The organism is Streptosporangium fragile, from assembly GCF_039534445.1.
GTDB classification, from domain to species: domain Bacteria; phylum Actinomycetota; class Actinomycetes; order Streptosporangiales; family Streptosporangiaceae; genus Streptosporangium; species Streptosporangium fragile.
Window position 1 is genome coordinate 1 of sequence record NZ_BAAAVI010000008.1, and the last position, 115343, is coordinate 115343.

Annotated in this window: 92 protein-coding genes and 1 pseudogene (1 of these 93 running past the window's edge); 36 read left to right on the forward strand and 57 right to left on the reverse strand. The window is 70.7% G+C overall.

What is annotated here, in order from left to right; translation table 11 throughout:
- Positions 1 to 494, forward strand: a 494-nt coding sequence (locus ABD841_RS07285; protein ID WP_344969120.1) for an MBL fold metallo-hydrolase, incomplete at its 5' end; no start/stop codon positions are given.
- A gap of 224 nt (positions 495 to 718) precedes the next feature.
- Positions 719 to 1189, forward strand: a complete 471-nt coding sequence (locus ABD841_RS07290) for a carboxymuconolactone decarboxylase family protein (protein WP_344969121.1) — start codon at positions 719 to 721, stop codon at positions 1187 to 1189.
- A 15-nt stretch (positions 1190 to 1204) separates the two neighbouring features.
- Here ABD841_RS07290 and ABD841_RS07295 read toward each other — a convergent pair whose 3' ends face one another.
- Entirely contained in the window at positions 1205 to 1507 is a 303-nt protein-coding gene (locus ABD841_RS07295; RefSeq protein ID WP_344969389.1) for an NAD(P)-binding domain-containing protein, read from the reverse strand.
- Here ABD841_RS07295 and ABD841_RS07300 point away from each other — a divergent pair.
- The gene (locus tag ABD841_RS07300; RefSeq protein WP_344969402.1) at positions 1395 to 2339 is read left to right on the forward strand and encodes an RICIN domain-containing protein; all 945 of its coding nucleotides are present in this window, start codon (positions 1395 to 1397) and stop codon (positions 2337 to 2339) included. The genes ABD841_RS07295 and ABD841_RS07300 overlap by 113 nt on opposite strands.
- A 1138-nt stretch (positions 2340 to 3477) precedes the next feature.
- Here the strand turns inward: ABD841_RS07300 and ABD841_RS07305 are convergent.
- The 15 genes from ABD841_RS07305 to ABD841_RS07375 all read right to left on the reverse strand — a co-directional run bounded on the left by ABD841_RS07305 (position 3478) and on the right by ABD841_RS07375 (position 20231).
- Positions 3478 to 4113, reverse strand: a complete 636-nt coding sequence (locus tag ABD841_RS07305) for an ABC transporter ATP-binding protein (protein WP_344969123.1) — start codon at positions 4111 to 4113, stop codon at positions 3478 to 3480.
- Positions 4098 to 4904, reverse strand: a complete 807-nt coding sequence (locus tag ABD841_RS07310) for an ATP-binding cassette domain-containing protein (RefSeq protein ID WP_344969125.1) — start codon at positions 4902 to 4904, stop codon at positions 4098 to 4100. The genes ABD841_RS07305 and ABD841_RS07310 overlap by 16 nt, the downstream gene beginning before the upstream one ends.
- Positions 4905 to 4912: 8 nt before the next feature.
- Positions 4913 to 5764, reverse strand: coding sequence for an ABC transporter permease (locus ABD841_RS07315; RefSeq protein WP_344969126.1), 852 nt, complete (start codon positions 5762 to 5764; stop codon positions 4913 to 4915).
- Positions 5761 to 6774 (reverse strand): ABC transporter permease, encoded by a 1014-nt coding sequence (locus ABD841_RS07320; RefSeq protein WP_344969128.1) that lies wholly within the window; start codon positions 6772 to 6774, stop codon positions 5761 to 5763. The genes ABD841_RS07315 and ABD841_RS07320 overlap by 4 nt, the downstream gene beginning before the upstream one ends.
- Positions 6762 to 8330 carry an ABC transporter substrate-binding protein gene (locus tag ABD841_RS07325; RefSeq protein ID WP_344969129.1) on the reverse strand — a complete coding sequence of 523 codons (1569 nt, stop codon included), beginning with the start codon at positions 8328 to 8330 and terminating at the stop codon, positions 6762 to 6764. Before ABD841_RS07325 ends, ABD841_RS07320 begins: the two co-directional genes overlap by 13 nt.
- 362 nt (positions 8331 to 8692) lie before the next feature.
- Positions 8693 to 11272 (reverse strand): aconitate hydratase AcnA, encoded by a 2580-nt coding sequence (gene acnA, locus ABD841_RS07330; RefSeq protein ID WP_425581954.1) that lies wholly within the window; start codon positions 11270 to 11272, stop codon positions 8693 to 8695.
- A complete protein-coding gene (locus ABD841_RS07335; RefSeq protein ID WP_344969131.1) occupies positions 11269 to 11574 on the reverse strand; it encodes a putative quinol monooxygenase in 306 nt (101 codons plus the stop codon). Before ABD841_RS07335 ends, acnA begins: the two co-directional genes overlap by 4 nt.
- Positions 11562 to 12617 carry an Ldh family oxidoreductase gene (locus ABD841_RS07340; RefSeq protein WP_344969133.1) on the reverse strand — a complete coding sequence of 352 codons (1056 nt, stop codon included), beginning with the start codon at positions 12615 to 12617 and terminating at the stop codon, positions 11562 to 11564. The genes ABD841_RS07335 and ABD841_RS07340 overlap by 13 nt, the downstream gene beginning before the upstream one ends.
- Positions 12614 to 13219: a 3-oxo-tetronate 4-phosphate decarboxylase gene (otnC, locus tag ABD841_RS07345; RefSeq protein WP_344969134.1), complete on the reverse strand. Its 606-nt coding sequence runs from the start codon at positions 13217 to 13219 to the stop codon at positions 12614 to 12616. Before otnC ends, ABD841_RS07340 begins: the two co-directional genes overlap by 4 nt.
- Positions 13216 to 14427, reverse strand: a complete 1212-nt coding sequence (gene otnK, locus ABD841_RS07350) for a 3-oxo-tetronate kinase (RefSeq protein ID WP_344969136.1) — start codon at positions 14425 to 14427, stop codon at positions 13216 to 13218. The genes otnC and otnK overlap by 4 nt, the downstream gene beginning before the upstream one ends.
- The gene (locus ABD841_RS07355; protein ID WP_344969138.1) at positions 14424 to 15149 is read right to left on the reverse strand and encodes an aspartate/glutamate racemase family protein; all 726 of its coding nucleotides are present in this window, start codon (positions 15147 to 15149) and stop codon (positions 14424 to 14426) included. The genes otnK and ABD841_RS07355 overlap by 4 nt, the downstream gene beginning before the upstream one ends.
- Entirely contained in the window at positions 15146 to 16219 is a 1074-nt protein-coding gene (locus ABD841_RS07360; RefSeq protein ID WP_344969140.1) for an isocitrate/isopropylmalate dehydrogenase family protein, read from the reverse strand. The genes ABD841_RS07355 and ABD841_RS07360 overlap by 4 nt, the downstream gene beginning before the upstream one ends.
- 8 nt (positions 16220 to 16227) lie before the next feature.
- Positions 16228 to 17334 (reverse strand): ABC transporter ATP-binding protein, encoded by a 1107-nt coding sequence (locus tag ABD841_RS07365; protein WP_344969142.1) that lies wholly within the window; start codon positions 17332 to 17334, stop codon positions 16228 to 16230.
- On the reverse strand, positions 17327 to 19075 hold the full coding sequence (locus ABD841_RS07370; protein WP_344969144.1) for an ABC transporter permease: 1749 nt from the start codon (positions 19073 to 19075) through the stop codon (positions 17327 to 17329). The genes ABD841_RS07365 and ABD841_RS07370 overlap by 8 nt, the downstream gene beginning before the upstream one ends.
- 10 nt (positions 19076 to 19085) lie before the next feature.
- Positions 19086 to 20231 carry an ABC transporter substrate-binding protein gene (locus ABD841_RS07375; protein ID WP_344969146.1) on the reverse strand — a complete coding sequence of 382 codons (1146 nt, stop codon included), beginning with the start codon at positions 20229 to 20231 and terminating at the stop codon, positions 19086 to 19088.
- 238 nt (positions 20232 to 20469) lie between these two features.
- Here ABD841_RS07375 and ABD841_RS07380 point away from each other — a divergent pair, with 238 nt between their 5' ends.
- The 3 genes from ABD841_RS07380 to rraA are packed head-to-tail and all read left to right on the forward strand — an operon-like array spanning position 20470 to position 22844.
- Positions 20470 to 21198, forward strand: coding sequence for a GntR family transcriptional regulator (locus tag ABD841_RS07380; RefSeq protein WP_344969148.1), 729 nt, complete (start codon positions 20470 to 20472; stop codon positions 21196 to 21198).
- Complete coding sequence (locus tag ABD841_RS07385; protein ID WP_344969150.1) at positions 21191 to 22345, forward strand: MFS transporter; 1155 nt, start codon at positions 21191 to 21193, stop codon at positions 22343 to 22345. Before ABD841_RS07380 ends, ABD841_RS07385 begins: the two co-directional genes overlap by 8 nt.
- A gap of 28 nt (positions 22346 to 22373) precedes the next feature.
- Entirely contained in the window at positions 22374 to 22844 is a 471-nt protein-coding gene (rraA, locus tag ABD841_RS07390) for a ribonuclease E activity regulator RraA (RefSeq protein WP_344969151.1), read from the forward strand.
- A gap of 168 nt (positions 22845 to 23012) precedes the next feature.
- Here rraA and ABD841_RS07395 read toward each other — a convergent pair whose 3' ends face one another.
- The 5 genes from ABD841_RS07395 to ABD841_RS07415 all read right to left on the reverse strand — a co-directional run bounded on the left by ABD841_RS07395 (position 23013) and on the right by ABD841_RS07415 (position 30730).
- Positions 23013 to 25955, reverse strand: a complete 2943-nt coding sequence (locus tag ABD841_RS07395) for an Ig-like domain-containing protein (protein WP_344969153.1) — start codon at positions 25953 to 25955, stop codon at positions 23013 to 23015.
- A gap of 127 nt (positions 25956 to 26082) precedes the next feature.
- Positions 26083 to 26991 carry a carbohydrate ABC transporter permease gene (locus ABD841_RS07400; RefSeq protein ID WP_344969155.1) on the reverse strand — a complete coding sequence of 303 codons (909 nt, stop codon included), beginning with the start codon at positions 26989 to 26991 and terminating at the stop codon, positions 26083 to 26085.
- A gap of 17 nt (positions 26992 to 27008) precedes the next feature.
- Positions 27009 to 27971 carry a carbohydrate ABC transporter permease gene (locus ABD841_RS07405; protein WP_344969157.1) on the reverse strand — a complete coding sequence of 321 codons (963 nt, stop codon included), beginning with the start codon at positions 27969 to 27971 and terminating at the stop codon, positions 27009 to 27011.
- The gene (locus ABD841_RS07410) at positions 27950 to 29194 is read right to left on the reverse strand and encodes an ABC transporter substrate-binding protein (RefSeq protein ID WP_344969159.1); all 1245 of its coding nucleotides are present in this window, start codon (positions 29192 to 29194) and stop codon (positions 27950 to 27952) included. Before ABD841_RS07410 ends, ABD841_RS07405 begins: the two co-directional genes overlap by 22 nt.
- A 276-nt stretch (positions 29195 to 29470) precedes the next feature.
- Positions 29471 to 30730: an alpha-L-fucosidase gene (locus tag ABD841_RS07415; protein ID WP_344969161.1), complete on the reverse strand. Its 1260-nt coding sequence runs from the start codon at positions 30728 to 30730 to the stop codon at positions 29471 to 29473.
- Positions 30731 to 30827: 97 nt separating this feature from the next.
- On the opposite strand from ABD841_RS07415, the gene ABD841_RS07420 reads away from it, so the two are divergent.
- The gene (locus ABD841_RS07420) at positions 30828 to 31616 is read left to right on the forward strand and encodes an RraA family protein (protein ID WP_344969162.1); all 789 of its coding nucleotides are present in this window, start codon (positions 30828 to 30830) and stop codon (positions 31614 to 31616) included.
- A 77-nt stretch (positions 31617 to 31693) separates the two neighbouring features.
- On the opposite strand, the gene ABD841_RS07425 is transcribed toward ABD841_RS07420, so the two are convergent.
- Together ABD841_RS07425 and ABD841_RS07430 are read right to left on the reverse strand one after the other, a co-directional pair.
- On the reverse strand, positions 31694 to 32599 hold the full coding sequence (locus tag ABD841_RS07425) for an aldo/keto reductase (RefSeq protein ID WP_344969164.1): 906 nt from the start codon (positions 32597 to 32599) through the stop codon (positions 31694 to 31696).
- Positions 32596 to 34488 (reverse strand): DUF8034 domain-containing protein, encoded by a 1893-nt coding sequence (locus tag ABD841_RS07430; RefSeq protein WP_344969166.1) that lies wholly within the window; start codon positions 34486 to 34488, stop codon positions 32596 to 32598. The genes ABD841_RS07425 and ABD841_RS07430 overlap by 4 nt, the downstream gene beginning before the upstream one ends.
- Before the next feature lie 91 nt (positions 34489 to 34579).
- On the opposite strand from ABD841_RS07430, the gene ABD841_RS07435 reads away from it, so the two are divergent.
- From ABD841_RS07435 to ABD841_RS07460, 6 genes are all read left to right on the forward strand, one after another.
- Positions 34580 to 35437 carry an amidohydrolase family protein gene (locus tag ABD841_RS07435; protein WP_344969168.1) on the forward strand — a complete coding sequence of 286 codons (858 nt, stop codon included), beginning with the start codon at positions 34580 to 34582 and terminating at the stop codon, positions 35435 to 35437.
- A gap of 27 nt (positions 35438 to 35464) precedes the next feature.
- A complete protein-coding gene (locus tag ABD841_RS07440) occupies positions 35465 to 36469 on the forward strand; it encodes an acetylxylan esterase (protein WP_344969170.1) in 1005 nt (334 codons plus the stop codon).
- Between the two features lie 136 nt (positions 36470 to 36605).
- Positions 36606 to 37238: a GntR family transcriptional regulator gene (locus ABD841_RS07445; protein ID WP_344969172.1), complete on the forward strand. Its 633-nt coding sequence runs from the start codon at positions 36606 to 36608 to the stop codon at positions 37236 to 37238.
- A gap of 737 nt (positions 37239 to 37975) precedes the next feature.
- Complete coding sequence (locus tag ABD841_RS07450; RefSeq protein ID WP_344969174.1) at positions 37976 to 38821, forward strand: shikimate dehydrogenase; 846 nt, start codon at positions 37976 to 37978, stop codon at positions 38819 to 38821.
- An 11-nt stretch (positions 38822 to 38832) separates the two neighbouring features.
- Positions 38833 to 40557: a bifunctional sugar phosphate isomerase/epimerase/4-hydroxyphenylpyruvate dioxygenase family protein gene (locus ABD841_RS07455; protein ID WP_344969176.1), complete on the forward strand. Its 1725-nt coding sequence runs from the start codon at positions 38833 to 38835 to the stop codon at positions 40555 to 40557.
- A 9-nt stretch (positions 40558 to 40566) separates the two neighbouring features.
- Positions 40567 to 41217, forward strand: coding sequence for a TetR family transcriptional regulator (locus tag ABD841_RS07460; RefSeq protein ID WP_344969178.1), 651 nt, complete (start codon positions 40567 to 40569; stop codon positions 41215 to 41217).
- 97 nt (positions 41218 to 41314) lie between these two features.
- Here the strand turns inward: ABD841_RS07460 and ABD841_RS07465 are convergent, their stop codons facing one another.
- From ABD841_RS07465 to ABD841_RS07500, 8 genes are all read right to left on the reverse strand, one after another.
- Positions 41315 to 42052 (reverse strand): cupredoxin domain-containing protein, encoded by a 738-nt coding sequence (locus ABD841_RS07465; protein WP_344969180.1) that lies wholly within the window; start codon positions 42050 to 42052, stop codon positions 41315 to 41317.
- Between the two features lie 253 nt (positions 42053 to 42305).
- Positions 42306 to 43157 (reverse strand): DMT family transporter, encoded by an 852-nt coding sequence (locus tag ABD841_RS07470; RefSeq protein ID WP_344969182.1) that lies wholly within the window; start codon positions 43155 to 43157, stop codon positions 42306 to 42308.
- Complete coding sequence (locus ABD841_RS07475) at positions 43154 to 43855, reverse strand: ABC transporter ATP-binding protein (protein ID WP_344969184.1); 702 nt, start codon at positions 43853 to 43855, stop codon at positions 43154 to 43156. Before ABD841_RS07475 ends, ABD841_RS07470 begins: the two co-directional genes overlap by 4 nt.
- Positions 43852 to 45654 carry a branched-chain amino acid ABC transporter ATP-binding protein/permease gene (locus ABD841_RS07480; protein ID WP_344969186.1) on the reverse strand — a complete coding sequence of 601 codons (1803 nt, stop codon included), beginning with the start codon at positions 45652 to 45654 and terminating at the stop codon, positions 43852 to 43854. Before ABD841_RS07480 ends, ABD841_RS07475 begins: the two co-directional genes overlap by 4 nt.
- A complete protein-coding gene (locus tag ABD841_RS07485; RefSeq protein WP_344969188.1) occupies positions 45651 to 46520 on the reverse strand; it encodes a branched-chain amino acid ABC transporter permease in 870 nt (289 codons plus the stop codon). The genes ABD841_RS07480 and ABD841_RS07485 overlap by 4 nt, the downstream gene beginning before the upstream one ends.
- Before the next feature lies 1 nt (position 46521).
- A complete protein-coding gene (locus ABD841_RS07490; RefSeq protein ID WP_344969190.1) occupies positions 46522 to 47664 on the reverse strand; it encodes an ABC transporter substrate-binding protein in 1143 nt (380 codons plus the stop codon).
- A gap of 109 nt (positions 47665 to 47773) precedes the next feature.
- Positions 47774 to 49489, reverse strand: a complete 1716-nt coding sequence (locus ABD841_RS07495) for a thiamine pyrophosphate-binding protein (protein WP_344969191.1) — start codon at positions 49487 to 49489, stop codon at positions 47774 to 47776.
- The gene (locus ABD841_RS07500; RefSeq protein WP_344969192.1) at positions 49486 to 50934 is read right to left on the reverse strand and encodes an aldehyde dehydrogenase family protein; all 1449 of its coding nucleotides are present in this window, start codon (positions 50932 to 50934) and stop codon (positions 49486 to 49488) included. The genes ABD841_RS07495 and ABD841_RS07500 overlap by 4 nt, the downstream gene beginning before the upstream one ends.
- A 249-nt stretch (positions 50935 to 51183) precedes the next feature.
- Here ABD841_RS07500 and ABD841_RS07505 point away from each other — a divergent pair, with 249 nt between their 5' ends.
- The 3 genes from ABD841_RS07505 to ABD841_RS07515 are packed head-to-tail and all read left to right on the forward strand — an operon-like array spanning position 51184 to position 53870.
- Complete coding sequence (locus tag ABD841_RS07505) at positions 51184 to 51915, forward strand: IclR family transcriptional regulator (RefSeq protein WP_344969194.1); 732 nt, start codon at positions 51184 to 51186, stop codon at positions 51913 to 51915.
- A 15-nt stretch (positions 51916 to 51930) separates the two neighbouring features.
- Positions 51931 to 53088, forward strand: coding sequence for a CaiB/BaiF CoA transferase family protein (locus tag ABD841_RS07510; protein ID WP_344969196.1), 1158 nt, complete (start codon positions 51931 to 51933; stop codon positions 53086 to 53088).
- The gene (locus tag ABD841_RS07515) at positions 53085 to 53870 is read left to right on the forward strand and encodes a citryl-CoA lyase (protein ID WP_344969198.1); all 786 of its coding nucleotides are present in this window, start codon (positions 53085 to 53087) and stop codon (positions 53868 to 53870) included. The genes ABD841_RS07510 and ABD841_RS07515 overlap by 4 nt, the downstream gene beginning before the upstream one ends.
- Positions 53871 to 53939: 69 nt before the next feature.
- Here ABD841_RS07515 and ABD841_RS07520 read toward each other — a convergent pair whose 3' ends face one another.
- A complete protein-coding gene (locus ABD841_RS07520) occupies positions 53940 to 56069 on the reverse strand; it encodes an outer membrane protein assembly factor BamB family protein (protein ID WP_344969200.1) in 2130 nt (709 codons plus the stop codon).
- A 175-nt stretch (positions 56070 to 56244) separates the two neighbouring features.
- Between ABD841_RS07520 and ABD841_RS07525 the strand changes: the two genes are divergently transcribed.
- Positions 56245 to 57210: a ThuA domain-containing protein gene (locus ABD841_RS07525; protein ID WP_344969202.1), complete on the forward strand. Its 966-nt coding sequence runs from the start codon at positions 56245 to 56247 to the stop codon at positions 57208 to 57210.
- Between the two features lie 40 nt (positions 57211 to 57250).
- On the opposite strand, the gene ABD841_RS07530 is transcribed toward ABD841_RS07525, so the two are convergent.
- From ABD841_RS07530 to ABD841_RS07545, 4 genes are all read right to left on the reverse strand, one after another.
- A complete protein-coding gene (locus ABD841_RS07530) occupies positions 57251 to 60049 on the reverse strand; it encodes an FAD-binding and (Fe-S)-binding domain-containing protein (RefSeq protein ID WP_344969203.1) in 2799 nt (932 codons plus the stop codon).
- Positions 60050 to 60130: 81 nt separating this feature from the next.
- Positions 60131 to 61144 carry a zinc-dependent alcohol dehydrogenase gene (locus tag ABD841_RS07535; protein WP_344969205.1) on the reverse strand — a complete coding sequence of 338 codons (1014 nt, stop codon included), beginning with the start codon at positions 61142 to 61144 and terminating at the stop codon, positions 60131 to 60133.
- Complete coding sequence (locus tag ABD841_RS07540) at positions 61144 to 61992, reverse strand: fumarylacetoacetate hydrolase family protein (protein ID WP_344969207.1); 849 nt, start codon at positions 61990 to 61992, stop codon at positions 61144 to 61146. The genes ABD841_RS07535 and ABD841_RS07540 overlap by 1 nt, the downstream gene beginning before the upstream one ends.
- A gap of 75 nt (positions 61993 to 62067) precedes the next feature.
- Positions 62068 to 62838: an IclR family transcriptional regulator gene (locus tag ABD841_RS07545; RefSeq protein WP_344969209.1), complete on the reverse strand. Its 771-nt coding sequence runs from the start codon at positions 62836 to 62838 to the stop codon at positions 62068 to 62070.
- Between the two features lie 209 nt (positions 62839 to 63047).
- Between ABD841_RS07545 and ABD841_RS07550 the strand changes: the two genes are divergently transcribed.
- A complete protein-coding gene (locus ABD841_RS07550) occupies positions 63048 to 64763 on the forward strand; it encodes an IlvD/Edd family dehydratase (protein ID WP_344969210.1) in 1716 nt (571 codons plus the stop codon).
- 10 nt (positions 64764 to 64773) lie between these two features.
- The gene (locus ABD841_RS07555; protein WP_344969212.1) at positions 64774 to 65451 is read left to right on the forward strand and encodes an SDR family oxidoreductase; all 678 of its coding nucleotides are present in this window, start codon (positions 64774 to 64776) and stop codon (positions 65449 to 65451) included.
- A gap of 231 nt (positions 65452 to 65682) precedes the next feature.
- Here the strand turns inward: ABD841_RS07555 and ABD841_RS07560 are convergent, their stop codons facing one another.
- The 10 genes from ABD841_RS07560 to ABD841_RS07605 all read right to left on the reverse strand — a co-directional run bounded on the left by ABD841_RS07560 (position 65683) and on the right by ABD841_RS07605 (position 77438).
- Positions 65683 to 66693, reverse strand: coding sequence for a LacI family DNA-binding transcriptional regulator (locus ABD841_RS07560; protein ID WP_344969214.1), 1011 nt, complete (start codon positions 66691 to 66693; stop codon positions 65683 to 65685).
- 465 nt (positions 66694 to 67158) lie between these two features.
- The gene (locus tag ABD841_RS07565; RefSeq protein WP_344969216.1) at positions 67159 to 67971 is read right to left on the reverse strand and encodes a Cof-type HAD-IIB family hydrolase; all 813 of its coding nucleotides are present in this window, start codon (positions 67969 to 67971) and stop codon (positions 67159 to 67161) included.
- Complete coding sequence (locus ABD841_RS07570) at positions 67968 to 68771, reverse strand: inositol monophosphatase family protein (protein WP_344969218.1); 804 nt, start codon at positions 68769 to 68771, stop codon at positions 67968 to 67970. Before ABD841_RS07570 ends, ABD841_RS07565 begins: the two co-directional genes overlap by 4 nt.
- Positions 68762 to 69526 carry an HAD family hydrolase gene (locus ABD841_RS07575; RefSeq protein ID WP_344969219.1) on the reverse strand — a complete coding sequence of 255 codons (765 nt, stop codon included), beginning with the start codon at positions 69524 to 69526 and terminating at the stop codon, positions 68762 to 68764. The genes ABD841_RS07570 and ABD841_RS07575 overlap by 10 nt, the downstream gene beginning before the upstream one ends.
- Positions 69523 to 70620, reverse strand: coding sequence for an ABC transporter ATP-binding protein (locus ABD841_RS07580; RefSeq protein WP_344969221.1), 1098 nt, complete (start codon positions 70618 to 70620; stop codon positions 69523 to 69525). Before ABD841_RS07580 ends, ABD841_RS07575 begins: the two co-directional genes overlap by 4 nt.
- The gene (locus tag ABD841_RS07585) at positions 70621 to 72447 is read right to left on the reverse strand and encodes an ABC transporter permease (RefSeq protein WP_344969224.1); all 1827 of its coding nucleotides are present in this window, start codon (positions 72445 to 72447) and stop codon (positions 70621 to 70623) included.
- A gap of 157 nt (positions 72448 to 72604) precedes the next feature.
- Positions 72605 to 74443 (reverse strand): 3D-(3,5/4)-trihydroxycyclohexane-1,2-dione acylhydrolase (decyclizing), encoded by a 1839-nt coding sequence (iolD, locus tag ABD841_RS07590; protein WP_344969226.1) that lies wholly within the window; start codon positions 74441 to 74443, stop codon positions 72605 to 72607.
- Positions 74444 to 74531: 88 nt separating this feature from the next.
- A complete protein-coding gene (locus tag ABD841_RS07595; RefSeq protein ID WP_344969228.1) occupies positions 74532 to 75485 on the reverse strand; it encodes a Cgl0159 family (beta/alpha)8-fold protein in 954 nt (317 codons plus the stop codon).
- Positions 75478 to 76437 (reverse strand): 5-dehydro-2-deoxygluconokinase, encoded by a 960-nt coding sequence (gene iolC, locus ABD841_RS07600; RefSeq protein ID WP_344969393.1) that lies wholly within the window; start codon positions 76435 to 76437, stop codon positions 75478 to 75480. The genes ABD841_RS07595 and iolC overlap by 8 nt, the downstream gene beginning before the upstream one ends.
- Before the next feature lie 29 nt (positions 76438 to 76466).
- Complete coding sequence (locus ABD841_RS07605; RefSeq protein WP_344969230.1) at positions 76467 to 77438, reverse strand: Gfo/Idh/MocA family protein; 972 nt, start codon at positions 77436 to 77438, stop codon at positions 76467 to 76469.
- 205 nt (positions 77439 to 77643) lie between these two features.
- Here ABD841_RS07605 and ABD841_RS07610 point away from each other — a divergent pair, with 205 nt between their 5' ends.
- On the forward strand, positions 77644 to 78810 hold the full coding sequence (locus ABD841_RS07610; RefSeq protein WP_344969232.1) for an ABC transporter substrate-binding protein: 1167 nt from the start codon (positions 77644 to 77646) through the stop codon (positions 78808 to 78810).
- An 84-nt stretch (positions 78811 to 78894) separates the two neighbouring features.
- On the forward strand, positions 78895 to 80169 hold the full coding sequence (locus ABD841_RS07615) for a phytase (protein WP_344969234.1): 1275 nt from the start codon (positions 78895 to 78897) through the stop codon (positions 80167 to 80169).
- A gap of 956 nt (positions 80170 to 81125) precedes the next feature.
- Here ABD841_RS07615 and rph read toward each other — a convergent pair.
- Complete coding sequence (rph, locus tag ABD841_RS07620) at positions 81126 to 83723, reverse strand: rifamycin-inactivating phosphotransferase (RefSeq protein ID WP_344969395.1); 2598 nt, start codon at positions 83721 to 83723, stop codon at positions 81126 to 81128.
- 643 nt (positions 83724 to 84366) lie between these two features.
- Between rph and ABD841_RS07625 the strand changes: the two genes are divergently transcribed.
- Complete coding sequence (locus ABD841_RS07625) at positions 84367 to 84780, forward strand: VOC family protein (RefSeq protein ID WP_344969235.1); 414 nt, start codon at positions 84367 to 84369, stop codon at positions 84778 to 84780.
- 1043 nt (positions 84781 to 85823) lie between these two features.
- On the opposite strand, the gene ABD841_RS07630 is transcribed toward ABD841_RS07625, so the two are convergent.
- Entirely contained in the window at positions 85824 to 87392 is a 1569-nt protein-coding gene (locus ABD841_RS07630) for a DUF1593 domain-containing protein (RefSeq protein WP_344969237.1), read from the reverse strand.
- A gap of 437 nt (positions 87393 to 87829) precedes the next feature.
- Here ABD841_RS07630 and ABD841_RS07635 point away from each other — a divergent pair, with 437 nt between their 5' ends.
- From ABD841_RS07635 to ABD841_RS07645, 3 genes are read left to right on the forward strand one after another with little or no spacing between them, the layout of a single operon-like run.
- Positions 87830 to 90634 (forward strand): ATP-binding protein, encoded by a 2805-nt coding sequence (locus ABD841_RS07635; protein WP_344969238.1) that lies wholly within the window; start codon positions 87830 to 87832, stop codon positions 90632 to 90634.
- A gap of 46 nt (positions 90635 to 90680) precedes the next feature.
- Positions 90681 to 91709 carry a methyltransferase gene (locus ABD841_RS07640; RefSeq protein WP_344969240.1) on the forward strand — a complete coding sequence of 343 codons (1029 nt, stop codon included), beginning with the start codon at positions 90681 to 90683 and terminating at the stop codon, positions 91707 to 91709.
- Positions 91706 to 92746, forward strand: a complete 1041-nt coding sequence (locus ABD841_RS07645; protein ID WP_344969241.1) for an SAM-dependent methyltransferase — start codon at positions 91706 to 91708, stop codon at positions 92744 to 92746. The genes ABD841_RS07640 and ABD841_RS07645 overlap by 4 nt, the downstream gene beginning before the upstream one ends.
- A gap of 281 nt (positions 92747 to 93027) precedes the next feature.
- Here the strand turns inward: ABD841_RS07645 and ABD841_RS07650 are convergent, their stop codons facing one another.
- Both ABD841_RS07650 and ABD841_RS40765 read right to left on the reverse strand, forming a co-directional pair.
- Positions 93028 to 93984: a cyclase family protein gene (locus ABD841_RS07650; protein ID WP_344969243.1), complete on the reverse strand. Its 957-nt coding sequence runs from the start codon at positions 93982 to 93984 to the stop codon at positions 93028 to 93030.
- A 247-nt stretch (positions 93985 to 94231) separates the two neighbouring features.
- Positions 94232 to 94375, reverse strand: a pseudogene (locus ABD841_RS40765) (hypothetical protein); the annotation flags it as partial.
- A gap of 427 nt (positions 94376 to 94802) precedes the next feature.
- Between ABD841_RS40765 and ABD841_RS07660 the strand changes: the two are divergent.
- From ABD841_RS07660 to ABD841_RS07680, 5 genes are all read left to right on the forward strand, one after another.
- A complete protein-coding gene (locus ABD841_RS07660) occupies positions 94803 to 95138 on the forward strand; it encodes a PadR family transcriptional regulator (protein ID WP_344969247.1) in 336 nt (111 codons plus the stop codon).
- Positions 95135 to 95548, forward strand: coding sequence for a DUF1048 domain-containing protein (locus ABD841_RS07665; RefSeq protein ID WP_344969249.1), 414 nt, complete (start codon positions 95135 to 95137; stop codon positions 95546 to 95548). Before ABD841_RS07660 ends, ABD841_RS07665 begins: the two co-directional genes overlap by 4 nt.
- Positions 95548 to 96357 carry an ABC transporter ATP-binding protein gene (locus ABD841_RS07670; RefSeq protein ID WP_344969251.1) on the forward strand — a complete coding sequence of 270 codons (810 nt, stop codon included), beginning with the start codon at positions 95548 to 95550 and terminating at the stop codon, positions 96355 to 96357. The genes ABD841_RS07665 and ABD841_RS07670 overlap by 1 nt, the downstream gene beginning before the upstream one ends.
- 9 nt (positions 96358 to 96366) lie before the next feature.
- Positions 96367 to 97128 (forward strand): ABC transporter permease, encoded by a 762-nt coding sequence (locus ABD841_RS07675; RefSeq protein WP_344969253.1) that lies wholly within the window; start codon positions 96367 to 96369, stop codon positions 97126 to 97128.
- A 401-nt stretch (positions 97129 to 97529) separates the two neighbouring features.
- Positions 97530 to 98738, forward strand: coding sequence for a cytochrome P450 (locus ABD841_RS07680; protein ID WP_344969255.1), 1209 nt, complete (start codon positions 97530 to 97532; stop codon positions 98736 to 98738).
- Between the two features lie 131 nt (positions 98739 to 98869).
- Here the strand turns inward: ABD841_RS07680 and ABD841_RS07685 are convergent, their stop codons facing one another.
- The 7 genes from ABD841_RS07685 to ABD841_RS07715 form a co-directional block, all read right to left on the reverse strand.
- On the reverse strand, positions 98870 to 100297 hold the full coding sequence (locus ABD841_RS07685) for an MFS transporter (RefSeq protein WP_344969256.1): 1428 nt from the start codon (positions 100295 to 100297) through the stop codon (positions 98870 to 98872).
- A 180-nt stretch (positions 100298 to 100477) separates the two neighbouring features.
- Entirely contained in the window at positions 100478 to 102712 is a 2235-nt protein-coding gene (locus ABD841_RS07690) for a family 78 glycoside hydrolase catalytic domain (RefSeq protein WP_344969258.1), read from the reverse strand.
- Between the two features lie 31 nt (positions 102713 to 102743).
- A complete protein-coding gene (locus ABD841_RS07695) occupies positions 102744 to 103904 on the reverse strand; it encodes a serine hydrolase domain-containing protein (protein WP_344969259.1) in 1161 nt (386 codons plus the stop codon).
- Complete coding sequence (locus tag ABD841_RS07700) at positions 103901 to 104851, reverse strand: alpha/beta hydrolase fold domain-containing protein (RefSeq protein WP_344969261.1); 951 nt, start codon at positions 104849 to 104851, stop codon at positions 103901 to 103903. Before ABD841_RS07700 ends, ABD841_RS07695 begins: the two co-directional genes overlap by 4 nt.
- 22 nt (positions 104852 to 104873) lie before the next feature.
- Complete coding sequence (locus ABD841_RS07705; protein WP_344969263.1) at positions 104874 to 107093, reverse strand: glycoside hydrolase family 3 C-terminal domain-containing protein; 2220 nt, start codon at positions 107091 to 107093, stop codon at positions 104874 to 104876.
- A gap of 29 nt (positions 107094 to 107122) precedes the next feature.
- Entirely contained in the window at positions 107123 to 108274 is a 1152-nt protein-coding gene (locus tag ABD841_RS07710; RefSeq protein ID WP_344969265.1) for a serine hydrolase domain-containing protein, read from the reverse strand.
- 626 nt (positions 108275 to 108900) lie between these two features.
- Positions 108901 to 109815 (reverse strand): LysR family transcriptional regulator, encoded by a 915-nt coding sequence (locus ABD841_RS07715; protein ID WP_344969266.1) that lies wholly within the window; start codon positions 109813 to 109815, stop codon positions 108901 to 108903.
- A gap of 99 nt (positions 109816 to 109914) precedes the next feature.
- On the opposite strand from ABD841_RS07715, the gene ABD841_RS07720 reads away from it, so the two are divergent.
- The 6 genes in view from ABD841_RS07720 to ABD841_RS07745 are tightly spaced (at most 19 nt apart) and all read left to right on the forward strand, a layout consistent with a single transcriptional unit that may run on beyond the window.
- Positions 109915 to 110877 (forward strand): fumarylacetoacetate hydrolase family protein, encoded by a 963-nt coding sequence (locus ABD841_RS07720; RefSeq protein WP_344969268.1) that lies wholly within the window; start codon positions 109915 to 109917, stop codon positions 110875 to 110877.
- Entirely contained in the window at positions 110867 to 111811 is a 945-nt protein-coding gene (locus tag ABD841_RS07725) for a cyclase family protein (protein WP_344969270.1), read from the forward strand. The genes ABD841_RS07720 and ABD841_RS07725 overlap by 11 nt, the downstream gene beginning before the upstream one ends.
- Positions 111812 to 111830: 19 nt before the next feature.
- Complete coding sequence (locus tag ABD841_RS07730; protein WP_344969272.1) at positions 111831 to 112943, forward strand: FAD-dependent monooxygenase; 1113 nt, start codon at positions 111831 to 111833, stop codon at positions 112941 to 112943.
- A complete protein-coding gene (locus ABD841_RS07735) occupies positions 112940 to 113923 on the forward strand; it encodes an amidohydrolase family protein (protein ID WP_344969274.1) in 984 nt (327 codons plus the stop codon). The genes ABD841_RS07730 and ABD841_RS07735 overlap by 4 nt, the downstream gene beginning before the upstream one ends.
- 3 nt (positions 113924 to 113926) lie before the next feature.
- Positions 113927 to 114859, forward strand: a complete 933-nt coding sequence (locus ABD841_RS07740; protein WP_344969276.1) for a VOC family protein — start codon at positions 113927 to 113929, stop codon at positions 114857 to 114859.
- A 2-nt stretch (positions 114860 to 114861) separates the two neighbouring features.
- Positions 114862 to 115343, forward strand: the 5' portion of a protein-coding gene (locus ABD841_RS07745; RefSeq protein ID WP_344969278.1) for a fumarylacetoacetate hydrolase family protein. The gene runs 454 nt beyond the window's last position; the window shows 482 of its 936 coding nt (coding positions 1–482); the start codon lies at positions 114862 to 114864; its stop codon lies beyond the right edge, outside the window.

Below are 115343 nucleotides of genomic sequence, written 5' to 3' on the forward strand. Positions count from 1 at the left end.
TCGAACTCGTCGATCCCGACCTGGTCTACGAGGGCGAGGCCGAGATCGACCTGGGGGGACGCAGGGCGGCGCTGCGGGCCGTCGGGCCGGCGCACACGGGCTCCGACCAGGTCATCGTCATCGACGACCGGGTGCTGTTCGGCGGCGATCTCATCGAGACCCGGATCTTCCCGATCGCGCCGTACTTCCCGCCTCACGACGTGGACGTGGACTGCGGCGGCTGGATCGGCGTCCTCGACGACCTGATCGCCCACGCCCCGGAGATCGTCGTGCCCGGCCACGGCGAGGTGGGCGGCACCTCGCTGATCCGCGACGTCCGCGACTACCTCGACTACGTGTACGGGGAGGTCTTCCGGCTGCGCGCGGCCGGCGCCTCCGCCGACGAGACGGCCGCCCGGATCGACAAGGACGCCCGCGCCCGCTGGACCACCTGGGAACGCCCCGAGTGGATCGGCTTCGCCGCCCGCGCCATCTACGCCGGCGCGCACCGATGACCGGCCGCTCCAACACAAACCCCACCTCACCGGATTCGTCCACCCCGGGCAACGGGGAAACAGACCGCCGCAACGTGGAAGGCCGCGAGGCGGGAGGCGGCGAAGCGAGAGCGGGGGAGACGAGCGCGCAGGACACGTGCGGCCGGGACGCGGACGGCCGGGACGCGGATGGCCGCGACGCGAGCGGGCCGGTCGCGAGCGGGCCGCTCGCGGGCGGCGGGGAGGTGAGTGGTCCCGAGGTGGCCGGATGGGAGCAAGAAGGGCGGCGGGAGCGGGGGATCGTGGCCTATGCGAGGATTTTCGGTGCTCCCGAGCAGGAGATGCCCGCCGTGTTCGCCGCGCGGGTGGGAACGGGGTTCACCGAGGAGGCGTTGCAGGCCGCCGGGGGCGCTGCCTGGTCGCACCCCGCCCTCACCGGACGCGACCGCAGCATCGCCGTCCTCACCGCCCTGGTCGCCCAGGGCGTCTCCGGCGACCGTCTCCTCACCCACCTGAGGCTGGCCCGCGAGCACGGGCTCGGCGACGACGCCCTCACCGCCCTCATGACGCTCCTGGCCTCCTACCTCGGCTATCCCCGGGCCTCCCAGGCCATGGAAACCGTCCACGCCACGGCGACCGAGCCTCCCACACGCCCGGCTCCGGCCCACCTCGCCCATGACCACGTACACCCCTCACCAAAACGGGAGAGCATATGAGCAGCCCCGAGGCAGTCATCGCCGCCCTGCGCACCGAGTACGACCGGCTGGCCGGACTGGTGTCCACCCTTGGCGAGGACGACCTGACCAGGCCGTCCGGCGCGGCCGAATGGGACGTCTCCCAGGTACCGAGGCCGGCACTTCGTCGACCGCTGCGCCGTCGAGCAGGCAGACCACGACGAGCGGGCTGGCCGCCACAGCCTCCGTGGCCGCCGTGGCACCGGCGTCGGCCAGCGGCGCGCTCTTGCTCGTGGTCCGGTTCCAGACCGTCGTGCGATATCCGCGGTCGACGAACGTTCTGGCGATCGCCGATCCCATGGCACCCAGACCGAGCACGGTGACCCGGCTCGCCGCGGTGGTGGGGTTGTCAGTCGTCGCTGTTGTCGTCGTCATGGTGATCCCTTTCGTGTCGGATTCGGGTCGAAGGAATGGTCGCCGGCTCGGCTCGGGAAGACCGCCCGACAGCGGTCATGCCGTGCTCGCCGGGTCGACGCTGGACAGCTTGTCGGGGTTGAGGATGCCGAAGATGGCGTGGATGCGTCCGTCGCGGATGGGGCCGGTGACACCGCCGATGGACCAAATGGCGGAGGCCCGAAGCCCTGTCCAGATGTGGCCACGGCTGGGGGGTGGATTTTTGCCCGCGATCAAGTTTTATAACAGACAAACGGCGTCGCCGCCCCCGCCAACGGTTCGAGAGGATCCTATGGACTTTCCTACTCCCGCTTACGTGAGCCTCCTGAATGCCCACAAGGGGATCGACATCGAGGGCGCGTCCACCGAAAACGGTGCCCGCGCCATACTGTGGGATTTCACGCTTGGGGCCAACCAGCGATTCACGTTCAAGCCCGGCAACGCCGTTCATGGAGAGGCCATCTACTGCATGATCGCCGAACATTCCGGAAAGGCGTTGAAGGCCGTCCACGATCCCGAACCGCGGGTGGTGCAGGGCGACTTCGACCCAATGGACATCAATATAGCCTTCCACATCCGGCAGCCCCCTCAGGCGAGCCGGGGGTACTGGATCGTGTCCGTGCCTACGAGCATGGTGCTGGCCGTGGACTCCACCACTGCGGGCTCGCCGCTGGTGCTCACGGGTCCGAACCCGACCTCCACCAACCAATTGTGGTTGTTCGGGGCCAAGCCCATATAGGAGACCCGCTGCTCGCAGACAGATCCGGATGCGCGGCCACGGCGACGAAGATGGTGATCAGGATCGAGTCGGCAAAGGAGGCAGCCGACGACGCTGCTGCTCCCTGCCCTGGGGAGCAGAAGGTCAGGGGTATGAGTTTTCTCGGCCGCGCTGGGCGGAGGCCGTCTGATCAGCCGAAACTGACTAGACGGCCTTCTTGCGTTCGGCCGTCCGCTCGGGCGAGAGTCAACGTTCTTGTAGTTCATCGCGTCGCCTGAAGGGTTCGTGAAAATGCCGGACCCTCACCGAACTCCTGGAGATGTGCCGCGAGGGCGTCCACGTCGGCCGTGCGATTGATGGATGGGCTCCGGTGGCCCGTCCCGTGAGATAGTCGCTCTCGTTCTGAATACGTGTCGGTGAGCGGAGATAATGCGTGTCGGACAGTCTCACGCAGATCAGCCGGACTGCATGACTAACATCCGCCCAGCTCAGGGCATTAAATTTTGATCTTGGCCGGAATTGCCCGTACCTCGGCTGGACCCGATTTGGAGCGACAGGGCACGAATGCTCGCCCACAGGCATGTTTTCTGAGGCGACGGTCACGACCTCCGAGGAAAGTTGCGCTGTTCCGGGGTCAAGGTCTATGAAGCAGGCGTGGCCGAGGGCCTTCACTGCCAAAAAACTTCTTCATAGGTCGCCGGTCCCGGGCCGGACCGGGCAGCCACTGCTCACGCGCTCCCGGTGAGGTGGACGCACGAGCTATTGCGGAGTTACCTCGCCGGCGCCTCACCCCTGCCCTTCGGCCGGTTGAGGCGCCGACGGGCCGGTCAGATCCAGTCGGCGATCGCGCCGCAACTGCACAGTTCCGTATGGCGTGGGGTGGCCGACAGCAGAGCAGCCAGACACCGCAGACGAACCCCCGAGATCCGGACCAATACTTACCGCATGCGACCGAACACGCACCGGAAACCGCTCAAGATCTGGAAGTAGCCAGCCGAACAGCATGCTGACCAGGGTTAACAACCCTCGAATGTACTTCGTGACAGCTTCGTTAACGGCAGGCCTGGTCGGGTCGCTACGCGACCCGACCACCATCACGGAAGATCGAGGTTGATCCGACAGGTGCGACTCTGTACGCCCTCGCGGAGGAATGAGGGTTTCATGACTTCTCCGGTGACAACGTGTGCGGGTTCTGGAGTCGGTCGACCGGTAGCTGTTCGTCGCAGATGCGGTCGAGCAGGGCCTGTTCGTGGCTGATGACGAGCAGCCCGAGTTCGCGGTCGCGAACGATGTCGATGAGCATGTGCCAGATCTGAGCCTGAGTGATGGCATCGAACATGGTCGTCATCTCGTCGGCGACGATGTATCGGGTGTCGGCCCGGAGGGCTCGGGCGATGCAGAACCGCTGTAGTTCGCCGCCGGACAGCTCCTCGGGCCAGCGGTCGAGCCATTCACGACGGATTCCGACTCGCTCGAGCGTCTCCGGCGAGGGGCGATGGGATTCGCCGAGTACCGATCGCATTCGCCACCGGGGGTTCACCGCGTGTTCCGGGTGCTGGTGGATGAGCTGGACCGGCCTGAAACCCCGGCGCGGCAGCGGGAGGCCGTCGACGAGGATTTCCCCGGACCGGGGTCGGAGGTCGCCGGCGATGAGGGCGCCCAGGGTCGATTTTCCCGTGCCGCTCGGGCCGGTGAGGCCGACTACGGTCCCGGACTCGATTCGGAGGTTCGCAGCCTTGTAGAGCGGTTCTCCGCCGGGGTAGGCGAAGGTGAGGTCCCTCACGATGAGTGCCATTGTTCACCTTCCGGGGAGAACTCGTTCTGCGGCAGGGCACGCCAGAGAGCGCGTGCGAACGGGTGTCGCAGGTCGTCGCCGTGGCCGGTGAAGCCGGATGCCGCTTCCACGGTGAGGAGCCGGCCTGCGTGCATGACGGCGACCCTCCGGGAGACGGCGATCGCGGCGAAGATGTCGTGCGTTATGAGAAGGACGGAGGCACCGCCTTCCGATAGCTCGCGCAGGTGGCCCAGGATCTCGGCGACGGCGTCTGCGTGCAGCCCGGGTGTCGGCTCGTCGGCGATGACCAGGCGGACCGTGTCGCGGACGCTGGTGGCGAAGAGCACGCGGCGCAGCATCCCGCCGGACAGCTGGAACGGGTACCGCCGTCCCACGTCGTCCGCCAGCCCGTACCGGGAGAACAGCGCTCGCTGTTGTTCATGGGCCGTCCGGGGGTCGAGTCCGATACGGACCTGCCTGCCGACGGTCATCAGCGGATCGAGGTTGTTCACGGACTGGGGGATGTAGGAGATCTCGCTGCCGCGCAGCGTCCGGAGCCTGCGCTCGTCGAGGAGCGTCCCGTCGAACAGGATGCGCCCGGAGACGGTCGCGTTGGCGGGGAGGATTCCGAGTATCGCCTGCGCGAGGAGGGTCTTGCCCGATCCGCTCGCTCCGATCACGGCGAGGATCTCTCCCGGGGCGATGTCGAGGCTGAGCGACGTCACACCGGTCACCGTGCGTGCGCGTGTGGCGCCCGCGTACCGGGTGAAGCCGACGGAGAGGTTTTCGAGGGACAGCAGGGGAGGTGTCATGTCGGTTGTCATCCGTTCGCGGTTCGCGGATCGAGCCGGGCGCGCAGTCGGTCCCCGAGGCGGGCGAAGCAGAGGACGACCAGGAGAAGCGCGAGACCGGGGAACACGGCAAGCCACCATTTCCCGCTGAGGATGTGGGGCATGCCTTCGGAGAGGAGGATGCCGATCGCGGGTGTCTGCGGGGAGAATCCGAAGCCGAGGAAAGTGAGCGCCGCCTCGTGCAGCACCACGTGCGGGAACATGAGCACGAAGCCGACCATCAGCTGAGGCCACGCGAGCGGGAGAATGTGCCTGGAGGCGATGAACAGGGGGGATTTGCCGAGGCCTCGTGACACTTTGACGAAGTCGGCGTCCCGGAGTTGTTTCGTGTCGGCCCGGACGAGCAGTGCGAGCGCCATCCAGTGTGTGGTGGCGATGCCCAGCATGATGCCGGGGATCCCGCCGCCGACGGTGAAGGCGATCAGGATCATGAAGATGAGGTGCGGGATGCCGATGAACAGATCGATCGCCCACGAGATGGCGTTGTCGAACCACCGGGCCGACAAGGCGGCCGCGATGCCGAGCACTGCCGAGATCGCGGTGCTGAGCAGCGCGGTTGCCACTCCGATGGCGAGCGAGAGGGCGAGACCCTTGACCACGCGGGTGAGCATGTCGCGTCCCAGGTGGTCCGTGCCGAAGGGGTGCTCGGGACTCGGCGCGAGCAGCCGCGATCCGATGTCGGAGGTCAGTGCCGAGCCGTCCGAGAGCACGCTTCCCAGGACGATGGCGAGGACGAGCGCGCCCGTGAGAACGAGTGATCGGATCAGCGAGCCGCGTCGGCGTGGTTCGGCGGGGATCGCGGGGTGCGCGGTGGTGCTCATAGCCGGTTCCTGACACGAGGATCGATCGCTGCGTTGATCAGGTCTGCGATCAGGTTTCCCGCGAACACGAACGCGGAGCTGATCAGGACGATCCCCAGCAGCAGCGGGACGTCTCCGCCGAGCGCCGAGGCCGTCAGCGTCGACCCGAGTCCCGGATAGGAGAAGACCGTCTCGGCGAGGACGGATCCGCCGAACAGTTCCGCGAAGTAGGCAAACTGCAGCGTGACCGCCGGGACGATCGAGTTGCGGAGGCCGTGGTTCCGGAAGAGGGAGCCGCCCCGCTCGCCGCGGGCCCGGGCGAAGACGACGTAGTCGCTGTGCAGGACGTCGGTCATCCTCTCCCGGGTGTGCATGGCGATGTTCGCGACTCCGATCAGCGAGAGCGTGGCGGCGGGGAGCGCGAAATGGTGCAGGCGCTGCGCGAAGGTCACCTCGTCGGCCGGAACGCCATGGGGGCCGGCGAGTCCGACCGGGAACCAGCCGAGCCGGACGGCGAACGCCACGAGGAAGATGATGCCGAGCCAGAACGTCGGCGTCGACGAGAGCACGTAGCTGTAGCCGGTGATGATCCGGTCGGCGAGCCGGCCCCGGTGGAACGCGGCGATCACGCCGAGGCAGTAGCCGAGGACACCGGAAAGCACCCACGCCACGCCCATGAGCGCGACCGATGCCCAGAACCGTTCACCGATCACAGCGGAGACCGGCGCCTTGTAGAGCGTCGACACACCGAGGTCGCCCTCGAGCATCGCGCGCGCCCAAGCGGAGTACTGCTCGATCGGGGATCCGTCGAGACCCCAGTACTCGCGCAGACGTGCGAGCTGCTCGTCGGTGACGTTCACGTCAGCGCCGATGTACGCCTGGATCGGGTCGACCGGGGAGTTGAGGACGAGCGCGAAGGCCAGCACCGACACGCCGATCAGGAGCGTCGCGAACCGCAGGACGCGGATCGTGACGCTCCGGACGAGCCCGGCCGTGCCGGTGCGGGCGCTCCGCGATTTCAGCCGCTCCATTTCCAGTCCGCGATCGTGTTGAACAGCGCCCACTCGTGGCCGTGGCCCTGAATCGGCTGATCGCCCAGGTCGAGGCCGTCCCGCACCAGATACAGGTGGTCGATCCTCACCAGCCACACGATCGGAGCGTCGCCGTTCTCCCCGGCGAACCCGGACTTACCATCCCACTGCGCCAGCTTCCAGGACTTGTTGGCCTCCTCCGGTGTCGTCGCCGCGAGCCCCGCGGAGAGGTGCTTGTCCACGGCCGCATTCGAGTACTGCGGCATGTTGTTGTAGCCAGTGTCGATCGTCTTGGACGAGTACATCCCGAAGAGCTGGTGGGCGTGATGACGGCCGCCGCCCCACGTGACCGCGTTCGCCTTGCCGTCCAGATAGATCCCGTCCCAGGTCGTCCCCTTGGCCGTGATCTCGATCCCCAGCTTGCGGGCCTGGTCGGCCACGACGAGAGCGAGGTCGCTGCGCAGCTGGTCGTCCGAGGGGTAGAGCAGCGTGAACTGCGCCTTGGCGCCGTCCTTCTCCACGATCCCGTCGCCGTCGGAGTCCGCCCAGCCTCCCTTTTCCAGGATCTGCTTGGCGTCGTCCGTCCGCCCGTCCTCGAAGACGGTCTCCTCGTTGAACCACGGCAGGCCGTCGACCAGGGTGTAGGCCGGTCGTCCATGGCCCTGCAGGACGAGCTCGACGATCCCCTCACGGTCCAGGCCGATGTTCAGGGCCCGGCGGACCGCCGGATCGGAGGTGACGTCGTTCCCGACCTTGACGTCGTTGCCGCGGATCTTCCCGGAGTTGCCTGCCGGGAGCGTCGGCAGTGTGAGACCGCGCGAATCCACTGTCTCGAAGCTCTGCAGCGTCATGCCGGGGATCTTCTGGTCCGCGAACGCCGGCGGCACGTAGGCGATGTCGACCGACCCGGACTTCGCGGCGGCGAGTGCGGCGTCCTCGGCCAGGAACAGGAAGGTCAGCTTGGTGAACTTCACCGTGTCCCCGTACCAGTACGGGTTCGGCTCCAGGATCACCTGCTGCCCGTCCTGGAAGTCCTTGACCCGGTACGGGCCCGAGCCGATCGGATCGCTCGAGTAGTCCGGGCCGTAGTGGGCCTTCGGAAGAATCGGGATCTCCGACAGCTCGCTGACGAAAGTCGACCGGGGCTCGCTGAGGCGGAATTCGACGTGCGAGTCGTCGACAGCGACGATCTTGTCGACGAAGCTCAGATCGAACCGGGTGCCGTCCTTCTTCAGCAGCTCGTAGGTGAACGCCACATCCTGTGCCGTCACCGGCTCGCCAGTCGACCAGCGCGCGTTGTCCCGCACCGTGAAGCTCCACACCAGCGCGTCCTCGCTCACCGAGTACTTCGAGGCGAGATCATCGACGAAGTTCACCTTGGAATCGATCGCGAGAAGCGAGCTGTGAATCGGCCGGATCTGCGCCGGCCGCGAGCCCCACCCCTTGAGGGGGTCGAACTCGCCCCCCGCGATGTCGCCCACAGCGATCACCAGCTCGGTCCCGCGTGCCCCCGCCCCCGCGGCGCCGCTGTTCCCCGCAGCGCAGCCGGTGGCCATCGACGAAAGAACGACGGCCGCTGCGACCGCCGCACGCCTGAACCCACCGGATCCTGGAAAACGTCTACTGGGCACAGGGCGACCTCAACTCTCGATGGTGCGACTGAACTTCGTTGCCGAGAGGCAGCGACGACGAGCAGGCTAATGAAAACGGTTATCGGTTGCAAACCGCCCGCGTTGACGGCACGATACCCATGTGAACCTCCCCGCCGGCACAGAGAGTCACGGTGACCTGACCCTTTGCGGGACGCGATGTTCCCGGCCGCAGCCGATGCCTACGAGCGGTCCGGGAAGTGGGTGCGCACGTTGTCCGGCCGGGCACCTCGATGAGAGCGGGGCGCCGGGCGCTGCGGAAAATCCCCTCAGCGCAGGAGCAGGTGGCGCAGGACGTAGGGCATGATGCCGCCGTGCCGGTAGTAGGCGGCCTCGCGCGGGGTGTCGAGGCGGAGGCGGGCCTGGAAGGTGATGTCGTCGGCGGTCACGGTCAGCGTCGGCGGAAGGTCCGGTCCGTCGAGTGCGGCGAGCCCGGTGACGGTGATGGTCTCGCGGCCGGTCAGGCCGAGTTCGCCGGGGCCCTGGCCGGGGAGGAACTGCAACGGGAGGATGCCCATGCCGACGAGGTTCGAGCGGTGGATGCGTTCGAACGACGTGGCGATGACGGCCTTCACGCCGAGCAGCGCGGGCCCTTTCGCGGCCCAGTCGCGGGAGGAGCCGGCGCCGTAGCCCTCTCCGGCCAGTACGACGGCGGGCACCGAGGCGGCCTGGTAGGCGCGGGCGGCCTCGTACACGCTGGTGACGCGGTCGCCGTCCAGGAAGTTCGGGGTGAGACCGCCCTCGGTGCCGGGGGCGAGCCGGTTGCGCAGGCGGACGTTGGCGAAGGCGCCGCGCATCATGACCTCGTGGTTGCCCCGCCGGGAGGCGTAGGTGTTGAGCTGGTGGCGGGGCACGCCCAGCCCGGTGAGATAGCGCCCGGCCGGACTGGACGGGAGGATGGCGCCGGCCGGCGAGATGTGGTCGGTGGTGATGAAGTCGCCCAGCATGACCAGGACGCGGGCGCCGGTGATGTCGGCGACGGGCGGCGGCTCGGGTGACATGCCGTCGAGGTAGGGGGCGCGGCGCACGTAGGTGGAGGCGGGGTCCCAGGGGTAGGTGGCCGAGCCCGGGAGGCCCAGGCGCTGCCAGCGTTCGTCGCCGTCGAGGACGTCGGCGTACGCGCGGGTGAACATCTCCGGGCGGATCACCCCGTCGATGACGGCGCCCACCTCGCCGGGGGTGGGCCAGAGGTCGCGCAGGTAGACGGGGCGCCCTTCGGGGTCGGTGCCGAGGGGCTCGCTGGTGAGGTCCAGGTCCACGGTGCCGGCGATGGCGTAGGCGACGACGAGCGGCGGGGAGGCGAGGTAGTTGGAACGGACCTCGGGCTGGATCCGGCCCTCGAAGTTGCGGTTGCCGGACAGGACGGCGGCGACGTCCAGGCCGTGCTCGGCCACCGCCTTCGACACCTCGTCGATGAGCGGCCCGGACGCGCCGATGCAGGTCATGCAGCCGAACCCGGCCAGGGTGAAGCCGAGCCGCTCCAGGGACGAGGTCAGGCCGGCCTCGGCGTAGTAGTCCATGACGACGCGGGAGCCGGGCGACAGAGTCGTCTTCACCCAGGGCTTGGCGCGCAGGCCGCGCTCGGCGGCCTTCTTGGCGAGAAGCCCGGCCGCGACCATGACGGAGGGGTTGGAGGTGTTGGTACAGGAAGTGATGGCGGCGATGGCGACGGCACCGTGCCCGATCTCCTGGCCGCTGCCGGCCAGCCGCGCCCGCGCGGGCGGATGGCCCTGCGCGCGGAAGGCGGCCTTCACCCCCTCCAGGGGCATGCGGTCCTGCGGCCGGCGGGGGCCGGCGACGGACGGGACGACGGCGGCCAGGTCGAGGTCGAGGTCGGCGGTGTAGGAGGGCGGCGCGTCGGGATCGTGCCACAGCCCCTGTGCCCTGGCGTAGACCTCGACCAGGTCGGCGTGGTCGGGGGAGCGGCCGGTGAAGCGCAGGTAGCGGATGGTCTCGGCGTCGACGGGGAACAGGGCGGCGGTGGAGCCGAACTCGGGGCTCATGTTGGAGATCGTCACCCGGTCGGTGACGGGCAGCGCGGTGACGCCCGGCCCGTGGAACTCGACGATCTTGCCGACCACGCCGTGCGCGCGCAGCATCTCGGTGAGGGTCAGCACGAGGTCGGTCGCGGTGGCGGCGACCGGGAGCCCGCCGTGCAGGCGCACCCCCACCACGTCGGGGACGAGGATGGACACCGACTGGCCGAGCATGGCCGCCTCGGCCTCGATGCCGCCGATGCCCCAGCCGAGCGTGCCGAGCCCGTTGACCATGGTGGTGTGCGAGTCGGTGCCCAGGCACAGGTCCGGGTACGCCTGCCCGTCCTGGCACATCACCACGCGCGCCAGATACTCCACGTTGATCTGGTGCATGATGCCCTTGCCCGGCGGCACCACGGTGAAGCCGCGCAGCGACGCCTGGCCCCAGCGCAGGAAGCGGTAGCGCTCGGCGTTGCGCTCGTACTCCAGCTCGGCGTTGCGCGCCAGGGCGTCCGGGCGGCCGAAGACGTCGGCGATGATCGAGTGGTCGACGACCAGCTCGGCGGGGATGGCCGGGTTGACCCGGCCGGGGTCGCCACCGAGCTCCGCCATGGCGTCGCGCATGGCGGCCAAGTCGACGAGCGCGGGCACGCCGTTGGTGTCGTGCAGGAACACGCGCGCGGGGTGCAGGTCCACGGCCACGGTGCGGTCGGCGCGCGGCCGCCATCCGGTCAGGGCCCGCACCTGTTCGGCGGGCGCGCCGTGGCGCAGCAGGTTCTCCAGCATGATGCGCAGGCTGTACGGCAGCCGGGCGGGGGCGTCGACGCGGTGGATACGGTAGCGGCGGGAGCCCACCGTGAGGTAGTCGGTCACGAGTCCTGCCCTTGCAGCGAGACGGGGTGGCAGAAGGTGTTGCGGTGCTCGGTCACGCACTCCTCGGCGACCTGCCGCCAGGCGGCGTAGTGCGGCGCGGCGCGGTGCTCGGTGAAGAAGGCCGACCGGTCCCGGTAGATCTCGTACAGGATGAACCGGTGCGGGTCGTCGTCACGGCGCAGCACGTCGAAGCGGAGGCAGCCGGGCTCCTGCCGGGTGGCGTGGGCGTTGGCCTCGATGCCGCGGAGGAAGGCGCCGAGGCGGCCGGGCCGTACCTGAAGATGGACGATCACGACGAACATGTGCTCATCCAGCCGGGCCGCGGGAGCGCGCACGCCTGGGCGAGGCGTTCGAGGCCGCGCAGGGTCCTGCCGGGCAGGCGCACACCGGTGCGGGCGGTTTCGGCGGCGTTTCGGTCTTCGATCTCGCCGGGGTAGAAGATCTCGTCGAAGCCGGGCGCGAGCGGGACGGCCTTGGTGCGGTCGATGAGGTCGTCGAGCCGGCGGGCGTAGTCGGCGGGGTCGGCCACGGCGTCGAGACGCAGGGCGAGCAGCAGGTGGCCGCAGCCGCTGCGGCGGTCGGGGACGTACGGGCCTGCCACGTCGGTGGCGTACGAGCTGCCGGTCAGCACGCCGGACAGCACGTCCATCATGAACGAGATGCCGTACCCCTTGTGCCCGGCCATGGGCAGGATGAGCCCGTCGATGGCCTGCCGGGGGTCGGTGGCGGGGCTGCCGTCCGGCGACTGGGCCCAGCCCTTGGGGATGGGCTGCCCGCGCTCCAGGGCGGCGTAGATCTTGCCCCGGGCGACCGTGGTGTTGGCGATGTCGAGCACGACCGGGCCGCGCCGGCCACCGGGCACCGCGACGGACCAGGGGTTGGCGCCCACGCTCTTCTCCCTGCCGCCCCACGGCGCCATGGCGGGGCTGCCGTTGGTGGTCAGCAGGGCGACGCAGCCCTCGGCGGCGATCATGCGGGTGAAGTAGGCGGCGGTGCCGAAATGGTTGCTGTTGCGGACGGCCACCACGCCGGCGCCGTGCTCGCCCGCCCGGCGCACGGCGTCGCGGGCCGCGTACGCGGTGACGACCTGGCCCACGCCGTCGCGGCCGTCGAGGACGGCGACGGCGCCTCCGTCGATCACGGTGGCCACGTCGGTCACCGCGCGCATGGCGCCGGAGCGCAGCCGGTCGGCGTACCACTCCAGGCGCAGCATGCCGTGCGAGGGGTGCCCCCACGCGTCGGCCGTGACCAGGCTGTCGGCCACCAGCCGGGCGTCGGGCCCGGGGACGCCGAGCGAGGTCAGGACCGCGACCCCGAAGGAGACCAGTTCGGACGGTGGGATCATGACAGGCTCCTGACCTGGTCGGGGGTGAGCGGCCGGGTGGGGCGGTCGCGCAGCAGCAGCCACAGCCGCGCCGTCTCCTCCAGTTCCTCGATGGCGTCGGCGGCGGCGGGGAGATCGGGGCCGGCGACGATCGGGCCGTGGTTGGCCAGCAGCAGGGCGTGCGCGGTGCGGGCGGCCCGCTCGGCGATCGGCCCCAGGGCCGGATCCCCGGGAGCGTGGTAGGGCAGCAGCGGCAGCCGCCCGACGCGCATCACGTAGTAGGCGGTCAGCGGCGGGAGCACATCGTCGGGGTCGAGACCGTCGTGGCAGGAGACGGCCACGGCGTACGTGCTGTGCAGGTGAACCACGGCGCCGGCGTCCGGGCGGGCGCGGTAGAGGGCGGCGTGCAGGAACGCCTCCTTCGACGGCTTCGGGCCGTCCAGGTGCTTCCCTGTCAGGCTGACCAGCGACAGTTCGCCGAGGGAGCGGAGAGAGCCGCCAGTGGGCGTGATGAGGAAGCCGTCGCCGGTGCGCGCGCTGAGGTTGCCGGTGCGGCCGTGGGTGAGCCGCCGGTCGAACAGGGACGCGCCCAGCTCGGCGAGCCGCTGTGGCAGGTCGGTCATGGTGTTTCCGTTGCTCGTACGAGGAGGTCGGGCCGGCCGAAGTTGCCGGATTTGAGCAACAGGGCCAGCGGCGGGTGGCCGGTGGTGAGCAGCCACGGCACGCCGCGGTCCGCCTCCGCGCCGACGACCGCGCCGGTCACGCCGAGGGCGTTCACCACGGCGCCGGAGGTCTCGCCGCCGGCCACGACGATGCGGCGTGCGCCCAGCTCGGCGGCGCGGGCCGCGACGGCGGCCAGCGTCTGCTCCAGGAACGGGGCCGCGCCGGGTGAACGCCGCTCGGGTGGAGCGGAGGAGTAGATCATCACGCGGTCCTCGCGCGCGAGGTGGGTCTTCAGCCAGTCGAGGGCTTCGGCGGGCGCGCCGTCATGAGCTTGCAGGTAATGCGCGGGCATGTGTGCGCGGGCGTGCGCCACCTGTTCCAGGGTGGCCGCCGAGCAACTGCCCGCGAGGACCACGGAGGGGCCGGGCGGCAGCTCGGGCAGGCCGGCCGAGCCGTCGAGGCCGGCGAGGGCACCGGTGGCGCGGGCCAGTCCCGCGGCCCCCGTGATCACCGGGAGGTGGGCGGCGGCGCGGGCGATGGTGTCCAGGTGGCTGTCGGTGACGGCGTCGGTCACGGCGTGGCGGACGCCGCCTGCCGCCAGCTCCTCCAGCGCCGACCGCACGGCGACGGGGCCGCGCTCGACCGTGTGCAGCGGGACGAGCCCGACGCGGTGCGGGGTCTGCCGGCCGAGAACGCGGACCAGGTCGGAGTCGGTCATGGGGGTGAGCGGGTGGTGCCGCATCGGCGACTCCGCCAGCGGCCGGTCGCCGACGAACAGGTGCCCCTGGTAGACGGTGCGGCCGTGCTCGGGCGAGGCCGGGCACACCACGGTCAGACCGGCCCCGCCCGCCTCGGCCAGCGCGTCGGCGACCGGGCCGATGTTGCCCTGGTCGGTGGAGTCGAAGGTGGAGCAGTACTTGAAGTAGAGCTGCCGGACGCCCTGGCCGGCCAGCCAGTCCTGGACGGTGCGCGACGCGGCGACCGCTTCCCGGGGCGGGATCGAGCGGGTCTTGAGCGCCACGATGACGGCGTCGCAGTCCGGGACGGTCGTTCCTGGTGGTGGCGCGCCGAAGAGCAGGACGGTGCGCAGCCCCGATCGCCGGTAGGCGGCGGCGACATCGGTGCCGCCGGTGTAGTCGTCGGCCACGCAACCGAGCAGCGGGCTCATGCCGGCGCCCCGCGCGAAGCTGTGGCCGCCGTGAGTGCCGGCGCCTCGCGTGCGGACGTGGCCGTGAGCGTCTCGCGTGAGGACGTGAGAGCCTCGCGCAACGCCGTGGCCGCCGCCAGCGGCGGGCTCAGCACCGGCAGGCCGAGCCGAGCGGCCAGCTCGGCGTGCACCGGGCTGATCGAGTACTGCCCGAGCAGGACGAGCTGGACCTCCTCAAGGAGCGGCTGGGCGGCCCGCGCGAGCGCGTCCGTCAGGTCCGGCCAGTCCTGGGCGGTGGCAGCGGCGGCGGCGCCTGGCGCGGCGACGGCCCGCACCTCGACGCCGTGCGCCACCTTCTTCAGCCGCCGGGCGGAGTCGGCAGCCGCCGAGTCGAGCGAGCCGAGCACGAGGACGCCGCCGGGCCGGTGCCGGGCGACCTCGGCGAACATCGCCTCGTCCGAGCCGGTCACCGGCACGTCGTGCAGCCGGCGGGCCAGCTCGGCGGCGGGCCCGTACATGGAGCAGGACAGCAGCACGGCGTCCGCGCCGCCACGGACGGCGTAGTCGATGAGCGCGAGCATGCGGCGCGTCAGCGCGGGCGTCATGCCGCCCACCGCGTCGGCCTCGGTGACGAGCCGGTCGTCCAGGAGGTGCCAGGGGCTGGCCTCGGGGAAGCCTTCCGCCAGCCCGTCGCTGGCGGGCCGGATGGAGGCGGGGGTGGCGTTGACGACCGCGACTCTCATCGCTTCACCGCGGCGGCGACGGCCTCGGCGAACGCGCGGGTGCCGGCCGTGCCGCCCATGTCACGGGTGCGGGTCCCGGCCCCCACGGTGTCGGCGACCGCGGTCTCGATGAGCGCGGCGGCCTCGGCCAGGAGAGGGTCCTGGTGGCGGGCGCCGAGCCAGTCGAGCAGCATGGCGCTGGACAGGACCATCGCGATCGGGTTGGCGAGGTCGCGTCCGGCGATGTCGGGAGCCGAGCCGTGGGCGGCCTGGGCCATGGCGCGCTCGTGGGATGCGTTGATGGACGGGGCGATGCCGAGCGATCCGGCGATCTCGCCGGCCAGGTCCGACAGAATGTCGCCGAACATGTTCTCGGTGACGATGACGTCGAAGTCGTTCGCCCGCCGCACCAGGTGCACGGTCATCGCGTCGATGTGGAAGTCGTCCACGCTCACCTGCGGGTAGTGGGCGGCGACCTCGTGGCAGACGTCGCGGAACAGGCCGGTGGTCAGCTTCAGCACGTTCGCCTTGTGCACGATGGTGACCCTGCCGCGCCTGCGGGAGGCCAGCTCGAACGCCTCGACGGCGATCCGCTCGACCGCCTGGCGGGTGATGATGCCCATGGCGATGGCCACGTCGGGGGTGGGCATGAACTCGCCGGTGCCCTTGTAGGTGCTGCGGTCGGCGTAGAAGCCCTGGGTGTTCTCGCGGACGATCACCAGGTCGGTGCCGGGAACCACGGCGTCGGCGCCCTCGAACGCCTTGGCGGGGCGGATGTTGGCGAACAGGTCGAAGTGCTTGCGGATGGTGCCGCTGGGGTTGAGCCTGGAGCGGTGCGGCTCGGGGTAGGCGGCGCTGTCGTGCGGGCCGAGCAGCCACGCGTCCAGCCCTTCGAGGGCGGTCAGCGTCGATTCCGGCACGGCGTCGCCGTGTGTGCCGATGGCCGAGGCACCCAGGGGCAGGTCCACCCACTCGACGGGGGCGGCTCCGGCGGCGGCCAGCGCCGCGTCCACGACCAGCACGGACGCGGGAACGATCTCGGGGCCGATGCCGTCGCCTTCGAGTACGCCAAGACGGTAGGAAGAGGTCACGGAAATCCTCACTGTGCGATGGTGACGAGCGCTTCGACGTCCTTGGGCAGGGCGTCGGTGGTCGGGTAGAGCAGGCAGGCGGCGGGCTCGACGGCGAGCGTGACCTCGCCGGTCAGCCCGGGTCGGGTGGTCTCGGCCTGGACGACGTGGTCGCCGAGGCGCAGGTCGTACTCGTGGCGGGAGCCGACGTAGGAGGAGGTCAGCACCTCGGCGGTGAGCACGTTGAGGTCTGCGGGCGCGGTGTGGCCGGAGGGGAGGATCTCCAGCCGTTCGGGACGGATCGCCACGGTGACCCGCTGGCCCGCGGTGGTGGCGGCCGGGGCGCTGATGTTCTTGCCGGTGCAGTCGAGCCGCACCTCGCCGGGGCCGGTCGTGGTGCCGGTGAGGAAGTTGCACCGGCCGACGAATGCGGCCACCTCGGCGGTCGCGGGGGTTTCGTAGATCTCCTGCGGGGTGCCGATCTGCACCATGTCGCCCTTGGACATCACCGCGATGCGGTCGCTGAGGGCCAGGGCCTCGTCCTGGTCGTGGGTGACGTACACGGTGGTGATGCCCAGTTCGGTCTGCAGCCGCTTGAGCCAGGCGCGGGCCTGGTCGCGCAGCTTGGCGTCCAGGTTGGACAGCGGCTCGTCCAGCAGCAGCACGCTGGGCGAGTAGACCAGGGCGCGGGCGAGCGCGACGCGCTGCTGCTGGCCGCCGGAGAGCTGGTGCGGGTAGCGGTCCTTCAGCTCGACCAGGCCGACCCTGCCCAGGGTCTCGGCGATGAGCGTGTCCTGTTCGCGCCGGTCGACCTTGCGGATTTTGAGCGGCATGGCGAGGTTCTGGGCGACGGTCATGTGCGGCCACAGCGCGTACGACTGGAACACCATGCCGAGGTTGCGTCCCTCGGGCGGCACGAACGTGCCGGCGTCGACGAAGGTGGCGGTCCCGACGGCGATGCTGCCGCCGGTGGGCCGTTCCAGGCCGGCGATGCAGGCCAGGGTGGTGGACTTGCCGCAACCGCTGGGGCCGAGCAGGGTGAAGAACTCGCCGTCGCCGATGGTGAAGGTGATGTCGTGCAGGACGGCGTTGTCCCCGAATCGCTTGGCCAGGTTGGCGACCTTGACTTCAGGCATCTGTGCGCCCCTTCAGTAGTAGGCCGGCGAGCCCGACGAAGGTCGCCGTGATGGCGATCTGCAGGCTGGCCAGTGCGGCCACGGAGCCGGTGTTGCCCTGCACCCACAGTTCGAGCATGGTCGTGCCGATGATGTTGGAGTCGGCCGAGGCCAGGAAGACCGCGGGCGAGTACTCCTTGAGCAGTGTCACGAACGTCAGGATCAGCGCTCCGGCGAAGGCCGGCCGCAGCAGCGCCGCGAGAATGCGGGTGAACGTACGCACCCAGTCGGCTCCCGACACCCGGGCGGCGTTGTCCAGCTCGCGCCCGATCTGCATGACCGACGGCGAGATGGAGCCGAAGGCACTGGGCAGCGCGCGCAGCCCGAACCCGATGATCAGTGCCCACAGCGTGCCCTGGATCAGCGTCCCCAGCCCGAAGGGCGCGAAGGCCAGTGCCCAGAACAGGCCGATGCCGACGATGATGCCGGGCATCGCCTGCGGGGCGAGCGCCAGGTACTCCACCGCGCGGGCGAAACGGAAGGTCGAGCGCCTGGCCACCATCACCGCCGTCAGCGACAGGACGCTGACCAGGACCGCGCCGATCGCGGCCACCAGCAGGCTGTTGACGATCGACTGCACGTACACCGGGTAGGTGAAGATCCGCTCGTAGTTGTCGCCGGTGAGGGTCTTGAACGGCGACTGCAGCGGCGTGAACACCTGCGTGAACGAGCGGAACACCAGCCCGCCGATCGGGACCAGGGCGCCCATCACCACATAGAACGCGATGGCCGTCACGCTGATCCACTTCAGCCGGCCCAGGTCCAGCGGGCGCGGCCGGGTGGCCTTGCCGCGTACGGACACGAACCGCTGGGCGTTCCTCAACAGCTTGGCCTGCAGCGCGACCAGGCTGACGGTCACCGCCAGGATGATCGCCGAGGCCGCACCGAGCACGCCGTAGTCGGGGTTGATGGACTGCAGGCCGTTGCGGTAGAGGAACGTCGAGAACACGTCGATGCCGACCGGCCGGCCGAACAGCAGCGGCACGCTCAGCGTCTCCACCGACATGCTGATCACCAGGATCGAGCTGTAGACGACCGGCGGGCGCAGCAGCGGCAGGACCACCGAGCGCAGGATGCGCAGCGGGCCCGCACCGCACACCTGCGCGGCGGCCTCCAATGAGGCGTCGCTCTGGCGCAGCGCGTTCGCGCAGAAGGTGTAGACGATGGGCGCCAGCGCCACGGCCTCGGTGAGTGCCATGCCGGGGATGGAGTACAGGTTCCACGGCAGGAAGCCGAGCAGGCGGCGCACCTCGACGCTGACGAAGCCGGCCGGGCCGTACATGGTGATCCAGCCGAAGCCGAGGATCAGCGAGGAGATGAAGAACGGCCACTGCATGGCGGCGGCGAACACGCGCCCGCCGGGCAGCCTGGTGCGTACCACGACCACGGCCATCGGCACCGCGATGAGCAGGCTGAGCACGGTGGTCAGCCCCGCGAACAGCGCCGTGTTGAGCACGACCCGGCCGAACCCCGCCTCGGTGAACAGCCGCACGTAGTTGTCGGCGCCGAGGACGCCGCCCGCCTCGTACAGGGGCCGGTCGAGGAAGGACTGGTACAGCGTCGGCACCACCGGCGCCAGCACCAGGACGGCCAGCAGGAGCAGCACGCCGTACTGCAGCCAGCTCTCCCTGGCCAGCCCCAGTGGCCGGCGGTAGCGCGGCGGCGGATGCGCCGGTGGACGCGGCGGGGACAGGGTGGTCATCGCGTTCCTCTCAGCGGCCGAGCAGGCCGTTCCACTTGTCGGTGAAGGACTTGACCTCGGCGTCGGGGACCTTCTCGTACTTCGCGACGATCACGTTGGCCTCCCCCACCGCCTTCACCAGTTCCTGGTAGGTGTGCAGTCCGTCGGCGGCCGGCACGTCGTCGCGGTAGGAGGTCAGGCCGCCCTCGGCCACCGCCCGCTGGCCCTCCTGCGACAGGACGAAGTCCACGAACAGCTTGGACGTCGCCGGGTGCGGCGCCCTGGCGGCGATGCCGATGCCGCGCGGCAGAGCCACGGTGCCGTCGTCGAGGAACGAGATCGCCAGCAGGCCGCCGCTCTTGGCGACCACCGGGTAGGCCGGGGCGGCGCTGACGAAGAAGCCGGCCACGTACTCGCCCGAGGTGATCTTCTCCAGCTGGGTGCCGGAGGAGGTCTCCGGCCTGGCCAGCGGCAGCACCGACTGCAACGAGGTCCAGGAGTCCGGGCGGGCGTCGGCGAAGGCGTGCGAGACGGTGAAGCCGAACGCGCCGCCCACGTCCCGCGTGGTGATCTTGCTCTTGTACTGGGCGGGGTCCTTGGCCAGGATCGCCGCCAGGCTCTTCAGGCCGGTCGGCTTCTCGGGCAGCAGCGAGGTGTTGTACGCGATCGACAACGGGTCGACCGACATCGCGTACACGTTGGGCAGCAGCTCGCCGAAGTCCGGCAGCTTGTCCTTCTCCGGCGAGGCGTACTCCGTCAGCGTGCCCGGCCGGGCGGCGAAGTCGGCCCACGCCTGGGCGGCGTTCGACACCACCAGGTCGGCCGGTGAGCCGCCGGTGGCCTGTTCGCTGAGCACCCGCTGGAACACCTCGTCGCTGTCGAGGTTGTTGGCCGCGATCTTCGTCACCCAGGGGTACTTCTTCTGGAAGTCGCGGAAGATCGGCGCCCAGTTCTCCTGGTCGGTGTTGGAGTAGATGGTGAGGGTGCCGCCCTCCTTCTTGGACGTCTCCATGAGCCGGGCGTACTCGGCCGGGTAGTACGGCGGGGCCTGACCCGTCGCGATCTGGTTCGGCGGCGGTTCTTTCGGCGTCTCGCCACCGCCGCCGCATGCCGCGAGCAGGCCGAACGCGAGTACGGCGGCGCCGAGAGCGCGGAAAGGGGGGTGGAAGGTGGTCATGTGCTTCCTCCTAGACCAGGCGAGGCCGACCAGCCGCCGCCTGTGATGCCGCACACTCTGCTTCGTTATAACCTATGACGTCAACCCCCTGTTTCTGGAATGTAACGCCATGAGACATCCTGATGGCTTATAGCGGTCATCGGGTGGTAAGCCCCGGTGCCATACTTGGACAGGACTCTTGTGGACAAGTCGGGGCGGCGGTGTAGGTTATAACGGTCACCGACGAGACAGGACGACGATGAGCGAATCAGCGGCCGAGCTCTACACCACCAAGGCGGACTTCGCCTATCTGCGCGTCAAGGAGCTGATCCTGTCCGGGACGCTGCTCCCCGGCTCCGTCATCGCGCAGGCCCAGCTGGCCCGGGAGATCGGCATCAGCACCACGCCGCTGCGCGAGGCGCTGCGCCGGCTCAAGAGCGAGGGGCTGGTCGAGCTCGACGCCCACCGCGACGCCCGGGTCGCGCCCCTGGCCGCCGAAGAGGCCCGCGACCTGCTGGAGCTGCGCCGCAGCCTCGACCCGCTCGCCGTCGCGCTGGCCGCCGAACGCCGCACCAGGGCCGACATCGCCGCCATGCGCGCCGCCCACGAAGGCCTCAAACCGCTGCCCGGCAACCCCGCGTACGAGCAGCTCGTCGCCCACCGCAGGTTCCACACGGCCCTCTACTCCGCCTCGCACAACGACCTGCTCATCCAGACCCTCGACGGCCTGTGGGACAAAGCCGACCGCTACCGCCGCCTCGCCCTGGAGGTCGAGCGCGGCCAGGCGGCCCGCGACCGCAAGGCCGCCGAACACGAGGCCCTGCTGGAGTACGTGATCGCGGGCGACGCGGAATCGGCCGCGGCCGTCATGCGCGAGCACATCGACACCAGCCTCGGCGCCCAGGCCGCCTGGCGGCTGCGCAAGCACCACACCGAACCGGGCTCCACCGGATCAGACTCCGCCGACGAGGGCGAGGCAGATGCCTGACCCCTGGCATCGGCACGCCGTCCTGCCCGTCCACTCCGCCGGCACCCAGATCATCACCTTCGTGCTGCGCCCCACCATGTCCTACCGCGCGATCGAGCTCGACGTGCCCCCCGCCTGGCTCGGCGTGCTCGGCGCCAGTTTCGCCCTCGCGCCGCTGCTGCTCGCCCTGCCCGCCGGGCACGCCGCCGACCGCTACGGCGAGCGCCGCATGGCCGTGGCGGGGGCGCTCCTGCTCGCCGCGTCCGCCGTCGCCTTCGCCACGCTCGGCCACACCGTCCCCGGGCTGGTCGCGGCCGGGATCCTGCTCGGCACCGGTCACCTGGGCAGCGTCATCGCCCAGCAGGCGCTGGTCGCCAACACCACCGAACGCGGCCGCCACGACACCGCGTTCGGCCACTACACCTTCGCCGCCTCCCTCGGCCAGGCCGCGGGCCCGCTGCTGATCGCCGCGTTCGGCGGCCACGGCGCCATCCCCGACACCGGCCGCATCTTCGCCGCCTCGTGCGGCCTGGCCCTGCTGCTCCTGGCACTGTCGTTCCTGCTCCCGAACCACCCGCCCGGCCGCGCCGAAGCGGAAGGCGGCGACCTGCGGACGCTGCTGCGCCTGCCCGGCCTCGCGCACGCCCTGCTGACCAGCTGCGTGGTGCTGGCCGCGGTCGACATCACCCTGACCTACCTGCCCGCGCTCGGCGCCGAGCTGGGCCTGACCGCGAGCGCCGTGGGACTCCTGCTCACGCTCCGCGGCCTCGCGTCCATGACCTCGCGGTTCTTCCTCGGCCGTCTGGCCCGCGCGGTGGGCCGGCGCCGGCTGCTGGTCGTCAGCACGCTGGGCGCGGCCGTCGGCATGCTGCTCACCCCGGTGCCCATGCCCCTGTGGCTGCTGGCCGTGCTGCTCCTCGTCGTGGGCTTCGGCCTCGGCGTGGGCCAGCCGCTGACGATGTCGTGGCTGGCCGAGTCCGCGCCCGCGGGCATGCGCGGCCGCGCCATGTCGCTGCGCCTGGTCGGCAACCGCACCGGCCAGCTCGTCATCCCGGGCGTGGCCGGCCTCATGGCAGCCGGCTTCGGCACCGGCGGCGTCCTGTTCGTGACCGCGCTCAGCCTCGGCTGGGCCGGCGTGGCCGCCCGGCGGCTTCCCGTCGATCCGTAGCAGTCCTTCCGTGGAAAGGGGCCCCACCATGACCATCGTCACCGCCGACCTGTACGACGAGCGCGGCGACCAGCTCGACTCCTGCGACCTGCAGCTGCGCCAGTACGGCGGCCGCCGCGCCTTCGCCGGGCCCATCGTGACCGTCCGCTGTCACGAGGACAACGCACTGCTCAAGTCGATCCTCGCCGAGCCGGGGGAGGGCCGGGTGCTGGTCGTGGACGGCGGCGGCTCGCTGCGCACCGCGCTCATGGGCGACGTCATCGCCGGCATGGCCACGTCGAACGGTTGGGCCGGCGTGGTGATCAACGGCGCCGTCCGGGACGTCGCGGCACTGCGCGAGCTGGACCTGGGCATCAAGGCGCTTGGCTCCAATCCTCGCAAGAGCGGCAAGCAGGGCACCGGGGAACGCGACGTCCCGGTCACCTTCGGGGAAGTCGCCTTCCGTCCCGGCGCCGAACTCTTCTCCGATGACGACGGCATCCTCGTGACCCGGGTGTGACGGGCACGGCGCCCGCTCCGGCTCGGGGGCGACCCGGCCGGCGGGTCGATGCCGCTGCGACGGCATTTCGGCAGGCGCAGAGGCCGTGGAGGCCGGGGAGGCCGTGGTCGTGGGGAAGGCCCCCGCCGATGACGGCGAGGGCCTTCCCACGGGCTGTGCCGGTGGCGGTCAGGGTGTCCGCACCAGGGAGAAGGTGACGTCGTCGAAGTCGAGGCGGGCGAAGCCCTCCGTGTAGAACCCGACCCTGCCGGAGGGGTTGTGCGTCGGGTTCTCACCCTCGACGACGAGTTCGTCGTTGACGTGGACGCTGATGGACGGGCCGCGGACGACCATCCGGAGGTCGTAGACCGTGTCCGGTCGCAGGCCGCGCTCCGCCGGCAGGACGACCTCGCGCAACGTCCGCCACTGCGAGTCGTACAGGGTCCAGGTCGGTCCGGCCGCCGCGTGCCGGTAGCGGACGTAGCCGCTGCCGGTCGGGCTGTGGCGGTCGTACATGATCAGGACGGCGCCGTCGGGCACCTGCGCGGGGGTCTTCAACCGGTAGGTCAGCGCGTAGTCGGTGAAGGTGCGGTCGAGCAGCCCGTTGGCGCCCTTGACGATGCGGTACCAATGGTTGCCGGAGCCGTCGTCGACGATGCTGCGGTTGGGGTCGACGGGCCAGCCGTTGCCGCCGGACTCGAAATCGGTGCGGTGCATGATGCCGTCACCCTCGGTCACGGTGACGGCGACCGTGTCGGTGATCTTCGGGTCGGCGTTCGCGACGACCGAGACGGTGGTCTTGCCCGGCGCCAGCGCGGTGATCGATCCGTTCCGGTCGACGGTGGCGACCGAGGTGTCGCCGCTGGTGTACGTCACCGCCTGGTCCGTCGCGTTCCACGGCACCGGTTCGGCGGGGAAGGACACGGTCCTGCCCAGCGGGACGGTGAGCTCGTCGTCGGGAAGGTGGAGGCTCGTCAGCTCGATCCTGTCGGGCCCGTGCGGCAGCCCGACCTTGCCCTGGGTGCCGATCCGGGCGAACGGAACGGCCTTGAAGCCGGGGATGCGCTTGAAGACCTCGGCGTCCGCCGTCAGGGAGAAGTCTCCGGCCTTCCAGTCGACGAATCCGGGGTTCTGGTCCGCGACCCAGTTTCCGGAGTAGTTGAGCAGGTTCTTGACATCTCGCGCACCGTGCTCGTTCACACTGGTGGCCCTGCGGAGCTCGGGGTTCCAGACGAGGTTGTTCTCGAAGAAGTTCTTCGCGGGGTAGTAGTGGTTCTCCTCGAAGAAGGTCAGCAGCTCGGGGTACTTCTCGGCGTACGGCGTGCCGACGAACCCGTTGTTCTCCTCGAACAGCTTCTTCCAGGCCGGCAGGTAGTTCTTGTCGACCGTGTTGCCCGGCTGGTCGCCCATCCACATCTCGTAGTTGTCGTAGGGGACGTGGGTGTCGACGAAGATGTTGTTCCTGGCCTTGATGTGGTCACCGGAGCCGCTCTTGATGGCGTCGTTGCCCATCCGGTAGAAGACGTTCTCGTCGATGGTCAGGCCCATCGTGAGGTTGTCGGGGTAGACACCCTCGACGCCGGCCCGCCCTTCGCCGATGTGGTGGAAGTAGTTGCGCCGGATCACGGTGCCTCGCTCGTGCGGCGTCATGCCGGCGTTCATGTAGATGGCGCCGAGGTCCTGGAAGGTCTGGCAGATGTCGTAGATGTCGTTGTACTCGATCAGGTGGTCGTTCCCGTGGACGATGATGCCGGGATGCGGCGCGTCGTGGATCTCGTTGCCGCGAGCCTGGTTTCCCACGCCGTCGAACATCACGCCGGGGTTGTACGCCTTGTGGTAGTAGGCGAAGTCGTGGATGTGCGAGTTCTCCACGCGGTTGCGGCCCGGCGTCAGGGTCTTCTCGTCGCCGCCGTTGAGGACGACGCCCACGCCGCCGACGTGCCGGATGGTGGAGGACACGACGGCATGGTTCCGGCCTTTCGACTTGTCCGGAATGCCGTCGTAGACGTAGCGGCCCGCCGAGTTGATGTACACGCCGCCGTCGGCGAAGTTCTGGATGTCGCTTCGCTCGATGGTGACGTCGCTGCCGCCGAGGATGACGGCGGGCAGGCTCCGCCCGTATTCCATCACCAGTTCCCGGAAGGAGACGTGTGAGGTGTTGGCGGTCCGGATCATCGGCTCCTTGAGCATGGTGACCGTGACGTCGCCCTGCTTGCTCCGGAAGGCGGCGTTGGGCACCAGGTACAGCACGCCCTTCTTCCGGTCGATGTAGTACTCGCCCGGGGCGTCGAGTTCCTCCAGGAGGTTCTCGGCGAAATGGAAGTCCGGATACCAGGACTTCATGAGACCGGACATCTCGCCGTACCGCAGGGTGATCCTCTTGGCCTGGGTGTCGATCGAAGCGATCTTGTTGTACGACCATTCCCAGCTGTAACCGAAGATGCCGTCCAGCCAGATGTCCTCGGCCCCGGTCCAGTGTCGCGGCCGGTCGTAGGTGTAACCGAACGTCCCTCCGCGATTCTGCAGGTCGGGGTCCTTCACGGTGGGGCCGGCATCGATGATCTGGCCCATCTGGACCGTGCCCTCGTTCGGCCACCGGGCGAGGGTCATGCCCTGGCCCGCCACGTAGAGCTCCATGGGGGGAACGAGGCTGACGTCGTTGGCCTTCCAGTAACCGTGGCGGCTGAGCTGCCCGTAGTCGGTGATGCCCAGGTCCGCCAGGTCGACCTGGCGGACCTTGCCGCGCGCCGGCTCGTCGACGATGCGCCGCAGCACGGTGTCGTCGGTCACCGCGGTGAAGCTGTCGTGGTCCAGCTGCCGTCCGCCGGTGAGCCGCGCCGTTTCACCGGGGTAGGAGCGGTAGACGATCGGCGCCTTCGCCGTACCCGAGTCCTGCTGGTCGAGTGTGAACGACGCGGTACGTTCATAGGTCCCTTCCCGCAGGTAGACGGTCACACCTCTGGGAGGCAGACCCCGGCGGTCCTTCAGCTTCCTGATCGCGTCCCTGGCCCCTTCGAGAGTGCGAAGAGGCCGGCCTCTCGTCCCGTTGTTCGAGTCGTTCCCGTCGGGTGCGACATAGAGCGCCGCTCCGGGCTGCCGTGGCGCGGTCTCGGCCTGCGCCACGGCGGGCATTGCCGCGAAGAGAAGGCAAGCCACCAATGTGGCTCGCAGCCGTCGTTTCATGGAGACGATTCCCGCCTTTCCGGGTTGGTGGGGGCAGGGCTGAGCCATGCAACGCAGGAGGTGGCGGTCCGGCGCCTCAGCCCTTGAGGGCGCCGACCGTCAGACCGCTGATGATGTGACGCTGCATGTAGACGAAGAAAATGATCACCGGTGCCACGGCGAGGAGGAGGTTGGGGAAGACCTTGGTCATGTCGGTCGAGTACTGGCTGATGCCGGCGTAGATGGCGGTGGTGACCGTGTAGGTGCCGGATCCCGGGCTCAACAGGATCTGCGGGCTGATGAAGTCGTTCCAGATCCCGATCGAGTTGAGGATCAGCACCGTGATGACGGCCGGGCGGGTCAACGGGAAGATGACCTGCCAGTACGTTCGGAACCGGCCGGCTCCGTCGATCGCGGCGGCGTGGTCGATGTCCCTGGGGACGGTGCGGATGAAGCCGACGAACAGGAAGATGCTCACCGGCAGCGTCATGGCGACGTCGTGCAGGATCAGCCCTGTCACGGTGTTTCCCAGCCCGATGGCGCGCAGCACGTAGATCAGCGGCACGATGAGGGCCGCCGACGGGATGAAGGTGCCGGCCAGGAAGAAGAGCAACAGGATCTGGGTGCGCCGCTTGAGGCTGCGCGCGATCACGTACGCGGCCGGCCCGGCGAACAGGATGCACAGGATGTCGACGGCCACGACCAGGAGGAGCGTGAAGCCGTAACTCTTCAGCACGTTGTACTGCGGGCTGTGGATCGCGGCTTCGAGGTACTCCAGCGAGATCCTGGCGAACGGCAGGGAGAACGGGCTGTCCTGGATGTCCTGCTGGGACTTGAAGCTGTTGACCAGCAGGAGGTAGACCGGCACGGTCATGACGGCGAACAGCAGCGTCAGGAGCGCGATGCGGACCGGCGACGGGCGCCTGCGCCTGCGCCTGACCGCCGGCGGCTTCGCCGGCTCCGGTCGGGTGACGCGCGCGCCGCCGGTGGAGAGGTTGAGGGTCATGGGTGCTCCTGGGGTATCTAGGCCGACGCCGCCCGGTCCTGCCGGTTGCGCAGGGCGGTGACGACGACCGAGAGCGCCGCGGACACCACCATGAGCCCCACGGCCTGGGCGGTGGCGAACCCGACGTCCGTGCCGGCGAACGACCGGCTGAGGATCAGGTAGGCGATGGTCTCGGTGGACCCGGCCGGACCACCGTCGGTGAGGCTGACGACGATGTCGTACACCTTGATCAGTCCCACGAGATTGAGCACCATGGCGACGGTGACCACCGGTGAGATCATCGGGATGACGATCCTCCGGTTGATCTGCCGCTGTGATGCGCCGTCGATCTGCGCGGCCTCGATGAGCTCGCGCGGCACGGTCTGCAGACCGGCGACGAACAGCACCACGTTGAAGCCGAATCCCGCCCACACGATGACGCCCACCAGGGTGATCACCGCGAGGTTCTCGTCGAAGAGGAAGCCGACGGGCCCGATCCCGAGATCGCGCAGAGTGTTGTTGATCGCGCCGTTGGTGCCGAGGATGGCACTCCACAGGAAGCCCAGGATGAGCGCGCTGATCACGTGCGGGTAGTACGCGAGCGTCCGGAAGAACGAGTTGGACCAGCGCCTCTCCTTGAGCTGCAGCGCGTAGACCAGGCCCAGCCCGAGCATCCCCACGGCGCCGAAGAAGGCCACGACCAAGGTCACCAGCGCGGCTCGCGTGGTGTCCGGATCGTCGAACAGGCGCGCGTAGTTCTCCAGGCCGATGAACGTCGCCGACGAGAAGCCGTTCCAGTCGGTGAGGCTCAGGTACACCGCGACGATCACGGGGACGATGGTCATGACCGTGTACACGACGACGGCCGGAGCGAGCATGCCCGCGCTCATCGCCGCGTCGCGGAAGCGGCGCCGCCGGCTGCCGGTGGCATGGCGGTCGGATTCGGGACTCGGTGCGGGCAGCCGCACGGAGTCCGTGCTCAGCCCTGCGAGTCCCACCACTGATCCAGCTTCGCCGCGACGTCCCCGGCCGAGGCGCCGGTGAACAGAGACTGAATCCGTGTGTTCAGCTCCTCGGGGTAGCCCTGAACCGGCTGGCGCTCGCCCTGCTTGACGATCACGGACGGAGCCTCGTCGAGGATCGCCTGCACCCCGTCTCCGAGGCTGGAGACGTCGTAGGCGAAGCCCTTGCGCAGGTTGCCGTCGGCCGCGAGCTGGATCTTGATGGCCTCCTCGTCGGTCACCAGCCACTCGACCAGATCGATCGCCGCCTCGCGGGTGTCGGACTGCTGGACCACGGTGTACGGCTGCGCCATGTTGCCGAACTGGCCGGGCGGGTAGGCGCCGTCGGTCGGCACGGGGAAGACGCCGATGTCGTCGCTCTTGCCCGCCTCGTCCGCCGCCGGCACGAAGTACGAGCCCATGATGTACATCGCCGAGTCGCCCCTCAGGAAGGCGGCCTGGCCGTCGGGGTACTGGAGCCCGAGCGAGCTCTTGTCGAGGAACCCCCGGTCGAGCCATGACTTGTACAGCTCGTAGTAGCGCATGTAGCCGCTGCCGGCGAACGTCGCCTGGCCCTTCTTCCGTTTGACCGTCCACTCGGGATCCGCGGTGAGCACACCGGCGTCGGCGAGCATGGAGAACTGCGCCCCGGTGACCCACTGCCCGGCCGTCTGCAGCGGGACGTAGCCGGCCTTCTTGAGCTTGCCCATCGCCTCCTCGAACTGGGGGATAGTGCGGATCTTCTCGGCGTCCAGGCCGGCCTTGGCGAACGCCTTCTTGTTGTAGAAGACCAGCGACTGGATCTGCTCGCCGACACCGACGACATAGTGCTTGCCGCCGATGGCGTAGTCCTCGAACAGGGGGGTCTTGGCCGCCCACGCCTCGCCGGACAGGTCGACGAAGAGCTCGGCCGTCTCCGGGGTGGGCACCACGTGCTGCGCGATGTCGGGCGGGTCGCCCGCGGCCAGGTCCTGCCGCAGCTTGGCTTCCGCCGCGATCGTGCCGGTGTGCTCCAGCTGCACCGTCACGCCCGGGTTCTTGGCCTCGTAGATGTCGAACAGCTTGTTCCAGAACTGTTCCGTGAGGTTGGGAGTGATGTTGACGATCATGCGCAGCGTGGTCTTCCCGGATTCGCCGCCTGTGTCGCCGCCGCCACCGCACGCCGACGTCGCCGTCAATGCGACGGCCGTCGCCGCGGCCGCCAGCAATCGCCACCTGTTCATGTGCCTCTTTTTCGTTCTTCGATCGAGTTGTCGTTCTCGGACTCACCCCCGGCCCGTACCGGCTCAGGCCGTGTCATCGGGGAGGGGTTGGTGGTCCGACAACCTGCCGTCGCCGTGCGAAGTCCTTCTTGTCGTGATGAGCCGGCGCGTCGCCGGCGATCACGATGTCGCCGGGCCGGGCGCCACGGCTGATCATTAATCGCCTATCGATAGGTGATGTTATTTCGCCTGTCTCACTAGTTCAAGAGTCATTTCGTGCGGGCCTGTCCCGTGACGTCAGGGGCTCTCGTCGCCCAGCACGAGCTCGACGACCGGAAGCGACACCTCCGGCCGGACGACGGGCAGGGTCAGGGTGAGCGTCCCCGGCGGTCGGCCCGGAGGGGCGAGGTTGTTGTGCTCGTGGTCGCCGCCGTCCAATTCCCGGAAGCGCACCTCCGAGCCGTCGTGGAGCAGTTGCGCGTACCGTACGCGCCCGGCGAGGCCGGGCAGGTGGACGTGCTTGAGCGGCCAGGCGAGCAGGTGGAGGTAGAGGCGGTCGCCCCGCTGCGTGTAGAGCGCGTTCGGTGGCGCCTCGAACGTGCTCGGCCCGGCGCCGTGCACGGCCCGGGCGTGCAGGGACATCCAGGCGCCGATCGCGCGCAGCGTCTCCGCGGCCCGCGGGTCCAGCGCGCCCCGTCCCGTGGGCCCGACGTTGAGCAGCAGGTTGCCGCCGCAGGCGACCGACTGCACGAGCATCCGCACCAGCAGGTCCGGGGTCTTGTAGTCGTGGTTGTCGCGGTCGTAGCCCCAGGAGCCGTTGAGCGTGTGGCACGCCTCCCACATGACCTCGGCGCCGTCCCGCGTGAGCGGTCGGTCGGGCTGGTACTGCTCGGGCGTGACGTAGTCGCCCGGGATGCCGAGGCGGTCGTTGACGACGATCTGCGGCTGCAGGTCGCGGACCATCGCCATCAGCTCCTCCGCGCCCCACTCCGCGGGCCCCTTCGCGGGATACGTAAAGTCGAAGAACAGCAGGTCGACGGGGCCGTAGCCGGTGAGCAGCTCCCGTACCTGCCCGTGCATGTACGCGCGGTAGCGTGCCATGTCGCGCCCGGCGGCTTCCTCGGGCGGCACGCTGTCGCGCAGTGGGTGGTACCGGTCGATGGTGAAGTCGGGGTGGTGCCAGTCCAGCAGCGAGTAGTAGAGACCCACCCGCAGCCCTTCCGCCCGCATGGCCTCGGCGAACTCGGCGACCAGGTCCCGCCCGGCCACGCGGGCGGAGGTGTAGTCCGTCAGCTCCGAGTCGAACAGGCAGAAGCCGTCGTGGTGCTTGGCCGTCAGCACCGCGTAGCGCATCCCGGCCTCGCGCGCCGCCCTGGCCAGCGCCGCGGCGTCGAACAGGTCGGGGTCGAACCGTTCCAGATAGCGGTCGTAGTCGGCGTCCGGCATCGCCTCACGGCTGCGCACCCACTCGTGCCGGGCGGCGAGACTGTACAACCCGAAGTGGACGAACAATCCGAAACGCGCCGCCTCGAACCACTCCACGGACCTGCCTGACACTGGCGTCTCCTCTCCCGGTTGACAGCCCTCGCCGGTCGGCAGTTACATCTTCCATCGATAGGCGATAATTGTCGACGTTGTTGGGTGAGGGCATCGGATGAATACGAACGGGCACGGCACGGAGACCTACGAGACGATGCTGGGGCCGGCGCAGTCCTCGCCCTTCGTCCGGCCGACCGCGCGCATGGTGGAGGCGCTCGCCGACGTCAGCGCCGCCACCGCGTGCGCCAAGCTGCACCAGATGGGCATCACCCGTACGTTCATCGACGGGCCCGTGCCGCTGCACCGGGAGCCGGACGTGCGGATCACCGGGGGAGCGGTGACGCTGCAGTTCCTGCCGCAGCGCGAGGACGTCTTCTCCGGCGACGAGCAGGAGGACGCCGAGCGCAAGACCGCGCTGTGGGCGGTGCTGGAGACCATCAGGCCGGGCGACGTGCTCGTCGTGTCGGCCCAGGCCAGCCACTTCACCGGCTGCCTCGGCGACATGCTGGTCCGCTACTTCAAGCTGCGCGGCGGGGCGGGAATCGTGGTCGACGGCCGGGTGCGCGACGCCGCGCGGGTGCGCGCCCTGGGCGTGCCGATCTGGTGCACGGGGGTGACGCCGCACTACGCCTCGCAGACGGAGCTGTTCCCCTCGGCCTTCAACGTTCCGGTCGGGGTGGGCGGCGCGCTGGTGACGCCCGGGGACCTCATCGTCGCCGACGAGGACGGCGCGGTCGTCGTGCCGCAGCGCAGCGCGGTCGCGCTGGCCGAGGACTCCCTGCTGCACCAGGACCGCGAGGAGTTCGCCCGCCGCCGGTTGGACGAGGGCGGGCGGCTGTCCGACTACTACCCGCTGACCGGAGCCGGCCTGGAGGAGTACCTCGCCAGTCGCGACGCCGGCTGACCGGCCCGGCGGACCCGCCGGGCGGCGCGTGGCCGCCCGGCTGGTCCATCCCGGCTGGTCCATCCCGGTGGGGACGTCTACGCCTCCAGCAGTTCCGGCGGGACGAAGCCCTCCTCGGCGAGGCGGTGCCACAGTTCCGGCGGGATCTCCGTCCGCGCGGCCGCCGCGTTCCGGCTCACCTCCTCCGCCGACCTGCACCCCACCACGACGGAGCCCACGGCCGGATGCAGGTAGGGGAACTGGAGCGCCGCCGCCGCGAGCGGGACCCCGAACCCGGCGCAGACCGCGCGGCACCGCTGCGCGCGGGCGAGCACGTCGGCGGGCGCCCGGCGATAGTGGAACATGGCGCCGGGACGCGGGTCGGCCAGCAGGCCGGTGTTGAACACGCCGCCCACGACCACCGTGGTGCCGGTCTTCAGGCACAGCGGCAACAGGGTGGTCAGCGCGTCGTGATCGAGCAGCGAGAACCGCCCGGCGATGAGGACCACGTCCACATCGAACTCCGCCACGTACGCCGCCAGCGGTTCGCAATGGTTCATGCCGAAGCCGACGGCCCCCGCCAGGCCCTCCTCACGGATCCTGCGCGCCGCCGGATAGCCGGTGCGGCGGACCTCGTCCGGGAAGTCGTCCGGGTCGTGCAGGTACAGGATGTCGACCGCCGGGCGGCGCAGTCGTCGCAGGCTCGACTCCAGCGACTCGCGGAGGCCGCGCTCGGTCCAGTCCGTCACGACCCGCTCCCCGGGCCGCAGCAGCCAGCCGGCCTTCGTGGAGATCACCGGTTCGGCGACGCCCGCGGTCTCGATGGCCCGGCCGAGCCGGTCCTCGGCCAGCCCGTGGCCGTAGCGTGGCGCGGTGTCGAAGTACGTCAGGCCCTCGCGGGCGGCGGCGGCCACGGTGGCGGCCGCGTCCCGCTCGCTCACCTCGCGGAAGAGGTTGCCGATGGGCGCGGTGCCGAGGCCCAGCCTGGGCAGGGCGACGGTCATCGCGCGACCTCCCACGGCGGAGCCGCGTAGGTGGGTCTTCCGGCGCGCAGCGTCATGGTCAGCGTCAGCCGCACCTGGGTCGCGCCCGGCAACCGCACGCCGACGTACGGTCCCTCCACCGGCCGGGGCGCCTCGTCGTCGGCGCGGGCCGTGTCGATGCGGTGCTCGGCGAACGCGCCGCCCTGAACCACCAGAGAGCACGGCGCGTTGCCCAGGTTGACCAGCTCGATCACGGTGTGGGCGGGATCGATGCCGGAGACGAGCGCCGCCACGTCCGGGGGCAGCCCGGGCCGGCGGCGGTCGGCGTCGAAGTAGCGCACGTGCATCTGGGCCAGGCCGCCGTTGTAGAGCACCTGCGGGGAGCCGGTGGTCAGTTGCAGCAGCGCCTCCGTGACCACCGGGTTGCGGTTCTGCCAGTCGTGGATGCCGAACGCGTCGGGGCCGACGGCCGGGTCCACCGCGTCGTTCTCGATCGACTCGACCCGCTCGGCACAGGAGTCGATGGCGCTTCGCAGCATGCGCTCGGGGAAGCCGGGGTTGCGGCCGGCGAGGTACTCGTACCAGGGCTCCTCGTGGCCCGACTCCTCCTTGGTCCGCTGGGTGTGCACCGCCGTCCAGTCCCAGCTCGACGCCTCGCGCAGCCGGTCGACGCGCTCGCGGTCGGCGGCGTCCCGGCTGAACTGCCACAGGGCCACGGGCAGCTGGGTCGGCATCACGTTGTGGTCGAACCAGCCGGAGTCGTCGCGGCGCATGGGGGCCAGGAGCGTCGGCTCGCCCTCCAGCCCGCGCAGGTGCGGCCGCCAGCGGTTGGTGATCGTGGACACCTCGCCGGGCCGCATGGGTGCCGCGTGGCGGAGCACCACGTCCAGGGGGTTGCGGGCCAGCTCCAGGTAGGAGCGGTCGCCGGTCAGCAACATCGCGTTGGCCGCGCCGACGATCGCGGCGGTGCCCACGGGCGGCAGGCCGTGCGGCCACGACCAGCCGTAGTGCCCGCCGTACCAGCGGCCGCCCAGGTGCTCGCCGACGACCCCGTGCGTCCCGGCGTTGTCCGGTACGACGTCGCGGCCGTCCAGGCGCTCCCTCCACGCGTCCACGTACTCGACCACCCACGCGGCGTGGCGGGGGTCGCCGCCGAGGAGGTAGGCGTTGGTGACGAGGCTGGTCGCGGCCAGGTTGACGATCGTGTCACCGCGTCCCATGCGGTCCCACATGACCCTGCCGTAGGCGCGTGCCCGCTCCGGGTCGGCGGCCAGGTCGTCGAAGGGCGCGGCCTCGTCGATCCAGTCGAGCGGCAGGCCGTAGGGGCGCAGCGCCAGGCTCCACGGGAAGTAGACGTCGTGGTCGCTGAAGCCCCAGCGTGGCCCCGCGGCGCCGTTGTGCGGTGCGCGGATGATCCGGTGCTCGGGATCGTAGTTGGGGCCTCCGGGCAGGTAGAGGTCGGCGAAGCGCCCGGCGAGCTCCCTGAGCTCGCCGTCGTCCGGTGCGGCGAGACAGAGCCCGTAGAACAGCAGCAGCCCCTCGCCCTGGTGGAACCAGTCGTAACCACGCTCGAAGCCGTCGACCAGCATGCCCATCTCCGTCAGCTGGCCGGTGACCCCCCGCCAGTGCCGGCGCGCCGCGGCGAGCACGTCCGCGCTGCCGCCGAGCAGATAGAGGGTCGGCCAGTTGAAGAACGCCTCGTAGAAGTCGTCCACGCCGTCGCGGCCGTCGAGCCCCTGCCCCAGCGTGTCGCGGAACACCAGCCGCCCGTCGCGCTCGGTGTAGCGGTCGGAGAAGATCCGCCACGCCTTGTCCTGCACGGCGAACAGCTCCCGTTGCAGCGCGGCCCACTGTGGCGGGGTCGTCAGGGTGCGGCTCGCCCGCAGCGCCGGCGGGAGTGAGATGCGCATGAGAACACCAATCGTCCATCGATAGCCGATGGTTAGAATCTTCATGAGCCCGAATCGGCGTGTCAATACTGGAGAAACGCATGGAGATGACGTGATCGACTGCCATGTCCACCTGTGGGACCTCGATGGCGGATACCCCTGGATCCGACCGGGATCGCCGCACCACCGGACGTTCACCGCCGAGGACCTGGCCGAGTCGGGCGCGGGCCTGGAGCTGACCGGCGCGATCCTGGTCGAGGCCTCCCGCGGTGACCACGGGGAGAACGTCCTCCTGCGTGACCTGCGCCTACGTCACCCGGGCCTGATTCTCGGCCACGTCGGCAACCTCAACTCCTGCGCCGGCCTCGACCCGTCGCGCTTCACCCGGCTCCTGGCCGAGACCCGCCCGAACGGGATGCGGCTCGGCGGCGCTTCCTGGGACGCCACACCGCCGTCGGCCCGGGCGGTCGTTCCCGTTCTGGCCGAGCTCGGCGTCGCACTCGAACTCAACCTCCAGCACGCCGCCGTCCAGGCGGCGGCCGAGGTCGCCGCCCGGCACCCCGCGCTGACCGTGATCATCGACCACCTCGGCAACCCCGCGAACCTCGGGACCGCCGGCCCGGGCGAATGGCGGGAGCAGGTGCGGCGGGCGGCCCGCGTACCCAACGTGATCCTGAAGATCTCCGGCCTGCTCACCCAGCAGCACGGCGTGCCGGAGGAGCAGGTGGCGGACCTGGTCGCCTACGCGGTGGAGGCGTTCGGCCCCGACCGGTGCGTGGTCGGCTCCGACTGGCCGATCTGTCTGCCGCGGGGATCGCGGGCCGAGTCGCTGCGGCTCTCGCGGCGCGGGCTCTCCCGGCTGAGCGACGCCGAACGCCTGCGGGTGCTGCGCACGACCGCGGAACGCGTCTACGGCCTGGCAGCCCGGGTTGACAACGATCGCGGGTCCCTGCTTCGATGCGACGGTTGACGATCGATAAGCGATGATTGGTTGACGATGCCGCACTTCGACCTTCCCCAGGACCAGCTCGAGCAGTACCTGCCGGCCCTGCCGGAGCCGGCCGATCTCGACGCGTTCTGGGCGAAGACCCTCGCCGGGAACGACGGCTTCGACCTGGCGCTGACGGCCGAGCCGGTGGCGAACGGGCTGGCGACGATCGACACCTTCGACGTCACGTTCGCCGGTTTCGGCGGCCACCCCGTCCGAGGCTGGCTGCACCTGCCGGTGATCAGGACCGCCCCCTTGCCCGCCGTGGTGGAGTACCTGGGGTACGGCAGCGGGCGCGGCGTGCCCCACGAGAAACGGCTCTGGGCGTGCGCCGGCTACGCGCACCTCGTCATGGACAGCCGCGGCCAGGGGACCGATACGCCCGACCCCGACCTCGCGGCCGGCGACGTCGCGGCGCCCGGCTTCCTCACCCGCGGCGTGCTCGACCCGGAGCGCTACTACTACCGCCGCCTGTACACCGACGCGGTGCGCGCGGTGGCGGCGGTGCGCGCGCATCCGGCGGTGGACCCGTCCAGAGTCGCGGTGACCGGCACCAGCCAGGGCGGCGGCATCGCCCTCGCCGTGGCCGGCCTCGTCCCCGACCTGCTGGCCGTCATGCCCGACGTGCCGTTCCTCTGCCATTTCCCGCGCGCCGCCACGTTCACCGACCAGCCGCCCTACGCCGAGATCACCAGGTACGTGAAGCTGCACCGCGAGCACGCCGGCACCGTGATGCGCACGCTGTCCTACTTCGACGGCGCCACCCTCGCCCGGCGGGCCACGGCTCCGGCGCTCTTCTCCGTCGGTTTGATGGACCGCATCTGCCCGCCGTCCACCGTGTACGCGGCGTTCAACCACTACGGGGCGCGCTGCGCGCTGCCGGCGGCCGGCAAGCAGATCAGCGTGTACGCGTTCAACGACCACGAGGGCGGCGGCCCCGACCACGAGGTGGTCAAGCTGGCGTGGCTGGCCGCGCGGCTGGGCCAATCACCATCGATACCTGCTAGGCGATGAGCAATTATCATGGGGGAGGGGGATGCGACAGCGCACGATGGGGGGATCCATGGCATCGACACGGCAAGTGAGTGACTTCGCCTCCAGGTTGGCCACGAGCAAGGATTCGGTTCGCCCCACGCTGATCTCCGATCGGGTGTACGAATTGCTCCGCCAGGCCATCGTCGAGGGCGACCTCGCACCGAACGACCGCGTGGTGGAGTCGGAGATCGCACGCCGTCTCGGTGTGAGTCAAGCGCCGGTTCGCGAAGCCGTCAAACAGCTCGCGCGTGAGGGCCTGCTCGTGCACGTGCCGCGGCGCGGCAACTTCGTCGTCGAGATCTCCACCCAGGACGCCGAATACGCCCGGCAGGTGCGCGAGCCGCTCGAACGGCTGGCCGCCACGATGGCCGCCGAACGCATCACCGACGAGCAGCTCGGCGAGCTGGAGGCGCTCGTCGACCGGATGCGCCAGGCAGTGGAGGTCAACGACGTCGGCAAGTTCCGCGACGTCGACATCGCCTTCCACACCCGGGTCGTCCAGATCGCGGGAAACCCGTTCCTGACGCGCATGTGGGAAGTCCTCGAACCGAACCTGCGCGCGCTGCGCGCCATCGCCGACCCCCTCTTCGAGGGTGATTGGCGGGCGATGGCCGACGAGCACGGGCGCCTGGTCTCGCTGCTGCGCGGCGGCGACGACGCCAAGACCGCCGACGCGTTCGCCGACCACGCCGCCGGCCGCGCCCCCGTGCCCGACCGCCGCACCCGCCGGAAGCCCGCGTCCCGCTGACCCCGCGAACGGCTCCCGGGCCGGGCCTGTACGCCTGGAACACCCGCTCGTGATCCGGCCCGTCCGGCCGGCGGTCGCGGCCCGGGCCGCCCTGACATCCACGGGCTGAGGCCGCCGCCCGAGAGACGGCGGCGGGCCCGGCCGCTGCCTACCGGCACGGTGACACCTTCTTACCTGCCTGCTTCAGGGCGTTCGGCGTCGCGGATGGTCCTGTCGGCGCCCCGACGGGTGACGAAACCGTCCCGCAGGTTCCGCGGCGGCCCGGGTGAAGACGTCGTGGGCGAGGCCGTCGTCGGTGACGGCGCCGTCCGCGGTCGGGTCGGGGCCGCCGTACCGGGCCGGGTTCCACGCCCTGCTCGTCGCTGCCGGTGATGGGGTCGATCACCGGCGGAGCGCCGGGTTCGTCGAAGGAGGCGATCGCCGGTAGGGGCTGTGGGGTCGGCATCATCAGTGATGACACGCAGCCCGGAAGAGGGCGCGTGTGGACTCCGTCCTGAAAGTACGAACTAGATGGTTCATAATGCTGCGCCGGTGACGCTGTGAAGTCAAGGGGAGAGCGTCTTCGCGCGAGCCGTGGGAATCGCATGGCTAGCCACCTAACTCACTAGTACGTACATTAAGAGGGCGATGTCCCGAGTCCTGGTGCTCAACGGGCCCGGCATCCACCGGCGCGCCGGCGCACAGGGGTACGCGCCGGCGCTCACCCGTCTGTCGCACCTGCTGGAAAGGAAGAAGTGATGGATTCGTTCCTGGTCGGGTTGATCGGCTCGGGCATCGGCCCCTCCTTGAGCCCACCGCTGCACGAACAGGAAGCCGTGCACCACGGGCTGCACTACGTCTACCGGCTGCTCGACATCGACCGCGTGGGCGGCGACGTGGGCGAACTGGTCCGCACGGCCCGGCGCTTCGGCTACGACGGGCTCAACGTCACCCACCCCTGCAAGCAGGCCGTCATCCCGTACCTGGACGAGCTGTCGCCGGACGCGCGCATGCTCGGCGCGGTCAACACCGTGGTGTTCGACGGTGAGCGGGCCATCGGGCACAACACGGACTGGGCGGGCTTCGCCGAGTCGTTCGCGCGGGGCCTGCCCGACGCGCCCACCCACCGGATCGTGCAGCTCGGCGCGGGAGGAGCGGGGGCCGCGGTCGCGCATGCGCTGCTCACGATGGGCGCTGATCAGATCACCGTGGTCGACACCGACCCGGCGCGGGCGCCCGCTCTCACCGGTGAGCTGGCCGCCCGCTTCGGGGCCGGACGGGCCCGCCACGCGGGTCCGGCCGGGCTGCCGGAGCTCCTGGCCGAGGCGGACGGGCTGGTGCACGCGACCCCGACCGGCATGGCCCACCATCCGGGCATGCCGCTGCCCGCCGAGCTGCTGCACCCCGGCCTGTGGGTGGCCGACATCGTGTACCGGCCGTTGGAGACCGAGTTGCTCAAGCAGGCGCGGGCGCTCGGCTGCCGGACGCTGGACGGTGGCGGCATGGTCGTCTTCCAGGCCGTGCACGCGTTCAGGCTGTTCACGGGCCGGGAGCCGGACGCCGAGCGGATGCTCGCCCACCTGACCGATCTCGTCGCCGTCTGAAGGAGGAAATCGTGCGTAAGTCCATCGCCACCGTGTCGGTGAGCGGCACCCTGGCCGAGAAGCTGGAGGCCATCGCGGCCGCCGGGTTCGACGGGGTGGAGATCTTCGAGAACGACCTGCTGGCCTGCCCGCTGTCACCGGAGGAGGCCCGGGCCAGGGCCGCCGACCTCGGCCTCGGCATCGACCTCTACCAGCCCTTCCGCGACTTCGAGGCGGTGCCCGCCGAGGTGCTGGCGCGCAATCTGCGCCGGGCCGAGCACAAGTTCCGGCTCATGGAGCGCCTCGGCGCGGACCTGCTGCTGGTCTGCTCGAACGTCTCGCCCGCCGCGATCGACGACGACGAGCTGGCCGCCGAGCAATTGCGGCTGCTGGCGGAGCGGGCCGCCGAACACGGGATCCGCATCGCCTACGAGGCGCTGGCCTGGGGCCGGCACGTCAACGAGTACCTGCACGCCTGGCGCATCGCGCGGCTGGCCGACCACCCCAACCTGGGCGTGTGCCTGGACAGCTTCCATATCCTGTCGCGCGGCTCCGACCCGATCGGCATCGAGGCCATCCCCGGGGAGAAGATCTTCTTCCTGCAGCTCGCCGACGCGCCGCTGCTGGCCATGGACGTGCTGCAGTGGAGCCGCCACTACCGCTGCTTCCCGGGGCAGGGCAACTTCGACCTGGCCGGGCTCGTCGCCAGCGTGCGGCGCACGGGCTACGCCGGGCCGCTGTCGCTGGAGGTGTTCAACGACGTCTTCCGCCAGGCGTCGGCGGAGCGCACCGCGCTGGACGGCATGCGTTCGCTCATCGCGCTGGAGCAGGAGCTGGACGGTACGGCGCAGCCGGCCGTGCCCGCCGGTTTCGCCTTCGCCGAACTGGCCGACACCGGTGCGCTCGGCGGGGTGCTGTCCGCGCTGGGCTTCGCGCGTACCGGGAGGCATCCCACGAAGCCGGTCGAGCTGTGGGAGCAGGGCGGCGCCCGGCTGCTGCTCAACGCCACGGGCGCCGACCCCGCGCTGGTCGCCATCGGCCTGGACAGCCCCGATCCCGCCGGCGCGGCCAAGCACGCGGAGTCGCTGCTCTCACCGGTCCTGCCACGCGAGCGCGCCCCCGAGGAGGCCAGGCTGGAGGCGGTGGCCGCGCCGGACGGCACCGAGATCTTCTTCTGCGACGACGCCTGGCTCACCGACTTCGCCCCCTCGGGACCCGTACCCGGCCCGGTCACCGGCATCGACCACGTGGCCCTCACCCAGCCGCGGCACCACTTCGACGAGGCGGAGCTGTTCTACCGCAGCGTGCTCGGGCTGCGCCCGCAGGAGAGCCTGGAGCTGCCCGACCCGTACGGGTTGCTGCGCAGCAAGGCCATGTCGGGCCCGGGCGGCGCGGTCCGTGTCGTGGTGAACATCGCTCAGGTCGGCGCCGACCATCTCCCGTGGCAGCACGTCGCGCTGGCCTGCGACGACGTCGTAGCTGTCGCCCGCAGGCTGCGAAGGGAGCAACCCGGGCTGCTGTTGCCGATTCCCGGCAACTACTACGACGATCTGGAGGCCCGCCATGAGGTCGATCCCGAGTTGCGTGACCTCGGCGTGCTCTACGACCGGGACGAACACGGCGAGTTCCTGCACGTGTACACCGTCACCGTGGGCCGGGTGTTCTTCGAGATCGTCCAGCGGATCGGAGGGTACGAGGGTTACGGCGCCGGCAACGCCCCCGTCCGGCTCGCCGTGCAGCACGCGCGGGGTCACTAGGATGGGCGGATGACCTCTCAGCCCGCCGCCCCCGAACGCCAGCGGGATGCCGAGCGCACCAAGGCGGAGATCCTCGAGGTCGCCCGGCAGGAGTTCGCCCGGCATGGTTACGCGGGGGCGCGGGTGGACGAGATCGCCGCCCGCATGCGCACCACCAAGCGCATGATCTACTACTACTTCGGCAGCAAGGAGCAGCTCTACATCGCGGTCCTGGAGAAGGCCTACGCCGAGGTCCGCGAGACGGAGCGGGTGATCGAGGTGGAGCACCTGGCGCCGGTGGCGGCCATCCGCGCGCTGGCCGAGCTCACCTTCGACCACCACGACCTGCACCAGGACTTCATCAAGCTGGTCGCGATCGAGAACATCCACCAGGCCGAGCACATCCGCAAGTCGCAGGCCCTGGCCAACCTGGGCACGCCGGTGCTCGACCTCATCTCGCGGATCCTCGACGCGGGCATGGCGAGCGGCGACTTCGTCACCGAGGCCGACGCCATCGACGTGCACATGCTGATCAGCTCGTTCTGCTTCTTCCGGGTGGCCAACCAGCACACGTTCGGCGCGCTGTTCGGGCGCGACATGACCGCGCCCGAGCACCGTGCCCGGTTGCGCGCGATGGTGGGGGATATGGTCGTGGCCTATCTGCGGGGCGCGGACATCTGATCCCGATCCGGATGCTTGATCCTGTGGCAACGCCCTTATGGTGTACGAACCAGTAAGTTAATTTCCTGTCGCCGCGCCACCCCCGACGTCGCCGTGATCAGCCCGTGACCTCTATCTTGCCGGTGGGGCGTGGGCTGAAGGTGTCGTTGAAGAAGTACTCGCCCGGCTTGGCGAAGGTGTACTGGAATGACTCGCCCGGTTTGAGCCGGATGTCGAAGAGGCCCTCGAAGAACTGGGTGGCGCCGTGCACGTGGACGTTGTCGGCCGGGTTGACGAAGGTGACCGTGGTCCCGGCCGGCACCCGCAGGTGGGTGGGGGCCATGGCGTTCACCGCCGTGGACTCCACCGTGCCGACCTGCCCGTTGGCGTAGACGCGGGCGAGCACGACCGTGTTGTTCACCGCGGCGCCGTCCACCGGCTGGCCGGAGACCGGGCGGCGGACCACGGGCGGGGGCGGGGCGGCGGCGGGTGACACGGTGCCGCCGAGCTTGAAGGCCCACAGGTGGTCGCCGCGCGGGGCGGAGTTCCCGTACGGGATGCCGGTGCCGCCGGCGTAGACGGCGATGTACTGCTCGCCGTCGATCTCGTAGGCGATGGGGCTGCTGCTGACGGCGGCGCCGGTCTGCCAGCGCCACAGCTCGCGGCCGTCGCGGGCGTCCAGGCAGAGCAGGTTGCCGTCGGGCCAGCCGATGAACAGCAGATCGGAGGCGGTGGTGAGGATGCCGTTGCCGTGGGCCAGCGAGGGCGGTGCTCTGGCTGTTGCCCGCCATGAGACCGCCCTCGATGTGGTTGACCCACGCGCCCCGCAGCCGCCTGACGTTGCCGCGGTGCACACCGCGCAGCGCGGTGTGGTTCTGGTTGGCCAGGTTCCCGCCGACCTTGGGAAAGTTCCGGTCGGAGCGGTGTGCGGCGGCGGCCGGTGCCTGCCCGGCTCCCACGAGCGCGACGGCGGCGACGGCGCCCGCGAGTAACTCTCGTCGACGGACCATGACCATCCCTTCACGTTCCACTGTGCGGACTTTTATGTCTACTTGATGGTCGCACCATAGATCGATGTCCAGGTGTCGTCAATGGACCATATGGTCCATCTAGCGGACCATGATCCAGCGCACGCCCAGGAGGGCGGCCGCCATGCCGAGTACGCTCAGAGGTGGCACCGGTTCACCGAGCAGGACCAGTCCCCACAACACACCGAAGATCGGAACCAGCAAGTTCACCGCGGCGCTCCGGGCGGGCCCCAGCCGGTCGATCAAGCGATAGAACAGCAGATACGCCAGTCCGCTGCCCAGTACGCCCAATCCGGCCACACTCGCCGCCGCGGCAAGCGTGACGGGGCCCGGGGGCGGAAAAGCGATCGCCGCGGGCAACAGCAGCACCGCGGCGCCCAGTTGCTGCCCGGTGGCCACGACGAGTGGCGGCACGTCATGAAAGTGCCGGGCGGCGTAGGTCGCGCCATAGGCGAACACCGCCGCGCCGGCGATTCCCGCCACGGCGCCGACCGCGCCGTCCCCACCGAAGTCCAGGCCCCGCTGCGCCATCACCAGGACCACACCGCCCACACCGAGGGCGAGCCCGGCGATCTTGCGCGCGGTGAACCGGTCGCGTCCCGCCCGCACCTCGATGAGGAGCGCGAACAACGGGCTCACCGCGTTCAGCACCGCGGCGCTGCCGGCGTTCATAGTGGTCATGGCCATCGAGAGCAGCACGAAGGGAAGCGCCGCGGACAGCGCGCCCAGCGCGAGGAAACGCGCCGGGCGCACGCTGCCCGGCCTCTGGCGCCGTGCCAGCACGACCGCCAGGAGCAGAAGGCCGCCGAGCAGGGCACGTATCGCGCTGACGCCGACCGGGCCCAGCGCGGGAACCGCCACCCGGGTGAAGACGAACGACAGACCGAAGAGCGCCGCGCACGCGGCCGGCAGCACGCCGGAGCGAGCTGTCACAGGCCGAGATAGATACGCCGGACCTGGGGGTCGTCGCTCAGCTCGGCCGAGGTGCCGCTTGCGGCGATCTCGCCGTTCTCCATGACCAGGCAGGTGGTGGTGACGTCGAAGGTGAGCTTGGCGTTCTGCTCGACGAGCAGGATGGCCAGGCCGTCGGCGTTGAGCTTCTTGAGCACGCCGGCGATGTCCGCCACGAGTTTCGGCGACAGGCCCATCGAGGGCTCGTCCAGCAGCATGACCTTGGGCCGGCACATCATGGCCCGGCCGACGGCCAGCATCTGCTGCTGGCCGCCGGACAGCGCGCCGGCCAGTCTGCCCCGCATCTCGCCCAGCACCGGGAACAGCTCGTACACCTCGTCGATCGGGGTGCGTTTCCAGTTGCCGGTGTACGCGCCGAGCAGCAGGTTCTTCTCCACGGTGAGCCCGGGAAAGACGTGCCGGCCCTCCGGGACGTAGCCGATGCCGTGCCGCACCAGGGTGTGCGCGGGCGCGCGCAGCAGGTCATGCTCGCCGAAGCGGATGGTCTTGGCCTGCCGCGGCGCCAGTCCCATGACCGCCTTGAGGGTGGAGGTCTTGCCCGCCCCGTTGGCGCCGATGATGCCCAGCGACTGGCCGGGTCCGACGGTGAAGGAGACGTCGTGGGCGGCGCGGACGCCGCCGTAATGAACCGACAGTCCTTCCACGGTGAGCGTGGTCATCGGGTCGCCTCCTCGACAGCGGCCTCGGCGGTCTCCTCGGTCGGTGCGGACATCGAGTCGCCGAGGTAGGCGGCGACCACGTCCGGGTGCACGGCGACCTCGGCCGGCCGGCCATCGGCGATCACCTTGCCGCCGGACAACACGGTGATCTGGTCGCACAGCGACATGACCAGGCCCATGTTGTGCTCGATGATGATCACGGTGACGCCCGAGTCCCTGATGGAGCGGACGATCTCGGCGAGCTGGCGCACCTCCTCGCCGTTGAGCCCGGCGGCGGGTTCGTCCAGCAGCAGCAGGGTGGGGGACATGGCCAGGGCGCGGGCCAGCTCGATGCGGCGCTGGATCCCGTATGGCAGCGAGCGCGGCTCGGCGTCGGCGACCTCGGCGAGCCCGAACCGCTCGATGAGATCCTCGGCCCGCCGGCGCAGCGCCTGCTCATAACCCAGGACCTTCCACGGGAGGCTCGGGTAGCGCCAGATCCAGAAGGTACGGGTGCGGTCCAGGCCGAGCAGGAGGTTCTCGCGCACGCTGAGATCCTCGAACAGGCGCAGGTTCTGGAAGGTGCGTGCGACACGGCGCTGGGACAGCTGGTACGGCGCCATCCCGGTCACGTCGTGGCCGCGCAGGACCACCGACCCTTGGCTGGGCCTGTAGAAGCCGCTGACCACGTTGAACAGGGTCGTTTTGCCCGAGCCGTTGGGACCGACGATGCCGCGGATCTGACCCGTGGGAACGGTGAGGGACACCGCGTCGAGGGCGACCAGCCCCTTGAACCGCATCGTCACCTCCCGGATCTCCAGCACGTCCTCCCCGGCGGCCGGAGGCGCGGCGTCGTAGGGCCGGAACGGGCCGAGCTGGGCCCGCGAGCCGCCGCGCCCACGGAGGAGAGACCGGATCTGCCCCGGCAGGCCCGCCAGTCCCTTGGGCGCGAACACCACCACGAGCACGACCACGAGGCCGTAACCGAGCTGGGCGAAGCCGGAGGCGTCCAGCAGGGCCTCCCTGACCAGGGCCAGTGCGATGGCGCCGACGACGCAGCCCAGGATGCTGCTGCGGCCGCCGATGATGACCATGGCGAGCAGCAGGAACATGTTGGCGATGTTGAAGGATTCGGGGGCGACGAAGCGGATGAGCCCGGCGTACAGGACTCCGGCCAGGCCGCCGTACAGGCCGGACAGCACGAACGCGGTCATCCGCAGCAGCGGGATCTCGGCGCCGAGTGCGCCTGCGGCCAGGTCGTCGTCGCGCATGGCGCGCAGCCGGCGGCCCAGCGGCGAGCGGGTGACCAGGAGCGCGAAGGCCAGGGCGAGGGCGAAGACGATCAGCTCGACGTAGTAGAAGAGGTAGCCGCTGGACAGGTCGAGGCCGAACATGGGCGGCACCGGGATGTCGCTGATGCCCTCGGCACGGCCGGCGATGTGGGCGTTGGTGACCCAGTTGGTGAAGGCCAGGGCCAGGCCGAGGGTGACGATGCCGAGGTAGTGCGACTGCATGCGCAGCGCCGGGATCCCGACCAGCACGCCGAACACCACGGCGGTGAGCAGCGCCAGCGCGGACGCCGTCCAGAAGCCGAATCCCGCTTTCGTGGTGAGGATGGCGACCGTGTAGGCGCCGACGCCGAAGAAGGCGACCTGGGCCAGGTTGATCTGCCCGGCCACGCCCATGGTCAGGCCGAGCCCGATGGCCAGGATCGCGAAGATGATCGCGACGTCGGCGACGTGGATGGCGTACCCGCCGAGGCCGTAGGGCAGCAGCCAGGCTGCGACGACCAGCGGCACCAGCCATATCAGACGTTTCATGCGCGGTTCACCGTTGCCTCTCCGAAGATACCGGTGGGGCGGATCATGACGATGACGGCGAAGACGAGGAAGGTAACCAGTTCGGAGTACTCCTGGAAGTTGCCGGCGGCGAAGGAGTCGAGCAGGCCGAAGGCCAGGCCGCCGACGATGGCGCCGGGCATGCTGCCGAACCCGCCGAGCATGGCGGCGGCGAAGCCCTTGATGCCGAGGGTGCCGCCCATGGTGGGGTTGACGTACAGCATGGGGCCGATGAGGCTGCCGGCCAGCGCGGCCAGGCCGGCGCCGATGGCGAAGGCCATGGCGTTGCTGCGGCCGACGTGGATGCCGACCGCGGTGGCGGCCTGGTGGTCCATGGCGACGGCCTGCATGGCGGCGCCGCGCTTGGTGCGCTGGAGGAACAGCGCCAGCAGCCCGGTCGCGGCGGCGGCCACGGCGATCACCAGGAGGCTGTAGGTGGGGATGCGGATGCCCGCCACATCGATCGGTCCGGTCTCGACGGGGGAGGGCACCGCGTGCCCGGTGGCGCCCCAGACGAGCACCGCGCCGGCTTCCAGGACCGCGCCGAAGCCGATCGTGCCGATCAGCATCAGGGTGAAGTCCTTGTTCTCCAGCGGGCGCAGGAAGCGTTCGATGACCAGGCCGATCAGGGCGGTGACCGCGATGGCCACGACGATCGCCACGGCGAAGGGCAGCTCGCTGGCCATGTAGAAGGTGGAGGCGGCGTACGCGCCGATCATGACGACACTGCCGTGGGCGAAGTTGACCAGGCCCATCGTGCGGTAGACGATCGAGAATCCCATCGCCACCAGCGCGTACACCGCTCCGAACGTGACCCCGCCGATGAGGGTCTGAAGGAAGACCTGCACGTCAGCTCGCGGCCTCGGGCACGACCTTGCCGTCCTTGACCAGGCCGATCTTGGTTTCGTGGATGCCGACGCCGTTGGCGTCGTAGTTGTAGTTGCCCAGCAGCCCGGCGCGCTTGACGCCGCGGATGGCGTCGGCCAGCTTCTGCCCGCCCTCGCCGCCGGTCTGCTTCAGCGCCTCGACGAGGATGGAGGCGCCGTCGTAGGCCTTGGCGACGTGCATGCGGGCGTCCTCGTTGTAGGCGGCCTTGTACTTGGCGGCGAACGCCTTGATCTCCGGGGTGGCCTCGTTGCTCAGGTAGGGGGAGCTGACGATGGTGCCCTCGGCGTTCTTCAGCCCGGCGGTGGTGGCGTACACATCGGTGCCCACCGGAGCGCCGCCGGCGAAGATCGCCTCGATGCCGAGTTCGCGCGCCTGCTTGGCGATCAGTCCCGACTGCACCTCCTCGGCCCCGATGAACAGCACCTCCGGGTCCTGCTCGCGGATCTTGGCGAGGTTGGAGTTGAAATCCTTCTGGTCGGGGGTGACGACCTCGTCGGCGAGCGGGGTGACGTTCCTGCTCTTGAGCGAGGCCAGGAACGCGTCGTGCTCGCCCGCCCCGTAGGCGCCGTTGTTGCTGATGAGCGCGATTTTCTTGTGTCCCTTGTCGTCCACGAGGTACTTGGCGAGCGTCTCGTCGAAGGTGACGCTGGTCGGCGCGTTGAGGAACAGGAAGGGGCTCTTCAGCTCGGCGAGCTTGGGCGACTGGCCCGAGGTGATGTTCGGGATTCCGGCGCCCTTGAGTATGGGCGCCATGGCCAGCGTGACCGCGCTCTCGGCGGTGCCGAGCATGGCGATGTAGCCCTCGGCGGCGATCTTCCTGGCCACGTTCGTGCCGACGGTGGGGTCGCCCTGGCTGTCGAAGAGGTCGAGCTGGATCTGCCGGCCGTTGACGCCGCCGGACTTGTTGGCCTCGTCGATGGCGAGTTTGACGCCCTTGTGCTCCCACTGGCCGAGCGAGCTGAGCTGGCCGCTCTGCGCGTTGACGTTGGCGATCTTGATGGGCCCGGTGGCCCCGGCGCCGGTCTCGGCCTGCCGGCCGGGCGGGGCGCAGGCGGCGAGGGCTATCAGGGCCGCGGCCGCGACGGAGAATCTCGTGAAATGCACGGTTCACCTCGTAGGGGGGTGGGTGAGAATTAATTCACGGACTAGTACGTTCGTTATAACGTCAGGATGCGGTTCGGGGAATCTCGAACGTGCAACGGTTTCGGCCGGATCAGTCGGTGAAGAAACCCTGGTAAATGTCCTTGATGTTCCAGTGCCCCGGCGTCGGCACCGGCTCGTTCACCATCGGTACGTCGATCACAGCCGGTCGCCGGTTCGTGATGGCCTCGCGTAGTGCCGCGCCGAGGTCGCCGGGCGTGGCGACGGTGTGGCCGTCCGCTCCGCATGCCCGGGCGAGTGCGGCGAAGTCGGGGCTGTAGGGCCGCCCGGCCGGGTCGGTGAAGTCGCAGCCGTGGCTGCGACCGTAGTGCGCCGACTGCAGGTCGGAGATCGTGCCGTGGGAGCGGTTGTTCATCACGACGAACACGACGGGAGCGCCCTGCTCGACCGCCATGGGCAGCGCGGGAAGCTGCGCGCTCATGCCGCCGTCACCGATGAGCGCGATCACTGTCCTGTCCGGCTCGGCGAGCTGCACGCCGATCGCGGCGGCCGGGCCGAAACCCATGGTGGAGGCGCCTCCCGGGGTGATGAAGCGGCCCTCGGCCGGCAGTTCGTAGCATCGGGCGACGCCGTTCTTGTTCCAGCCCACGTCGGTCACCAAGATCGCATTCGGTGGCAGCGCGTCCCGCAGGTCCTTCAGGATGCGTTCGGGGCGCAGCGGGAAGTCCTCGCTTCGGCCGCGCTCCTGACTGGCCGCGAACAGCTCCGACCGAGCCTCCAGAATCTGCTTTCGCAGTTCGGGTCTGGTGCGTGGCGCGTGTGACGTGGCCGCGTCGGCGATCGCCTTGATCGCGAGCCGGACGTCGGCCACGGCGCCGATCTCCGCCGGGTAGTTGCGGCCGATCTCGGCCGGGTCGATGTCGATCTGGATGAGCGTGCTGCCGGAGAAGTCCCAGGTGAAGCGGGAGTCCCAGGAGCTGGAGTCGGTCTCGGCGAACCGAGTCGCGAGCGCGAGCACCACGTCCGCCTCGCGGGCGTAGGTGTTCGTGAGTTCCAGTCCCCAGAACCCGGGCATCCCGAGGACCAGCGGGTGCGCGTCGGGCACGGTGCCCTTGGCCATGAGCGAGTGCGCGATCGGCAGGTCCAGGTGCTCGGCCAGGGCGATGAGCGCCTCGGCGTCCTCGCGCAGCCCGCCGCCCACGTAGATCAGTGGCCGTTCGGCGGCGGCCAGCCGGGCCGCGATCAGCTCCGCCGTGGCCTCGGGCAGGTCGGGCGGGGCCGCGTGGCTGATCGGCGGATAAGGCGCGGCCGGCCGGGAGAAGACGTCCATCGGCACGTTGACCAGCACGGCGCCGGGGCGGCCCGAGGCGGCCGTCCAGAAGGCGCGCTCCACGGCCCGGCCCAGGTCCTGGGCGCGGTGCACGTTCCAGGCCCGCTTGACGAAGGGCCGGAAGACCGAGGCCTGGTCGGCGTCGGCGTGCAGGTTGATCTCCTGGTGGGGGTGGCGTCCCCGGTAGTAGGAGGGGATGTCGCCGGAGATGACCACCATCGGCACCGAGTCCAGCGCGGCGGTCATGGCCCCGGTGGCGGCGTTGGTCAGTCCGGGGCCGACGTGCACGAGCAGCACGCCGGGCTTGCCGGAGGCACGGGCGTAGCCGTCGGCGGCGTGCGCGGCGGCCTGCTCGTGGCGGGCGATGACGAAGCGGATGGGGCTGCCGGCCAGCGCGTCCAGGACGGCGATGTTGGTGTGCCCGCAGGTGCCGAAGACGTACTCGACGCCGAGCGCTTCGAGTTGCGCGACGAGCGCGTGGGCGGCTGTGGTGGTCACTCGTCTCCCCAGATGGTCAGGTCCTTGAGCATGAGGGTCTTGGTCACGGTGAAGTCCTCGATCATCCAGCGCGGCGACTCGCGGCCGATGCCGGAGTCCTTCACGCCGCCGAACGGGACGTGGTCGAGGCGGAAGTTGGACGAGCCGTTGACGATGAGGCCGCCGACCTCCAGCTCGCGCCAGGCGGTGACGATCCGGCGGACGTCGTGGGTGAACAGCCCGGCCTGCAGTCCATACGAGCTGCGATTGCACTCCGTCAGGACCTCGTCGAAATCGTCGTAGGGAAGCACGGCCACCAGCGCGCCGAACACCTCCTCGCGCACCACCCGGGCCTCGGCCGGCGGGGCGACGACGACGGTCGGCGCCATCACGGCGCCTTCGCGCGTGCCGCCCGTCGTCACCCGGGCGCCCTGGTCGGCCGCCTCGGCGGCCCAGCGGACCACCCGCTCGGCCGCATCGTCGTCCACCATCGAGCCGACGTCGGTCGCCGGGTCGAGGGGATCGCCGACGACCAGGGCCTTCACCTCCGCCGTCAGCGCGTCGGCGAACTCCTCGAAACGGCTCCGCTGCACGTACACGCGTTGGACGGAGATGCAGCTCTGGCCGGAGTTGCTGTAGCCGGTGCGGGCGCACACCCGCGCGGCGGCAGGCACATCGGCGTCCTCGCAGACGATGGTCGCGGCGTTGCCGCCGAGTTCGAGCATCACCCGCTTCGGACCGGCGGCGTGGGCGACGGCGTGACCGGCCGTGACACCACCGGTGAAGCTGACCACGGCGATCTCCGGCGCGGCGCACAGCCGCGCGCCCACGTCACCGCCCCCGTGCAGGATCTGCACCGCCTCCACCGGCATCCCGGCCTCCAGCAGCAGCTCCACCAGCGCCGTGGAGACCGCGGGGGCCTGCGGGGGCGGCTTGACGATCGTGGTGTTGCCCGCGGCGAAGGAGGCGGCGAGCTTGTGCGCCAGCAGATTCGCGGGGGCGTTGAAGGGGGTGATCGCCAGCACCGGGCCCGCCGGGACCCGCTGCGTGATCGCGGTGTTGCCCACCCCGCGGCCCCAGCCCGCCACCGGCAACACCTCGCCACCGATCATCCTCGCCTCGGCGGCGGCGACGGACAAGGTGTCCGCGACCCGCAAGATCTCGCCACGCCCGTCCTTGAGCGGTTTGCCCAGCTCCAGCGCCAGCAGGCGGGCCAACCGGTCGCTCTGCGCGGTGGCCGCGGCGGCGGCGCGCTCCAGGACATCAGCCCGGGTGGCGGGAGCCAGCCGGGCGACGCGCCTGGCCGCCCGCCGGGCGTAGGCCAGGGCCGCGGTGATGTCGCCGGGTTGCGCGATCCGCGCCCGGCTGACAGTTTCCCGCAGGTAAGGCCCCGTGCGGCCGGCATACTCGCCGCTGGTCAACCATTCTCCGGCGACTAAGCACCCGGCTTCATGGATGGTGTTCATGGTCGATGACTCCCATTGATCCGCGCAGCGGTTCTCAGATTCCGCACTGTGGATTGCCTCACGGTATGAGCACGGCGAAGGTTCTGACAAGAGGGCCAAGGGATCCGCTTGATGGAGCATATGGACCGCTAAGTGGACTGAGTGTTAGCGTACGGACGACATGAGAGGGTGAGCGGTAGGTTCACCTTCGACCACTAGTGAGGACCCGTGCCTTCGAACATTCCTGCAGCGTCGGGGGAGAGCGGGGGCGTGCGCAGCGTTCAGCGCGCCTTCGACATCCTCTCGCTGTTCACCGAGGACCGGCGGACGCTGACCATCCGCGAGGTCGTCGACGAGACGGGGCTGGCCAAGACCACGGCGCTGCGCCTGCTGCAGACCCTGGAGCACATGGGGCTGCTGTGGGCCACGTCCAAGGGCTACACGCCGGGGCCCGCGCTGTGGCGCTGGGCGCACCTGGCCCGCTCGGCGTGGGAGCTGCCGCCGGAGACCGTCCAGCTCATGCGCGAGCTGGGCGCCCGGCACCGCGAGACCGTCAACCTCTACGTGCTGCGCGACGTGCACCGCGTCTGCATCGCCCAGCAGGAGAGCCCGCAGCCGCTGCGCCACGTGGTACGCGTCGGTGACGAGCTGCCCCTGTGGGCCGGCGCCTCCTCCAAGATCCTGCTCAGGGACGCGCCCGAGCGGCTGCTCGCCCGCGTGGCCCGCTCTTCTCCCCACGGCGCGGCACACGTGGCCACGCTGCGGGAGTGGATCGAGCAGGCGGCGCGCGACGGGTTCGCAGTCAGCCACGGCGAACGCGAGCCCGGTCTGTCGGCGGTCGCCGTCCCGGTCACGGGCGGCTCGCGGGCGACCGTCGCGGCGCTGACGCTCAGCGGCCCCACGGTTCGCTTCACCGACGACCGCGTCGAAGAGTTCGCCGCGGATCTGCGCGAGGCCGCCAAGCGCATGTCGGAGCGCGGGTTCGACCATCCTCTGACTTGACTCAATGGAGCGTGAATGCAGCAGTTGCCACTGGACGGCGTCAAGGTCGTGGACCTGACCAACGTTCTGGCCGGGCCGTACTGCAGTTACCAGCTGATGCTGTTCGGCGCGGAGGTGGTCAAGGTGGAGATGCCCGGCGCCGGGGATCTCGCCCGGCGGCTCGGGCCCGACCCGGAGCTCAATCGCGAGCGGATGGGCGCCTCTTTCCTCGCCCAGAACGCCGGCAAGAAGTCGGTCGAGCTCGACCTGAAGAGCCCGGCCGGGCGGGCCGCCTTCGAGTCGCTGGTCGCCGGCGCCGACGTCCTGCTGGAGAACTTCAGGGCCGGTGTGCTGGCCAGGCTCGGCTACGGCTGGGACCGCCTGCGCGAGCTCAACCCCGGCCTGGTCTACTGCGCCATCTCCGGTTTCGGCCAGAGCGGGCCGATGAGCGGGGCCCCCGCCTACGACCAGATCATCCAGGGGCTGTCCGGCATGATGAGCGTCACCGGCACCCCCGACACCGCCCCGCTGCGGGTGGGCTTCCCCATCTGCGACACCATCGGCGGGCTGATGGCCGCCCTGGCGATCTCCGCCGCCCTGGCCGGACGGCCCCGCACCGGGCATGGCTGCTTCCTGGACCTGTCCATGCTGGAGGCGTCGATCTCCGCGATGGGCTGGACCGTCTCCAACTACCTGATCAGCGGGGTCGAGCCGGAGCCGATGGGCGACCAGAACGCCACCGCCGCCCCCTCCGGCACGTTCGAGACCGCCGACGGGCCCCTCAACATCGCCGCCAACCAGCAAACCCAGTTCGAGACCCTGTGCCGGGTCACCGGGCGGCCCGATCTGGTCACCGACCCCCGCTTCGCCGAGCGGGAAGCGCGCAAGGCTCACCGGCAGGCGCTCAACCAGGAGCTCAACCGGGCGCTGCGGGCCAAGACCGCGCTGGAGTGGGAGGAACTGCTCTCCCGCGAGGGCGTGCCCGCCGCCCGCATCCTCACCGTCCCGCAGGCGCTCGCCCTCGACCAGGTACGTCAGCGCGGCTTCCTGACGGAGGTGCCGTTCGCGGGAGCGGGCGAGCGGCAGGTCACCGTCACCGGCAACGGCGTGGTCGTCGACGGCGTCGCCCTGCGTCCACGCGGGTCCGCCCCGCTGCTCGGCGAGCACAACGACGAGTTCGAGGTCGTGTCATGAGCGAGCGAGCCAAGGACGCCGCCCCCGTATCGGGAGGCGGCCCCGCAGCCGAGGTGGCGGGCTGGTGGGCGACCGCGGTGTCGCGAATCGAGCCCGACGTCATCGAGTTGCGCGGGCAGCCGGTTCAGGAGCTCATCGGGCGGATCGGCTTCGCCGAGATGATCTGGCTCATGCTCCGCGGCAGCCGTCCGGATCCGCGCCGGGCGGCGTTGCTGGAGGCGGCGCTGGTCTCGTCGGTCGATCACGGGCCGCACGCGCCGTCCATCGCCGTCGCCCGGATGGCCATCACGTGCGGGGTGGGGCTCAACAACGCCGTCGCAACGGGCATCAACCTGCTCGGCGACGTGCACGGCGGCGCGGGCGAGCAATGCGTCAGGCTGCTGGAAGAGGTGGTCGCGGACGGAGACGCGGCCGCTGTGGTCGCTCGCCGGCGGGCCCGCGACAAGTACGTGCCCGGGTTCGGGCATCGCTTCCACACCCGTGATCCGCGCCGGGATCCGCTGCTGGGCCTGGTGTCCGAAGCCGTCGCGGCCGGGGTGGTGCCGGGCGCGCACCTGCGAGCCGCGATCGAGGTCGAGCGGCTGATCGCGCCGGTGCCGATGAACATCGATGGAGCGACCGCAGTGATCTACGCCGAGCTGGGCTTCCCCGCGCCCTTGGCGCGCGGGCTGTTCGTGCTCAGCCGATCCGTCGGAATCCTGGCCCACGCGTGGGAGGAAGCCGGGCAGGGGCGGCGCAACAAGGGGCCGATCCCGCCGTCCATCCTGCCGACCTGGCTCTGAGTGCGAGAAGGGAGCCCCGCCGGTGGCGGAGCTCCCTTCTCGCGGTGTCTCAGTACTTCTCGCGGTGTCTCAGTACACGACGATCTTGCCGGTGTTCTGCGGGAAGATCGCGTCGTTGAAGAAGTACTCGCCCGGGGTGTCGAAGGTGTGGGTGAAGGACTGGCCGGGCATCAGGACGCCGCTGTCGAACTCGTACTCGAAGAACGAGACGGCGGCGTGCGCGTGGGCGTTGTCGGCCGGATTGACGAAGGTGACGGTCGTGCCCCTGGGCACCCGCAGGTGCTGCGGCGACATGGCATTCTGAGCGACGGTGTTCTCGCTCGCGCCGGGCCGCTGGTTCGCCGCGTCCCAGACCCGCCCGAGGGTGACCGTGTTCCCGGCGACGGCGGCGGCTCTGATGTCGTTGCGCTTCTTCGGCGGCGTCGGGGCGGGGGCCGGCGCGACCTTGCCGCCGAGCTTGAAGGCCCACAGGTGGTCGCCCCTGGGGATGTCCGGGTAGGGCAGGCCGTTGCCGCCCGCCAGCACCGCGACGTACTGCTCGCCGTCGATCTCGTAGCTGATCGGGCTCGTGTGCACCCCGGCGCCGCACTGGAAGCTCCACAGGACCGTGCCGTCGGTGTCGTCCATGGCGTGCAGCACCCCGTCCGGGCCGCCCTGGAACATCACCCGCCCCGCCGTGGTCAGGATGCCGTTGCCGTGCGCGAGCGACCATTCCCGGTCCAGCGTCCACACGGGCGTGTTGGTACGCGGATCGACGGCCGCGATGCCGCCGGCGAAGTACTCGCCGAGGGGGCGGGAGGTGTTGACCCGGCCGTCGCGGGTGTTGGAGAAACCGGAGTTGATCAGGCCGTAGCCGACGTAGATCCAGCCCGTGTGCGGGTTGTACGACAGGTGCGCCCAGTCGGCGCCGCCACCCGCCCCGGGGAAGATGATCGTCGCCCGGTCCCAGTGCGGCGTGTACAGCCCGCCCCAGGCGTAGAACGGCACCGGCCGCGTGGCCTTGCCGAACTCCGGCGCCTGCGTGATGAACGGCTCGCCGCCGGGGAACGGTTGCGTCGCCGCCGTCTTCTGCCGCGGGTCCTGCGGAACCGGGCGTTCCTCCATGCCGTGCAGCGGCTCGCCGCTCTCCCGGTCGAGGATGTAGAACATGCCGACCTTGCTGCCGTACACCACGGCCTTGCGCATCCGGCCCTTGACCTTGATGTCCACGAGCACCGGCGCCATGACGTTGTCGAGGTCCCAGATGTCGTGGTGCACCGACTGGAAGTGCCACCTGCGCTTGCCGGTCCTGGCGTCGATGGCCACGATCGAGTTGGCGAACAGGTTGTCGCCGCCCCGGCCGGAGCCGTCCAGGCGCGGGTAGGAGCCGCCGAACGTCCAGTACACCAGCCCGAGGTCCGGGTCGACGGCCGGGTGGATCCACGGAACGGCGCCGCCGGTCTTCCAGGACTCGCCCTCCCAGGTGTCGTTGCCGAACTGGCCCTCGCCCGGGCACGACCAGAACGTCCAGGCGACCTCGCCGGTGGCCGCCTTCAGCGCGTACGCCCGCCCGCGCGCGCCGCCGGTGCTGCCCTGCATGCCGACGTAGACGAGGCCGTCCCAGTAGACGACGGCGCCGGCGAGAGTGCCGGTCAGGCCGCCGCACTGCCCGTTCTGCGGGTCGCAGCCGCCGGTGTCGCCGCCGCCCTCGTCCTCGGTGATGAGCCGCCGCTGCCAGACGACCTCGCCGGTCTCCTTCTTCAGGGCGTAGACGATGTTGGCGCCGGAGGTGGAGAAGACCAGGCCCTCGCCCAGCGCGACCCCGCGCATGTTCGTCTGCTTGGTGCCCAGGTTCGTCTTCCACTTGATCGCGCCGGTCCTGCCGTCCACGGCGAAGACGTTCTGCTGGGTGGTCTGGACGTACAGGACGCCGTTCTCCACGACACACGTGCTCTGCTGGGCGGCAGACGTGCTGCCGCCTTCGAGGTTGACATGCCAGGCGCCGCCGAGCCGGCGCACCGTACGGGCCGTGATCTGTTCGAGCGGGGAGTAGTTGTGATTGCCGAGGTTGCCGCAGACCTTGGGGAAGTCCTTGCCTGTCACTCCCAGGGAGGGCGGCTGCCGCTCCGAGGGCTGTGTGACGGCCTGGGCGGGCTCTGCGACGGCGGCGGAGGCGGTCAGCGTGGCTGCCGCACCGAGGAGGAAATTACGTCGTTCCACTGGCACCAAACTTTCAGTGGTCCACTGTATGGACCACTAGATCCATACGACGGACGCACCTTAAGACCGATCCGGGAGTGAAGGCAAGAGCTTGTCCCCGCGAGGTTCCATGGTTACGCTCAAGCCTCTGAGTGGACCGATCGATCCGCCTGGTGGATCGCAACGCGAGGTGCCCATGCGCAGCAAACTCTCCACCGCCACCGCCACCGCCACCGCCACCGCCACCGCCGCCGCAGCGGCGGCCCTCCTGCTCACCGCCACCGCTCCCAGCTCCGCTGCCTCCCCCGGCCCGGCGCAGAACCTCGGCGATCCCGACTACGGCGTCTGTCGCGGCACCGACCCCCACTGCTACCACGACTGGGGCAACTTCGATCCCATCAAGGGCTACAAGCTGCTCGTCTACAGCCGCACCGCCGGCCCCCGCCACGCCCACCTCGGCACCCCGCTCGCCCCCGGGCTCAACCCGCCGCTCAACGACAACAACGTCGCCGTCAAAGCGGTGATCAAGCTGGGACAGGAGAACGGCTTCGCCGTCGACTACACCGAGGACGTCACCCAGCTCTCCTCGGCCGGGCGGCTGCTGTCGTACAACGCGGTGATGTTCCTCAGCACCACGCGCGACGCCCTCGACGACGCCGCCCAGACCGCGCTGCGCCAGTACGTCCGCGCCGGAGGCGGCTTCATCGGCGTGCACAACGCCTTCGGCACCGAGTACAACTGGCCCTGGTACGAGGGCCTGCTCGGCAACGCGAACTTCTACGACCACGGCGCCAACCAGCCCGGCACCGTCGTCACCGTCAACCGCCGCGACGCCTCCACCCAGGGGCTGCCCAGGACCTGGGCCTTCTCCGACGAGTGGTACAACCTCGTCCCCGCGCCCACCCGCGTCCGCGTGCTGGCCGAGGTGGACGAGAGCACCCTGCCCCAAGGGGCGCGCGGCAACCTCGGGCACCCCGGCCACGGCGCGCACCACCCGGTGAGCTGGTGCCAGTACTACGACGGCGGCAAGGCCTGGCTCACCACCCTCGGCCACGACGTCAGGGCCTGGACCGACGAGCCCATGGAAGGCGACCAATACTTCGTCCGGCATCTGCTGGGCGGCGTCAAATCCGTGCTAGGCATGGCGCCGTTCTGCCGTTGACCGTGGCCTTGAGCAGCGCGTCGTGGCGCGGCGGGCACCGTCATGCGGTGACTTCGTCGAGAAGTTCGAGGAGGTGCCGGTACGGCTTTCCGGTGGCGCGGGTAAGGCCGAGTTCGCAGGTGCGGTTGACGGATGCGTGCGCGGCGAAGTCCCCGGCCCGTACGGCGGCGGCTTCAGCGCGGGTGGCGGAGGCGGTCAGCTCGGGGTGGAGCAGGCCGCGGTCGCCGGCGAAGGCGCAGCATTGCCAGCCGTCGGGGACCACCACCTCGTCGGCGATGGCCTCGGCGATCCGGGTGATGGCGGTGTCCAGGCCGAGGCGGGTGGAGGAGCAGGTGGGGTGCAGGGCCAGGGAGGGCAGGCGGCGTTTCACGGGCAGGCGGGGCAGGAGGCGCTCGGCGGTATAGGCGACCGCGTCGAGCACCCGGAGGGCGGGTACGGCGCCCTCGGCGTTGCCGGCAGTCGCGGCGGCGAGGCGGTGGAAGCCCTCGGTGCAGGAGGCGGCGTCGCTGATCACCGGGATGCGGCCGTTGCCCGTGGCCTTGAGCAGCGCGTCGCGGACGCGGCCGGCCATGGCCTCGTGGCCGTCGGTGTACCCCTTGGAGGACCAGGGGGTGCCGCAGCACAGGCCACCGATCCCCTCCGGGACGTGCAGCCGCACGCCCGCCCGCTCCGTCAGCCGCGCGAACGCCGCCATCACGCCGGGGCCGCCGTCGGCCGAGGCGAACAGGGTGTTGAGACAGGACGGCACGTAGACGGCATCCGAGTCGGCCACGGGCGCGGGGCGGCGGCGGGTTCCGCCGCGCGGCAGGTCACGGCTCCACTGGGGGACGGCCTCGGGAGTGGTGAGGGCGCGGGCGGCGCGGCTGGCGGCCTCGGGGAGCTTGGGCGGGGCGGCGGCGGCGGTGTCCAGGGCGAGGTTCATCGCCCGGGTGACGCCGTCCCAGTGCCTGGCGGCCGTCTTCCAGCCCCTCTGCGCGGCGCGGCCGTGCCGTTGCGCGCGCAGGCGCTTGGTCAGGTCGCCGGTGTTGATGCCGACGGGGCAGGCGGTGGCGCACATGCCGTCCACGGCGCAGGTGTCCACGGCGTCGTAGGCGTACTCGGCTTCGAGTTCGCGGGCGAGGGCGTGGTCGCCCGCCTGGCGCGCGGCGGCGAGCTCGCGGCGCAGCACGATGCGCTGGCGCGGGGTGGTGGTCAGGTCGCGGCTGGGGCACACCGGTTCGCAGTAGCCGCACTCCACGCACCGGTCCACCTCGGGCTCGACGGTGACGACGCTTTTGAGGTCGCGCAGGTGGGCGTCGTCCCGGTCGGTGAGGACGACGCCCGGGTTGAGGGTGCCTCTGGGATCGCACAGGCGTTTGACCTCGCGCATCACCTTGTACAGCTCGTCGCCGTACTGGCGGCGGACGAACGGGGCCATGACGCGGCCGGTGCCGTGCTCGGCTTTCAGCGTGCCGCCCCTGGAGAGGACGGCCTCGACCATGTCCCGGGTGAAGTCGGCGTAGCGCGCAAGGTCGGTGTCGAAGCGCTCGTTGAGCATGAAGTGCAGGTTGCCGTCCTTGGCGTGGCCGAAGATGACGCTGCGTTCGTAGCGGTGCTCGGCGAACAGGGCGGTCAGCTCGTCGCACAGATCGGCCAGGGCGGGCACGGGGACGGCGACGTCCTCCAGCAGGGCGGTGGTGCCGCTGGGGCGGGCGCCGGCGACGGAGGCGTACAGGCCCTTGCGGATGTGCCACAGCGCCGCCCTGCCGCCCGCCTCCCTGCTCAGCCGGGCGGGAGCGGCCAGCTCCAGGGCGGGAAACAGCTCCTCGGCGGCGCGCTCGCGCGCGGCCAGGAGGTCTTCCCGCGGCTCCTGCCACTCGACCAGGAGAGCGGCGTGCTCGGCGACGCTGAGCGAGCGCAGGACGTCGTCGGCCTTGGCGTCGGTCTGGGCCACCCGCAGGGACTCGGCGTCGAGTAGTTCGACGGCGGCGGGGGCGGCCTCGACGAGCTGTGGCATGGCGGCCATGGCCCCGCGCAGGGTGGGGAAGACGAGCAGGCCGGTGGCGGCCAGGCGGTGCGCGGGGACGGTGCGGAAGACGGCCTCGGCGACGAAGCCGAGCGTGCCTTCGCTGCCGATGACGAGATGGGCGAGGATCTGCGCGGGCGTGTCGTGGTCGAGGAGGCTGTTGAGGCCGTAGCCCATGGTGTTCTTGAGCGAGAACTGGGCGCGGATGCGCCGCACCGAGTCCGGATTTCTCCGGACTCGGTCGCGGAGCCTGGTCAGGCCCTCCGCCAGGTCGGGCTCCAGGGCGCGCAGCCGCTCGTCGGCGTCGGGGGCGCCGGTGTCGAGGACGGTGCCGCTGGGCAGCACGAGCGTCATCGACTCCAGGGTCCGGTACGTGTTGGCGTGCGTGCCGCAGGTCATGCCGCTGGAGTTGTTGGCCACCACGCCGCCGATCGTGCACGCCGACTCGCTGGCCGGGTCCGGACCGAGCTTGCGTCCGTACGGGGCGAGGCGGGCGTTGACCTGCCGCAGCACCGCGCCCGGCTGCACCCGCACCCGCGCCCCCTCGTCCAGCACCTCGATGCCGCGGAAGTGCCGTCGGGTGTCCACCAGCAGATGCTCGCTCACCCCCTGCCCGCTCAGGCTGGTGCCGCCGGAGCGGAAGGTCAGCGGCAGCCCGGCCCGCAGCAGCGCCGCCACCTGCTCGATGTTCTCGGGCACCAGCACGGCCTGCGGGGTGAGCAGGTAGTGCGAGGCGTCGTGCGCCATGCCGAGCCGATCACTCATCCGCGTCCGGGCGATTCCGGGGACGGCGTTCTCCACCGCGGCCAGGACGGTCGGGTCGGGTGTGGTCATGGTGGTGCACTTCCTGGGTCGGTAGGGGGCTTCTGGTTTGCCGCGGACGCGGCACGGAACCGGTCGCCGAAAGCTCATCCCTCATCGCCGCGGGTCGATGTGGATCTTCGGCCCCGGCCCGGCGTCGGCCGGGCGGTGTCCGGCCAGGACGTCGGCGGTTCCGGCCAGGCCGACCGTGGCGGCCACGAGTGGGCGGGCGTCGACCGAACCATCGGCGTAGGCGGCGATGGCTCCGTCCAGGCCGGCCGAGCCGCCGAGGACGCCGACGGCGGTGACGTCCTTGAGCGCCAGGTCACGGGTGTCGAGCGTGGACGGAGTGCCGGCCAGGCCGATGTAGACCACGCGCCCGGCGGGTTCGACGAGGTCGAGCGCGAGGGCGGGCAGCTCGGGCGCGTTGGAGGCGTCGACGACGGCGTCCCACGGCAGAGGTGGGAGCGAGGCCCGTGTCCAGGCATGATCGGAGCCGAGGCGCCGGGCCACGCGCGCCGTGGACTCGTCCCGGCCCATCAGGTGGACCTCGGCTCCGGCGGCTCTCGCGAACAGCGCCGTCAGCAGGCCGATCGTGCCCGTGCCCAGCACCAGCAGCCGTCCACCCGGGGCGAGCCCGGCGCCGCGGGCCGCCCGTAGGGCGTTGCCGCCGGGTTCGACCAGCGCGCCCAGCGTGGAGTCCACGGTGTCCGGCAACGAGTGCAGCGCCGTCACCGGCACGGCGATCTGCTCGGCGAGCGCCCCGGCGCGGCCACGGCTGATGCCGATCTCGGCCATGTCGCCACAGACGTGGTGACGGCCCGAGCGGCAGCGGTCGCAGTGCCGGCAACTGAGCATGGTGTCGCCGGTGACGCGGCGGCCCAGCCATTCCGCCGGAACGCCGTCGCCGAGTGCCGTGACCCTGCCGCACCACTCATGGCCGGGCCGCAGCGGGTACCGGGAGCGGCCGGTGCGCAGGTAGCTCATCTCGCCGGTGAACAGCTCCACGTCGGTGCCGCACACCCCGACCCGCTCGACGTCCACGATCACTTCGCCGGGTGCGGCGGCGGGCGGCTCGACCTCCCGGATCTCGGCCTTGCCGGGGCCGGTCAGGACCAGCGCGCGCACTACCGGGGTCCTACGACCTGCTGGCGCTGGCTGCCCAGGCCGTCGATGCCGAGTTCCATGACGTCGCCGGGCCGGAGCCAGACGGGCGGGTTGTGGCCCATGCCGACGCCGGGCGGGGTGCCGGTGTTGATCAGGTCGCCGGGCTCCAGGACCATGAACTGGCTCAGGTGGTGCACGATGACGTACGGGTCGAAGATCATCGTCTTGGTGGTGCCGGTCTGGCGGCGCACCCCGTTGACGTCCAGCCACATGCCGAGGTTCGTCACGTCCGGGATCTCGTCGGGGGTGACCAGCCAGGGGCCGGCCGGGTTGAACGTCTCGGCGGACTTGCCCTTGCTCCACTGGCCGCCGCGCTCCATCTGGAAGGCGCGCTCGCTGACGTCGTTGACCACGCAGTACCCGGCGATCGCGTCCTTCGCCTCCTCCACCGACTCCAGGTAGGAGGTGCGCCTGCCGATGACGATGCCCAGCTCCACCTCCCAGTCGGTCTTGGTGGCGCCGCGCGGAATGCGGACGTCGTCATACGGGCCGACGAGCGTGTTGGGCGACTTGGTGAACAGGATCGGCTCGTCCGGCACCGCCTGGCCGGTCTCGGCGGCGTGGTCGCTGTAGTTCAGGCCGATGCACAGGATCTGGTGCGGGCGCGCGATCGGCGCGCCGACCCGCTCACCGGCGAACTCGCGGGGCCGACCGGTGGCGACCCGGTCGGCGAGCAGGGCGGGGCCGCCGGCGGCGAAGAAGCGCTCGTCGAAGTCGGGGGTGACGTCGGAGACGTCGATGTAGTGGGTGTCGTCCACGCGGACGACGGGCTTCTCGGCGCCGGGCGCGCCGATGCGCATGAGGTGCAAGGGTGTTTCTCCGGGATCAGAAGGGGTTCCGGTAGGGCGACGGCAGGCCGCGGACGCCCGCCTTCGCGGTGAACTTCACGAAGGATCCTCTCCGGAGACGATGGCGCGGATGGCGGGCAGGTCGGCGACGAGTCTGTCGAGCGGGGTGCGGTAGGCCAGGCCGCTGACGCTGATCGCGCCGCTCGGCACGGTGGGTGAGGTCAGGTAGGCCGCCACCGCGACGCAGTTGACGCCCGGCTCGTTCTCCTGGTCGTCGACGGCGTAGCCCTGCTCGCGGATGCGTACGAGCTCGGCGTGCAGCTCCTCTGCCGTGCCGGCGGAGCGCTCGGTCGGCCGTTCCAGCGTCCGCCCGCCCACCCAGGCGTGGACCGCGTCCTCGTCCCTCAGCGCGTGGGCCAGCAGCACCTTTCCGACGGCCGTGCAGTGCGCCGGGTTGCGGCCTCCCACGACCGAGGTCAGCCGTACCGCCCCCGACGGTGGGTCGAGCTTGGAGCGGTAGACGACCGAGGGCCCGTCCAGAACCGCGTAGTGCACCGTCTCGCCGTACCGGTCGCACAGCGCCTTGAGCACCGGAGTCACGCGGACGTGGTCGGGGCGGGCCTCGTGGTGGGCGAAGGCCATGCGCAGGAACTCGTCCCCGAGAACGTAGCGACCGTGTCCGTTCTGGTCGGCGAATCCGGCCCGGCGCAGCGCAGCGAGCGCACGATGCACCGTCGCCTTGGGACTCGCCACCGTCCGTGCCATCTCCTCCAGCCCGATCCCGTCGGGATGCCGGGCCAGCTCGGCGAGCACCGCGAGTACCCGATCGGAGCCTACGAGTCTCTGCTCGTTCATCGCCTCGGTCACGTTCCGGAGATTAGACCATCGTTCCGCTAAACGGAAGTTTTCGCTGTGGAGGACTTCCCCCGGCGGCGTATGTCGGCTAATGTCGCAGCGAGCTCCACTGCTTATACGTATATGTCCAGGTGTCCGTCGACCTCGGGTCGCGGCGCACGGCAGTCAGGTGGCGGGAGCTCCTGGATCCCGCCTGGTGATCGGAAAGTGTGGTTGTCCTCATGGCGCCGAACCGGAGCGCTCAGTGGTACGGCGGTGCCGATCGCAACGCCTACATCCATCGCGCGTGGATGCGGCGCGGGCTGCCGCCCCATGCCTTCGACGGCCGCCCGCACATCGCGATCGCCAACACCGCCTCCGACCTCACCCCGTGCAACATGCACCTGGACGAGGTCGCCGAGCACGTCAAGCACGGCGTGTGGGAGGCGGGCGGCGTGCCGCTGAACCTGCCGGTCGTCTCCCTCGGCGAGACCCAGGTCCGCCCCACCGCGATGCTGTGGCGCAACCTGGCGGCGATGGCCGTCGAGGAGATGCTGCGCGCCAACCCGATCGACGGCGTGGTGCTGCTGGGCGGCTGCGACAAGACCATCCCCGCGCTGCTCATGGCCGCCGCCTCCGTCGACCTGCCCGCGGTCGTGGTGCCCGGCGGGCCGATGCTCACCGGGACCTTCCGCGGCGTGCCGCTGGGCTGCGGCACCGACGTGTGGAAGCTCAGCGAGGAGGTCCGCGCCGGGACGCTCGGCGCAGCGGAGTTCCTGCGTTCGGAGTCGTCAATGATCCGCAGCAAGGGGCACTGCAACACGATGGGCACCGCCTCCACCATGGGCCTGCTGGCCGAGGTCCTCGGCATGACCCTGCCCGGGCTGGCCGGCACCCCCGCCCCCGACAGCCGCCTGCTCGAAGGCGCCCACGAGACCGGCCGGCTCATCATGGAGATGGTCGCCGCCGAACGCCGCCCCTCGACCGTCCTGACGCGCGGCTCGTTCCTCAACGCCATCGTCGCCCTGGCCGCGCTCGGCGGCTCCACCAACGCGGTCGTCCACCTGCTCGCCATCGCCGGCCGCCTCGGCGTCGAACTGACCCAGGACGACTTCGACCGCACCGGCTCCGGCGTGCCCCTGCTCGTGGATCTGCAACCCGCCGGCCGCCACCTGATGGACGACCTGTACCGGGCCGGCGGCCTGCACGCCGTGCTGAACGAGATCCGCGACCTGCTCGACCCGCGGGCGATCACCGTCACCGGCCGCCCCCTTCTCGACCACCTCGCCGACGCGAAGGTCCACGACCGCGAGGTCATCCGGCCCCGTGAGAAGCCGCTCCAGGCGGACGCGGGGATCGCGGTCCTGTACGGCAACCTCGCCCCGGACGGCGCCGTCATCAAGCCCGCCGCCGCCTCGCCGCACCTGCTCAAGCACCGCGGGCCCGCCGTCGTGTTCGACTCCGTCGAGGACCTGCACGCCCGCCTCGACGACCCCGACCTGGACGTGACCGCGGACTCGGTGCTGATCCTGCGCGGCTGCGGCCCCAAGGGCTACCCCGGCATGCCCGAGGTGTCGAACATGCCGCTGCCGGCCAAGCTGCTCGCCGAAGGGGTACGGGACATGGTGCGCATCTGCGACGGCCGGATGAGCGGCACCGCGTACGGCACCGTCGTCCTGCACGTGGCGCCCGAGGCCGCCGCCGGCGGCCCCCTCGCCCTCGTCCGCACCGGCGACCTGATCATCCTCGACGTCGGGAACCGCCGCCTCGACATCGACATCCCCGCCGACGAACTCACCGCCCGACAGCCGTCCCCGGAGATGACCGCCGCGTTCGCCCGCCCGGCCCGCGGCTGGCAACGCCTCTACGTCGAGACCGTCCAGCAGGCCAACACCGGCGCCGACCTGGACTTCCTCGTCGGTTCCAGCGGCGACCGCGTGCCGCGCGAATCCCACTGAAAGGACCTCCATGACCCGCACCGCCCTCATCACCGGCGGCGTCAGCGGCCTGGGCAAGGCCGCCGCCGTCCGCCTGGAAACCGACGGCGTCAAGGTGATCACCCTCGACGTCGCCGACGGCGCCGACCTGGTCGTGGACGTCACCGACCCGGCCGCCGTCCAGGCCGCCGCCGACGAGATCGGCCCGGTCGACATCCTCGTCAACTCCGCCGGGATCGTCGGCCCCAACGCCCCGCTGTGGGAGATCCCGCCGGACGGCTGGCGGCGCACGTTCGAGGTGAACGTCAACGGCACCTTCCACACCTGCCGCGCCTTCGTGCCGGGCATGCGCGAGCGCGGCTGGGGCCGCATCGTCAACCTCGCCAGCATGGCCGGCAAGGACGGCAACCCCACCATGGCGCCGTACTCGGCCTCCAAGGCCGCCGTCATCGCGCTCACCAAGTCGCTCGGCAAGGAGCTGGCCACCAGCGGCGTGCTGGTCAACGCCATCGCCCCGGCCGTGATCGAAACCCCGATGAACGCCGGCACCAGCCCCGAGGCCCTGGCCCACATCACCAGCCTCATCCCCATGCGCCGTGCGGGGAAGCCCGAGGAGGTGGCCGAGCTGATCGCCTGGCTCGCCTCCGACAAGGTCAGCTTCTCCACCGGCGCCGTCTACGACATCAGCGGCGGCCGCGCCACCTACTGAATGACGGCCCGCCGGCTGAACGCCGACGGGAATCGCGCGTCTGACGACGCCGGCGGGGCGACAAACGCCCCCGCCGCCGAGGGCGCTGAAACCACCCGAGGCGCACAGGCCTCCTCCTCGCCCCGAACGCCTCCCACGCCTGTCACATCCGGCCGCCGATTCGCTTCCCGCGGCGACATGCCTGCCTGGACCGGCACGACGAACGGCGCGTCGAGGGCTTCGACCGACAGCTCAGGCCGAGCGGCGGATCACCAGGGTGGCGCTCTCCGGTGGTCCGGGGCGACGAGCGTCCGGTCTTTCCAGGCCGCCCAGCACCGCGTCGGCCAGTTCGGCGGCGACGGCGTCCATGTGCTGGTTGATCGTGGTCAGCGGCGGTTCGGCGAACCGGGCCATGGGCATGTCGTCCACGCCGATGACGGCCAGGTCGGCGGGGGCCGACAGGCCGGCGGCCCGCATGCCGGCCAGCAGGGCGATGGCGACCTCGTCGTTGAAGGCGCACACGCCGGTGACGCCCTCCGCCCGCCAGGCCCGCGCCGCCGCGGCCGCGGCCTCGGCGTCCAGCACGACCTCCCGCACCGACGGCGGCGTCAGGCCGTGCTCGGCGCAGCCCCGCCGGACGCCTTCCAGCCGCGGATCGAAGAAGGCGCGCACACGGGGGTCGACCGGAGCGGCGTAGCCCACCCGGACATGCCCCTGCGAGGCCAGATGATCGATCTGCATTCGCCCGATGCGGAACTGCCCGCGGGTCATCACGTTCGGCTCGCCCTCGCTGTCGCCCCAGACGTTGACCACGTAGGTGCCGTCGGCGCGCATGTCCGCGCGGTGCTCCTTGGCGACGGGGGCGAAGGAGATCACGGCGGCCGGCGCCAGGTCCTTCCACAGCGAGGCGACGGTGCGTCCGCTCTCGATGCGCGTGATGACGCTGAGGCCGTGCCGTTCCAGGTCGGCGGTGAGGTGTTCGATCAGCTCGATGGCCGTGGAGCCCAGCGGCAGGTCCGCGATGAGCAGCAGCACGATGTCGCTGCGGCCCAGCCGTAGGGTCCGGGCCGCGGCCGAGGGGGTGTAGCCGAGCTTGTCCACGGCCGCGTAGATACGCTGCCGGGTCTCCTCGGAGATCTTCTGGTGCGGCACGTTGTTGAGCACGTAGCTGACGGTGGTCTGCGAGACGCCGGCCTCCCTGGCCACGTCGATGGACGTGACACGCCGTGCTCTGGCCATCGAGATCTCCCTCGTCTCGCCCACCCCGCACTGAATCGTATCAGTGTAGTCGGAGGCGCAGCGCCGCAGGTCGATGTGAATCTTCGTGGCGGACCGTGGCGTCGTGCCGGGCGGTGGAGTGCCGGTCTCCGGCAACCGACGGCCACCGTGTTACCGTGCCCCTGAAGTCTGCGGTGACAGGCTTACCTCGGTTCCGGAGGCGTCAAGAGGTCGGAGACGAAACCGCGGACGGTTTCCTGGAGATCGACTTCGTCCGGATCGAGCAGCCACTGGAGCTGGACGCCTGTATCAATCCATGGGCTTCACGCCGCACCGATGAGGTGAAGACCCAGGGAAGCAAGGCGCGCGCAGTGGCATCCCCGACGCGGCAGAGGTCACCCGCAACGGGGTGCGACCGGAATACGTCCGACCGAGGGGAACGTGAACCGCGTGGATGTTCGGCCCGTTTCAGCGGCATGATCCGTTGTCTGACGGCGCCGGGCCAGTGAGTCACCCCGTCCATGGTCGATGCTCCTCTCGTGCCCAGCCGTTGGCACGGAAGGCCAGCTCCACCACGTCCGCGACCGCACCGTCCGCGCACGCGCCCACCACGACGTCGGCCGCCGATCTCACCTCGGGATGGCCGTCGCCCACCGCCACACCCAGCCCGGTCGCCACGATCATGTCGATGTCGTTGGGGTTGTCGCCGACGGCCGCCACCTCGGCCAGCGGCACGCCCCTCAGCTCCGCCAGCTCCCGCAGCGCGACACCCTTGCTCGTGCCCTCGGGCAGCACCTCCAGGTAGGTCGCCTCGGACTTCACCGTGGCGGTCCCGGCGATGCGCACGTGAGGGAGCGGATCGCCGATCAGCATGCACTTGGTGACATCCTCGGCGGGCAGCTCGCGCCAAGCGCCCGGGTCGCGCAGCACGATGCCGTCGCGCCGCGCGTAGTCCCGCAGCTCCGGCACGTCGTCGACGGCGAACGCCGTACCACCGGAGAACGCCACCGGGTAGACGCCCTCGGGAAGCTCCTCGAAGACGTCGAGCAGCGCCTTCCACGCGGCGGACGGCAGGCTGCGGGAGCGGACCACGGTGTCACCGGCCAGGTCCACGGTCCGCGCGCCGTTGTAGAGGATGGCGGCGCCGTCCAGCTCCAGCTCGTCGTAGTAGCGGCGGGCGGAGGCCTCCATCCGGCCGGTCGCGATGACGACCTCGCCACCGGCGGCGCGGAAGCGGCGCAGCGCCTCGCGGCTGGCCGGCACCATCGCCAGGTCGCGGCCGACGAGTGTGCCGTCGAGGTCGGTGACGATCCAGCGGATCACGCGATCCTCCCCGCTCCGGCGATCTCGGCGAGCACCGAGCCGGCCAGGTCGAAGCCGCCCACGCAGGCCAGGTAGCCGCCGGGGGTGAAGACGCTGCCCGACAGCGGGATGTAGACCCCGCCCGCCTGCTTGACCAGGAGGGATCCCGCCGCCACGTCCCAGGCGTTGACGTGCGTGCCGTACGCCACGTCGGACCAGCCCGCGGCGACGTGCGCGAGCTTGAGCGCCGCGCTGCCCGGGCGGCGGGTGCTGGCGAAGGCACCGACGAGGCGGGCGAAGCGGTGCAGCGCCTCCTCGCCCTCGGCGGCCAGGTCGCGCGGGGTGGGGTAGCTGGACAGCAGCATGGCCTCCCGGTCGGTGCGGGCTCCGACGCTCCGGATCGGCTCGCCGGCGCAGGCGGCGCCGCCGAGCCAGGCGGTGAACTCGTCGTCGCGCACGGGGTCGTAGACGACGCCCGCCACCACTTCGCCGTCCACGGCCGCCGCGACGGAGGTGCAGAAGAACGGCAGGCCGGCCGCGAAGTTGGCGGTGCCGTCGATGGGGTCGACGTACCAGCTGACGGCCCCGGCGCCGCGGGTGCCGCCTTCCTCGCCCACGACGACGCTGTCCGGGCACCGGCGGGCCAGAACCTCGCGGATCTCCTCCTCGGCGGCCTTGTCGTGCTCGGTCACCGGGTCGTGGAAGTCGCGCTTGGTCCGCACCTCCGGCCTGGACCGGAAGGCGGCGCGCAGCCGATCGCCGACCGCCCTGGCCGCTTCGGCCGCGATGACGGCCAGCTCGCGTGAGGTGTTCACGTCCATGTCTCCTCCAGCAGCCTCAGCAGGCCGTACGGGTCGTCGACGGTCGCGTGCGGGCGCTGGCGCACGCGGTAGGGGATCTTCTCGGTGCTGTGCGAGACCATGAGGACGGTGGCACCGGCACCGGCGCGCTCGCCGCAGACGACGTCGCGGTCGTGGTTGTCGCCGACGTACCAGACCTGCGACGCCGCCACCCCGAGCGCACGGCAGGCGATCCAGATCATCTCGGGGTTCGGCTTGCGCACGCCGACCTCGTCGCTGTACACCTGCACCGCCACCTGGTGGTCCAGCGCGTCACGCGCCATGAAGTCGCGGTGGACGGCGCCGCACAGCGCGTTGCTGACCACCGCGGGGATCACGCCGTGATCCCGGCAGGCGGACAGGAGCTCCTTCACCCCGTCTCGGGTGGTGCGCTCGCTGCGCAGCTCGCCCATCCGCCGGCACAGCGGCGTCGCCTCGGCGGTCACCAGGGCGCGGGCCTGCTCGGGCCAGTCGGTCGCGACGAACTCCGCCCAGAACCGGCGGTGCGTCATCTCCTCGGGGGCGAACTGCCGCGACGTGGAGTCCTTCCAGCACGAGTCGGCACGCGCGCCTGCGCGGATGTCGGTCTCGATCTCTTCGGCCGTCAGGCCGCGGAATCCCGCGCGCTCCAGCATGGCGTGCAGTTCGGCGGCCAGCTCCGCCGCCCACGACGGGCGCCTGGCGGTCTCGACGAGCACGCCGCCGAAGTCGAGCAGCAGGGCCTTGGGTGAGATCATGCGTAGGCTCCCGCGGCGTCCCAGGCCGCCATCCTGCTGCCGTCCGCGTCGAACAGGTGCAGCTGCTCGGTCCAGCAGGTCACCGTGTCGCCGGGGACGGCGTCGACCGGGGTGTAGGAGACGGCGTAGAGCTCGGTGTCCAGGACGCGCAACCGTACCGTCCACGTGGAGCCGGCCGGCAGCACGGCCTCGACCTGGGCCGGCTCCGACCAGGCGGAGACGGGCGGCGCCCCCAGGCGCAGGGCCTCGGGGCGGATGCCGATGGCGGACGGCGCGCAGGTGACGACGCGGCCCTTGACGAAGCGCAGCAGCGAGCCGGCCAGGCCCGCGGGGGAGGGGCCGACGTCGACGATGGCCATCGGCGGGCTGCCGACGAACTCGGCGACGAACCGGTTGGCGGGTCTGGCGTACATCTCCATCGGGGGCGCCAGTTGCTGCAGCTCGCCCTCGTCCATGACCGCCACGTGGGTGGCCATCGTCAGTGCCTCCAGCTGGTCGTGGGTGACGAAGACGATCGTGGCGCCGGACTCCTCGTGGATGCGTTTGAGCTCGGCGCGCATCTCCAGCCGGAGCCGGGCGTCGAGGTTGGACAGCGGTTCGTCGAGCAGGAGCACCGCGGGGTCCACGGCGAGCATGCGGGCCAGCGCGACGCGCTGCTGCTGGCCGCCGGAGAGCTGGGAAGGGTACCGGTCCATGGCGCCGTCGACGTGGACCATCTGCAACGCCTCCTCGGCCCGTGCCCGGCGCCGCGCCGCGGGCACCTTGCGCATGCGCAGGCCGAACTCGACGTTCTCGCGCACCGACAGGTGCGGCCAGAGCGCGTAGTTCTGGAAGACCAGGCCCATCTCCCGCTTCTCGGGCGGGACGTACCGGCCGCGCTCGACGGAGTCGAGCACCCGGTCGCCGACCGTGATGGTGCCGGCGGTCGGCTGCTCCAGGCCGGCGATCATACGCAGGGTGGTGGTCTTGCCGCAGCCGGAGGGGCCGAGCAGGCACATGAACGCGCCGTCGGGCACGGTCAGGTCGAGGTTTCTGACGGCGTAGTCGCCGCCGCCGTAGCTCTTGGCGAGTCCGCTCAGGGTGATGGTGGGCATCTATCCTCCCAGGCCGGACGCGAGGCTGCTCCTGGTCAGGCGCTGCGTCAGGTAGGTCATGGTGAAGGAGACCAGGGCGATCACGAGGACGACCGCGTTGGCGAGTTGGGTGTAGCCGTAGTCGACCAGGCCGATCGACAAGGTGGTGAGCAGCTCGGTGCCGGTGGTGGTCAGCATGATGACGATGCTGAGCTCTTTGAGCCCGGAGACGAACGGCAGCACGATGCCGGTGACGAGGGCGCCCTTCTGGATGGGGAAGACGATCCGCCGCATGCGCCGCCACCAGGAGGCGCCGGCGATCTGGGCGGCCTCCTCCGGTTCGCGGCCGAGCTGTGTCATCGCCGCGATGCCCGAGCGCGAGCTGTAGGGCAGGTGGGTCACGGCCATCACCAGGATGAGCAGGAACGTGGTGCCGTACAGCGCGGGGATGGGGCCCCGGGCGACGGCGAACAGCGACAGCGAGGCCGCGGCGAACGCGATGCCGGGGATGAGGTAGGGCAGGAAGGAGACCTGGCGGAGGAACCCGGCGATGCGCGGCGCCGTCCCGCGGACCACGACGTAGCCGATCAGCAGGCCGGCGACCGCGCAGATCAGCGAGGCCAGGCCGACGATGCGCAGCGAGTTCCAGGCCGCCTCCCACAGCTCGGAGCCGCGAAACACGCCGTGCGGGAACCCGACGGCGCCGGGCAGCTTCTCGGCGAACCAGTAGCTCAGGGTGAGTGTGGACAGGTCCATGGGGGTGCGGGTGAGCGAGGACAGCAACAGCGTGACCACCGGGACGAGGACGCTCACCGCGAAGACCGCCAGGCCGAGCGCGAAGGCGGGCCAGCGCCACCGGCGCAGGTCGCCCAGCCGATCCATGGCGCCCTTGCCGCCCACGGTGACGAAGCGGCGGTGCTCGCGCAGCAACCTCGCGTCGGTGAAGACAATCAGCACCCCGATGATCACGATGACGGTGGCCAGGACGGAGGCCACGCCGGTGCTGCGGTCCCGGATCGACTGGAACAGCCCGGTGGAGAGGACCCGGTAGTCGGCCGGGAGCCCCAGCACGTACGGCGTGCCGAAGGTGCCGAGCACGCGCCCCACGACCAGCAGCACCGCCGACGACAGCGCCGGCAGCATCAGCGGCACCACGATCCGCCGGAGCACCACCCGCTGCGGCGCGCCGAGGATCCGCGCCGAGTCCTCCAGTTGCGCGTCGATGCGACGCAGCGCGTTCCCGACCAGGAGCAGGACGAACGGGTAGTAGTGCAGGCCGAGGCAGATGATGATCGGCAGCGGCCCGTACGCCAGCCAGTCGGGGGTCCGGATGCCCTGGGCCTGCAGGACTCCCAGCTGCCCGCCGGCGCGCTCGTTCTTGAACAGGGTCAGCCAGGCCAGGGAGAAGGTCCACGACGGCAGCATGTAGGGGACGACCAGCGCGCCGGCCAGCCACTTGCGTCCCGGCGTGTTGGTCCTGGTCACCAGCCAGGCCGTGCCGCCACCCACGACCAGCGCGAACAGCACGGTGCCGAGCGAGATCACCAGGGTGTTGAGCAGCGGCTCCCAGAACAGCAGGCTGCTGACCCGGGAGCGGAACACCCGCCACAGGTAGTAGCCGGTCCACTCGCCCGGCTGCTGCCCGGCGTGCGCCTCGTCGCCGTACTGCAGGCGGAAGGCGTCCGACAGCACCGCGACGAGCGGCGCGACGACCAGGTACGCCAGCACGATCACGAGGATCAGCCCGAGCGCGGCGGTTGGGTCGTGGCGCAGCACGCGCAGCCGGTACACCAGCCTGCGCCTGACGCCGGGAGGCGGGGGCGCCTCCGGCTTGGTGAGAAGAGTCATGAACACTTCCTTCGGTGGCTTCGTCTGAGCATCGTGTCGGCCGGCGCGTCGGCCGCCTCGCCCAGCCGCCGGCCGACGGCGTCGAGGCGGGACAGCAGCTCGCGGCGCCGTAGTGTGTCCGAGGTCGGCGGCCCGGCGAAGGCGAGCGCCCACGCCATCACAGGAACGGCCGCTGGTCACGCTTGGCCGCGTCGTAACGCGCCCGTGCCCGCCTGACCTCGTCCAGCCGCGACACCTCGGCCACGGGCACGTCCCACCAGGCCTGGGCCTGCGGCCCGCCACCCGGTACGGTCCGCGCGTACACCACGGTGGTCCTCGACGCCTCTTTCGCCTTCTCCAACGCCTGGGCGAAGGACTCGGGGTCGTCGGCGCCCAGCACGTCGGCGCCGAGGCTGGCGGCGTTGCCGGCCAGGTCCGTCGGCAGCGGGTCGCCGTCCAGCAGGCCGGTGCCGCCGCGCATGCGGTAGGCCGTGCCGAGCCGGAGCGCGCCCACGGACTCCGACAGCGCGCCGATCGAGGCGAAGCCGCCGTTGTCGACCAGGACGACGACGAGCTTGACACCTTCCTGCACGGCGGTGGCGATCTCCTGGGCCATCATCAGGTAGGAGCCGTCACCGACCAGCACGAACACCTCGCGCTCCGGCGCCGCCAGCTTCACGCCCAGGCCGCCGGCGATCTCGTAGCCCATGCACGAGTAGCCGTACTCGACGTGGTACTGACCGGGGTCGGAAGCACGCCACAGCCTGTGCAGGTCACCGGGCATGGACCCGGCCGCGTTGACCACCACCCCGCCGTGCGCGGCCTCGTTGACCAGGCCGAGCAGCACCGGCTGGGTCAGGTCCCGGCCGGTGCGGGCCCGGTCCGCCTCGCGCTGCCAGCCGGCTGTCAGCCGTACGGCCAGCGCGCTCCAATCCGGTTCCGCCCGCCAGTCGCCGGGGTCCAGGGCGCGCAGCGCCTCCCTGGCGTCGGCGACCAGCGTCAACCCGGCGTGCTTGGCGGCGTCGAAGGCGGCCACGTTGACGTTGAGGAACCGAGCCCGGCCGAACAGTGTGCGCGAGGCGGTGGTGAAGTCGCTGTAGCGGGTGCCGACGCCGATGACCAGGTCGGCGTCGCGGGCCAGCGTGTCGGCCGCCGCCGTGCCGGTGTGGCCGACCGCGCCGACGGCGCACGGGTGGTCGTACGGCACCGCCCCCTTGCCCGCCTGCGTCTCGGCCACCGGGATGCCGTGCCGTTCGGCGAAGCGCAGCAGCTCCGCGCAGGCGTCGCTGTACTTGACGCCGCCACCGGCCACGATCAGCGGCCGGCGTGACTCGCGCAGCAGCCGCACGGCACGCTCCAACGCGGCGGGTTCCGGCACCGGCCTGGCCACGTGCCAGACGCGGCGCCCGAACAGCTCCTCCGGCCAGTCGTGCGCCTCGGCCTGCACGTCCTGCGGGAGGGCGAGGGTGACGGCACCGGTCTCGGCCGGGTCGGTGAGCACCCGCATCGCGGCCAGCAGCGCGGAGGGCAGCTGCTCGGGCCGGTTGATCCGGTCGAAGTAGCGTGACACCGGGCGCAGGCAGTCGTTGACGGAGACGTCGAGCGAGCGCGGGTCCTCCAGCTCCTGCAGCACCGGGTTGGCGACCCGGGTGGCGAAGATGTCGCCGGGCAGCAGCAGGACCGGGAGCCGGTTGATCGTCGCGAGCGCGGCGCCGGTGACGAGGTTCGTCGCGCCGGGACCGATCGAGGTCGTGCAGGCGAACGTCGAGAGCCGGTTGCGGGTGCGGGCGTAGGCGACGGCCGTGTGGACCATGGCCTGCTCGTTGCGCGCCAGGTAGTACGGCAGCTCGTCGTGGAGGCCCGCCCCCTGCTCGGCCAGCGCCTGGCCGACACCTGCGACGTTGCCGTGGCCGAAGATGCCGAAGCAGCCTTCGACCAGGCGCTGCTCGACGCCGTCGCGTTCCGTCCACTGGTTGGACAGGAAGCGCACCAGCGCCTGGGACGTGGTGAGTCTCATCCGGTTCCTCCCACCGGCAGCCGGGGGTCGATCGGCGGGTGGGCGAAACCGGTGGGGCCCGGGGCGGCCTCGCCGTACGGGATGAGGGTCATGACTCCTCCAGCAGGCTCACCGCCGTGTCCACCGCCGCGGCCACGTCGTCGCCAGGCGGGTACAGCAGCGCCCGGCCCACGACCAGGCCGCGCGCGCCGGGCTGGCGCAGCGCCTTGCCCCACGCGGCGAACGCCTCGTCGGCCGCCTGCCCGGGGTCGCCGCCGAGCAGTAGGGTGGGCAGCGTGGTGGCCGCCATCACGCGCTCCATGTCCTCGATGACCGGGATCTTCAGCCAGGTGCGTGCGGAGGTCGTGCCGAGCGCCTGGACCACGCTGATCGCCCGGATCATCGCCGCGGCCGACAGGTCGTGCCTGACCGCGCCGTCGACGTGCCTGGACCAGAAAGGCTCGATCATGGCCATCAGGCCGAGCCCGGCAAGGCCGGAGACGGCCTGACCGCAGCGCTCCAGAGTCCCCGCCGTCGCGGGGTCGTCCGGCGCGATCCGGCAGAGCATCTTGCCGCCGTCCAGGCCCATCTTCGCGATCGACCCGGCGTCGTAGGCGGTGAACCGGTCGTCGAACTCGAACACAGAGCCCTGGACGCCGCCCCTGTTCATCGAGCCGATGACCAGCTTGTCGTCGAGCGCGCCGAGCAGCAGCAGGTCCTCGACGACGTCGGGGGTGGCCAGCAGGCCGTCCACGCCGGGGTGGGCGAGCGCGGCCAGGATCCGGTCGAGCAGGTCGAGGCGGCTCTCCATGGCCAGCGGGCGGTCACCGACGCCCAGCGCGCCCCTGGCGGGATGGTCGGCGGCGATGATCAGCAGCTTGTCCCGGCCGGCCAGCACCGGCCTGCGCCGGCGCGCGGCGGCGAGCGTCGTCACCCGCTCGGGGCGGCGGGCGCGGTCCTCGCGGAGCCGGCGGGCGCGGTCCTCGCGGAGCCGGTGGGCGCGGTCCTCGCGGAGCCGGTGGGCGCGGTCCTCGCGGAGCCGGTAGAGGGATTCCTCAGGCATGCGCGGCCTCCTCGGCGTCGCGGGCGGTCAGCATGTCGTCGATCTCCCGGGCCGTGGGCATCGCCGGGGCGCACGCCAGCCGGCCGGCGACGATGGCGCCGGCGGCGTTGGCGAACGCCACGGTGCGCGTGAGCGGCCAGCCGGCCAGCAGGCCGTGGCAGAGCGCGCCGCCGAAGGCGTCACCGGCACCGAGCCCGTTGACCACCTCGACACGCACCGCGGGCACCTCGACGCACTCCTCTGCGGTCATGGCCAGCACGCCGACGGAGCCCCGCTTGACGATCACCAGCTCGACCCCCGCGTCCAGCAGGGCGCGGCCGGCCGGGTACGGCTCCCGCGCCCCGGTGGCCACCTCGGCCTCGTCCACGTTGCCCACGACCACGGTGGCGTGCTCCACGGCGTTCCTGGCCTGCTCGGCGGCGGCGCGCGCGTCCGGCCAGAACGACGGGCGGTAGTCCAGATCCAGCACCGTGTACGGCTTGCGCCCACGCGCGCGCCAGGCGGTGAGGTGCGCCTCGCGCGAGGGCTCCTGCGACAGCCCGGTGAGGGTCGTCCAGAACACCTTGGACTGCGCCACGGCCGCCAGGTCCAGCTCGTCCGCCCGGATCTCCAGGTCCGGGGCTTTGGGCCGGCGGTAGAAGTACAGGGGGAAGTCCTCGGGCGGGCGGATCTCGCAGAACGTCACCGGCGTCGGCAGCCCGGTTACGTCCGCCACGTGCCGGTCGTCCACGCCGTACCCGCGCAGCGCGTCACGGACGAACGCACCGAAGGGGTCGGCTCCCGTCCTGGTGATCACCGCGGCGGAGCGGCCGAGCCGCGCGGCCGCCACGGCCACGTTCGCCGGGCTGCCGCCCAGGTACTTGCCGAACGTCTCCACCGCGCGCAGTGAGACCCCGATCTGGTGCGGGTAGAGGTCCACGCCGGCCCGCCCCATGGTGAGCACCTCGGTCACGCCCCGGGAAATGGGGGCAGCGGCGACCTTCACCCGGTCACCTCCTGGAGCCGGACCGGGCGGCCCGCGCGGCGTGACAGGTCGGCCGCCTCCGCGAGGTGGAGGGCGGCCAGGGCGTCGCGGGCGGTGCAGGGGCTTTCCCGCTCGCCTCTGGCCGCCGTGAGGAACGCGCGCATCTCCGCGACGTAGGCGTCGGCGAACCTGGTCTGGAAGTCCGGCCAGGGGTCGGCCGGGCGGCGGCCGTCGTCGGCCAGGTGCAGGGGGGCGCGCTCGCCGAGCCCGACGACCCAGGTGTTCAGGGTGCCGCCGAGTTCCATCCGCACGTCGTAGCCGGCGCCGTTGTAGCGGGCGCCCTGCAGCGTGACGAGCGTGCCGTCGGCCATCGTGATCAGGGCGGCGCTGGTGTCCACGTCGTCCGCCTCGGCGAAGAACGCCTCGCCGCGGTTGGCGCCCGCGGCGTAGACGGTGTCGGCCTCACGGCCGGTGACCCAGCGCAGGATGTCGAAGTCGTGGATGTGGCAGTCGCGGAAGATCCCGCCGGAGACGGGGACGTACTCGGGCGGCGGCGGTTTCGGGTCGCCGGTCAGCAGATGGACCCGGTGCAACTCGCCCAGCTCGCCGCCCAGCAGCGCCTGGCGGGCTGCGGCGAAGCCGGCGTCGAAGCGCCGCTGGAAGCCGATGTGGATCATCGTCCCGCTGCGCTCGGCGGCCTCGGCCACCCGTACGGTCTCCGCGACCGTCGGGGCGGCCGGCTTCTCGCAGAACACCGGGATCCGCCGCTCGCACGCTTGTCGCAGCAGCTCGGCATGGGTGGACGTGGGCGTCGCGATGACCACGGCGTCCGCGTCCCACGGATCGCCCACCCGGGCTCCGACGTCCCGGGCCACCTGCTCGGCCAGAGCCGGATCGGCGTCGGCCACCAGCAGCTCGTCGACCAGGCCGGACAGGGTTCGCGCATGAAAGCTGCCAATTCGCCCAAGACCCACTAGACCTACACGCATGGCGCCTCCTATCGGGGGCTCCAGTTGTAGATGAACGTCAGGTGAACGTCAATGCTTTGTCCTGACATAAGGACTAGTCCAACTGATGGACATAATTATGTCTTGACAATTCATTAACCTCCAGTTCATCTTGGAGCCCACTGCGGCGCCGGTCGGGGCTGTGAGCGGCGCGTACGGCCATGCACTTCAGAGGAGTACCGCCACCATGAGGCGTATCCGGAAGACCGTCCCTGCGGCACTGCTCGTGCTCGCTGCCGCGTGCGCACCCTCCACCGGCGGCGGTGGCTCGTCGGCCACGACCGGGGCGAAACCCCTGCCCGCCGCCTCGGTCGACGCGAGCCTTGACCTGGATGCGCTGGTCGCGGCGGCCAAGAAGGAAGGCAGCCTGCTGGTCTACGACTCCAGCGGCGACATCGAGGAGGTGGCCAAGGCGTTCACCGAGAAGTACGGCATCAGGATGGAGGGCGTGAAGTCCGACACTCCGCAGACCGCCGAGAAGATGACCAGGGAGCACGCCGCCGACAACGTCACGATCGACGCGGCGATGTACGAGGACGGCGGGGTGCTGGTGGGCCGGCTCATCCCGCAGGGCGTCGTCCGGACCTGGGTGCCCGCCGACCTGAAGGACCAGATCCCGGAGGAGAACCGCAACCCTCTGCTCGCGCTGTCGAAGGCGACGATCTTCGCCTACAACAGCAAGCTGTCACCCGGTGGCTGCCCGGTCAAGAACATCTGGGATCTGACCGAGAAGGAGTGGGCGGGCAAGCTGGTCATGCAGGACCCGCTGGGCAAGCCGACCGTGCTCTCGTTCTTCACCCAGCTCGTCATGCACGGTAGCGACGAGCTGGAGAAGGCCTACCAGGCCAGGTACGGCAAGCCGCTGGAGACCGAGGAGCAGAACGCCGCCTGGGAGTGGGTCAAGCGGGTCGCCGCCAACCAGCCGGTGCTCACCGGCTCCGACGAGGACATCTCCGGCGCGGTGGGCGCCCCAAGCGCCACCGACAAGAAGATCGGCTTCATGTCGATCTCGAAGTTCCGCAACAACGAGGAGAAGGGCTACGCGCAGGCCACGTGCGAAGGGCTCGACCCGTTCGTCGGGTTCAGCTACCCCAAGTACGTGGCCGTGGCCGGCAAGTCCAAGCACCCCAACGCGGCCAAGCTGTATGTGCGCTTCATCATGACCGAAGAGGGTGTCAAGCACGAGATCGGCGAGGGCGGGATCTCCGGGAACAGCACGGTCAAGCCGCTCGTCAGCCCGCCCGGGCTGACGGACTGGCAGGGCCAGCTCTTCCACACCGACCCCAAGGGCCTGGTCGCCGACCTGCAGAACCGCCAGGTGATGTCCGACTTCTGGCGGGTCAACCACAGCTGATCCACCAACCCGCCCGGGCAGCCGGGCGGGCAGCTCTGTGCAGCGATATGTCCTGACATTCATATGTCAAGCGAAAGGAACATAGTGTCCAGACGTTCGACGCTGCTCCTCGCGGCGCTCACCCTCACGCTGGCCGGCGGCTTGGCCGTTCCCGCCGCCGGCTCGTCCATCCCCTCGATCGACCCCCAGGTGGAGACACCCGCCCTGTTCGACGACGAGGCCGGCGGCAACGCCAACGGCGACGACCCGGCGGTCTGGGTCGACCCGTCCGACTCCGACGACAGCGTGGTGGTCGCCACCGCCAAGGAAGGCGGGCTCTACGTCTACGACCTCGACGGCCGGCAGCTCCAGCACATCCCGGCGCCGACCGCGCCGGGGCCGGACGATGAGGCGGGCCGCTTCAACAACGTCGACGTGACGTACGGCTTCGGTGGCCGTGACCTGGCCGTCGTCTCCGACCGCGGGCGCGACCAGCTCCGCGTCTACGCCATTTCCGACGGCCACCTCACCGACGTGACCGACCCGGGCGCGCCGTTCGTGTTCAACTCCACCCAGGAGGAGGTCAACGACGCCGAGACCGCCTACGGCCTGACCGCCTGGAAGGACTCCACCGGCACCTACGCCCTGGTGAGCCGACGTCACAAGACCTCCATCGGCCTGGTCAAGCTGCTGTCCAAGCCCGGCGGCAAGGTCGGTTACCAGCTCGTCAGAACCCTGGACCTGCCCGCCTCCTTCACCCTGCCCAACGGCCAGTCGTGGACTCCCTGCATGGAACCCGACGAGCTGGCCCAGGTCGAAGGCATGGTGGTGGACCAGCAGCGCGACGTGCTCTACGCCGCCCAGGAGGACGTCGGTATCTGGCGCATGCGCGCCGACCTGACCGGCACGCCGGTCCTGATGGACAAGGTCAGGGAGTTCGGCGTGCCGGGCACCTACGACCCCGAGACGGAGGAGTGCACCCCGGGCGCCGACCCGGGCTTCGGCGGCACGCACCTGACGGCGGACGCCGAGGGACTCACGATCTACTACCGCGGGGACGGCAAGGGCTACCTGCTGGCCTCGAGCCAGGGCGACAACACCTTCGCCGTCTACCGCCGCGAGAGCGGCAACGCCTACCTCGGCCAGTTCCGCATCGGTGAGGACGACGGCATCGACAGCGTCGAGCACAGCGACGGCTCGACCGTGCTCAACGTTCCGTTGGGGGACTTCGAGGACGGCCTGTTCGTCGCCCACGACGGAGCCAACGGCCCCGAGGTGCCCGATCGCGAGAACACCGACTTCAAGTACGCCGACTGGGGCGACATCGCAGCCGAGCTCGACCTGGCTGTCGACACCGACGGCTGGGACCCGCGCGACTGACGGTGACGATGTGGATGAGCGCCTCCTGCCGGGGTCCGACCCGGCGACGGGCTGACTTCGAGTCCTCAACGGGATCCGCCGGCCCCGGCAGGGAGGCGCTCATGCGCGCCCAGTGACTTCACGGGGCCTGGCCACAGGCCCCGTCACTGTCCTGTCCGTACCGCCCGGCCGGCGCGTGCCACCCTGCCCCCAGGTGCCTCGGCGGTTCCGGACAGCCTGTCGCGCCACCGGGCGCAGGCGGAGCCGGGCGCGTCCTCGCGGGCGTTGGAAGCCTGCCCTGGTGGCAGCGGCCGGGTCCTATCTGCAGGCGCGCCGATACTGCTCGGCGAAGCGCCTGCAGCGCGGTGAGCGCCTGGACGAGATCGTCGGAGAGGCCGGTCGCGGCAGCATGGCCGCCGCGACCGGCCTCTCCCCACCCCAGGGGGCAGGCACTGGCGTCGCTGGTCACCACGACACGGATGCCCCAGCGGCGGCACCCCGGGCCGGCGCCCCGGGCCGCCTCTCCTCAGTGCGTACGACCAGCCGCCCCGTGACGACCGCCAGGGCGCTCACCATGGTCTTCACCGGGTGATTCATACGTGGGCGGTCCCGCCTCCGCCGGCCATCCCGGTGATCGTTGGCCACGCACCGGTCGGGTGAACTCGCCGCCCTCCCCCCTGACGACGATCTTCTCCTGTCGCGAACTGTCGCTCCGGTGGAGCGTGATGGTAACGTTCCGTGCTCCCCGGCGTCCTGTCGTCGACGCTGATCATGCCCTGGCGCCGTGCCTGGAGGCATGACTCTTCGTGCTGTGAGAACGAGCGGATCTGCGCGCTCTCCGCAACCGTCCCAGCAGCACAGACATGACCTGAAAGACCAAAATGATCAGCCGGAACCGGGTCGTGGATTCAGGCTCAGTGATCGGGTGCCGAAGACGGTCCACCTCGAGTGCCGGAGTCCCGGGTCCGAGGGACGGTTCAGTCGAGGATCTGGACGTACCCGTCGGTTCCGTGAACGCGGATCCGCTGCCCGTCCCGGATCAGCCGGGTGGCCTGCTCCACACCCACAACGGCCGGCAAGCCGTACTCCCGCGCGATCACCGCCCCGTGCGTCATAAGGCCGCCTACCTCCGTCACCAGTCCGGCGACGGTGACGAACAGGGGGGTCCAGCTGGGGTCGGTGTAGGCGGTGACCAGGATGTCGCCCGTCTCAAGGTCGGCCTGCGCCATGTCCATGACGACACGGGCCCGGCCCTCGACGGTCCCGGCCGAGACCGGGAGGCCGGCCAGCGCGCCGGGCGGGGCGTCGTCACGCCGATACCGGCCGCTGATGGTCTCGCCGTCCGACGTGAGGACCCGGGGCGGTGTGAGCGCCTCGTACGACCGGAACGCCTCCCGCCTTTCCAGAATGAGTTCGGCGTCCACCTCGTTGGTGCGCACGACTTCTTGCAACTCCTCGAACCGGAGGAAGAAGATGTCTTCTTTCTCGCGCAGGATGCCGGAGCGCACGAGGCGATCGGCTTCCCGCAGCAACGCCTGCTTGTAGGCGAAGTAGCGGCTGACCATGCCGTACTTGGGGTACTCCCGGTACCCGGCGAAGGTGCGGACGCGGTCGATCATCCGCTTGGTCTCCTCGGCCTTCTGCTCCCCCTGGGGTAGGGCGCGCAATCGCGTCAGAAGTTCCTGTTCCTTCCGTCGTGACTCCAGGCGTCCCTGTTCGAAGTGTCGTTTGCCGGCGCCCGGCTCGAAGTTCTTGATATTGCCGAGGATGGTGGGCACGAGCGTGGTGGGCTGCTCGCTCCAGCGCGTTCTGGTGATGTCGATCTCGCCCGCGCAGCGCATGCCGTACTCGTCGAGGTAGCCCCGGATGGCGTCACGTGCTTCCCGCCCGCCGGTCAGCCCGGCCAGCTCGTTCAGGAAGCCGTCGCCCTCCCGGCCTTCGTCCACGACGCGCTGCAAGAACGCCACGACGTCCGCGTGCGGTCGGATTGTGTCCGCGACGTCGAGGAGCGCCAGCCCCATCTCCGACGTGACGTTGTGGGGGACGGATAGCGTGAGCGCGTCGGCCGCGTTCTTCTCGCCCAGCCACGCCTCGAGGTGGTCATTGAGCCACCAGGCCGCCTCCATCCCCGCCATGATCACCTGGTGGCTCCGCGGAGAGAACAGGATGCGCTTCAGCTCTGCGAGGTCGGCCAGGATGAAGTCGAACAGCGCCGGCCCGGACAGAGCCCGGATCTCGCTCCGCAGGGTGGCGACGGACGCCTGACTGTGTCGGATCAGCTGGGTGACAACGGCCGGATCGGTCTCGATCGGGGCGGGTGAGTCACCGGCGGGTGCGGCGATGGAATCTTCGTCCGGAAGCGAGCGGATGAAGTCGCCGCGGTCGAGGAGAGTCTGCAGCGCGTCCCGAATCAGCGGGTCGGACTTCCCCAGGGTTCCGAGGAGGTACGCGCGACCCGCGGGCGTCGCCAGGACGGGGGCTACGTCGACGAACAACCGTCCGCCCGCCTCGTGCATCGGCCGTGGGGTCGTCAGCTGCCACAGGGAGAGTCCCAGCGGCTTCATCGCGTCGGTCATCATCTGCTGGTGACCGACGGAGACGTAGACATGGTTCTCTTGGTCATCGGTCCTGGGGATGGGGAACAGGGTGGTGATCGGCCGGCTCTGGACGATGTGGAAGTCATCGCCGACCAGGCACCATTCGATGTCCTGGGGCCTGCCGAAGTGCGCTTCGATGCGCCGGCCCAGCTGCACCAGGCGCACGACCTGTGCATCCGTCAGAGCCGGCTGCGTCTGCCGCTGCGGTTCGATCGGTGCGTCCTGGGTGCCGCCTCCCGGCGACGCCTGGACGAACCGCGGCTTGGTGGCGACCGCTGCGGTGACGACCTGATCGTCGCGCACCGTGTAGACGTCCCCGGCGACCAGACCGGAGACAAGCGCCTCGCCGAGCCCCCAACCGGCTTCCACCGTGGCGATTTTCCGGTTCGAGGTCACGGGGTCCGCGGTGAAGAGGATCCCGGCCGCGTCCGGGAACACCATCTGCTGTACGACCACGGCCATCCGTACCTTGCGGTGGTCGAAGCCATTACGGCGCCGGTAGGTCACTGCCCGCTCGGTGAACAGCGAGGCCCAGCACCTCCGGACGTGCCGAAGGATCGCCGGTAGGCCCACGATGTTCAGGTACGAGTCCTGCTGGCCGGCGAAGGACGCGGTCGGCAGGTCCTCGGCCGTCGCGCTGGAACGCACCGCGTAGGAGGCTTGCTCCCCGAGCCGGGCGAGCGATTCGCTGATCGCTGCCACAAGATCGTCGGGAACCGCGACGCCTTCGACGACGCGGCGGATATCGGCGCTCAGGGTGCGGATCGCCGCGTGGTCGTCCGGTTTCACGCGCGACAGCAGGTCAAGCTGAGCGTCGATCGACGGCGCCTCGGCCACGACCCGCCGGAAGGCGTCTGTCGTGACGCAGAAGCCGTCCGGCACGCGGATGCCATTGATTCGCGAGAGCTCGCCCAGGTGCACCCCCTTTCCGCCGACGTCTGCGATATTCGTCGAGTCGATCTCCTCGAAACCCAGCACATAACCCAATTCCGTTGCTCCATCGTCCGTCGGGTCGGTTCGCAACGGGCAAGTATGAAGCACTTTCCGGCGCCTCATGAGGCGCGCGAATCTGATATAAGGTGAAAATGGCGGGGAGCGGCGCGCGCAACTTGACCCGACCTCGCCCACACCGGTATCCCGGGCCGCCGTTCACGCTCGGCGGCGGCAACCTCCCGACCGCCGACGCCGGCTACCCCGACCCGGTCATCCGCACGGCCACCACCGGGATCACCACCCGCAGCGTCGGCGCAGCGGAAGTGACCACCGCGGCCGGGGAACCCCTGGAATCCCTGGAGCGCCTGGTCGCGCACCTCGCACTTCAAGACCCACCCCGGACGGTGGACCATACTGTCCCCTGCTCCGCGCCCGACCGCAGCCGTTGCTGACGAGGACGGCATCACGTCTGGCCGCAACAGCGCACACTTCGCGCCGGAGCCACACGCGCTTGGCCGTTGACATCGCTCGGCACCTACGGGCGCCGCGCGGTGCGCGACGGTGGGGATGCCACCCGGGCGGCGATACAGGCGACCAAACCGATCACGAATCAAGAAGCGCCGGGCACGGAGCCGTTCGTAGCGTGACCCTCATGTGCATCATCCCTCAAGCACAAAGGAGACATGGCATGAAAGCGCACGTTAGCTCGATCCTCCTCGGCGTCCGGGACCTGGGCCGGGCCAAGCAGTTCTACACGGAAGGGCTCGGCTGGAAGGTCAAGGACGACTACGGCGTCTCGGTGTTCTTCGAATCGGACGGAGGCTCGCTCGTCGGCTTCTACGGCCGCGAGGGCCTGGCCGGCCAGGTGGGCGCGAGCCCGGAAGGCAGCGGCTTCAGCGGGCTGGTGCTCACCTATGTCGTCCGTAGTGAGGCGCGGGTCGACGAGATCATCGCGCAGGCCGAGAAGGCCGGCGCCACGATCCTCAAGCCCGCCGGCGCCCTGCCGTGGGGCGGGTACGGCGGCTCCTTCGCGGACCCGGACGGCTACATCTGGAGCCTCGGCTACAGCGCCCAGGGAACGGACCAGCCCTACGCGGAGTAGCCGCCGAGGAAAGCCTCTGGCGAGTGTGGGTGACGCGGCAACTGCCGGGCACGCTGGCCGGACTCGGGGGTTGAGAAACATCGGAACGAAAACTGGCGCTAAGCCCTCGAGAGCGTCTGAGACGGTTTGACCTGGCCTTTCCTGGATCGGAATTTTGCGCGGTCGTCTTGGGGGCAGACCGAGTAAACCCGGAAGGGGCAGCGGCTTCTGTCTGTCAGCCAGGTGGGCGCTCACCGTCGGCCGATGCCCGGGAGTCTCCGTCCGAGCTCACGCCAGCGGCCTCCGGAGAGAGGCGGTGCCGGGGTCGCGATCCCGGCACCGCCTTGGCGCCGCCGTTCCCCGTCCTGATCGGCGGATTTCTCCCGCGATCCAGTCGACAGGAGCAGGTCACGGGTGTAGGAGTACCAGTCATGGCAGCGCCCGCGGTCATCCGGGCGTCCACGTCACCAGCCGATCCGCCGATCGGTGCCACGAGGGTCTCAAGGATCAGACGGGCGGTCGGGCGATCGGCCGGGTCCTTGGCCGTTGCCGGCGCTCTCGGGCCAGGTCCGGGGAGAGCGGACAGCGGCTTGGTGAACCACATCCGAACGGTCAGGGGTGCCGTTCAAGCCCGCCGAGGACCTTGAGAAGTCCTGGACGGGGGACAGCGGCGGGAGCGGAGGGCCGAGCGGAGCGTCGACTAATTAATCTACATTGTAAAGCCGACGGCTCGGGTTTCACACCCAAGAAGACGCAACCAAAAACACAAGGACTAAAGACTCAAAACCAGGAGCCTGGGCTGTTCCGGTCGACGTGCCGACTCGGCGCCCTGGCGACGCTTGAGCACCGGGCGGCCACTTTCCGGCAAGTTTGCGGGATTATCTTTCGTCAGGACCGCCCGGGGCGGCGCCTGGCGGCGATGCCGGCTGGCAGCAGAGCCGCGGCCGGCGTCGCCGCCAGGCGCCATGCGAGCCGTCGCGTCCTTGATCACGCAGGGTACGACGGGCTGAGGGGCGGCGGGGTCCGCGGGATATCCTCCCCGGCCGCCCTCGAACGGCGGGTGCTCAGCCCTTCACGGTCAGCACGACACGCTGGTAGGAGGTGAGGGTCGGAGAGCCGTCGTCGGTGCTCTGCAGGATCAGGTGGATGGTCTGGCCGGGCGCCGCGTCGTCGGGGACGCGCAATCGCACCTTGGCGAGGTCCCGGCCGGGCGAGCTCTGCTTGAGCGTGACGGTGCCGGGGTAGGTGTCGGCGTCGGCGTACTGCCACCACTTGCTGGTCACGGTGTTCCGATCGGGATCCGTGGCGTGCCCGACGAGCGTGACCACCTCGCCCCGGCGGACGTCGCGGTCCGACTGTCCGCTCACCTTGACGCTGGGCCGGTGGTTCGCGGCGGAGTATCTCGGGGTGACGGTCCACTTCATCCGCGCGGCGAAGTCCTCCTGCGCCGCGCCGAACCAGCGGGCCGAGGAGTAATCGGAGGAAGGGGTCCCACCGGGATCGACGTCGGGCCCGTTCCGGCCGCCCCAGCCGCCATAGCTCGCATCGACGTAGCCGCGCAGCCCGTTGTCGAGCAAGTTCATGAAGATCGAGGTGTCTCCTTCGGAGATCCACGATCCCTTCTCCTGCGGTGGGGTCCACACGATGTAGCCCATCGCCCTGAGCTGTTCGGTTGTCAGGCCGGAGAAACCGAAATAGTCGAAGATGTCGCCGGGGACCATCTGCTTTTCGTCGCCCCAGACGCGGTAGAACTCGCCGAACGGCCCGACCTGCGACACGTTGGCCTTCGTCCACTGGGAGGAGAGGTACTTGGCGTCCTCCGGTCGCACGGCGTTGCGCGCACCGTATCCCCAGATCCTGGTGGACATCTGGCGGAACTCGATGTCCGGCCAGTTGGGCTTGATGTAGTTGGCGTAGGTGTCGTCCTGGTCGCCGAAGGACTGGATGACCGCCTTCTGCGACACCTTCTCGTAGACGGCCGGCCACTGCGGGGTGTTCTCGTACTGGTCCTTGATGGATTTCAGCGCCCGGGCGATCGTGCTCTGGCCGGCGCCGGTGAGCAGGTAGACGGGTCCCGGCCGGTTGTCGAGCAGCGCTCGCCGGACAAGGTCGGACCCGGGGGTGTCCTTCGATATGTCGCCGTCGAACTCGATGTTGCCGTTGAGGATTCTCGACTTCAGCTCACCCGGGTCGGGATATCCGTCGGCGTGCGTGCGCAGATTCGGGTACACCCGCTCGTAGATGTCGACCGCCTCGTGAATGAAGCGCTCGCCGGGCTTCCAGCGCCATGAGGTGCACGGGCACAGGTTCAGTCCGAACCGGGTGTATTCGCGTCCCGGCACGAACCACTTCGTGCCCTTGCCGTCGCCGGCCCAATGCACGCCGCTGCTGGAATAGACCAGTGCTTCGGTGTCGAACTCGTTGCTGTAGAGCAGGTAGCGGATGAGCGTGTTCTGGTCGTCCAGTTCGGGGTCGGACATGAGGATGACGCGCGGCTTGTCGTCGGCCGGTTTCCGGGTGTCGTCGGCCGCGGCCGGACCGGCGGTCACCAGGCCGCACAGAACGGCGGCGGCCAGGGCCGGAATCGTCGTCCGTTTCAGGGGGGTGCGCAGCAATGAGGCGGGTTTTTTCATTCGTGCGTCTTTCTTCCGCAGGGCGTGCGGTACTGAGAAATGAGGGCTGCGGGAACTCGGCAGCGTTCTCCGGCGCCCTGTCGATTTGGGTGGCAACGGGAGCCGGAGAGGGACTGTGAATACCTATTCATGCTTGGAGCGTTATTCAGTAACGTGAAATTAATGTGTCGCGCCGATGGTTGTCAACGGCACCGAAACCGAAGCGGCGCGAGGCCCGCCGTGCCCGGCCCGAACGCGACACGCGCGGAGGTTCCGGCCGGCACGTCCACGGCGAGCCGGAACCACCTGCCGGTGATCCGCCACCCCGTTACCGGCGAGGCCCACGCGATCCCGCCAATGCGGGTCTTGCCCGACGCGGCCGGACATGGGACGGGATGCGTGATCCCGTCTGGAGAGGGCGCGTGAGGCGCGCAGGGATCGCGGTGGGGTGTACTGGGGTGGTGGGATTTGCGGAGTCGCCCGGGGAGCGGATGGTGGGCCGGGCCGCGGAGCTGGCGGTGATCGACGCGGTTGTGGCCGCGGCGGTTGGCGGGCGCGGCGCGACCGTGATGGTGGTCGGGGAGGCAGGCATCGGCAAGTCCCGGTTGCTGGCGGAGGTGTCGGCACGGGCGTCGGCGGCGGGCATGGAGGTGCTGCAGGGCCGGGCGGTGCCGGCTGGGGGCACGTACCGGGCGCTGGCCACCGCGTTGGTCGGGCGGTTGCGGGATGCCGGGCTCGCAGACGACGCCGAGGTGCGGCCGTACCGGGCGGCGTTGGGGCGGCTCATTCCCGATTTCGGGCCGGCCGGTGGTGCGGAGCCGATGGTGGATCCCGCCGTGGCGGTCGGTGAGGGAACGTTGCGGCTGCTGCGGGCAGTCGGCGCCGGTGGCGGGTGCGTGCTGGTGCTGGATGATCTGCATTGGGCGGATCCGGACACGCTCGCGGTTCTGGAGTACCTGGTCGACGGAGTGGCCGACCAGCAGATCCTGATCTGCGGGGCGGCGCGTGACGAGCCGCGCACCGCTGATCAGATCGAGCGGATCGGGCGGCGACCGGCTGTGCGAGTGTTACGGCCGGCCCGGCTGGACGCGGCCGAGGTGGCGGAGCTGGCCGCGAATCGGGCCGGGGTGCGGCTTGGGGCGGCGACGGCCGGCTTCGTGGTGGAGCGCTGTGACGGGCTGCCGTTGCTGGTGGAGGAGCTGACGGAGGGGCTGCGGCGGGCAGGCGTCGATCTGGCCGCGGCGGAGGGGCCGACGTCGGACATCGGCGTACCACCGACGATGCGGACGCTGGTCGGCGAGCGGATGGCCGCCCTTGCCGGCGAGCACCAACGGGTGCTGAACGTCGCGGCCGTGGTGGGAGCGGATCTAGGCTGGGACGTGATCGCCTCGGTGGCGGGGGTGGAAGAGGCGGCGTTGCTCGCGGGGTTGCGAGCCGCCGCAGAAGTTCACCTGCTGCACGCGGAGGCTGAGGAGCTGACCTGGCGGCACGCGTTGACCCGGGAGGCGGTGCTGGCGGCGTTGCTGCCGCCGGAGCGGGCGGCGATCGCCCGTCGTGCCGCGGAGTTGCTGGATGGCGGTGGCGTCGGGGAGGCCGACGTACGGGCGGCCGGGCTGTTCGGAGCGGCGGGAGAGCGGGAGCGGGCCGGCCGGATTCTGCTGAGGCTGGCCCGCCACGATCTGGCGCGAGGAGCGTTGCGCAGTGCCAGGGGGTTGCTGGCGCGGGTGGATGCCACCGGTGCGCTCCGCATCGCCCGGGCCGTCGAGCGGGTACGGCTGCTGACGCTGGCCGGTGAGGTGGATGCGGCGCTGCGCGCGGGGGAAGAGGTCATCGGCACCGCGATCGGGGACGAGCACGTGGAGCTGTGCCTGCAACTGGCCCGCAGTTGCATTGTGGGCGGCCGGTGGGCGGCTGCGATCGCGTACGCCGAGCGGGCCGGTCGGCCGCGTGATCCCCGTTCGGCGATCGTGCGCGCCGATGCCGCCTACGGTGTGGGTGATCCGCGACGAGCCGCCGCGCTGGCCGCCGACGCGGTGCACGAGGCCGAGCGGTCCGGTGACGGCGAGTCCCTGGCGGGGGCGCTGCTGGTACGTGGCCGTTGCCTGGCGCACGACGATGCGGCCGCGGCCCGCGCTGCGTTCGGACGGGCGGTGCAGGTCGCCGCCGAGCACGGTCTCACCCCGTTACGGGTGGCCGCGCTGTTCGGCCTGGCCGCCGTGCAACGCGGGCAGCCTGACCCGCCGGCGCTGGCCGAGGCTCGCGAGCTGGCTGAGTCGGCCGGCCTGCTGGGGCAGCTGGCGGAGATCGACCTGCTGGTGGCCGACTTGGCGCTGACCGCGCACGGCCCCGGCGTCGGCGAGCCGGTGGCACGCCGGTGCGCCGAGCTCGCGGCGCGGCTGCGGTTGACGAGCGTCCAGGCGGTTGCCGAGCTGTTCGTCGCAGCCGCTCGCGCCGGCGCCGGGGACGACGACGAAGCCGAGCGGTGGCTGCGCCGGGCCGGGGCGCGGCCGGACGCGCCGCAGGAGGTACGGGCCGGGCTCGGCCTGGTACGCGCGATCTCCGCTGTGGTCTCCGGGGACCTGCCGCGCGCGACCGCACTGGCCGACGACGGCGCCGCGATCCTGGCCGGCTATGCCTCGGCCGCTGCCACCCACTGGTGGGGACTGTGGCTGCTGCTGCGCGAGGTGACCGGGGACAGGCGAGAGGACGCCCGTGCGGTGTTCCGTCACTGCGGGGCGGGCCGCCGGCGGGTCAATCGCGGCGCACTGGCCTACGCCGACGTGATCGCCGCAGGCCGCCTGGGCAAGGCCGGTGACTCGGCCGAGGCGCTGGCCCGCGGTGACGCGGCACTCGAGACGCATCCGTGGTGGCATCGGCTGCTGCGACTGCCGGTGTGGACCGCCGCGGTGACCGAGGGGTGGGGTGATCCCGTGCCGGGGCTGCGCGCCGATCTGGCGTGGCACGAACACAACGGCGACGAGGCGCTGGCCAGACGCTGCCGGGACCTGCTGCGGCTGGCCGGCGCGTCGCCCCGCCGCACCCCGGGCACGACGGTGCCGCCCCACTTGCGCGCCGCCGGTGTCACCGGCCGGGAGGCGGAGGTGCTCGCCCTGGTCGCCGAAGGACTGGGCAACGCGCAGATCGCGGCCCGGCTGCATCTGTCCGTACGTACGGTGGAAACGCACGTCAGCAGGCTGCTGGCCAAGACCGGCGCGGCTGACCGGGTCCATTTGCGTACGTACGCGCCTGGTCGACATCAGTAGACGGCACGGATGCGGCCGGCCCTGCGGCTGGGCGAGTCTCGATGGCATGACCACAGATGACGACACCGTCCAGCAGCCGGCATCGGCGTGGCTGCTGGAGCTCCTGTCGGCCAAATGGCTGTCCCAGGCGGTCGGTGTGGTGGCCCGGCTGGGCATCGCCGACCTGGTCGCCGGCAAACCGCGCACTTCCCTCGATCTGGCCACGGCGTGCGAGGCCGACCCGCGGGCGCTCTACCGCATCCTGCGGGCCACCGCCTGCGTCGGCGTCTTCGCCGAGGACGACCGGGGCCGATTCGCCCTGACCCCGCTGGCCGAGCCGCTACGCAGCGACGTGCCCGGTTCGCTGCGGGCCGCGGCCATCACCATGAACATGGACCCGATGTGGCGTCCGTACGGCCACATCGAACACAGTGTGCGCACCGGGGAGCCGGCCTTCGACTACGTCTACGGCATGAACGTCCACCAGTACCTGCGCGACCACCCGGAGGCGGCCGAGCTGTTCCGGCAGACCGCCGCCGGGTTCCACGCCATGTCGACCCCGCCCATCGTGGCCGCGTACGACTTCTCGCCGTACCGCACCGTCGTCGATGTCGGCGGCGGCATCGGGGTCCTGCTCGCCGCCATCCTGCACGGGAATCCGCAGGCGCGCGGGGTACTCCTGGAGGACGCGGGCGTCATCCCCCTCGCTCGCGACCGGCTGGCGGCCGAGGGCGTGGCCGATCGCGTCGACCTGGTCGCCGGGGACTTCTTCGCCGAGGTCCCCTCCACCGGGGATCTCTACCTGATCAAGAGCTGCCTGCACAACTGGGACGACCATGACGCCGGACGCATCCTGGCCACCATCCGGGCGGCCATGCCGGCGGGGGTGCGGCTGCTGGTCGTCGACGCCGTCGTGCCCGCGGGCAACGGCTTCCACTACTCCAAGGTCTCCGACGTCGAGCTGCTGACCCTCGCGGGCGGCCGGGAACGCCGCGCCGACGAGTGGCAGGCCCTGTTCGCCGCCACCGGGTTCCGGCTGTCGGCGACCGTTCCCACCCCGGGGCCGGTCGCCCTCATGGAGGTCGAGGCCGCATGACGCGCACACCGACAGCGCCGGTCGATCCGTGCGACGCCGACGCGCCGTCCGCGTGGGACGGTCCCGACGGTGACATCCGGACCGAGCACGAGACCCTGTCCGACGCCGCAGTCGCCGGCCACGACCGCCACCTGTCCGCCACCGCGGCGATCACTTCCGACCACCATCGGGCCGACCACCCGCGCGAGACGACGCAACCGCCCGTCCCGACCACGAGGAGAACGACACCCATGCCGACAGACCCCATGGCGTCGCCACGGTTCCCGCGAACCTCCCGCTACCATCCCGACTGGATCCGCTCCAGCGTCAGCGGCGGAGCCAACTCCCTGTGGCTCACCGAGTGGCTCACCGAGGCGATGGCGTTACGACCCGGCATGCGGGTGCTGGATCTGGGCTGCGGCCGGGGTGCGTCGTCGGTCTTCCTGCACCGCGAGTTCGACGTCGAGGTGTGGGCCACGGACCTGTGGTTCAGCGCGGATGAGCGGCTGGAACGCATCCGCGACGCCGGCGTCGGCCACGCCGTGTTCCCCCTTCACGCCGACGCCCGAGCGCTGCCGTTCGCGGCCGGCTTCTTCGACGCCGCCATCAGCATCGACTCCTTCGTCTACTACGGCACCGACGATCTGTACCTGAACTATCTGGCCCGGTTCGTCAAACCAGGCGGCCAGATCGGCATCGCCGGCGCGGGACTGATCCGGGAGATCGACGGCCCGATTCCCGAACACCTGGCGGCGTGGTGGGAGCCGAGCATGGCCTGCCTGCACTCGGCCGACTGGTGGCGCCGCCACTGGGAACGCAGCGGCATCGCCTGCGTGGACGTGGCCGACACCATGACCGACGGCTGGAGGTACTGGCTGGAATGGCAGCGGGCGATCGCACCGGACAACGAGCCGGAAATCAACGCCCTCACCGCTGACGGCGGACGCCATCTCGGCTATGTGCGCGCGATCGCCCAGCGCCGATCGGACACCGCGCTCGACGAACCCATCTCCTCGATCCCCGTCACGTATACGAGGCAGCCCGTATACCGCTCCTGAGCGACGACGGCAGAGGAACATTCGATGAGGAGTTCTTGTGCGTAAACTCGTCCACTTGGTAAACGCCACCGTCGATGGATGTGTCGCGGGCCCGGAAGGGCAGCCGGACTTCTTTCTCCCCGAAGGCGGCCATCGGGAGGAGTTGTCGGCCGAATTTCCCGAGACCGTGCCGGGGCCGCTGCGGTCCCGGCTCGGATCGGGCAGTTCGACACCTACCGACGGCACGCGCTCCAGGTGCGGGCCGGGTCCTTCATGGCGTCGCATCCCCTCGTGAACCGCGGTCAGAATGTGGCGATCGGGTTGACTGGGCTGCCGGACGTACCGGCGAAGCGGACCGGCGCGACTGCGAGGTGGAAGTCCCACTGGCCGAGCTCGGCAGCCGTCGTCGCGCACGCTTCCAGGTCGCAGTTGTCGAGCATCCACAGACCCATCGCGACGAGGCTCACGGCGTGAACCGGCATCAACACGTCTTCGTACCCCGACGGCTGAACGTCCTGGGGGGTGTCAGCGCCGATCAGCGCGACCTCCCGTTCATGCAGCCACGGCAGGCAGGACGCGTGCCAGCCGGCTTGCGTGAAACCGCTGGACTCACCGGCCTCGTGCCGGACGCGGCCGTAGCCGGTCCGCAGGAGTACCGCGTCGCCGGGTCGCACCCGCACACCCTGGCGACGCTCGGCCTCTTCGAGATCGTCGGGAAACACACCCTGCCCCGGTTCCAACCATGGCACATCGCGGACCCTCGCAATGTCCAGCAGGACACCACGCGTGATGATCCCGTTCGCCGCCGCCGTGACGGCCGCCCACGCCGATCCCGTTGTGGCGTCGACCAGCGAGTGCGACCGCCCGTTGTACATCGTGCCGTCCCAGAAGATGTGGCACGGCGAGTCGACGTGGGTGAGGGTGTTGCCGTGGAACGTGACGCCGAGCCGCTCGGACGAAAAGCCCCAGCGCCGGTCGTTGCGGAATCCGGGCACCGGCATGTCCTCGGCACCCGGCATGTCGGCGGCGCACGGGCACGTCGTCGTCGACCGCTCCATGTCTTCCGGTACGGCAACCTCCCATGCGCACGACACGCTCCTGCCGTGGCGCACGGCCCGCGCCGCCGCCAGCCGGACGTCGTCGGTGATGTGGTTGAGAGTGCCGAGCTCGTCGTCGTCGCCCCACCGTCCCCAGTTCGACAGCGTGTTGAAGTACCCGAGCACGTCGTCCTGTGTGGGCGTCGGTCGCTCTGCCGTCATCCCAGCATCGGCTCCTCCGGTCACGCGGTTCGAGGCACCGAAGGCGAGGTATCCCGCCCTCTCCTTTGACATGCCAAGGCCCGCTGAGCGGGCATGATACAAGATCAGCGGGCTGGTTGCGTCCACGGAGGTGGTGCATGAGTGGTGGCCCCGCAAACCGACGTCGATCCACCGCCGCCAGGTCCGCGCCGCCGGGCCGGATCGCGTCGACGAGCGCGGCCAGCAGCGATCGCGGGTCGGCCACGTACGTGACCACGCCGTGGCAGCAGGCCGCGTCGAAGTCGCCGCCGAGCAGGTCGGCGGCCTGCTCGCCGGTGCCCGCCATGAGCGTGACCTGTTTGCGGACGCGCTCGGGTTCGGCGGCCAGCCGGGTCTCGGCCTGCTGAAGCATCCGCGGGTCTGGGTCGAGCACGGTGACGTGGTGACCGGCTCGGCCGATCCCCGCTCCTGGCCCGGGGGCCGATGACCTGAAGCGCAGCGCGGGAGCACAAGGCTTATCTCCCGCCTGCTGACCGCCCTCGGGCACACGCCGATGGCCGCCACTCGGGCGGTGGATCTGCTGTCTTGGGTCAAGGGCCGGTTTCTGCACCGTGTCCACCACGATCTGCGCGGCCGATTCAGGGCACCGCAGGTCAGGGGATACTCCGGTGGAAATTTCCTCATCGCTACCGGGGCCCCGAGCAGTGATCGGGTCGCCCGCACCCACACGTTGCGGTCTCGGCTTGCGCCTCAACTATTCGGTGTTGCTAGGTACCGGTAGTCGGTGTTACTTTGTACCGGTAGTTAGCGACACCGAGTAGCTGAAAGGGGGGTGTTCCATGGGCAAGCAGCTGACGGAGATGCTCAAGGGAACGCTGGAAGGCATCGTCCTGGCGATCCTGTCCGGCCGGCCCGCCTACGGCTACGAGATCACGGCCTGGCTGCGCGAGCAGGGCTTCTCCGACATCGCCGAGGGCACCATCTACGCACTGCTGGTCAGGATCGAGCAGCGCGGCCTCGTCGACGTGGAGAAGGTCCCGTCCGAGAAGGGGCCGCCGCGCAAGGTGTACTCCCTCGACGCTCAGGGACGGGAGTACCTCGAAGAGTTCTGGAGAACCTGGAGCTTCCTCACCGAGAGGCTCGAACAGCTCCGCAAAGGAGGCAATCAGCCATGACCACAGGGTCGAACGAATCGAAGAGCCGCTACCTGCAGTACCTGGAGATCGTCACCGGGCCGCTGGAGGACAAACGGCGCTACCGGCAATACAAGGCGCGCATCAAGCGGCTTCCCCGGAACTACCGCACGGCGGCCGAGGCGCTGGAGCGATACCTGATGCTCCTCGGGCCGGCGGACGGCGCCGGCGCGATGGCGATGTACGAAGACCTTGCCGATCTGTTCGAACACAGCGTGGCCGACGGCACCCCGATCCGCGGCATCTTCGGCGAAGACCCCGTGGAGTTCGTGGAGGCGTTCGTGGCCAACTACCCGGTCGGACAGTGGAGAGCCCGGGAGCGGAACCGCTTCACCAGCGCCATCGAACGCGCCGCCGGCGAAGACGCCACAAGACAAGACAGGACAGTGTGATGACGACACAGCAAGCCCCGGCGATCCAGGTGCACGGCCTGGAAAAGTCGTACAAGGAGCTGCGGGTGCTGCGCGGCGTGGACTTCACCGTGGCGCGGGGCAGCATCTTCGCCCTGCTCGGCTCCAACGGAGCGGGCAAGACCACGGCCGTGAAAATCCTGTCCACGCTGCTCAAGCCCGACGCGGGAACGGTCCGCGTCAACGGCTTCGACGTCGCCACGCAGGCCCCGGACGTGCGCGAGTCCATCAGCCTCACCGGACAGTTCGCCGCCGTCGACGAGATCCTCAGCGGGCGGGAGAACCTCGTACTGGTCGCCCGGCTACGCCATCTCAAGAATCCAGGCAAGATCGCCGATGACCTGCTCGCCCGTTTCTCGCTGACCGACGCGGCAGCGCGGAAGGTGTCGACGTACTCGGGCGGTATGCGCCGCCGCCTCGACATCGCGATGAGCCTCATCGGCAACCCGCCGATCATCTTCCTCGACGAGCCGACGACCGGGCTCGACCCCCAAGCGCGTATCGAGGTGTGGCAAGCCGTCAGGGAACTCGCCGCCCAGGGCACGACGGTGCTGCTCACCACCCAGTATCTGGACGAGGCCGAACAACTCGCCGACCGGATCGCCATCCTCCACGAGGGCCGGATCATCGTCGACGGCACCCTGTCCGAGCTCAAACGGCTGCTCCCGCCCGCCAAGGTCGAATACGTCGAGAAGCAGCCGACCCTGGAGGACGTCTTCCTCGCGCTCGTCGGCCCGGGCGGCAACAACGGCGACGCCCGCCATGACCACAACGTCGGCATCGACGCGTAAGGAACCACGATGACCAAGCACTTCTTCGGCGACACCGCCGTCCTGCTGGGACGATCCCTGCGCCACATCGCGCGCAGCCCGGACACCATCATCACGACCGCGGTCATGCCGATCGCCATGATGCTGATGTTCGTCTACGTGTTCGGCGGCGCGATCAACACCGGGTCGGATTCGTATGTGACCTACCTGCTGCCCGGCATTCTGCTCATCACGGTCGCCTCGGGCATCGCCTACACCGCGTACCGGCTGTTCATGGATATGAAGGGCGGCATCTTCGAGCGATTCCAGTCCATGCCGACCGCGCGGTCGTCGGTGCTGTGGGCGCACGTGCTGACCTCGCTGGTCGCCAATATGATCTCGCTCGTGGTCGTCGTGCTCGTCGCCCTGCTCATGGGCTTCCGCTCGGCGGCGGGGGTGTCGGCGTGGCTCGCGGTTGCCGGCATCCTGATCCTGTTCACCCTGGCGTTGACGTGGATCGCCGTCATCCCCGGCCTGTCCGCGAAGACCATGGAAGGCGCGAGCGCGTTCTCCTACCCGCTCATCTTCCTGCCGTTCCTCAGCTCGGCGTTCGTGCCCACCGACACCATGCCCGGCCCGCTGCGCGCCTTCGCCGAGCACCAGCCGGTGACGTCCATCGTCAACGCCATCCGCGCCCTGTTCACCCGGCAGCCGGTCGACACCGACATCTGGATCGCCCTGGCCTGGTGTGCCGGCATCCTCATCGTCGCGTACGCCTTCGCCATGAACACCTACCGCCGCAAGATCTCCTAGGCCGTATCGGTCAAGTCTGTCTTGATCCCGATGAACGTGACGGACAGGCAGATCACGGCGCGGTCGCCCTGAACAAGAACAGCACTTCCTCGGCTTATCTCCGCTGCCGGGCGGCGGCTTCCAGGAGATCTGCGTGAGATGAGCACCGCGCTGTGAGCGGACCACCCGGAACACGCGCGGCAGCCGCTGACCCTTGCCGGTGCGAGTGACGAACGGCCTCCACCGCGGGAGGTCGATCCCCCACCGGGTACTGAGATCGCCCCGATGTCGTGGACCGGAGCGACCCGCACGGCCGCCGACACGGATCGGCATACCCGCCAGAGCATGTGGCTCGCTGCCATTCCCCGCAACGCACCCTTCGAGCTCCACACAACACGTCCTATCGCGAGACAAGGAAGATCATGACTGAATCCCTGCACACCGTCACGACGATGCCGACGGCGCGTCAGCCCGGCTGTCCCTTCGACCCGCCGGCAGAGCTGATCCAGGCCCGCGAGCACGGCCCGATCAGCCGCTTCCCCTTCCCCGACGGACACCAGGGCTGGCTGATCACCGGCTACGACCTGGTCCGGTCGGTCCTGGCCGACCCGCGGTTCAGCTCGCGCAAGGAACTCATGCGCCACCACCCGCTGGTCGACTACGGCGAGATCGAGGTCCCCCCGGCGCCGCCCGGCGAGTTCCTGCTGATGGACGAGCCGCAGCACAGCCGCTACCGCAAACCGCTGGTGGGCAGGTTCACCGTACGGCGGATGCGGCTGCTCACCGAGCGCGTCGAGCAGATCACCGCCGAGCACCTGGACGCCATGGAGAAGGCCGGACCGCCGGTGGACCTGGTGACCGCGTTCGCCAAGCCCATCCCCTCCATCGTGATCTGCGAGCTGCTGGGCGTGCCGTACGAGGACCGGGGCTCCTTCCAGGAGCACATCGACAAGTTTCTCGGCGGGGAGGCCGGCGACGAGGAACTGATCGCGGCCTACACCGCGACCCAGCAGTACCTCGCGCAGCTGGTGGCCGCCAAGCGCGCGCACCCCACCAATGACGTGCTCAGCGACCTGCTCGACAGCGACCTGACCGATGAGGAGCTGCGGGGGATCGCCCTGATCCTGCTGTCGGCCGGGTTCGACACCACCGCGAACACGCTGGCGCTGGGCACCTTCGCCCTGCTGCGCAACCCGGCGCAGCTGGCCGCGCTGCGCGCCGAGCCCGCGCTCATCGACCGGGCCGTGGAGGAGCTGCTGCGGTATCTGAGCGTCGCCAAGCAGTTCCATAGGGTCGCGCTGGAGGACGTCGAGCTGGGCGGCCACACCATCGAGGCCGGCACCACGGTCATCCTGTCCCTCAACATCGCCAACCGCGACCCCGAGCGCTTCCCCGACCCCCACACGCTCGACCTGCGCAGGCAGGACGGCGGCCACCTGGCCTTCGGCCACGGCATCCACCAGTGCCTGGGCCAGCAGCTGGCCCGCGTCGAGATGCGGGTCGCGCTCCCCGCGCTGCTCAACCGCTTCCCCACGCTGCGCCTGGCCGTACCCGCCGAGGAGGTCGCCCTGCGCCCGGAGACCGCCGACATCTACGGGGTCAAGAGCCTCCCGGTCACCTGGGACGCGTGACCGCGAGCCGGTGACGACGTTCGGCATCGACGGGCGGCTGATTTCCGGGGCGAGTCCCGAGAGTGATGCCTGACGGTCATCGGGGCCGGGCGCGCGTGATCAGGGTTGGCCGGTGTCCAGGCCGTCGTCGTTCACTTGATCTTCTTGACGGGCATGATGGCGGCGGCGGCCGCGAGCGCGGCCAGCAGCGAGAGCACCCAGACCACGCCGTAGCCGCCGGTCAGGGCCACGAGCTGGCCGGCGACGACGGGGCCGATCGCCTGGCCGAAGCTGAAGCTCATGCTGCCCAGGCCGAGATCACGGCCCGCGGCCTGCTTGTCGGGCAGCACGTCGATCAGCAGGGCCCGGTCCACCGCCAGGTAGCAACCGGCGGCCAGGCCGGCGAGGACGTTCTGGATGAACAGGGCCGCCAGCGTCGGCCACAGCAGCGGCACCAGCATGGAGACGGCGAACAGCGCCGAGGCGTGGAAGACGAAGGGCTTGCGGCGCCCGATGCGGTCGGACAGCCTGCCGGTGACGAGCATCGCGATGAGGGTGCCCGGCAGGACGGCCAGGGACATGAGCGGGATGAGCCGGGTGGCCTCGGCGGCGCTGAGGGCGGGCTGGATGTAGCTCTGCATCATGTAGAGGCTGAAGGCGTTGGAGGCGCCGTAACTGAACATCATCGTCACCGACGCGACCCAGACCCAGCGGAAGTCGGCCGAGCGCAGCGGGATGACGTACGACTTCAGCAGGGCGATCCAGTTGGCCGCGGGGACCTGCAGGTCGGTGGAAGAGCGGTCGCGGGCGACCAGCACGAACAGCAGGCCGGTGACGGCCAGGGCCAGGGCGAAGGGGTAATAGCTGTCCAGGCCCATGGCGCCGAACAGGGTGCCGGCGGCGACCGAGCCGAGCAGCGCGCCGAACAGGGTGCCGATGCCGGACAGGGCGGAGACGGTACCGAGTTTGTTATGGGGGATCCGGTCGGGCACGGTGGTGCCCAGAGCCCCTTGGGCCGCGTTGATCGCGAGCTGGGCGAGGGCCCAGGTGGCGATCAGCAGGCCGATGCCGGCCGAGTACCGGGCCCCGATCACCAGGGCGGCGCCGAGGACAGCCCCACCGGCGATCCACGGGGCGCGCCGGCCCCAGCGCGAGCGGGTGCGGTCCGACAGCAGCCCGGCGACGGACTGGACGAACATGGTGGCGACGGAGCCGACGGCGGTGACGATCGACAGGCTGCTCGCCCGGGCGGCCTCGTAGGAGGCGAGCAGGCCGAGCTGGTGCTGCTGCTGCGCGGTGGCGGTGGCGGTGCCCGCCTCGATCTGTGCCTTGAGGTTGGTCAGGTGCTGCAGGTTCGCGGTGGCGTCCGGCCCGGTGAACCAGTTGGCGAACTCGATGTCCTGCACCTGCAAGGGCAGGATGACGGCGCCGACGCCGCCGTAGACCGCCGTGATGCCCGCCATCGCCAGGATGTAGACGAGCAGGTAGCGGCGGAAGGGCGGCCCGCCGAGGTAGGTCATCGAGGTGCCCGGCACCGAGGGTTCGGCGAGGTGGGGCTGGACGGGTTGCGCGGTGGTCATGGCAGTGGCTCCTCACGAGAGCGCGGTGGGGGGTGCGGAAGGTGGGGGAGCATCGGCGTCCTCACCTCCCGGGTGGATCGGTCGAGGCGGCCTCAGGTCTTCTGTGTCCACGTCCGCTGATGGCGGCCCGCGGTCAGCGGTCTCCCGCAGGCCAGGCGGCGAAGGTACGGCAATCGCTCATCAACGGCTCGTCGCCGCGCTGCGGAACGTGCAGGCGCCCCCGGTCACCGTGCGGCGGGTGCCATCGGGCAGGACGACGTCTGCTTCGATGCCCTCCGGAACGACGATCTCGACGTCGAAACCCGCGTCCTGACGGCGCCAGCCGCACTCGACGCGGCCGTGCGGCGTGTCCAGGGCGCCGCGGGCCCAGTCGAGACCCGGGCCGGGGGTGGGCCGCAGCAGGACTCGGGCGTAGCCGGGCTCGGCGGGCCGGATGCCGGCGACCGTTTTGTAGAGCCAGTCGACGACCGCGCCGAGCGCGTAGTGGTTGAAGCTGGTCATCTCGCCCGGGTTGACGGTGCCGTCGGGCAGCAGGGAATCCCAGCGTTCCCACACCGTGGTGGCGTCCATGGTGACGGCGTACAGCCAGGACGGGCACTGCTCCTGGAGCAGGAGCCGGTAGGCGTCGTCGATGTGCCCGGTCTCCGCCAGTGCCCAGGTGACGTAGGGCGTTCCGGCGAAGCCGGTGGCGACCCGGTAGCCGCCCTCCTCCACCAGGGCCGCGAGCCGGTCTCCGGCGGCCTGGCGCAGCTCACCGTCGAGCAGCCCGAAGCGGATGGCCAGCGCGTATACCGTCTGCGCGTCGGAGTGGACGGTGCCGTCGTCGTGCACGTAGTGCTTGAGAAAGGCCTCGCGGGTGCGGTCGGCCAGGTCTCGCCAGCGGCGGGCGTCGTGGGATTTACCCAGGATGTGGGCTGCGTCGGCGGCGAAGGAGGCGCTGCGATACAGGCAGGCCGTCGCGACGACTCCGGAGTCCGCCTTCGCCTGGTGGGGCCGGTCGGGCGGCGCGGCCGGGTCGAGCCAGTCGCCGAACTGGAAACCCTGGTCCCACAGGCCCGACGGGGAGAGCCTGGCTTCCGCCCCCTCCAGGTGCCGGACCATGGCGGGGTAGTACGCGGCCAGCCGGTCCCGGTCGCCGTAGGCCCACCACAGGCTTTCCGGCACCCAGACGGCGGCATCCCCCCAGATCGCGGTCGGCCCGAGCATGGGTTCGGTCTTCGCGCGGACCTCGGCGGGCGCGAACTTCAGCACGTTGGGCACCACGAACGGGACGTAGCCGGAGTGCCCGGTCTCCACCGCGAGGTCGAGCAGCCAGCCGTGCAGGACGTCGGCGCAGTCGAACTGGTAGCAGGCGGCCGGCGCGTAGACGGCGATGTCGCCGGTCCAGCCGAGGCGCTCGTCGCGTTGCGGGCAGTCGGTGGGCAGGTCGAGGAAGTTGCCCTTCTGCCCCCAGACGGAGTTCTCCACCAGCCGGTTGACCAGCGGGTTGGAGCACTCGAACGTGCCGGTGCGGCGCATGTCGGAATGCACGACGACGGCCTCCAGGTCGGCTGCGGCCAGGTCGCCGGGAAAACCGGAGACCTCGGCGTAGCGGAAGCCGTGGAAGGTCAGCGTGGGCTCGAAGACGTCCGCGCCGCCGGACAGCACGAACGTGTCGGTGGCGCGGGCACCGCGCAGCGGTCGCGTGGCCGGCTCCCCATGCTCGAGAACTTCGGCGTGCCGGACGGTGATCTCGGTCCCGGCCGGGCCACTGGCCCGCAGCCGGATCCAGCCGACGAGGTTCTGCCCGAAGTCGACCAGGGTCTTCCCGCTCGGCGATGACCAGATGCGTACCGGTTGCAGCCTCTCGTGCCGGGTGATGGCCGGCTTCGTCTGCGCCACCAGCGTCGAACGGTCGAAATCGATGACGCGGACGGGCAACTGCTCGCCGACCGGCGGGCGGGCATCGATCCGTACCCCGTCGTACAGGCTGTTCTCGACGACCTGCGAGCGTCGCGCGCTCCACTGCGGTCCGGTCACCAGCACCTGGGTGGCACCGTCCCGGTAGGTCACCACCAGCTCTCCGACGAAGCCGATCGAAGGGCCGTAGTCCAGGTTCAGGCCGAGGAAGCCGAGGCCGCCGCGCCACCAGCCGTTGCCGAGCAGCACCTCGACATCGACGGTGTCGGCCATGAGGCGGGTGACGTCGTATTCCTGCACCTGCAGCCGCCACTCGTAGGCGCTCCAGCCGGGGGCGAGGACGGCGTCGCTCACGACGCGCCCGCCGACGCGTGCCTCGTACGCGCCGTGGGCCGTCGCCCGGAAGACGGCCCGCACGACCTGAGAGGTCGGCTGGGCGAGCACCAGCCGGGTACCGAGCACGAGGGCCGTGCCGCGTCCCGCATCGGCGTTGATCATGAAGGCGTGGTCGAGCACGCTGGTGTTTCCTTTCGTTGCGCGCGGCGCGCTACGCCGCGTCGAGTACCGCTTTGAGCGCGGAGACGATCTGCGGGACGTTGCTTGCGGCCTGCATGCGGTTGGTGAGGTAGCCGAAGCCGACGCGGTAGCCGGGATCGGCGAATCCGGCCTGGCCGCCCGCCCCGTCGTGGCCGAACGACGCGTCGGAGAGCCACCCAAGGGCCTCGGACGACAACTGCACGCCGGCGCCCCAACGGTGGAACGGCCCGGGGCTGCCCGCGTCCATGAGGCCGGGCCCGCTGCTGCGCTCACGGGTGAGCAGGGCGGCGCCGTGCTCGGACAGCACACGCCGCCCACGCGTGGGGGTCACCGCCGAGGACCAGGTCCGCGCGAGCGCGGACGCCGTCCCCAGGCCGCCGCCACTCACCAGGCCGGCCTTCTGCACCCGCGGATCGTTGAAGCCGCCGTCCTCCGTGATGAACCCCATCGGAAAGGCGCCGCCGGTCGTGAGGAACCGCCTGCCGGCCTCGTCGGTCAGCATCTCCGCCAGCATGCGGCTCTGCGCCTCGTACGCCGGCGAGGGGGAGAGACGCGCGACCCGGGCGATCTCGGCGTCCGTCGCCCGCAACGTCACATCGACCGGAGGGCCCGAGATCAACTCCTGGAACAGCTCGGGGAGCTCCCGCCCGGTCGCCCGCACCACCACCTCACGAACCAGCGGGCCCCAGGTGATCGCGTGGTACATGTGGGTTTCGCCGGGCGTCCACCGAGGCTTCTGCGCGGCCAGCAGGGCCGCGAACCAGTGGCTGTCCAGCACCTCGTCCAGCTCGAGATCCACGTCAGGCGCGATCAGGCCGGCGCGGTGCGCCAGCAGATCCCCGACCGTGAGCGTGTCCTTGCCGTGCGCGCCGAACTCCGGCCAGTACCGCGCCACCGGCGCTTCCAGGTCGATCCTGCCCCGCTCCGCCAGGCAGGCGACGACCAGGGCCGCCAGCCCCTTCGTCGACGAGAACAACACGGCCATCGTCCGCTCGTCCCACGCCCGGCCGCTGCGGGCGTCGGCGGTGCCGCGCCACACGTTGACCACCTCGACGCCGTCATGCCACACCGACAGCGCCGCACCACCCGCCTCCGGCTCGGTCACCGTCTCGGCGAAGGCCGCCGCCACCGGCTCGAACCGCGCGTCGAAGGTACCCCTGACCTCACTCACTGGATGCCTTCCTGGCGCAGGCGGGCGGCCATGCGGTCGAGGGTGGCGTGCGCGATGTCGAGACCGACGAGGTTGAGGTGGCCGTGCAGTACTCCGGGCGAGGTGACCTGCTCGACCTCCACGCCGGCGGCGCGGAGCTGATCGGCGAAGAGTTCACCGCTGCCGCGCAGGCTGTCGAACTCGTCGTTGTCGATGTAGGTGGGCGGGAAGCCGCGCAGGTCCCCGGCGTGGCCCGGGAACGCGTACGGCGAGGCCGTCTCGACCGCGGCGCCGCCCAGGTAGATGGCGAACACCTGCTCCATGAGATGGTCGGGGAAGCTCAGCCCGGCGGGCAGCTTGGCCAGGGCGGCGGCCAGCTCGGCCGAGGGCTCGGGCAGCGGAGCGTGCACCAGCGGGTAGAGCAGCAGCGCCTGCCAGGGTGTCTCGCCTTCGTCACGCAGCCGCAGCGCCGCTCCGGCGGCCAGGTTCCCGCCGGCGCTGGCTCCTCCGAGCGCGACGCGGGCCGCGTCGACGCCGAGCTCCGCGGCGTGCTCCCGCACCCAGCGGTAGGCCGTCACGACGTCGTCCACGGGGGCGGGGAAGTGCACCTCCTCGTTGCACAGGCGGTACTCGACGGAGACGACGACCGCGTCCGCCCGGCCGGCGACGCCCCGGCCGGTCTCGTGGGCCTCCGGCATGTCCAGGTCGCCGCCGACCCAGGCGCCGCCGTGCAGCCACACCAGGGCCGGCCGATCGTCCACGCTGCCCATCGGGCGGTAGATCCGCAGCCGGAGCGGGCCTCCGGGCCCCTCGATCTCGCGATCCTCGATCTTCAGGTCCCACGTCTCGGGCGGGCCGAAGGGCACGCCCAGCGTCTCGAACGCCTCCATGCCGAGCTCCTTCGCGGCGAAGTGCTGGAGCCGGACGGCGAGATCCGGGTGGAACTCGTGGTTGTGGACGGTGCTCATGGCGATCCCTTCCGGACGTGCTTCAGCGAGCCTGCGCGGCGGCGGCGAGTGCGGTGATGGCTTCCGCGGTGAGCCCGAGGACGGGCCCGGTGAACTTGGCGAGCGGGATCTGGGCGACGGCGGACAGCACCAGGGGGTCGACGTCGTCGAGCTTGACGGCGCCGGGGTGCGCGGTGAGCCGTTCCCTGAGCAGCTTGCCGCCGACCGGATGGTCGAGCCATTCACCGAGCGAGGACGCGCCGGTCAGCTCGTCGGCGATGCCGTCGCCCGGCGTGGACAGCTCGCCCCGCAGCCGGATGTCACGGGAGGAAGCGCCCACCTCGACGGTGAACGTACCGGGGTCGATGCGCCAGCCGCCCCGCTTGGTGGAGTACCAGGCCAGGTCGCGGCCGGTGAGCCGGAACTCCGCCCGCGCCGAGGCGCCGGGCTCCAGCGCCAGTTTGGCGAAGCCGCGCAGCTCGTGCCGGGGCCGGGTGGGGTGCGGCTCGTCGAAGGCGACGTAGAGTTGGACGACCTCCTCGCCGTGGCGGGAGCCGGTGTTGGTGACGGTGGCGCGGATCGTCCAGGCGTTCTCGCCGGTCTGCTCCACCTGCAGGTCGCCGTAGGAGAAGGTCGTGTAGCTTAGCCCGTGACCGAACGGGTAGGCCACCGGCACATCGAGCGTGTCGTAGTACCGGTAGCCGACGTAGCGGCCCTCGCCGTGCACCGTGTGGCCGTCCTGTCCGGGGAAGTGCAGGTACGAGGGCACGTCCTGGAGCCGGAGCGGGATCGACTCGGTCAGCTTGCCCGACGGGCTGTGGGCGCCGAACAGCAGGTCGGCCAGTGCGGCACCGCCGGCCTGGCCGCCGAGCCAGCCTTCCAGCACGGCCTGCGCGTCGTCCTGCCATTCGCTGACCGAGACCACCGCGCCGTTGGCCAGCACGACCGCGACCTTGCGGCAGGCGGCGGCCACCGAGCGCAGCAGCTCCACCTGGCAGCGGGGCAGGTCGATGTCGGTGCGGTCCTGTCCCTCGGTCTCCGACTCCTCCGGAAGACCCAGGAAGAGCAGCACGACGTCCGCCTCGGCGGCGTGGGCCACGGCCTCCTCCGCCAGCCGGGCATCCGGCGGGCCGGTCAGGGCGAAGCCGGGGGAGAAGGTCAGCTCCAGCTCCGGGCCGGCCGCCCGCCGCAGCGCGTCCCAGGCGTTGTCCAGCCGGGTGGGCGTCACGCGGGAGCTGCCGTGGCCCTGGTAGCGCGGGGTACGGGCGAACTCGCCGACGACCGCGACCTTGAGCCGCGCCGCCGGGTCGATGGGCAGCAGGCCGTCGTCGTTCTTCAGCAGGATCGCGCCCGCGCGGGCCGCCTCGCGGGCCAGCTCGTGGTGGGCGTCGACGTCCCAGTCGTCGAAGCGCCGCGCGCGGTCCACGCGTTCCTGCAGCCGGAGTACGCGCGCGGCGGCGGCGGTGACGGCCGCCCGGTCCAGGCGGCCTTCCTCGACCGCCGCCGTCACCTGGCGGTCGGTGCCGTCCGGCGGCATCTGCAGATCGAGACCGGCCGCGAGCGCGGCGACCCGGTCGTTGACCGCGCCCCAGTCGGACATCACCAGGCCGTCGAAGCCCCACTCCTGCCGCAGCACCTGCGTCAGCAGCCACCGGTTCTCGCTCGCGTACACGCCGTTGATCCGGTTGTAGGCGGCCATCACCGTGTACGGCCGGGTCTCGCGCACGATGTGCTCGAAGGCGGGCAGGTACAGCTCGCGCAGCGTGCGTTCGTCGACGTCCGCGCTGACGCGCATCCGGTCGGTCTCCTGGTTGTTCACGGCGAAGTGCTTGACGCAGGCGCCGATGCCCAGGGATTGGACGCCGTCCACCAGGGCGGCCCCCATGACGGCGCTGACGTGCGGATCCTCGGAGAAGTACTCGAAGTTGCGTCCGCACAGCGGGCTGCGCTTGATGTTGATCCCGGGACCCAGGACCACGTCCACACCGAGGGCCGAGGCCTCCCGGGCCACGGCGGCGCCGATGCGGCGGACCAGCTCGGGATCCCAGGTCGATCCGGACGTGACGGCGGGCGGGAAGCAGGTGGCGGGCACGCTGGCGGACAGCAGCGACCCGTCCTGCGGGCGCCGCAGCCCGTGCGGGCCGTCCGACAGGCGCAGCGCCCGGACGACGTCGCGGACCGCCTTGGTGGTCCAGGCCGTGCCGCCCGAGGTGAGGGAGGCCTGTTCGGCGAGGCTGAGGTTCGCGAGCTGGTCAGACGTCATGTCGATTCCCTTCGGTGAGGTGCCGGCCGTCACGCCCACTCCGCCGCCTGCGATTCGATGGCGGTGTGCCGCTCGTGGTCACCCAGCAGGTCGCGGTCCATCCCGTTGACGAGCAGGCAGAACGACAGGCCGGTCGCCGGGTCCGCCCAGGCGGACTGCCCGCCCGCCCCGCCGTGGCCGAACGCGCGAGGCGATACCCGGCCGCCGAACGGCCGGAGCGGCACCTCGATGCCGAGCGAGGGGATCTTCAGCGCCGCGCCGTCGTCGGGTCCGGCGATGATCAGGCCGATGCTCCGGTTGGCGCCGGCTCCCATGCGGATGGGGTCGGGGAAGGTGTTGCGGATCTCGCCCGTGGCCGTCGCCAGCACGTCCGGCCGCCACAGCCCCGCGGTGTTGCGCAGCAGTTCCTGGTAGAACAGGGCCACACTGGCCGCGTCGGAGAACGCGTTGGCGCCCGGCACGCCCACCGCCACCAGCTCCGGGTCGTTGGCGACGGCCAGCGTCCCCGCCGAGTCGGCGTCCAGGGCGGTCTCATCGACCGGTTGGCCGAACAGCGCCTCCAGCACCTCCACCGAGCGGGTCCCGGTCGCGGTGACCCGCTTGAGGTCCTTCTGCCGGTCCACCGGCACGCCCAGCTCCAGCCGGTCCAGGCCCAGCGGGTCGAGCACCCGGGCGCGCAGCGCCTGCCGGTAGTCCCGGCCGGTCACCCGGTGGGCCACCTCCGTCAGCACCCAGTGGGCCGAGGTGGCGTGGTATTCGTAGCGACTCCCGGGCGGCCATTCCAGCCGCCACCCTTCCATCTCGGCGGCCCGCTCCTCGCGGGCGGCGATGGCGTCGCGGGAGATGGCGGCGGTCGGGAAGCCGCAGGTGTGCAGCAGCACCTGTTCGAGGGTGACCACGTCCTTGCCGTGCGCGCCGAACCCGGGCCACACCTCGGCCACCCGGGTCTCCAGGCCGATCAGGCCCTCACCGAGCAGCTGCCACACCAGCGAGGCCACGATCGGCTTGGTGGCCGAGAACAGGCAGAACCGGTCGCCGTCACGGGCGTCACCGAACGACTCGAACGCCACGATCTCGCCGTGCCGGGCGACGGCGAACTGCACGGCCGGCCAGACGCCGTCATCGACCGCCTTCCGGATGTGGTCGCGCATCACCGTCAGAGGCCGGCTGGTCAAGCTCATCGGCTCACGTCTCCTCAATGGTTGCCGGGGGCGGCGGCCCGCACTGACAGGGCACGGCCGAGGGCTGCGCTTCACCGCTGTGCACCTGGAGGACTTGTACGCGCACGAGTCGCCAGTGCGAGTCGTCGACAACGCCAGGTCGACGCACCGCCGGGCCACGTACGGCGAACTCGGCGCGCAGTGGTGCCGCCGGACGACTGACCGGCGTGCACGGCCAGGTGACGCGTCGTGGGCGGCAGTGAAGACCTGCGCCGTCCAGCGGTGATACATGAAGGCCTCTCGTGACGAAGGAAGCATCAGACCGGGCGATCGGCACAGACGGCCGTACAGGTATACACATCATTACTTATACGTCTCAGTGCCTCTGGGGGAGCAACTTAACCGCTGGTGAGTCAGAGGACAAGAGGTTGTTGAAACGTTTTTAGGTACATTCCGGAAACGACCGCGATACATGCGGTCCGCGGGCATGACGTCCACCGGTGCTTGGGCGGGCAGTCTTCCAGCCGGACTCACCCGCCGACCACCCGTTCCCGGGAGGAGACCGGGCCCCGCGTTCAGTACGCCACAGAGCATGTCACCCGAGGCGACGGCAAAGGCCTCCCCGATCCTCACCGAGCCCGTACGCGTCAAGCCTCCCCGCCCGCCAACTCCCCGGCCACCCGGACGGCCGTCTCGCGCAGCCAGGCGTGGGCGGCGTCGTGGGTGTGCACCGGATGCCACCACATGTCCTCCCGCAGCGTCACCGCCTCGAACGGGCAGGGCAGCGCGCGCACCGGGGCCACGTCGCGCAGCAGGTCGGCCAGCCGCCGCTGGATCAGTGCCACCCGCCGGGTGCCGGCCACGAGGCTGGGCAGGAGCTGGAAGCTCTGCACGGACACCTCCACGTGCGGGTCCAGGCCGAGCATGGTGAGCTGGCGGGTGACGGGCGCGTCGAAGGGCCGCTGGTAGATCACCCAGGGCAGGCGGGCCAGGTCGTCCATGGTGATGCGCTCGCCCACCTCGGGATGGTCGTCGGCGACGATGCAGACCCACTCGTCGCGGTACAGCTCCACCGACGGCAGGTCGCTGATGACGCCGTGCGGCATGAGCATGCCGTCCACGCCGCTGAGCGCCGCATCGGCGTTCTCCACGATCTCGGGTGTCACGTGCCGGAAGTGCAGCCGGACGCCGGGCGCCTCCCCGTGCAGGACGCGGGCCAGCCGGACGCCGAAGACCGCGATGCCGTAGTCGGAGGAGAGCAGGGTGAACTCGTGCCGCTCGGTGGCCGGCTGGAAGTCGGCGCGGCTGGCGAACAGCCGCTCCAGCATCGCGGAGGCGTTGGCGGCCGGCGCGCGCAGGGCGGTGCCCAGCGGGGTCAGCTCGTAGCGGTTGCCCTGCCGCACCAGCAGCTCGTCGGAGAAGTGGTGGCGCAGCCGGGCCAGGGCGGCGCTCATCGCGGGCTGGCTCAGCCCGACGCGCAGGCCCGCCTTGGTGACGTTGCGCTCCTCCAGGAGGGCGCGCAGGGCGACGAGGAGGTTGAGGTCCAGGCTGGCGAGGTTCATGAAGCATCCATCCGGTGGATGGTAGCGATCCAGAGAATCGATTTCCCAGATCGCTTCGGATGGTTCAAGGTTAAGGGCACCGCACTCGGAGGAAACCTCGTGGAAACATCCCCGTCTCTCGCCGGTACGTTCGCGCTCGGCACCTTCTCATCCGGAACCGGCCCCGCCTTCCCCGGCCTGATCGTCGGCGACCAGGTCCTCGACCTCAGCCTTCACGCGTCCACCGTGCGCGGGCTGCTGGAGCGCTGGGACGACGTCCTGCCGCTGCTGCACGAGGCCGCGACGGCGGCGGCGGGGGAGTGGCGGCCGCTGGCGGAGCTGCGCGTGCACGCGCCCGTCGAGCCCCGGCAGATCTTCCAGTCCGGCGCCAACTACCGCACCCACGTCATCGACCTGGCCGTGGCGCACGAGCCCGCGGGCGGCCGGCCGGCCGAGCAGGTGCGGGCCGAGGTCGCGGCGATGATGGACCGGCGCGCGGCCGAGGACCAGCCGTACGTGTTCATCGGCCTGCCGTCCTCTGTCACCGGCCCGTACGACGACGTGGTCATCCCGTCGTGGTGCACGAAGCCGGACTGGGAGCTGGAACTGGCCGCGGTGATCGGCCGCCCGGCCTTCCGCGTCGGCCCCGAGGAGGCGCTCGGCCACGTCGCCGCGTACACCATCGCCAACGACGTCACCGCCCGCGAGCTGGTGTTCCGGCGTGACATGCCGGAGATCGGCGCCGACTGGCTCCGGGCCAAGAACGCGCCCACCTTCACCCCGCTCGGGCCGTACCTGGTCCCGGCGGCGTTCATCACCGACCCCGGCGATCTGCAGGTGACACTGCGGCTCAACGGCGAGGTCATGCAGGACGAGTCCACCAAGGACATGATCTTCGACGTCGCCCGGCTGGTCTCCTACGTCTCGCAGACCGTCGAGCTGCTTCCCGGCGACCTGGTGCTGACCGGCAGCCCGGCGGGCAACGGCCTGCACTGGGGACGGCTGCTGCGGGACGGCGACGTCATGGAGGGCACGATCACCGGCCTGGGCACGCAGCGGAACAGGTGCGTCGATGAACGTTGAGCAGGCCGTCGCCGAGGCCGCGGCGAAGTACTCCAACTGGGGCCGCTGGGGCGAGGACGACGTGCTGGGCACCGTCAACTTCATCGACGCCGCCAAGCGCCGGACGGCCGCCGCGCTGGTGCGGCGGGGTGAGACGTTCTCGCTGTCGCAGCGCTTCGACGCCGACGGCCCGCAGAAGGGCTGGCGGCGCCGCACCAACCCCGTCCACACCATGCTCGACACCGGCCTCGACGCCGTCCACGGCGACCAGGGCTTCCCGCACGGGATCGGCGGCGCCGACGACGTGATCGCCATGCCGCTGCAGTGCTCCACCCAGTGGGACGGCCTGGGCCACATCTTCGACCACGGCCGGGCGTGGAACGGCCGCCCCGCCGACAAGGTCGTCACCAGCGAGGGCGACCAGGTAACCGGCATCGAGCACCTCGCCGCCCCGGTGGCCGGGCGCGGCGTGCTGCTGGACGTCGGCAGGGTGATCGGCGACGGCGAGCTGCCGGACGGCTTCGCCATCACCGAGGAGCACCTGACGGCCACCGCCGAGGCGCACGGCGTCACGGTCGGCCGCGGCGACCTGCTGTGCGTGCGCACCGGCAGGCTCACCCGGGCCCGGCGCGAGGGCTGGGGCGACTACGCGGGCGGCCCCGCGCCCGGCCTGTCGTTCTGGACGGCCGGCTGGCTGCACCGCACCGAGATCGCCGCCATCGCCACCGACACGTGGGGCTTCGAAGTGCGTCCCAACGAGTTCGAGGACGCCTTCCAGCCACTCCATCAGGTCGTCATCCCACACCTCGGTCTGCTCATCGGCGAGATGTGGGACCTGGACGCCCTGGCCGCCGACTGCGCCGCCGACGGCGTGTACGAGTTCTTGCTCATCGCCGCGCCGCTGCCCGTCACCGGCGCGGTCGGATCCCCCGTCAACCCCCTCGCGATCAAATAGACCACCAAGTGAGGCCCGCATGCCGGCAGTAGAAAACGTCCTGATCGTCGGCGGCGGCACCGCCGGCTCGGCCCTGGCGATCCTGCTCGCCCGCGCCGGCGTCGCCGTGGACGTCGCGGAAATCGAGGCAGGCCCGGCCACGCTCGGCTCCGGCATCACGCTGCAGGGCAACGCGCTGCGGGTGCTGCGCGACCTCGGCGTGTGGAAGCAGGTGAGCGCGGCCGGGTTCGCGTTCGACTCGCTCGGGCTGCGCACGCCCGGCGGCGGCCTGCTCGCCGAGCTTCCCGACGCCCGCACCGGCGGCCCCGACCTGCCCGCCACACTCGGCATGAACCGCCCCGAGCTGACGGCCATCCTCATCAAGGCCGTCCGCGAGAACGGCGCCCGCCTGCGCTTCGACCTCACCGTGGACGCGCTCACGGACGCCGGCGAGGTGACCTTCTCCGACGGCACCACGGGCGCGTACGACCTGGTCGTCGGGGCGGACGGCATCCGCTCCAAGGTCCGCGGCCTGATCGGCGTCGACGTCGCCCCCGAGCCGACCGGCATGGGCATCTGGCGCCTGCACACCCGCCGTCCCAAGCAGGTGGAGCGCACCGACCTCGTCTACGGCGGCCCCTGCTTCATCGCCGGCTACTGCCCGACCGGCCCCGACACCATGTACGCCTACCTCGTCGAGCACGCCCGTCCCCGCGAGGCCGTCGGCGACAAGGTCGCGCACATGCGGGCCCTGGCCGAGGGCTACGGCGGGGTCTGGGACGAGATCCGCGAGGACATCACCGACCCGGCCCGCATCAACTACACCTGGTTCGAGTCGCTGCTGGTGGACCGGCCGTGGAACCGCGGCCGGACGGTGCTGATCGGTGACGCCGCGCACGCCTGCCCGCCCACCCTCGCCCAGGGCGCCGCCCAGTGCCTGGAGGACGCCGCCGTCCTGGCCGAGCTGCTGCTCGCCGCCGACCGGCTCGACCAGGGCCTGTTCGACGCGTTCATGGACCGCCGGTACGAGCGGGTCAAGGCCGTGGTCGAGGCGTCGGTGCAGCTGGCCCGCTGGCAGCTCGACGGGGTACGTGACGCGGACGTGCCCGGACTGATGGGGCGAATCGCCGGCATGGTGACGGAGCGCCCGTGATCACCGTCGACGTGCACGCGCACGTGCTGCTGCCCGCGATCGACCAGGCGGTGGCCGGGCACCCCGGCCACGCCGAGCACCGGGAGCTGGACGCCCGCCGCAACGGCCCGGACGCGCTCGCCGTGTCGGGCGCGATGATCGGCGAGCGGATCGGCCTGCTCACGCGGATCGCCGACCGCCTGGCGGCGATGGACGAGGCGGGCGTGGACGTGCAGATCGTCAGCCCATCGCCGTCCCACTACCACTACTGGGCCGACCCCGCCCTCGCGCTCGAGGTGTGCCGCCTGGCCGCCGAAGGCGTCGCCGAACATGTCGCGCGGGCCCCCGACCGGCTGCACGGGCTCGGCCTGGTCCCGCTCCAGCACCCCTCGCTGATGACCGGCGCTCTCGACGACGCGCTCGCCCTCGGCCTGAAGGGCGTGGAGATCTCCTCCCACGCCCCCGGCCGCGAGCTGTCCGACCCCGCTTACGAGCCGTTCTGGGCGCATGCCGCCGAGACGGGCGCGGTGGTGTTCCTGCACCCGTTCGGCTGCACGCTGGACGAGCGCCTGGACCGCCGGTACCTGTCCAACATCGTCGGCCAGCCGGTGGAGAACGCGGTCGCGCTGTCGCACCTGATCTTCGCCGGCGTGCTCGACCGGCATCCGGGGCTCCGGCTGCTGGCCGCGCACGGCGGCGGCTACCTGCCGTACTACCTGGGCCGGTCCGATCACGGCTGGCGGGTCAGACCCGACGCCCGCACCTGCGCCCGCGAGCCGAGCAGCTACCTGCGCGACCTGTACTTCGACTCCCTGACCCACGATCCGGCCGCGCTGCGCGAGCTGGTCCGGGTGGCCGGGCCGGAGCGCGTACTGCTCGGCTCCGACTTCCCCTTCGACATGGGCGAACCCGACCCCGTCGCCGCCCTGCGCGCGGCCGGGCTCGCGGACACCCCCATCCGCGGCGGCAACGCCGTACGGCTCTTCGACCTGAAGGACTGACCGATGAGACTCATCACCCACCTGCGGCACGTCGACCTGGCCGTGCCCGACTACGACAGGCAGCGCGACTTCTACTCCGGCGTCTGGGGCCTGACCGAGGTCGCCAACGACTCCGGCATCAGCTTCCTGGCCGCCGAAGGCTCACCCGAGCAGTACATCATCCGGCTGCGCAAGGCCGGGGAGAAGCGGCTCGACCTGGTCTCCTTCGGCGCCGCCACCCAGGAGGACGTGGACGCCCTGGCCGAGCGGCTGCGCGCCGCCGAGGTCCGGCTGATCTCCGAGCCCGGCAAGCTCGACACCCCGGGCGGCGGGTACGGCTTCCGCTTCTTCGACCTCGACGGCCGCACCGTCGAGGTCTCCGCCGACGTCGCCGTCCGCAAGCACCGCAGGCTGGAGGCCAAGGAGTCCGTCCCGGTGCGCCTGTCGCACGTGGTGCTCAACGCCCCCGACATCGACGCCACCCGCACCTGGTACGAGACCCACCTGGGCTTCGCGCTGTCGGACACCCTGGCCCACCCGCACATGGGCAAGGTCATGCACTTCATGCGCTGCAACCCCCAGCACCACAGCATGGCCATCGCCCGCGGCCCGCACGCCTCGCTGCACCACATCAGCTTCGAGCTGCGCGGCCTGGACGAGTACATGTACGGCACCGGCCGGCTGCTGCGCGCGGGCGTGCGCATGATCTGGGGACCGGGTCGCCACCTGGCCGGGGACAACACCTTCTCCTACTTCATGGACCCGCACGGCAACACCGTCGAGTACACCACCGAGCTGGAGGAACTGGACGAGGACGCCTGGCACCCGCACGTCTACGACTTCTCCCAGCCGGAGGTCACCGACCAGTGGGGCACCGCCAACCCGATGAACGAACTGGTCGCCAAGGAGTCGTTCAACGACGTCGACCGCGGCGTGTTCGTCGCCCCGCCGGTGTGATCATGCGGCTCGCCACCTTCATCCACCAGGGCAGGCGTGGCAGCGGCGTCGTCGATGGGGACGCCGTTCTGCCCTTCCCGCCCGGGACCGAACTGCTCGACGTGATCCGCGCCGGCGAGCTCCCGTCCGCGGGGGCGGCCGTCCCGCTGGCCGAGGTACGCCTGCTGCCCCCCGTCGAGCCGCCCTCGGTCCGCGACTACGTCACCTTCGAGGAGCACGTCGAGGGCGTGCGCAAGAGCGTGGACGGCCGCAGCGGCGTCCCCGACGCCTGGTACGACGCGCCCACCTTCTACTTCGGCAACCCGCACGCGATGGTCGGCGCGCACGACGACGTGCCGATCCCGCCCGGCTGCCACGCCTTCGACTTCGAGCTGGAGGTCGCCGCCGTCATCGGCAAGGAGGGCGCCGACCTCACCCCCGGGCAGGCCCGTGCCCACATCTACGGCTACACCATCTTCAACGACTGGTCCGCCCGCGACCTGCA

Coding starts and splice junctions, on each gene's coding strand:
- ABD841_RS07295 (WP_344969389.1), bottom strand. CDS start 1,507: ATGGGATCGGCGATCGCCAGAACGTTCGTCGACCGCGGATATCGCACG.
- ABD841_RS07305 (WP_344969123.1), bottom strand. CDS start 4,113: ATGGCACTCATCGTGAGGGACCTCACCTTCGCCTACCCCGGCGGAGAA.
- ABD841_RS07310 (WP_344969125.1), bottom strand. CDS start 4,904: ATGACACCTCCCCTGCTGTCCCTCGAAAACCTCTCCGTCGGCTTCACC.
- ABD841_RS07315 (WP_344969126.1), bottom strand. CDS start 5,764: ATGAGCACCACCGCGCACCCCGCGATCCCCGCCGAACCACGCCGACGC.
- ABD841_RS07320 (WP_344969128.1), bottom strand. CDS start 6,774: ATGGAGCGGCTGAAATCGCGGAGCGCCCGCACCGGCACGGCCGGGCTC.
- ABD841_RS07325 (WP_344969129.1), bottom strand. CDS start 8,330: ATGGCCACCGGCTGCGCTGCGGGGAACAGCGGCGCCGCGGGGGCGGGG.
- ABD841_RS07335 (WP_344969131.1), bottom strand. CDS start 11,574: ATGTTCGTCGTGATCGTCCATCTTCAGGTACGGCCCGGCCGCCTCGGC.
- ABD841_RS07340 (WP_344969133.1), bottom strand. CDS start 12,617: ATGATCCCACCGTCCGAACTGGTCTCCTTCGGGGTCGCGGTCCTGACC.
- otnC (WP_344969134.1), bottom strand. CDS start 13,219: ATGACCGACCTGCCACAGCGGCTCGCCGAGCTGGGCGCGTCCCTGTTC.
- otnK (WP_344969136.1), bottom strand. CDS start 14,427: ATGAGCCCGCTGCTCGGTTGCGTGGCCGACGACTACACCGGCGGCACC.
- ABD841_RS07355 (WP_344969138.1), bottom strand. CDS start 15,149: ATGAGAGTCGCGGTCGTCAACGCCACCCCCGCCTCCATCCGGCCCGCC.
- ABD841_RS07365 (WP_344969142.1), bottom strand. CDS start 17,334: ATGCCTGAAGTCAAGGTCGCCAACCTGGCCAAGCGATTCGGGGACAAC.
- ABD841_RS07370 (WP_344969144.1), bottom strand. CDS start 19,075: ATGACCACCCTGTCCCCGCCGCGTCCACCGGCGCATCCGCCGCCGCGC.
- ABD841_RS07375 (WP_344969146.1), bottom strand. CDS start 20,231: ATGACCACCTTCCACCCCCCTTTCCGCGCTCTCGGCGCCGCCGTACTC.
- ABD841_RS07380 (WP_344969148.1), top strand. CDS start 20,470: ATGAGCGAATCAGCGGCCGAGCTCTACACCACCAAGGCGGACTTCGCC.
- ABD841_RS07385 (WP_344969150.1), top strand. CDS start 21,191: ATGCCTGACCCCTGGCATCGGCACGCCGTCCTGCCCGTCCACTCCGCC.
- rraA (WP_344969151.1), top strand. CDS start 22,374: ATGACCATCGTCACCGCCGACCTGTACGACGAGCGCGGCGACCAGCTC.
- ABD841_RS07395 (WP_344969153.1), bottom strand. CDS start 25,955: ATGCCCGCCGTGGCGCAGGCCGAGACCGCGCCACGGCAGCCCGGAGCG.
- ABD841_RS07400 (WP_344969155.1), bottom strand. CDS start 26,991: ATGACCCTCAACCTCTCCACCGGCGGCGCGCGCGTCACCCGACCGGAG.
- ABD841_RS07410 (WP_344969159.1), bottom strand. CDS start 29,194: ATGAACAGGTGGCGATTGCTGGCGGCCGCGGCGACGGCCGTCGCATTG.
- ABD841_RS07420 (WP_344969162.1), top strand. CDS start 30,828: ATGAATACGAACGGGCACGGCACGGAGACCTACGAGACGATGCTGGGG.
- ABD841_RS07425 (WP_344969164.1), bottom strand. CDS start 32,599: ATGACCGTCGCCCTGCCCAGGCTGGGCCTCGGCACCGCGCCCATCGGC.
- ABD841_RS07430 (WP_344969166.1), bottom strand. CDS start 34,488: ATGCGCATCTCACTCCCGCCGGCGCTGCGGGCGAGCCGCACCCTGACG.
- ABD841_RS07440 (WP_344969170.1), top strand. CDS start 35,465: ATGCCGCACTTCGACCTTCCCCAGGACCAGCTCGAGCAGTACCTGCCG.
- ABD841_RS07450 (WP_344969174.1), top strand. CDS start 37,976: ATGGATTCGTTCCTGGTCGGGTTGATCGGCTCGGGCATCGGCCCCTCC.
- ABD841_RS07460 (WP_344969178.1), top strand. CDS start 40,567: ATGACCTCTCAGCCCGCCGCCCCCGAACGCCAGCGGGATGCCGAGCGC.
- ABD841_RS07475 (WP_344969184.1), bottom strand. CDS start 43,855: ATGACCACGCTCACCGTGGAAGGACTGTCGGTTCATTACGGCGGCGTC.
- ABD841_RS07480 (WP_344969186.1), bottom strand. CDS start 45,654: ATGAAACGTCTGATATGGCTGGTGCCGCTGGTCGTCGCAGCCTGGCTG.
- ABD841_RS07500 (WP_344969192.1), bottom strand. CDS start 50,934: ATGAACACCATCCATGAAGCCGGGTGCTTAGTCGCCGGAGAATGGTTG.
- ABD841_RS07510 (WP_344969196.1), top strand. CDS start 51,931: ATGCAGCAGTTGCCACTGGACGGCGTCAAGGTCGTGGACCTGACCAAC.
- ABD841_RS07515 (WP_344969198.1), top strand. CDS start 53,085: ATGAGCGAGCGAGCCAAGGACGCCGCCCCCGTATCGGGAGGCGGCCCC.
- ABD841_RS07525 (WP_344969202.1), top strand. CDS start 56,245: ATGCGCAGCAAACTCTCCACCGCCACCGCCACCGCCACCGCCACCGCC.
- ABD841_RS07530 (WP_344969203.1), bottom strand. CDS start 60,049: ATGACCACACCCGACCCGACCGTCCTGGCCGCGGTGGAGAACGCCGTC.
- ABD841_RS07550 (WP_344969210.1), top strand. CDS start 63,048: ATGGCGCCGAACCGGAGCGCTCAGTGGTACGGCGGTGCCGATCGCAAC.
- ABD841_RS07555 (WP_344969212.1), top strand. CDS start 64,774: ATGACCCGCACCGCCCTCATCACCGGCGGCGTCAGCGGCCTGGGCAAG.
- ABD841_RS07570 (WP_344969218.1), bottom strand. CDS start 68,771: ATGGACGTGAACACCTCACGCGAGCTGGCCGTCATCGCGGCCGAAGCG.
- ABD841_RS07575 (WP_344969219.1), bottom strand. CDS start 69,526: ATGATCTCACCCAAGGCCCTGCTGCTCGACTTCGGCGGCGTGCTCGTC.
- ABD841_RS07580 (WP_344969221.1), bottom strand. CDS start 70,620: ATGCCCACCATCACCCTGAGCGGACTCGCCAAGAGCTACGGCGGCGGC.
- ABD841_RS07585 (WP_344969224.1), bottom strand. CDS start 72,447: ATGACTCTTCTCACCAAGCCGGAGGCGCCCCCGCCTCCCGGCGTCAGG.
- iolD (WP_344969226.1), bottom strand. CDS start 74,443: ATGAGACTCACCACGTCCCAGGCGCTGGTGCGCTTCCTGTCCAACCAG.
- ABD841_RS07595 (WP_344969228.1), bottom strand. CDS start 75,485: ATGCCTGAGGAATCCCTCTACCGGCTCCGCGAGGACCGCGCCCACCGG.
- ABD841_RS07605 (WP_344969230.1), bottom strand. CDS start 77,438: ATGCGTGTAGGTCTAGTGGGTCTTGGGCGAATTGGCAGCTTTCATGCG.
- ABD841_RS07610 (WP_344969232.1), top strand. CDS start 77,644: ATGAGGCGTATCCGGAAGACCGTCCCTGCGGCACTGCTCGTGCTCGCT.
- ABD841_RS07625 (WP_344969235.1), top strand. CDS start 84,367: ATGAAAGCGCACGTTAGCTCGATCCTCCTCGGCGTCCGGGACCTGGGC.
- ABD841_RS07630 (WP_344969237.1), bottom strand. CDS start 87,392: ATGAAAAAACCCGCCTCATTGCTGCGCACCCCCCTGAAACGGACGACG.
- ABD841_RS07640 (WP_344969240.1), top strand. CDS start 90,681: ATGACCACAGATGACGACACCGTCCAGCAGCCGGCATCGGCGTGGCTG.
- ABD841_RS07645 (WP_344969241.1), top strand. CDS start 91,706: ATGACGCGCACACCGACAGCGCCGGTCGATCCGTGCGACGCCGACGCG.
- ABD841_RS07650 (WP_344969243.1), bottom strand. CDS start 93,984: ATGACGGCAGAGCGACCGACGCCCACACAGGACGACGTGCTCGGGTAC.
- ABD841_RS07660 (WP_344969247.1), top strand. CDS start 94,803: ATGGGCAAGCAGCTGACGGAGATGCTCAAGGGAACGCTGGAAGGCATC.
- ABD841_RS07665 (WP_344969249.1), top strand. CDS start 95,135: ATGACCACAGGGTCGAACGAATCGAAGAGCCGCTACCTGCAGTACCTG.
- ABD841_RS07670 (WP_344969251.1), top strand. CDS start 95,548: ATGACGACACAGCAAGCCCCGGCGATCCAGGTGCACGGCCTGGAAAAG.
- ABD841_RS07675 (WP_344969253.1), top strand. CDS start 96,367: ATGACCAAGCACTTCTTCGGCGACACCGCCGTCCTGCTGGGACGATCC.
- ABD841_RS07680 (WP_344969255.1), top strand. CDS start 97,530: ATGACTGAATCCCTGCACACCGTCACGACGATGCCGACGGCGCGTCAG.
- ABD841_RS07685 (WP_344969256.1), bottom strand. CDS start 100,297: ATGACCACCGCGCAACCCGTCCAGCCCCACCTCGCCGAACCCTCGGTG.
- ABD841_RS07700 (WP_344969261.1), bottom strand. CDS start 104,851: ATGAGCACCGTCCACAACCACGAGTTCCACCCGGATCTCGCCGTCCGG.
- ABD841_RS07705 (WP_344969263.1), bottom strand. CDS start 107,093: ATGACGTCTGACCAGCTCGCGAACCTCAGCCTCGCCGAACAGGCCTCC.
- ABD841_RS07710 (WP_344969265.1), bottom strand. CDS start 108,274: ATGAGCTTGACCAGCCGGCCTCTGACGGTGATGCGCGACCACATCCGG.
- ABD841_RS07715 (WP_344969266.1), bottom strand. CDS start 109,815: ATGAACCTCGCCAGCCTGGACCTCAACCTCCTCGTCGCCCTGCGCGCC.
- ABD841_RS07725 (WP_344969270.1), top strand. CDS start 110,867: ATGAACGTTGAGCAGGCCGTCGCCGAGGCCGCGGCGAAGTACTCCAAC.
- ABD841_RS07730 (WP_344969272.1), top strand. CDS start 111,831: ATGCCGGCAGTAGAAAACGTCCTGATCGTCGGCGGCGGCACCGCCGGC.
- ABD841_RS07740 (WP_344969276.1), top strand. CDS start 113,927: ATGAGACTCATCACCCACCTGCGGCACGTCGACCTGGCCGTGCCCGAC.